Source organism: Curtobacterium sp. MCJR17_055 (assembly GCF_003224335.1).
GTDB lineage: Bacteria > Actinomycetota > Actinomycetes > Actinomycetales > Microbacteriaceae > Curtobacterium.
Genome location: NZ_QKLF01000007.1, coordinates 1 through 82,523 on the forward strand (window position 1 = coordinate 1; position 82,523 = coordinate 82,523).

Consider the following 82,523-nt stretch of genomic DNA (forward strand, 5'->3'; position numbering starts at 1 on the left):
TGTGCACGCTGTTGAGTTCTCAAGGACCAGACGCACTCCCCGCTCCACACCACCAGGATGCTTCGCCAGAGAGGCTGTCGCTCTCGATCCCACCGATGTCGTCGAACCCGCCAACACAAACCGTGCAGTCAGATCCAGTGGCTCATCCCGAAGGAGAGAACCGGTGGAGTAGTCATCCTAAGCGTCGAAGCGACCCAGCACAAGGCCAGATCTGAACTCCAGTGGAGGATGGTCCCGCTTGAGGGCCGACGTGCTCTGGGCTTCCGCTCCAGCCGCTCCGCCGCACCTTTGGGGTGACGAGGGATTACTTTACGCAGCCCCCACACCCACCACCAACCCACCCCACATCCCGGGCGTGTCGCACCATGCAACACCGGTGCCGCTCGGCGGGACGCCGAACGCCCGGCCCCTTTCGGGACCGGGCGCCGGGAGTGGTCGGGACCGGCTGCGTCAGCCGAGCGTGACGCCGGCCAGCGTCTTCTTCCCGCGACGGAGGATGAGCACGCCACCCGGCATGGCCAGGGACGCCAGCGTCGCGGCAGCGTCCTCGGCACGCTCGTTGTTGACGTAGACGCCACCCTGGTCGACCGCACGCCGTGCTTCACCGAGGGACTTGACGAGTCCGGTCTCCACGAGGGCTCGCGCCACATCGGCATCCCCGCCCAGCGACACCGTCCCGGGCAGCTCGGCGATCGCGGCGCGCAGGGTGTCGGCGTCGAGCGCGGTCAGGTCGCCGTTCCCGAACAGCGCCGCCGACGCGTCGATCGCAGCCTGTGTCGCGGCCTCCCCGTGGACCAGGGCGGTGACCTCGAATGCGAGGGTGCGCTGGGCCTCCCGGCGGAACGGCTCGTCGGCGACGGCCTGCTCGAGGCGCTCCACCTCGGCGCGGGACAGGAACGTGAACTCGCGCAGGCGCGCGACCACGTCGGCGTCCGCCGTGTTGAGCCAGAACTGGTAGAAGGCGTACGGCGAGGTCATCGTGCCGTCGAGCCAGATCGCGTTGCCCTCGCTCTTGCCGAACTTCGTGCCGTCCGAGTTCGTGATGAGCGGCGTCCCCAGCGCGTGCGCGGACACGCCCTCGGTCCGACGGATGAGTTCCGTGCCCGAGGTGAGGTTGCCCCACTGGTCAGAGCCTCCGGTCTGCAGCGTGCACCCGTACTGGCGGTAGAGCTCGCGGAAGTCCAGGCCCTGCAGGATCTGGTAGCTGAACTCGGTGTAGCTGATGCCGGCGTCCGAGTTCAGCCGGGCGGCGACGGCGTCCTTCTTGAGCATCGAGTTGACGCGGAAGTACTTGCCGATGTCACGCAGGAAGTCGATCGCGGACAGCGGCGCGGTCCAGTCCAGGTTGTCCACCAGCCGGACGCCGTTGTCACCGTCGGCGCTGAGGAACCGGGACACCTGGCCCTGCAGCCGTCCCACCCACTCCTCGACGGTCTCGCGGGTGTTGAGCGTGCGCTCGGCCGTGGGACGCGGGTCCCCGATGAGACCGGTCGACCCGCCGACGAGCGCGAGCGGCTTGTGCCCGGCCAGCTGCAGTCGACGCATGGTCAGCAGCTGGAGCAGGTTCCCGCAGTGCAGCGACGGGGCGGTCGGGTCGAACCCGCAGTAGTAGGTCACCGGTCCGGCGTCGAGGGCCTCTTGCAGTGCGGTCTCGTCGGTGGAGACGTGCACCAGACCACGCCAGCGCAGTTCGTCCCACACCGAGGCGAAGGTGGGGTCGTTCTGCTGGCGCGTCAGGACGTCGGGATCGGTATCACTGGACACCCCGTCATCGTACCGGCGTGCTCGGCGACCCCTCAGCCGATCGCGCCCTTGTGCCGGCGGTACGCCGACACGGTCGGGTCCCCCGGCAGCCAGAACCGCCACGGGAACGCCGCTCCCCCGGCCACCCCGCCCACGCCGGTCCGCGGACCGCTCGCGACCAGGCCGCCGGACAGGAGGTCGTCGACGACCTGCGCCACCGGGGCGGAGGCGAGCCGGGCTTCCAGGGCGGGAGCCAACCGCAGCGTGTACGGACCGGAACCGTCGAGGACCGAGGTGCCGTCGTCCGCACCGAGGACCGCGCCGAGCGCGACGCCGAGGTTCCCCGGTCCGCGCGCGAGCGCCACGTCGGCCACGGTGGGTCCGCGACGCTCGCGGGCGACGTCGGTGCCCGCCACCACCGCAGCCCCGCGGAGCAGGGACCCGGACGACTGGCCGGCGGGGCCGCTCACGACGTTCACGCACGTGTGGATGCCGTACGACCGGTAGGCGTACAGCGTCCCGGGCGGACCGAAGAGGTGCCGGTTGCGCGCTGTCATGCCGCGGTGTCCGTGCGAACCCGGGTCGACCGCGCCCGAGTAGGCCTCGACCTCGGTGATCCGCAGGGTCACGCCCTTGCCCGTGATCGTCGCGCCGAGGAGCGCTGGTGCGCACACCGGCGCGGGCTCGCGCAGCAGCGCGAGCAGCGCATCCGACGGCGTCGGCGTCGGCGTCGGCGTCGGCGTCGGCGTCTGCTCAGGGGACACGGTTCACCGGGTGAAGGGCGTCCCGGCCGCGATCTCCCGGACGGACCGGGTCAGGGCGGCGAGTTGCTCGGCGACCCGCTCGGGTGCCGTGCCGCCGACGCCCCGACGGGACGCGACGCTGCCCTCGATCGTGAGGACCGTGCGGACCTCCGGGGTCAGGTGCTCCGAGACCGCGGCGTACTCCGCGTCCGTCGGGTCGTCGAGGTCGATGCCGCGCTCCTCGCAGTACCGGACGAGCGCGCCCGAGACCTCGTGCGCGTCACGGAACGGGACACCCTGTCGGACCAGCCACTCCGCGACGTCGGTCGCCAGGGAGAACCCCTGCGGTGCGAGCTCCGCCATCCGGGCGGTGTCGAAGGACAGGGTCGCGATCATGCCGGTGAAGGCGGGGAGCAGGACCTCGAGCGTCGCGACCGAGTCGAAGACGGGCTCCTTGTCCTCCTGCAGGTCGCGGTTGTACGCGAGCGGCAGGCCCTTGAGGGTGGCGAGGAGGCCGGTCAGGTTGCCGATCAGCCGACCGGACTTGCCGCGTGCGAGCTCGGCGATGTCCGGGTTCTTCTTCTGCGGCATGATGCTCGACCCGGTCGAGAAGCCGTCGTGGAGCCGAACGAAGCCGAACTCCTTCGTGTTCCAGAGGACGACCTCCTCCGCCAGGCGGGAGACGTCGATGCCGATCTGGGCGAGGACGAAGGCGAACTCGGCGACGACGTCCCGAGCGGCGGTCGCGTCGATCGAGTTGTCGGCGGGCCGGTCGAAGCCCAGCTCCTGCGCGATGGCGGCCGGGTCGAGTCCGAGCGAGCTGCCCGCCAGCGCACCGGCGCCGTAGGGGCTGACACTCGCGCGGCCCGCCCAGTCGCGGAGCCGCTCGAGGTCCCGCACGAGGGGCCAGGCGTGCGCGAGCAGGTGGTGCGCGAGCAGGACCGGCTGCGCGTGCTGCAGGTGCGTCCGGCCGGGCATGATGGCGCCCTCGTGTTCGGACGCCTGCTGGCTGATCGCGTCGACGAGGTCGATGACCATCCGGCCGATCCGACGGCCGTGGTCGAGCATGTGCATCCGGCCGAGGGTCGCGATCTGGTCGTTGCGGCTGCGGCCGGCGCGGAGCTTCCCGCCCAGCTCCGGGCCGACGTCGGCGATGAGCAGGCGCTCGAGTGCGCCGTGCACGTCCTCGTCGGACTCGTCCGGCTGCAGGGAGCCGTCGGCGTGCGCGTCCTCGAGCCGGTCGAGGCCGGCGAGCATCCGCTCGAGTTCGTCGGCCGTCAGGTACCCCGCCACCTGCAGCGCCCGGGCGTGCGCGCGGGAGCCGGCGATGTCGTAGGGCGCCAGCTGCCAGTCGAAGTGCGTCGACTTCGACAGGGCGGCGAGTTCCGCGCTCGGACCGTCCGCGAACCGGCCACCCCACAGGGCGCCCGTGTTCGTCGCGTCGGTCTTGCTGCTGCTGTCGTCCGGCCGGGAGGCTCGGGGGGCGTCCGTCATGAGGGTCCTGCGTCGTCTCGGGTCGGGTTGGTGGGGGGTCGGGGGTCGGTGCGGTCCGGGGTCCGCGCGGTCCGGGCGGCGCGCCTGCCGGGCCGACGGCGACGGGACGGGCGCGTGCCGCGCCTCCCGTCCGGCGAGGACGGCGGGACCGACCGGTCCCGCCGCCCTCGGTCGGTCAGTTCGCCAGGTCGCGGCGGGCGGAGATCTTGCTCGGCAGCGACCACAGTTCGATGAAGCCCTTGGAGAGCGACTGGTCGAACGTGTCACCGGTGTCGTACGTGGCGAGGTCGAAGTCGTAGAGGCTCTGCTCGGAGCGACGACCGGTCACCGTGGCACGACCGCCGTGGAGCTGCATGCGGATGTCGCCGGACACGTACTCCTGCGTCGAGTCGATGAAGGCGTCGAGGCTGCGCTTCAACCCACCGAACCACAGGCCGTCGTAGACCAGGTCGGCCCACTCCGACTCGACACCGCGCTTGTAACGGTTGACGTCGCGCTCGAGGGTCAGGCTCTCGAGCTCCTCGTGCGCGGCGATGAGCGCCATCGCGGCCGGGGCCTCGTAGACCTCGCGCGACTTGATGCCGACCAGGCGGTCCTCGACGACGTCGATGCGGCCGACGCCGTGCTTGCCGGCGAGGGCGTTGAGTTCCTGCACGACGCGCAGGACGCTGAAGCGCTGACCGTCGATCGCGACCGGCACACCCTGCTCGAACGTGATCGTGACCTCGTCGGCCTCACGGTCGACGGCGGGGTCCTGCGTGTACGCGTACAGGTCCTCGATCGGGGCGTTCCACGGGTCCTCGAGGAACCCGGTCTCCACCGCGCGACCCCAGACGTTCTGGTCGATCGAGTACGGCGACTTCTTGCTCTGCAGGATCGGCAGGTCGTGCTCCTGCGCGTAGACGATCGCCTTGTCACGGGTCAGCGCGAGGTCACGGACCGGGGCGACGCTCGTCAGGTCGGGGGCGATCGCGGCCACGGCGGCCTCGAAGCGCACCTGGTCGTTGCCCTTGCCGGTGCAGCCGTGCGCGACGCTGTCCGCGCCGAGCTGCTTCGCCGTGGTGGCGAGGTGCTTCGCGATGAGCGGCCGGCTCAGCGCCGAGACGAGCGGGTAGCGCTTCTGGTAGAGCGCGTTGGCCTTGAGGGCCGGGACGAGGTAGTCGTCCGCGAACTCGTCCTTGGCGTCGATGACGACCGACTCCACCGCGCCGCAGTCGAGCGCGCGCTGACGGATGGCGTCCATGTCCTCGCCGCCCTGGCCGACGTCGACGGCCAGCGCCACGACCTCCTTGCCGGTGGCGTCCTTGAGCCAACCGATCCCGACGGAGGTGTCGAGCCCTCCTGAGTACGCGAGTACGACGCGGTCTGCCATGGGTTCTCTCCTGTGTGGTGGTGGTTGTCAGTTGCCGGGGGTCGCCACGTCTGCGGCGGTCGCCCCGTCTGCGGCGGTCGCCCCGTCTGCGGCGGTCGCCCCGTCTGCGGCGGTCGGGGCGTTGGCGGCGAGGAGCCAGGCGAGCAGGGCCTTCTGGGCGTGCAGGCGGTTCTCCGCCTCGTCCCAGATGATGCTGCGCGGCCCGTCGATGACCTCGGCGGTGACCTCGTAGCCGCGGTCGGCGGGCAGGCAGTGCATGAACACGGCGTCGTCCGCGGCGTGCGCGAGCAGGTCGTCGTCGACGCGGTACCCGGCGAAGGTGGCGAGCCGCTGCTGCTTCTCGTCCTCCTTGCCCATCGAGACCCAGGTGTCGGTCACGACGACGTCGGCACCGGCCACCGCGGCGACCGGGTCGGTCACGACGAGCACGGACCCGCCGGTCTCGGCGGCGCGGTGCTCCGCGTCCGTCACGACCTGCGGTGCGGGCGAGAACTCGACCGGCGACGCGACACGCACGTGCATCCCGGCCGTCGCGCAGGCGAGCAGGTACGACTGCGCCATGTTGCTCGCGCCGTCGCCGACGAACGCGATGGTCTGCCCGGCCAACGCGCCGCGGTGCTCGCGGATGGTGAGCAGGTCGGCGAGGAGCTGGCACGGGTGGAAGTCGTCGGACAGCGCGTTGACGACCGGCACCGTGGTGCTCGCCGCCATCTCCTCGAGCCCGGCCTGGCCGTAGGTGCGCCAGACGATCGCCGACACCATGCGCTCGAGCACGCGGGCGGTGTCGGTCGGGGTCTCCTTGCCGCCGAGCTGGCTGTTCGCGGTCGAGATGATGAGCGGGCTGCCGCCGAGGTCGCTGATGCCGACGTGGAAGGACACCCGGGTGCGGGTGGACGACTTGTCGAAGATCACGGCGACGCTCTGCGGACCGGCGAGGGGCTTGGCGCCCCACCGGTCGCGCTTCATCTCGACGGCGAGGTCGAGGATCGCGGACTGCTCGGCCTGCGTGAGGTCGTCGTCCCGGAGGAAGTGGCGGGTCATGCGGAGGTCTCCTGGTCGGCGCCCTCGACGGCCGCCATGCTCTGGGCGAGGATCGCGAGGAACGCGTCGATCTCGGCGTCGGACACGATGAGCGGCGGCGCGATGCGCAGGCTCGACTCGTTCGGTGCGTTGATGATGAGGCCGCGCTCGAGCGCGGCTGCCGAGACCGCGGCGGCGACCGGGCGACGGAGGCCGACACCGATGAGCAGGCCGCTCCCCCGGACCTCCTCCACCAGGTCGGAGCCGAGTGCGGTGATCCCGGTGCGGATGCGCTCACCCTTGACGACCGCACCGGCCACCAGGTCCGCGCGCTCGATCTCGGCGAGCACCGCGTTCGCGACGCGGGTGCCGAGCGGGTTGCCGCCGAAGGTCGAGCCGTGCTGGCCCGCCGAGAACAGGTCGGACGCCCACCCGAAGGTCACGAGCGCCCCGATCGGGAAGCCACCGGCGATGCCCTTGGCCACCGTGATCGCGTCCGGGACCACGCCCGTGTTCTGGAAGGCGAACCAGGCGCCGGTGCGGCCGATGCCGGTCTGGATCTCGTCGAGGACGAGCAGTGCGCCGTGCCGCTCGGTCAGGGCCCGCGCGGCCTGCAGGAAGCCCTCGGGCAGGTCGACGACGCCGGCCTCGCCCTTGATCGGCTCGAGGATGAGCGCCGCGACGGTGTCGTCGATCGAGCGCTCGAGGGCCTCGATCGACGTCTCGATGTGCTCGACGCCCGGGATCATCGGCAGGAAGTCCTGCTGGAGGGCGGGCTTGCCGGTGAGCGCGAGCGCGCCCATGGTGCGGCCGTGGAACGCCTGCTGCAGCGCGAGGATCTTCGTCTTGCGCCCGTCCGCGCCGCGGTTCAGCCGAGCCAGCTTGAACGCCGCCTCGTTGGCCTCCGCGCCGGAGTTGCCGAAGTACACGCGGCCCGCGTAGCCCGCGCCGGAGATCCGCTTGAGGCGTTCGGCGAGCTCGAGCTGCGGCGGCGTCGCGAAGTAGTTCGACACGTGCACGAGCTTCGCTGCCTGGTCGCTGATCGCCTCGACGAGCGCCGGGTGGGCGTGGCCGAGCGAGTTCACCGCGATGCCGGCGAGGAAGTCGAGGTACTCGTTGCCGTCGACGTCCCACACCCGGCAGCCCTCGCCGCGCTCGAGCATGATCTTCGGCGGGGTCAGGGATCGCATGAGCGACGCCCCGAACCGGTCGTTCCAGGTCTCGGTCTGCGTCTCGGTGCTCACCGTGCTGTGCCCTTCTCGTCGTCGTGCGGAGTCGTGGAGTCGTCGTCGCGTCGGGCGACGTGCTGGCCGCCCGGGACGTCGTCGTGGCCGCTGCCCGGGGCGTGGACCGCCGCGCGTCGGCCGATCTCGGCGTGGGTGTTCTGGTTCTCGGTCCGGCGGCTCGGGTCCGGGATGACCTCGGTGCCGGCGCCGCGGAGGGTGAAGACCTCGAGCAGGATCGAGTGCGGGATGCGGCCGTCGATGATGGTCGCGCCACCGACGCCGCCGACCACGGCGTCGAGGCACGCGGTCATCTTCGGGATCATCCCGGACTCGAGCGACGGCAGCAGCTGGCGGAGTTCCTCGACCGCGATGAGGTCGATGATCGAGTCGCGGTCCGGCCAGTTGCGGTACAGCCCGGGCACGTCCGTCAGCATCATCAGCTTCGACGCGTTCAGCGCGATCGCGAGCGCGGCCGCTGCGGCGTCGGCGTTCACGTTGAGCGCCTGGTCCGGGTGGGCGTCGTCGATCGCGATGCTCGAGACCACCGGGATGCGGTCGGCGCGGATCGCGGCGAGGACCCCGGACGGGTCGACGTGGGTGATGTCGCCGACGTGGCCGAGGTCGAAGTGCTCGCCGTCGACGACGACGCCCTTCTTCTCGCCGGTGAACAGCGACCCGCCGTCGCCGAACACCCCGACGCCGAGGCCGTCGCCGTGCTCGTCGATGAGGTCGACGATCTCGCGGTTCACCTCGCCGGCCAGGACGTCGCGGACGACCGTGATCGCCTCGGTCGTCGTGACGCGGTAGCCGCCGCGGAACTCGGACTGGATGCCCTGCTCCTCCAGCGCCGCGGAGATCTGCGGACCGCCGCCGTGCACGACGACCGGGTGCAGGCCGGCGTACCGGAGGTAGACCATGTCCTCGGCGAACGCCCGCTTGAGGTCGTCGTTCACCATCGCGTTGCCGCCGAACTTGACGACGACGATCTTGCCCGAGAACCGCTTCAACCACGGCAGGGACTCGATGAGGGTCGCGGCCTTGACGGTCGCGAGCTCGTGCTCTTCTTCCTTCGAGAGGTCCGCGTCGCTCATCAGCTGGAGTACGCGCTGTTCTCGTGGACGTAGTCGTGCGTCAGGTCGTTCGTCAGGATGGTCGCCGCGGCGGTGCCGACCCCGAGGTCGATGAGCACGTGCGTGTCCCGCGGGCTGAGGTCGACGTCGTCGCTCGGCTGGTCGGGGGCACCGGCGTGGCACACCCGCACCCCGTTCATCGAGACGTCGACCGCGTACGGGTCGAACTCGGCGTCGGTCGTCCCGATCGCGGCGAGCACCCGCCCCCAGTTGGGGTCGTTGCCGAAGACCGCCGCCTTGAACAGGTTGTTGCGGGCGACGCTCCGGCCGACCGTCACGGCCTCGTCCTCGCTGACCGCGCCGACGACCTCGATCGTGATGTCGTGCGCTGCGCCCTCGGCGTCCTGCTGGAGCTGGCGGGCGAGGTCGGCGCAGACGCCGGTCAGGGCCTGCTGGAAGGTCTCGGCGTCGGGGGTCGTGCCCGAAGCACCGGAGGCCATGAGCACGACGGTGTCGTTCGTGGACATGCACCCGTCGGAGTCGACGCGGTCGAAGGTGACGCGGGTCGCCGCGCGCAGGGCCCGGTCGAGCTCGTCCGCGGGCAGTGCCGCGTCGGTGGTGATCACCACGAGCATCGTCGCGAGGCCGGGTGCGAGCATGCCCGCGCCCTTCGCCATCCCGCCGACCGTCCAGCCGTCGACCGAGACGACGGACTGCTTCGGCTTCGTGTCGGTGGTCATGATGGCGGCCGCGGCGTCGGGTCCGCCGGCACCGTCGAGGGCGTCGGCGGCGAGCGTCACGCCGCGGAGCACGCCGTCGCGGAAGGTCTGGTCACCTCTGCCGATGAGCCCGGTGGAACACACGACGACGTCACCCGCTCCGATGCCCAGCGCGTCGCCCACCGCCTCCGCGGTGAGGTGGGTCGTCTGGAAGCCGAAGGGACCCGTGAAGCAGTTCGCGCCTCCCGAGTTGAGGACAACGGCACGGGCGACGCCGTCGCCGACCACCTGGCGGGACCAGATGACCGGGTGCGCCTGCGCACGGTTCGTGGTGAAGACGGCCGCCACGGCGTCCGAGGGGCCGTCGTTGACGACGAGCGCCACGTCCGGCTTGCCACTCGTCTTCAGGCCGGCGGTGACGCCGGCGGCACGGAAGCCGGCGGCGGCGGTGACGCCCTGCAGGGCACCGTCGGTCGCCGGGAGGCCCGTGGTCGCGTCGGCGCTGTCGTTGCGGTCGGTCACGGGGCGACTCCGTCCACGCTGAGGCCCAGGGTCTCGGGGAGCCCGAGCGCGATGTTCGCGGACTGCACGGCGGCACCGCCGGTCCCCTTGGCGAGGTTGTCGAGTGCGGAGACGGCGACCACCCGGCCGGCGGCCTCGTCGACCGCGATGCCCACGAGGGCGGTGTTCGCCCCGATGGTGTCGGCCACCCGGGGGAAGACGCCCTCGGGCAGCAGGTGCACGAAGGGCTCGTCGGCGTAGGCCTGCTCCCAGGCGAGCCGGACGTCGTGCGCGGTCACCCCGGGGGCGAGCCGAGCGGTCGTGGTCGCGAGGATGCCGCGGGCCATCGGCACGAGGACGGGCGTGAACGAGACCCGGACGTCCGACGCACCGGCCACGCGGAGGTTCTGCTGGATCTCCGGGACGTGGCGGTGCTTCCCGCCCACGGCGTACGCGCTGGCGGACCCCATGATCTCCGCCGCCAGGTAGGTGGACTCGAGCTTCTTGCCGGCACCGCTCGGTCCGACGCTGAGGACCGCGACGATGTCGTCCGACTCGACGAGGCCGGCCTGCAACCCGGGCTGGATGCCGAGCGTGACCGCGGTGACGTTGCACCCGGGGACGGCGATCCGCTTGGTGGCCGCGAGTTCGGTGCGCTGCCGGCCCTGCGGCACGATGTCGTCGACGTCCCGCCACTCGTCCGCGGCACCGGGGGCGGGCGGCGCGTGCAGGAGCTCGGGCAGCCCGTAGGTCCAGGCGCCGTGGTACTCGCCGCCGTAGAACGCGGCCCACGCGGCCTCGTCCGTCAGCCGGTGGTCGGCGCCGCAGTCCACGACGAGCGTGTCCGCGTCGAGCTCCGCCGTGATCGCGCCGGACTGGCCGTGCGGCAGGGCGAGGAACACCACGTCGTGCCCACGGAGGTTCTCCGGGGTCGTCTCCACGAGGGTCAGGTGCGCGAGCGACCGCAGGTGCGGCTGCGTCGCGATGAGCGGCTGTCCGGCGTTCGAGAACGCCGTCACCGTCCGCACGTCGAACTCGGGATGAGCGGAGAGGATGCGCAGCAACTCGCCACCCGCGTAGCCGCTGGCACCAGCCACGGCGACGGATACGGACATGGGTTCCACCTTTGGTCGGACTGTTCGTCGAGGGAGTCGGAGGCGGCGACCCCGGGCGGTGATCCGTCGTGGATCAGTCGCGCAGGGTCGCCCCGAATCGCTCGCCGGCACGTCGGACAGCGCCGTCACGGGCCTCGGAGGCCTCGGCAGCGGTCAGCGTGCGGTCCGTGGCGCGGAAGCGCAGCGCGAACGTCAGGGACTTCTGTCCCTCGTCCAGGCCGGCGCCGCGGTAGTCGTCCACGAGCCGAGCATACTCCAACAGCTCCCCGGCACCAGCGCGCACCTCGGCGAGGACGTCGCCGGCCGGGGTCGCGACGTCGACCACGAGGGAGAGGTCCTGCGTCGCCGCCGGGTAGGAGACGATCGCCGCGACCTCGACGACGTCCGGCGCCGCGGCCACGAGGGCGTCGAGGTCGAGTTCGACGACCGCGACCACCCGGGGCAGGTCGGCGTCCGCCGCCAGCTCCGGGAGCAGCTCGCCGGCGACGCCGACGACGGTGTCGCCGACCAGGAGCGACGCCGCACGACCGGGGTGCAGCGAGGGGTGGGTCGTCTGCGCCACGGTGAGCTCGACCCCGACCGCCCAGGCGACGGTCCGCGCGACGTCGAGGGCGTCGGCGATGCCGAACGGTTCCGCGACGACACCCGGCTGCTTCACGACCGCGTTGCCGAGCAGGAGCGCGCTCAGGTGGAACGGCTGCGCGGGCAGGGCGGCGTCGAGCGCGGCGAGGGTCTCGGGTGTCGGACGCTGCGCGCCGACCGGTACCTCCGCGGTCCCGAGCGCGACACCCTGCTCGGGCAGGAAGACACGGGACGTCTCGTACACGGCGAGGTCGACGAGTCCGCGCGACACGTTGCGACGCGCCACGTCGACGAGGGCCGGCACGCCGCTGCGGCGGAGGTGGTCCTGCGCGCTGTCGAGCGCGTTCGCGAGCACGACGCTCGGTCCGCCGGCGGCGTCGATGCCCGGGTACGCGGCAGCGGTCGCGGCGGAGACGAACGGAGCGGTCACGACCTCGGTGAGCCCGGCGGCCGCGAGGGCTGCCGACACCCGACGGCGGGCCTGCTGGTGCAACGTGAGACCACGACCGGGAGGCGCGACGGGCAGCACGCTCGGGATGCGGTCGTACCCGACGATGCGGGCGATCTCCTCGACCAGGGAGACGTCGTCCACCAGGTCGGGGCGCCAGGTCGGCGGCGTGACGGCGAGCACGTCGCCGTCGACCTCCACCGTGGCGCCGATCGCCCGGAGCGTGTCGAGGACCTCGGCGTCGGTGTAGGCGACACCGATGAGCTCGGCGGCCCGACCGGCGCGCATCGCGACGGTCGGACGGGGGCGGTCGTCGACCAGGGTCGACCCGAGCGGGTCCGGCGTGCCGCCGGCGAGGTCGACGAGGAGCTCGACGGCCCGGTTCGCCGCGGCCTCGGCGACGAGCGGGTCGACGCCGCGCTCGAACCGGCGCGAGGCCTCGCTGGGCAGCTTGTGTCGCCGGGCCGAGCGGGCGATCGACACCTGGTCGAAGCCGGCGGCCTCGATGAGGACGTCGGTGGTCGCCGCGGTGATCTCGGTCCGGGCACCGCCCATGACGCCCGCGAGACCGACGGCGCCGGCGTCGTCCGCGATGACGAGGTCCTCTGTGTCGAGCGTGCGTTCGACGTCGTCGAGGGTGGTCAGGCGCTCCCCGGGGGTGGCCCGACGGACGGTCAGGCCGCCCTGCAGCGTCGCGAGGTCGTACCCGTGCAGCGGCTGCCCGAGTTCGAACATGACGTAGTTCGTGATGTCGACGGGCAGCGAGATCGAACGCACGCCGGCCAGGGTCAGGCGGGCGACCATCCACGCCGGGGTCGGCCGGGTCGCGTCGATGCCGCGGACGACCCGGGTGACGAAGGTGTGCGCGCCGACACGACCACGGATCGGGGCGGCGTCGTCCACGGTCACCGTGAAGCCGTCGCCGGTGCGCGGCAGGACTCGGTCGACCGGGTCGGAGAAGGTCGCACCGGTGGCGTGCGCGTACTCGCGGGCGACGCCGCGCATGCTCATGGCGTAGCCGCGGTCGGGCGTCACGTTGATCTCGACCGCGGCGTCGTCGAGGCCGAGCAGCGCGATCGCGTCCGCCCCGACCTCGGGCTCCATGCCGAGGTCGGCGAAGCGGAGGATGCCGTCGTGCTCGTCGCCGAGACCGAGCTCACGTGCGGAGGCGATCATGCCGTCCGACACGTGGCCGTACGTCTTCCGGGCCGCGATCGGGAACGGACCGGGGAGCACGGCGCCGGGCAGGGTCACGACGACGAGGTCGCCGACGTCGAAGTTGTGGGCACCGCACACGATGCCGCGGGGCTCGGACTCGCCGACGTCCACCTGGCACCAGTTGATGGTCTTGCCGTTCTTCTGCGGCTCGGGCACGCGCTCGAGCACCCGACCGACCACGACGGGCCCGGTCAGGTCGAAGGTGTGCACGGACTCCTCCTCGAACCCGACCGACACCAGGGCGGCGTGGACGTGCTCGAGCGAGACGTCGTCGGGCAGGTCGACGGACTCGCCGAGCCAGCGGAGTGGGACGCGCATCAGACCACCGTTCCGAACTGCTGCGAGAAGCGGATGTCGCCCTCGAGGAAGTCACGCATGTCGTTCAGGCCGTTGCGGAACTGGAGCGTCCGCTCGATGCCCATACCGAAGGCGAAGCCCTGGTACTCGTCCGGGTCGATGCCCGCGGCGCGCAGGACGTTGGGGTTGACCATGCCGCAGCCACCCCACTCGACCCACCGCGCGCCGCCCTTGGCGTTCGGCTGCCAGACGTCCATCTCGGCGCTCGGCTCGGTGAACGGGAAGTAGTTGGGGCGGAGCCGGATCTGCGCTTCGGCCCCGAACACCTGACGCGCGAAGTGCTCGAGCGTGCCGCGCAGGTGCGCCATCGTGAGGCCCTTGTCGATCGCGATGCCCTCGACCTGGGTGAAGACCGGCAGGTGCGTGGCGTCGAGCTCGTCGGCGCGGTACACACGGCCCGGCGCGATCACGTAGAGCGGGAGCGCACGCGTGAGCAGGGAGCGGATCTGCACCGGTGAGGTGTGCGTCCGCATGAGCAGGTGCCGGTCGACCGGCTCGACGAAGACGGTGTCGGCCATCGCCCGGGCCGGGTGGTCCTGGTCGAAGTTCAGGGCGTCGAAGTTGAACCACTCGTGCTCGAGCTCCGGCCCCTCCGCGACCTCCCACCCCATGCCGACGAAGACGTCGGCCACGGTCTCGTTGAGGAGCGAGAGCGGGTGGCGCGAGCCCGGCGTCCGGCGGGACGGCAGCGCGGTCACGTCGACGCGCTCCGACTCGAGCCGCGCACGTTCCTCGGCCTCGGCCAGCACGGACTCCTGCGCGGCGACCACCTGGGCCACCTGCCCGCGGGCCTGTCCGACGAGCTTGCCCGCCGCGGCCTTCTGCTCCGGCGGGACACTGCGCATCGACGCGTTCATCCGGGCGAGCGTCGACTGCTCACCGGTGTGCTCGGCACGGGCCTGCTTCAGCTCCGCGACGGTGGTCGTGGCGCGGACGGCGGCGAGGGCCGCGTCCACGGCGTCGGCGACCGCCGATTCGCTGATCTCGAGAGGTTCTGACACGAGACCCAAGCCTACCGGCCGTCGGGATACCGCCGTCCTGCACCAGGCGGACGGTCGCCGTCAGTCCGTGGCTGTGGAGGGACGGGTCCGCTGTGCGAACGCGCTCTCGTAGAGGCACACCGACGCCGCGGTCGCGAGGTTCATCGACTCGGCCCGCCCGTAGATCGGCACCTTGACCGCGCGGTCGACGAGTGCCAGGTCCTCCGCCGTCAGTCCGCGGGCCTCGTTGCCGAACACCCACACGGTCGGTCCGTCGAGCATGCCGTCGGCGCGCACGTCCGGCAGGTCGTCGCCGGAGACGTCGGCGGCCAGGATCGTGTAGCCGAGCCCGCGGGCACGCTCGACCGCGTCGGCCAGGGTCACCCCGACGGAGACCGGGACGTGGAACAGCGACCCCGTGGTCGAGCGCACGACCTTCGGGTTGTACGGGTCGACACTGCGTCCGGTCAGCACCACGGCGTCCGCCCCGGCGGAGTCGGCGGCCCGGATGATCGTGCCGGCGTTCCCCGGGTCACGGACCTCCTCGAGGATCGCGACCAGTCCGGGCAGGGCCTCCGAGGCGTCGGCGTCGGCGTCGACCCGGGCCTCCGCCCGGGCGTCGGGGAAGACGTCCTTCACGGACGTCGGGAACTGCTGGCACACGGCGACGACGCCCTGCGGCGTGACGGTGTCCGCCATCGCGTCGAGCACCTGCTCGGTGACGAACCACGTGTCCACGGGAGCGTCGTCCAGCCCGTGGCGCGCCGCAGCGGTCGGGGTGACGTACAGCTCGCGGAGGAGCTCGGGGCGGTACTCGATCGCCTCGCGCACCGCCTGCGGCCCTTCGAGCAGGAACAGCCCGGTCTCGGCGCGGACGTCCTTCTTGGCCAGGGCGGCCACGGCCTTGACACGGCCGGCACGGGGGTTCTCGAGGAGATCGCTCACGTGCTCAGTCTAGGAACGACCCGACCCCGGGAACGACGGGACCCCCACTCCGACGGAGTGGGGGTCCCGGTGCACGGTGACGTGGCTCAGGCTGCCTTCGGCGCCGAGGTGTCGGCCGGCAGGGCCTTCTTGGCGGTCTCGACGAGCGCCGCGAACGTCTCGGCGTTGTTCACCGCGAGGTCCGCGAGGATGCGACGGTCGACCTCGACGCCGGCCAGGTTGAGACCCTGGATGAGGCGGTTGTAGGTCAGGCCGTTCGCACGCGACGCGGCGTTGATGCGCTGGATCCACAGGCGACGGAACTCGCCCTTCTTCGCGTGACGGTCCCGGTACGCGTAGACGAGGGAGTGGGTGACCTGCTCCTTCGCCTTGCGGTACAGGCGCGAACGCTGGCCGCGGTAGCCCTCGGCGCGCTCGAGGATGACGCGGCGCTTCTTGGCGGCGTTGACCGCTCTCTTCACTCTTGCCATTGATCTGTTCCTTTACGTTCCGGGACGGCTCAGTGGCCGAGGAGCTTCTTGACGGCCTTGACGTCGGCCTTGGCGAGGACCTGGTCCTCGTTGAGGCGGGCCTTGCGCTTGGCGGACTTGACCTCGAGGTTGTGGCGCATACCGGCCTGCTGCTTCATGATCTTGCCGCTGCCGGTGACCTTGAAGCGCTTCTTCGACCCGGAGTGGGTCTTCTGCTTGGGCATCGTGTGCCTTTCCGTGGGGTGGATGGGGGCCGCGCGAGCGCGGGATCGGTCTGGGAGGACCTATTCGGCCGAGGAGTCGGCCGGAGCTGCTGCGGCGGTCCCGGACGTGGTCTCGTCCGCCGGCTTGGTCTTCGCGGAGTGCTCGGAGGCCTTGCGCTCCGCCTTCTCGGCGGCACGCTTGGCGTTGAGCTCGCCCTTGACGTCCGACTTGTTCTTCAGCGGCGCGATGATCATCGTCATGTTGCGGCCGTCCTGGGTCGGACGCGACTCGACGACGCCGAACTCGGCGATCTCCTCCGCGAACTTCTGGAGGAGTCGGACACCCTGCTCGGGACGCGACTGCTCGCGACCGCGGAAGAGGATCATCGCCTTCACCTTGTCGCCACCGAGGAGGAACCCCTCGGCACGCTTGCGCTTCGTCTCGTAGTCGTGCACGTCGATCTTCAGGCGGAAGCGGACCTCTTTCAGGTCGGTGTTGACCTGGTTGCGGCGGGCTTCCTTGGCCTTCTGAGCGGCTTCGTACTTGAACTTGCCGTAGTCCATGATCTTGGCGACGGGCGGCTTCGAGTTCGGCGCGACCTCGACCAGATCCAGCTCGGCTTCCTGCGCGAGGCGCAGTGCGACGGCGATGGGGACAACGCCGACCTGCTCGCCCTGGGGACCGACGAGTCGGACCTCGGGGACGCGGATTCGGTCGTTGGTACGGGGATCGGTGATGCGGAGCTCCTTCAATCAGGTGGTGGCCGTCCGGGGCGTGTGCCCGGGACGACGGCACGAGAGAGGAGATCTGACGCACGGATCGCAGACCCGTTCGGCAGCCGCCCGACGCCGACCCTTGCGGTCCGGCCGACCGGGGCCCACGTCGTGAGCACCGGCGGAGCGGTGGTGACCCGGTAGCCTTGGTGCAGCCACGGGTGGGAGGAACTCCTCTTTCGTGACACCGTCCTGACTCCCGGAAGGATCCGGGCGCGGACAGCGTCTGCCGTCGGCGAGTCTAGCAGAGGAGCACCGTGACCGACACCCCGAGCAACCAGGCCCCCGGATCCGACGAGGACGGGCTCGACGGCGCGGGCGATGCCGCCAGGGACATCTCCGAGGTCCCCGCGATCGAGCTCGTCAACACCGTGGCCGTCCACCTGCTCAGTGCCGCCGCCGTCAAGGTCGGCCTGGCGGACGACCCCGAGCGACAGACCGACCTGGACGAGGCCCGCAAGCTCATCACCTCGCTCGCCGGCCTGGTCACCGCTGCGGCCACCGAGATCGGCGACCAGCACGCCCGTCCGCTGCGCGACGGGCTGCGCTCCGTGCAGCTCGCGTTCCGCGAGGCCTCGGCCATCCCGGACGCGCCGGGCAAGGGGCCGGGCGAGAAGTACACCGGTCCCGTCAACTAGCCCCGGACCTCCCCGGTCGGACCCGGGCACGGACCGGACGCGGACGGACCGGACGTGGACGGACGGGAGGCCCGTGGCGGTGTCGCCACGGGCCTCCCGTCCGGTGTGCGGTCAGCCCGCCGAGCGGGCGACCAGTCGGTCCACGGCCGCGACCGGGATCCCGACCCACGTCGGACGGTTGCGCGCCTCGTACACGACCTCGTACACGGCCTTGTCGAGCTCGAACGCGTCCAGCAGTGCCCGGTGCGCGCGCAGGTCGGCACCGCTGCCCCGCGCGTAGCCGTCGAGGAAGGCGTTCCGCGCCTCCTGCGCCCAGTCCCCGGTGTCCACGGGATCGTCGTCGTGTGCGAGCGCACCCGCGACGTAGTCGAACGAGCGCAGCATGCCGGCGACGTCCCGGAGCGCGACGTCCGGACGCGAGCGTTCGGGCATCGGGCGGAGCGGCTCGCCCTCGAAGTCGAGGAACACCCAGCCGCGGGGCTCCGGGGCCGACAGGACCTGCCCGAGGTGCAGGTCACCGTGGATGCGCTGCATGGTCGGCCACGGCACGGACGCCGCACGGTCGTACACGCGGGCGACGGCGGCGGCGTGGTCGGCGACCTGCGGCACCTCGGCCGCGGCGGTCTCGAGTCGGCGGCGCATGGTCGCGACGGCCTCGTCCACCTGCTCCGGGCCGGCGGTCGCGGTCGGCATGGCGTCGGCGAGGACGGTGTGCACCTCGGCGAGGGCCGCACCGAGGCGGTCCGCGGCGCTCGCGAAGGACTCGCCGCCACGGGCCGCGGTCAGGGCCACGCGCCAGGCGTCCTCGAGGCCGGGCAGGAACTCCTGCGCGAAGGCCAGGTGGCCGTGTGCGGTGCCGCCCGGCTGCCCGTCGTCCGGCCACTCCCCGGCGAGCGCGCCGAAGGTCCGGGGCACACGCTCGGACCCGGCCGCCGAGAGCGCCCGCTGCGTGGTCACGTCGGGGTTGGCGCCGTCGTGCAGCACACGGAAGACCTTCGTGATGACCTGGCCGCTCTCCTCGGTCCCGCAGATCACCGAGGTGTTCGACTGCTCGCCGCTGAGGACACGGGCGTCGGTGACGGGGCCGATGTGGTCGCCGTCGGCCTCGATGCGTCCGAGCAACCAGCGTGCGTAGGCGACGTCGTGCGGGCCGTCGTAGACGTGTGCGCCGTCGACCTCGGCCACGAGGGCGTGCGCGAGCTCGGGGACGGGCGTCTGCCGGATCGTGAGCGGCACCTGGTACAGGACCGGTCCGGTCGGGGCGTCGTCGAGCACGTAGAGGGTGCGGATGCGGGCCTCGGCGGTGTCGTCGCTGTCCTCGGCGAGGACGCGGACCCGCGGGGTCCCGCCCTTCGCCGCGTACCAGCGTTGGTCGGCCATCCAGCCGGCGACGGCTGTCTCGAGGGGGTCGGCGTGCACGGCGTCGGTCATGTCGGGGACGGTACCCGTCGCGGCTGCACCGGTCCGGGGGTTCGGCCACTCCGTGCCGTCCGCCCGCCACTCCCGTGCGCTGTCCGGTCTGCATGCGCCGCCTTTACATCGATGTACCGCACGACCAGCATGGAGCCATGAACGCGTACCCCGGCAACGACGCCGCACCCGCACTCCCCGTCGCGACCCGCCAGGACGGCGAGTACCCGCGGCCGCAGATGATGCGGTCCCACTGGGCGGACCTCGACGGCACCTGGTCGTTCCGGAACACCGGGGACGACCCCTCGTGGCGGGACGGGTTCCCCGACGCCCGGGACATCATCGTCCCGTTTCCGCCGGAGTCCGTGGCGTCCGGCATCGACGAGCCCGGGTTCCACCCCGTGGTCTGGTACGCGCGGACGATCACCGCCGCCGACCTCGCGGCCGCCGGCCACGGCACCGATGCCCCGCGCCTCCTCCTGCACTTCGGCGCCGTGGACCACCGCGCACGCGTCTGGGTCGACGGCCGGTTCGTCGGCGACCACGAGGGCGGCCACATCCCGTTCACCCTCGACGTCACCGACGCCCTGACCGGCGACGGCACCGGCATCGGCACCGGCACCGGCACCGGCACCGACGACCACACGCTCGTCGTCCGCGCCGAGGACGACCCGCACGACCTCACCCAGCCCCGCGGCAAGCAGGACTGGCACGAGCAGCCGCACGACATCTGGTACCGCCGGACCACGGGGATCTGGCAGACCGTCTGGCTCGAGGCGGTCCCGAGCACGGCCGTCCGCTCCGTCCGGTGGACGAACGTCGACCACGAGACGATGCGGCTCACCGTCCGGCTGGCGGGCCCGCACCCGGCCGGGACGCGGCTCCGGGTCGAGGCGCACTGGGCGGAGCACGACGAGCACCTCGCCACGGTGGAGGTCGCCGTCCAGCCGACCGCGCACGAGGTCGACCTCGTCGTGCCGATCGCCCGGCAGGCGAACGGGCAGGCCGAGCAGGAGCTGCAGTGGAGCCCGGACGCACCGCACCTCGTCGACGCGGTGGTGTCCCTGGTGTCCGCCGACGGCGCACCGCTCGATGCCGTGAGCTCGTACTTCGGCATCCGCACCACCGCGGTCGGCAGTGGCCGGTTCCTGCTCAACGACCGCAGCATCGACGTGCGCAGCGTGCTGAACCAGGGCTACTGGCCGGAGTCGCACCTGACCGCACCGACCCGCCAGGCCCTCCGCCGCGAGGTCGAGCTCATCAAGGACCTCGGCTTCAACGCGGCGCGGAACCACCAGAAGATCGAGGACCCACGGTTCCTGTACTGGGCCGACCGGCTCGGCCTCATGGTCTGGGGTGAAGCACCCGGTGCGTACGCCTTCTCCCCCACGGCCGTGCAACGCCTGATGCGCGAGTGGATGGACGCGGTGGAGCGGGACGCCTCGCACCCCTCGGTCGTCACCTGGGTGCCGGCGAACGAGAGCTGGGGCGTGCAGCACATCGCCACGGACCCCGCGCAGCAGGCGTACGCGCGTGCCCTCGCGGACGTCACGCGGGCGCTCGACCCGACCCGGCCGGTGATCTCGAACGACGGGTGGGAGCACCCCGACTCGGACATCCTGTCGGTGCACGACTACGAGGGCGACGGGGAGCGGCTCGCCCGCACGTACGCCGACGACACCGCGCGGGCCCGGCTGCTCGCCGGCATCGGTCCGGCGGACCGTCCGATCCTGGTCGGTGGGGCGGTGGACCGCGGCCAGCCGGTGATGCTGACCGAGTTCGGCGGCGTGAACCACCAGCCGGGCGTGCAGCGCGACGACGCCTGGGGGTACACGACCGCGGCGGACGGCGACGACTGGATCGCCAGGATCACCGCCCTCTACGACGCGGTGCGCGCGAGCTCGTTCCTCGCCGGCAGCTGCTGGACCCAGCTCACCGACACGATGCAGGAGACGAACGGTCTGCTCAACGCGGACCGGAGCCCGAAGGAGCCGATCGAGCGGATCCGCCGGGCCGTGCTCGGCCGCTGACCGCGGCGGTCCGCCGAACGGGTGGCGGAACCGACGGGTGGCGGAACGGACGGGAGGCCCGTGACCAGTCGGTCACGGGCCTCCCGTCCGTCTGCCGGCACCGAGGCGCCGACGGACGCGACTACCCCGCGAGGAAGCGGAGCACCGCCTCGTTCCACTCGTCGCGGTGTGACGCGAGCACGCCGTGCGGGCCGCCCTCGATGACGTGCAGCTGCGCGTCCGGGATCGCCTCGGCGGTCCGCTTGCCGGACACCTCGAACGGCACGATGCCGTCGGCGTCGCCGTGGATGACGAGCGTCGGGACGTCGACCTTCGTCAGGTCGTCGCGGAAGTCGGTCGTCGCGAACGCCGCCGTGCAGTCGAGCGTGCCCTTCGGCGAGGCGAGCTCGGCGATCGCGAGGTCGTAGGCGCGCTGGTCCTCGCTCACGAGCGGCTTGTGGGTCAGCGAGACCTTGCCGCCGGCGGTGTAGAACATGTCCACGAACTCGTGCAGGAACGCCGGGCGGTCGCCCGTGATGCCCGTCGCGAACCAGTCGGCGAGGTCCTGGTCGACGCCGCCCTCGGGGTTGTCGTCGGACTTCCACAGGTACGGCGGGACGGCGCTGGCGAAGACGAGCTTCGCGACCTTGCCGGTGCCGTAGGTCGACACGTAGCGGGCGAGCTCGCCGCCGCCCATCGAGAACCCGATGAGCGTGACGTCCGTCAGCCCGAGCTCCGTGATGAGCTTGTCGAGGTCCGCGGCGAACGTGTCGTAGTCGTACCCGTTCCACGGCTGCGAGGACTGACCGAACCCGCGGCGGTCGTAGGCGATGACGCGGTGCCCGGCGGCGACGAGGGCCGGGACCTGGCCCTCCCACGAGCGGCCCGACAGCGGCCAGCCGTGGATCAGGACGACGGGGTCGCCCGTGCCGAAGTCGTCGTAGTGCAGGTCGATGTCGTGCCCGTTCTCGGCTCCGACGGTGATGAACGGCATGCTGCCTCCGTGGTGGTGGTTTCCAGGGAACGACCGCGATGCAACGCCCGGCCTCTGGACGCGACCTGGCCGGTGCGGCGAACGGACAGCGGACCGTCTGCCAGGATCGGGCAGGTGACGGACCCGGCGGCGACGACCCGAGCCTCCCGGCGGGCCCGCGTGGGGCGGACGGTGACGGCCGTCCTGGAGGCCCGCCACAGCGGGTGGACGACTCCCCTCCTCCTGTGGCTGGCCTCGCGCATCGTCAGCACGGTGCTCCTCGGTTCGGTCTACTGGCTCGCGACGGCGAACGGGTGGCACTTCGCCTCGTACCGGCGTGACCCGTCGTTCGCCACCTTCTCGGGCTCGTGGGACGCGTCCTTCTACCGGACCATCGCCGAGCACGGGTACCCGCGCGACCTGCCCACCGACGGCGACGGGCACGTCCTCCCGAACCCGTGGGCGTTCCTGCCGCTGTTCCCCGGCGTCGTCCGGGTCCTCATGGCGCTGACGGGGTCGTCGTTCTGGGTGGCGGGGCTCGTCGTCGCCACCCTGTGCGGTGCCGGGGCGTGCGTGGTCCTGTTCCGCCTCGTCCTCGCGGTCGCGGACGCCCGACGTGCGCGATGGGCGACCGCGTTCTTCGCATTCGGCGCGACGGGCTTCCTGCTGCAGGTCGCGTACGCCGAGAGCATGTTCCTGGTCCTGCTCTTCGGCGCACTGCTCGCGCTCGTGCGCCGGCGGTACTGGCTGGTCGCCGTCCTCGGTGTGCTCGCGGCGGCCGCCCGCCCGGGGGTGCTGGCGCTCGCCGTCGCCCTCGCCGTGCACCTCGTCGTGCGGGAGGTCGCCGCCCGGCGTGCGGAAGGCGGCCGACCCGGTGGGGAGCCGTTCCGGTGGCGGGATCGCGGCGCGGTCGTCGCCGCAGGGCTCGTCGTCGCGGCGGCGGGGCTCGCGTGGCCGGTGGTCGCGAGCGCGGTGACCGGTCGTCCGGACGCGTACCTCGAGACGGAGTTGTCGTGGTGGGTCGGGTTCGTCGGCCGGCAGCACTTCGCACCGCTGACGCCGTGGTTCCTCATGGCGGGGACCTGGCTCGGGCCCGCGGGCATCGTGCTCGTGGTGCTCGTGCTCGCCGGGGCCGCGTGGTTGTCCTGCCGACGGGGCGTCCGCGCGCTCGGGCCCGACGTCCTCGGCTTCGCGGTCGCCTACGTGGCGTACCTGGTGGCGGTGTTCCTGCCGCAGCAGAGCCTGCCCCGCCTGCTCATGCCGGTCGCGCCGCTGCTCGCCGCCGACACGTTCACCGCGACCCGGCGACGGGCGACCGGGTGGCTCGTGGTCGGCGTGTGCCTGCAGGCGGTCGCGGTCGTCCTGCTCTGGTTCCTCGGGTTCCCCTGAACCCGGGCACCGGCGCCCGACCACGGACGCGGGCCTCGTGCCTCAGGCGCCGGTGCCGGACCCGCGGCGCGGTCCCGGGGTGCGGAGTGCGACCACGAAGCCGATGACGGCTGCCACGGCCACCGCCAGGGTGGCCCCGGCGTTGAGCAGGAACGGCATCCCGTCGACCGTCTGGCTCCGGAAACCGAGGAACGCGTCGTACAGCACGTGGAGCAACACGGCCCCGAGGAGCGACCCGGTGACCCGACGGGCGAGGTGACAGGCGGAACCGAGCAGGAACGTCGTGAGGACCTGGAACGCGCTGCCGTCCGCGTTGAAGGCGTGTGCCAGGGCGAAGGTCGCGGTGGCGACGAGCCACACCACCCACTCGGGCGCGACCCGGCGGAACCCCGCGACGAGGACCCCGCGGAAGACGAGCTCCTCGACGAGGGCCACGGCGAGCACGCCGACGAGGAGCGCGCCGAGGTACCCACCGGCATCGGCCCGCAGGGGTGTCGTGAACGCGACGAGCGTCACCGCGGTGAACACGACGAGCACGCCGACACCCCACCACGACCGAGCGCGAGCGGGCTCGGTCAGGACGGACCGCCACCCGCCGAGCGCGGACACCACCACGACGAGGACCACCAGCACGAGCCCGTCGCCCAGGGCCTGTCGGAGCAGTCCGGCCGTCGAGCCGAGCGGGTTGCCGCCGGCCCCGCCGAGCAGTGAGCCGACGACGAGCAACAGGACCGGCAGGAGCACGGCGAGCCCCGCGCTGACCACGGCGGCCACGACGTCGGACCGGACGCGGGCGGGGAAGGCCGGACCGCGGTCGGTCTCGCGGAGTGCAGGTCCGGGCACGGGATCCCCTCTCGTCGCGGTACGAGGACACCCGTGATGGTACCGACGCGCCGCACCCTTCGTGCCGTGCGGAGGGTCCGGTCCCTACGCCGCGATCGTGTGGAACCAGGCGGTGCCGCCCGGGTGCTGCACCGTGATCATCTCGTCGAGGTCACGGTACGGCCCGTCCTGGTTGTGGCTCGCCGACTTGATGCGGATCGTGCCGTCGGCCTCGGTGAACACCTCGGACACGATGGTCGTGTGGTCCGGCGAGCCGTTGCCGTTCCAGTCGAACATGACGATGTCGCCGACCGCGACGTGCTGGCGTTCGTCAGAGGTCCGGCGGGTGAGCCCGAACGTGGCCGCGTTCCGGTCGAGCCACGGGTCCATGGCCGGGCAGTAGGTCCACGTCGAGGAGTGCTCTGCACCGCCGGCCCGGTTGTACCAGTCGGCGCGCTGCTCCCAGCCGCGGGCCTCGAGCGTCTGGTTGACGTAGTTCGCGCAGTCCCCGCCGATGGGGTTCATCGTCCCGTACTCGGCGGTGTTGTAGTCGGCCCAGTGCCGCATGGCGTACTCGAGCTGGCGGTCGACCGCGGTCTGGGCCGCGTAGGCGACGGTCGTGGTGGCGACCGCGGTGCTCGCGTCCGGAGTGGCCGAGGCCGTGGGGGTCGGCGTGCTGGCGGCACCGTCCTGTGTGGCACCCACCTGGCCGTCGTTCGCCTGGCTGCCGTTGCCGTCCGAGATCCGGTTCGCCGACGGGACCGGTTCCACGGGCTCGGTGAACAGCGCGACGTCGGCCGGCCCCGCGGTGTACATGGCCTGGTGCGGCGCCGTGAACGTGACCTTGCCCGCTCGGGCGACCACGTCCCGTGCGGCGACCCCGCCGACGGTGACGCCCTTGACGACGGCGAGCCCCGACCCGGTGACGGTCACGGTGACGCCGCCGGCGAGGGGCAGCTCCGCCGGCTCGACCGTCGTGGCCGAGGGGCGCGCACTCGCGGCTCCGGTCGGCGACGAGCCCGACGACGTCCCGCCGGCCGGTGCCGCGCCGGACGACCCCGGCGTCGACGAGGACCGGAGCCCCGGCCCGTCCGCGGAGCAGGCCGCGGCGACGAGGCCGACACCGGTGATGCCGGCGAGGGACAGGAGGGTGCGGCGCGTGATCGGAGCAGTCATGACCGGACCAGGCTATGCGACGTCGTCCCGGGATCGGCCGACCGCACCGCCGGGAGCAGCGCGGGGTCAGGCAGCGGGGTCAGGCAGCGGGGTCAGGCAGCGGGAGCGCTGACGTTCACGAGCCAGGTGATCCCGAACCGGTCGGTGACCATGCCGAACTCGTCGCCCCACGGCGCCTGCGTGAGTGGTTCGAGCACCCTCCCGCCGACGGACAGGGCCGCGAAGTACCCGCGCAGGTCCTCGGCGTCGTCAGCGTCACCGGAGACGGACAGCGAGATGTTGTTCGTCTCCGACCGCCCCATCGACGCCGGGGTGTCCGACGCCATGAGCACGTACCCCCGCGTCGTCTCGAGCTGCCCGTGCATGACCTTGTCCGCGTCGGCCGGGTCCCCGTCGGCGCCCATCTCGGCGAAGGTGCCGATCCGCAGCTCACCGCCGAACACCGACTGGTAGAACTCGAGCGCCTGTCGGGCGTCGTCCCGGAAGCCGAGGTAGGGGTTCAGTCGCGAGGTCATGATGGGCTCCTTCGTCCGTCGCCTCATCGTGACAGCCGACCCGGAGCCCCGCAAGGACCGATCAGCGGCAGGAGACGTCGCGGTCGATCGTGGTGGAGCCGTACGCGGCCTCGATCTGGGTCATCGCGATCGTGCCGCCGGACAGCGGGGTCCCCGAGCAGGCCTGGCGCGCCTTGGTGATCGTGCTCTTGCCGAGGGCGATCCAGCTCGACCGGCCGTACAGCGTGCTCGACGAGCTGACCGACCCGGCGATGGTCTTCCACTGCGACGGCGTCGAGTAGATGCCGATCGTCCGGACCCCACCCGCCTTGAGCCCGGCGATCATGCCCTCGAGCGCGGCGCGGTTCTGCGCGGTGCTCGACTGGTAGGACAACCCGGTCTCGACGTCGAGCCACCAGCGGTACGCGGCGGGGCGGTCGATGCCGCGGATCGTCACGTCGTCGTAGCCGCGCGCGTACCCGTACATGAACGAGCACGCGAGCGTGAGCTGCTTCGCACCGCCCTTGGTCGAGCACCGACCGAACCGGTTCGCCGGCGCGGTGCCCTTGTACGTGTTCGACTTCGGCCAGACCGACGCCTGCAGGCCGGGGTTGGCGAACAGGACGTAGAGCTGGGTCTTCGGCTGGGTCGATCCGCCGACGGACCCCGCGGCCCAGGCCAGCTGCTCGGCCAGGCACGGGTTCGTCGTGTTGCCGAGCGATCCGTTCACCCCGACGATGCCGAACGCCTGTCCGGTCGGGACCGTCCCGCCACACTGCGGCCACGAGATGTCCACCCCGGTCGGGGTGACGGCGGCGGAGGCCGCGGCGGTCGGGCCGGCGACGGCGACACCTGCTGCGATGACGACGGCGGTGGCGACGGTGGCGACGAGACGACGGACGCGGTTCATGCTTCTCCCCCTGACGTGCCCGAGCGGGCGGCGTGCCCGAGCGGGCGACGGTGCTCGGTCGGGCGACGGTGCCCGGCCGAGTGGCGGCTCCCCCTCGGGACCACCTGTTGTGGCGCACGGGGAGTCTAGGGGCCGAGCACCCGGCTCCGACACCCCCCGTGGCGGTCTGTGGAAGGCTGGCAACGAGAACGGCCGGCAACGAGAACGGCCCGGGACCATCGGTCCCGGGCCGTCGTGCTGCTCGGTGGAGCTAAGGGGATTCGAACCCCTGACCTTCTCATTGCGAACGAGACGCGCTACCAACTGCGCCATAGCCCCGAGTGCTCGACAACGATAGCACCGGGTCGCGGCGATCCGGTAATCGGGCCGCGGCGGTCGGGCGTGCCGTCCGGTCAGACCGCTCGACGGCGTCGCATGATCGCGTCGAGGTCCGTCTGTCCGTACGCGTCGTCGCCGATCACGCCCATCCCGACCCAGCGGCTCGGGGCGGCGGGGGCGGCGGCCTCGTCGGTCGCGGAGGCAGCCGGACCGGGCGCAACCGGACCGGGCGCAGCCGACGCACCGGGCGCGGGCGCACTCCGGGGAGCGGGCGACCCGGCGGTCGCGGCACGGAGCCCGAGCCGCTCCGCGAGCCGCCCCTGGTCGTGCGAGGACAGCGCCGCGGCGGCCTCCTCGACGTCGGCACGCATCCGCGACACCCGGGCGAGCGACGGGTCGGCCGCAGCGGCTCGGACGGCAGCCGCTTCTGCCTCCGCCTCGGCCTTCGCCTGGGCCACGCGGTCACGCAGCCGGGCGGCGAGTTCGGCCGACGACTCCGGGGACGGATCGGGTCGGGTCGGTGTCTGCACGTACAGCGGCTTCGGGATCGGCCCCGGCGTCCAGGTGCGGTCCGCAGGCGCGGCCGTCGGCTGGTCGGTGGAGAGCGGCGGCGCCGGGTCCGTCCACGCGGTGCTCGGCCGGGAGGCCCGGGTCTGCTCCCCCGCACCGGCCGCGGCCCGTCGACGGCGCGCGGTCGCGACCTGGTGCAGCTGTGCGAGCACGGCCGCTGAACCACCGGCCGCGACGAGTCCGGCCACCGCGAGCAACCAGGCGCCGGGGGCGACGACGAGCACGACCACCGCGAGCACGAGCCCGAGCGTGCCGAGCGTCGTGGCACCGAGACGTGAGCGACGCATGCGCATCGCGGTCAGGGCGGGCACCGAGGACGCTTTCTCGAGCACGGGCGCCTGGGCGGCGAGGCGACGGGTGATCTCCCGCTGCCGTGCGGCCTCGTGGGCGCGGACGATCGCGGCACGCTTCGCCTCCTCGGACCGGGCGACGCGCTGCGCCTCGGCGAGGGACTTCGCGTTCAGTTCGACGCGCACCTCGTCCGGCAGCTCGGCGGTCTGCGCCAGGATGCGGAGGGTCTGCTGCAGTCGGATCGCGTTCCGCTCGGTGGCGAGGTACTCACGACGGGCCGCCCACGCGGGCATCAGGTACACGACCCAGAGCACGGCCGCCACGAGCAGCACGACGCCGCCGCCCCAGGTCCCGATTCCCATGGGGGCAACGGTAGGGGGAGCGCGCCGCCCGGACGCCCATTGCCGGGAGCGTGTCGAGCGAGTCGTGACGGATCCGTCGGAGGCTCGGCGGGCCTCCCGGCCACGCCGGGGTCACCGGGCCGCGACGCGACCCGTCCCGTGGGTCGTCAGCCGCGCGGCGAGACGGGCAGCGGCACGCCCGCCTCGTCCCAGGCTTCCTGCGGCACGCGGCCGGCACCGTGCGGCACCTGCCCACGGACCCAGCGGTCGAGGACGCCCTCGCGGATCTCCTCCGCGACGAGGCCGAAGCAGAAGTGGTCGCGCCAATCGCCGTTGATGTGGATGTACCGGCGGCGCAGGCCCTCGTACCGGAACCCGAGCTTCTCCACGACGCGGAGGCTCGGGGCGTTCTCGGGACGGATGCAGATCTCGAGACGGTGGATGCCGACGGAGCGGAAGCAGTGGTCGGTCGCCAGCGCGACCGCGGTCGGCGTCACGTTGTGGCCGGCGGCGTCCTGCACCACCCAGTACCCGATGGAGGCGCTCGCGAGCGACCCGTACGTGATCCCGGAGACGTTCAGCTGGCCGACGAAGCGTCCGTCCAGTTCCATCGCGAACGGGAGGCCCAACCCGGCCCGGGCGTTGGCCTGCAGCGCGCGGATGCTCCCCTTGACGTCGGCGGACGCGAACCCGGAGGGGTTCGTCGCCTCCCACGTGCGGAGCCACGAGCGGTTGCCGGCCAACGCCAGGTCGAGCTCACGGGCGTCGCGGATCCGGAGGGGGCGGATGGTGACTCGCCCGTGGGTGAGGGTCGGGATCGTCGTCATCGCTTCTGGTTCCTCCGGGGTCCCGCGCTCGGCGGGACGGGTGTCCCGCACGGGGCCGGGGTCACCGGACCCGTGCGGGATGGGTCGACTCATTCGCCCGCGTTGAACTCCTTGAGCCAGGACTTGAGGTCCGGGCCGAGGTCCTCGCGGTCCGAGGCGAGCTGCACGATCGCCTTGATGTAGTCGAGTTTGTCACCGGTGTCGTAGCGGCGTCCACGGAAGACGACGCCGTACACGCCACCTGTCCATTCCTCGGCGCTCGCCATCTTCATGAGCGCGTCGGTGAGCTGGATCTCGCCGCCCTTGCCGGGCTCCTGCTTCTCGAGGACGTCGAAGACCTCGGGGCGGATGACGTAGCGGCCGATGATCGCCAGGTTCGACGGGGCCTCACCCTGGGCCGGCTTCTCGACCAGGCCGGTGATCTTCACGACGTCGTCGGTGTCGGTCTCCTCGACGGTCGCGATGCCGTAGAGGTGCGTCTGCGACGCCGGGACCTCGAGCAGGGCGACGACCGTGGCGTTCTTCTCGCCCTGGACCTCGATCATGCGCTTGAGCAGCGGATCGCGGGCGTCGATGATGTCGTCACCGAGGAGCACGGCGAACGGCTCGCGGCCGACGTGCATCTTCGCGCGGAGCACGGCGTGACCGAGGCCGAGCGGGTCACCCTGACGCACGTAGTGCATGTCGGCCAGGTCCGTGGACTGGTTGACCTTCTGCAGCTTCTCGTGGTCGCCCTTCTTCTTGAGGGTCTCCTCGAGCTCCGACACGTGGTCGAAGTGGTTCTCGAGCGCGTTCTTGTTGCGCCCGGTGATCATCAGCACGTCGGTGAGTCCGGCGTCGACCGCCTCCTCCACCACGTACTGGATGGCCGGCTTGTCGACGACGGGGAGCATCTCCTTCGGCATCGCCTTGGTCGCGGGGAGGAAGCGCGTGCCCAGCCCTGCGGCGGGGATCACTGCCTTCGAAATCTGGAAGCCCATGGACAGACCGTATCCGAAACGCATTTCGCGGGCATGTCAACTGATAGGAGGACAGGCAGATCAGCGGGAAGCCGCAGTACCGGCGCTCGCTACACTCTTCGCCATGACCGCCGATCTCGGGAACGAGAAGCGCGCCCTCCGAGCCGACCTCCGGCAGCGGCGACGCAGCCGGACCTCGACCGTCCGCGACGCCGACTCCCTCGCCCTGACCGCAACGCTGCAGCGCTTCGTCGAGGAACGCCAGATCACCTCGGTCGCGCTCTACCTGTCGGCGCCCGACGAACCCGACGTCCGTCCCTTCCTGGCCTGGGCGTTCGAGCGGGGCATCCGGGTGCTCCTGCCGATCACCCGCGAGGACGGGCTGCTCGACTGGGCGGTCGGCGACGGGTCCTCGGAGCGCGAGGGACCGTTCGGCATGCCGGAGGTCGTCGGCGAGGTGCTCTCCCCCCTGGCGATCAACGACGTCGACGTGATCATCACGCCGGCCGCCGCCGTGGGGCACGACGGCGTCCGGATGGGGTGGGGACGCGGGTACTACGACAAGACCCTCGGGTCCATGGCCAACCGCCCGCCCGTCTATGCTGTGGTGTTCGACACGGAGTACCTCGACGAGGTCCCGCGCGAACCCCACGACGAACCCGTCGACGGCATCATCACGCCGTCGCGCATCATCACGTTCCGGAGCTGACGTGCCCACCTACTCGTACCGCTGCACCGAGTGCGGCAACGCGTTCGACATCAAGCAGGCCTTCTCCGACGCCACGCTCACCGAGTGCCCGGTGTGCGGCGGGGTCCTGCGGAAGGTGTTCTCGCCCGTCGGTGTGACCTTCAACGGTGGTGGCTTCTACCGGACCGACTCGCGCGCGACGCCGTCGGGGTCGGGATCCGGCTCGTCGTCTGGTTCCGGCTCGTCGTCGGGGTCGGGCTCGTCGTCGGGGTCGTCCGGCTCCTCCGGGTCCTCGTCCGGCTCCGGGTCGTCCTCCGGGTCGGGGTCGTCCTCCGGGTCCGGGTCGTCCTCCGGGTCCGGGTCGTCCTCCGGGTCGGGGTCGTCCGCGTCCTGACCGGCCCCGCGCCTCCTGGTTAGGTTGGACCGGGCCACCGCGCGGTGGCCGTCCACGACAGAAGGGGGCTCGCGTGAAGGGCTTCAGGGAGTTCCTGCTCCGCGGGAACGTCATCGACCTCGCGGTGGCGGTCGTCATCGGTGCCGCGTTCACCGCCATCGTGACGGCGGTCGTGACGGCGTTGATCAACCCGCTCATCGGTGCGGTCTTCAACGCCTCCAGCTTGGACAAGGCCCTGATCGTGTCGTTCCCGACCGTGTCCGGTGGCGACACCGAGCTGCTGTTCGGCAAGGTGCTCGGCGCCGTCCTGAACTTCGTGATCGTCGCCGCGGTCGTCTACTTCGCGCTCGTCGTGCCGGTGAACCACCTCAAGAAGGTCGCGTTCGACCGGACGAAGCACGACGAGGAGCAACCGCCCGCGGACGTCCCGCCGACGGACGTCGAGGTGCTCCTCGAGATCCGCGACCTGCTGCGCGCCCAGCAGGGTGCCGAGCCGGGTGTCGGCGGGCACGGGGCGCACGTCGCTCCGGCGGACGCACCCGAGGGCGCCGGCATCGCCGGAACGACGAAGCTGTAGGCGGGCGCGGCGCCGGTGCTAGCGCCGGGAGGGTCGGCCTACGCCGGAGCGCGCTGCGCCCGGTGCTTCCGGGCCATCTCCCCCGCGTACTGCAGCCCGGCGAGGACGTGCCCGACCGTGCCGAGCCAGACGAAGACGAGACCGACGTCCCGGACCCAGTGGTGGTCGGCGGCGACCGACGTCGACGAGAACAGCAGGACCGGCAGCCCGACGAACAGCAGCGCGGACCGGATCTTGCCCGTCCACGTCACGCGGAGGTCCGGGTTGCCGCGGAACCACGCGCTCGAGAGCGCCAGGAGCGCCAGGTCGACGGCCACCACGACCACGACGATGATCCACGGCAGCAGCCCGACGAGCACGAGCGACAGCACGATCGCCACGATCGCCAACCGGTCGGCGATCGGGTCGAGCGTCTTGCCGAGCTGGGACTCCTGGTGGAGTCGTCGCGCCAGGAACCCGTCGGCCCAGTCGCTCACGCCGAGGACCACCAGGGAGGCCAACGCCCATCCCGGGTGTCCGGCGACGACCAGCCCGACGTAGACCGGGATGAGGGCGAAGCGCACCAGCGTGATGAGGTTCGGCAGCGTCTGCCAGTCGGGCCGGGTCCGCCGGGAGGGCTCCGTCATCACACGCTTCCGTTCGGGGTGGGTCACTGCAAGGGTACCGGTCCGACCCGTGCACTCGTCGGTCGCACCCGACCGGCGGCAGGCCGTCCTCCGTCAGGCGGGACGGTCATCCCCAGTGCGGCGGCCGGTCGCGGAGGAGCCGGTCGTCGTTCTCGCCCGTGCCGTGGCGCGCCGGTTTCGGTTCCGGCGCCGGTGTCGGGTCGCTGCCGGGGACCGCACGGGTCGTGACGCGCCTGCCGGAGCGGGACGAGCCTCCCGGCCCGGTCGACCGCGGCAGGGCGGGTGCCGGGGTCGCCGCGGGGTCGGTGGCCGCCCCCGACGCGTCTCCTGCCCGGGACGCACCCGCGTCCGGTGTCCACGTCCCCGTCAGGTGGTCCGTCGTCGAGGTCACCGGTCCTGCCTGCCGCGAGGCCCGGCGTGGGACCCTGGCGGTCATCGGCGTGCGGGCACCGGCGGGATCGAGATCTCCTGGGTGGCACCGCGGTCGACCCCGAGCACCTGCGCCACCGTGTTCGCCACCCGGTCCGGGTCGGAGAACAGCTGGAACGCGTGCACGCGGACGTAGTGCCAGCCGAGACGACGGAGCACCTCGGGACGGAGCCGGAGCGACTCACGCAGCGACCCCTTGACGAGCGACGCATCGGTCTCGATGGTGACGCAGACCCCGCCGTGCGCGGCGACCAGGCCGAGCTTGCCGCGGTGGCCGAGCGCGACCGGGATGCCGCGCATCTCGAGCCGCCGGGCCAGGTCGACGAGCAGCGGGTCGGAGTCGTCCGGCACGTACTCAGCGGTGGTCCGGGCGCGGACCTCGGCCAGGATCTCGGCGAGGGCGACCGTGCCGTGCCCCATGCGCTCGGCCTCGATGTCGGACGGCTGGAAGCACGTGACGATGACCATCGACCGACGGGCACGGGTCATCGCGACCGCGAGCAGCCGCTCACCGCCGGGCTTGCCGAGGGGACCGAAGTCGCGGAGGACCCGACCGTGCGGGGTCCGGCCGTAGCCGATGGAGAACACGACGCGGTCGCGGCTCTGCGCCACGGACTGCTCGAGGGTGGCGACGATGAACGGCTCCGGACGGTCACCGATGACGAACTCGGTGAGGTCCTTGTGGCCCTGCGCGGCAGCGAGCACGGCCTGCTCGACCCGGACCGCGTGCTTCGCTGAGGCCGTGATGACCATGAGCGACTCGGTCGGACGGGTGCGGGCGTGCTCGATGACGTGCCGGACGACCCGGTCCACCTCGGCGTCGACGCTCTCGACGGCACCGGACTCGGGGTCCGGCACGGCCTTGCCCTCGCTGACGTAGTCGAGCGCGATCGAGCCGTGGCCGAGGAACGAGCCGGCCCAGGGCAGCGACTCGATCCGTCCGCCGTAGAAGCGACGGTTGACCAGCTCCGCCAGGTCCTCGCCGCCGGCCCGGTACGACCGGGTCAGCGACAGGGTGGGCAGGAGCGTGGACAGCTTCGCGAGGGCCGAGTCGGCGTGCAGGGCGTCGAGCGTCTCCTCGTCCACCTGCAGCGCGCGGTGGTCCGGGTCCACGGCGATGCGGAACGGCGACGGCGTCTGCGTGACCGGGTCACCGAACACGACGGTCTGTCGGGCGCGACGGACGGCGCCGACGGTCTCGGCGATCGTCACGGCACCGGCGTCGACGAGGATCACGGTGTCGAACGGCATCGTGTCGGCGATCTGCGCGACCTCGTACGGGGAGGCGAGCCAGACCGGGGCGATGGCGCGGGACAGGTGCGGTGCGGAGTCGTGGAGCAGACGCGACGTGATCGCGCCCTCCTTGAGCTGCGTCTTCAGCGCGGAGGACTCCTCCGGCCAGTCGACGAGCCCGACCTTCCAGTTCTCGGCGAGCTGCCACGCCAGGCCCTGGGACACCCCGGCCGCGTGCGCGTCGTCCACGAGTCGGAAGTCGGCCTCGACCCGGTCGAGCATGTCCGTGTTCGCACCGAGCAGGGCCCGGTCGGACTCGAGCATCGTCTCGAGCGCGGACTGCCACCAGGCCAGCTCGAGCTCGGCGGGCACCTGCACGTCCGGCACGTGCCGGTTCGCCAGGTCGGTGAGCAGCGGCTCGAGCTGCAGGTCGCGGAGGGTCTGCATGAGCTCGGTGCGCTCCTGCAGGTTGTGCAGGACGTCGGACTCGGCGGCCAGTTCGGCGATCGTCGGGACGAGCTCGTCGATCGGCAGGTTCGCGAGCTGCTGGTCGCGGCTGGTGCGACCGAGCGGCTCGTCCAGTCGGGACAGGTCCTCGACGACGTTCGAGAACAGCACCTGGACGTCGGCTATGCCGGTGGGGACCTCGGGGTTCACGCCCGCGGCCACGTAGCGCTGCCAGAGGACGCGCTGCTGCTGGACGCGGGTGAGGGCCTCGTGCAGGTCGGACACGTGCACGCCGGGACGGACGTACTCGCGGGCGAGCTTCTTGAGCCGACGGCGGTTCGTGCTCGACATCGGCGCGCCCTCGCCCCGGGGAGCGGTCGCGGCGACGAGTTCGGACACCGACCGGTCGAACACGATCGGCAGGAAGCGGTCGAGGGTGTCCCGGATCTCGGTGAGCAGGCGGAGGTAGATGCCGAGCTCGTTGATCGTCGTGAACTGCCGCATGTGCGTCGACGCCACGAGGTCGTGCGCGCGCTGCAGGAGGGCCGGCAGCGCGCCGCCGTCGAGTTCCCGCGCGGTCGCGTGGGCACGCTGGGCGCCGTCGCTCGAGGTGAACCTCGCGCCGTACCAGGGCGAGTCGTCGGGGCCGTAGCGGAACTCGCCGAGGTTCGCGGCGCTGACCATGGTCTCGGCGACGCGGGCGCGACCGGTGACCATCGAGACGACGGACTGCTTCGACAGCCGGGCCGTCGTGGACGGGGCGACCGGCAGCAGGGACAGGCGGGAGAGCTCGACCAGGCAGTCGAGCACGCTGACCCCGAAGTCGGGGTCGGTGCGGGTGAGGGCACCGCGGTAGTCGGTGAGGACCTTGCGGAGCCGCACCAGGGCGTCGTCGACCTCGCGGAGGTTCGGTCGGCTCGCCTTCTCGTTGCGGGCGATCGCACGGACCACGTCACGGCGGAGCGTCGCCGGGGTGACGGCGACGCCAGGCAGGTGCACCTCGCCGAAGCGGGCCGCGATGCCACGGAGCGTGGCGCGGCGCGGGCTGACGACGAGGACGCGCTTGTTCGCGGCGACCAGGCCGCCGAGGGCGTTCACGATCGTCTGCGTGCCGCCGGTGCCGGGGAGCGTCTTCACGACGATGGAGTTGCCGGCCGTGATCTGCGCGATCACGTTCTCCTGCTCGTCGTCGGCGTCGAGCAGCAGGGTGTCCGTCTCCGGGCTGCGCTCGTCCGACGGCGTCTGCTCGACCGGGTGGTACGACTGCTCGACCTGCCACTTGGCGCTCGGGTTGCCGGCGAGGGCGTCGAGCACCGGGTGCGCGAGGTCCTTCGTGTCCTCAACGAGACCGGTCGCGACCTCGGCGAACGTCGACACGACGAGCCGGGCGTGCACCGAGAAGCCGGGGATGTGCGCCGTCAGGCCGCGGAGCCGGTCGATCACCGGGTTCGGGGTGAAGGAGCCGTCCTGCTGGGCGAGGGCGACGAACGACTGCGCGTCGAGGGTGATGCCGAACTGCTCGCGCAGCGCGTCGGCCAGGCCCGGGTTGAGCACCGGTTCACCGAGCAGCCGGACCTCGAAGTCGCGGCCGTGTCGTCGGATCGCGAGCGGGCGGAGCAGGACCGGGCCCCGGTGGTGCTCGTCGCCGTGCTCCCAGTCCGCGATGCCGATGCCGAGCTTGACGGCGTCGATCCCGCGGACGGTGGCGAGCTCGGTGCCCTTCGCCTCGACGTGTCCGGCGGCGACGCGGGCGGCCCGCAGCGCGACCTCGTCGCGGATCAGGCTCGAGAGCAGCGTGGTCTTGCCGGTGATGAACTGGGCCAGACCGCCCGGATGCGTCGTCGAGAGTTCGATGCGCGCGCGGGGGTGGTCGGCGAAGTGCACGAGCGGGCTCGTCCCACCGACGCCGGCGAGCTGCTCGCGCCACGCGTCCCACGCGGGCTCGGCCGCGTTGCCCGCGGTCAGCCGCGGGTCGCCGAGGCTGATCGCGTGCGGGCTCGTGACCTGGAGCTCGGGGCGCAGCGGGGACTGCTCGTCGGGCAGGTCGGTGCCCTCGACGGGGGCGTCGTCGTTCACGTCGTCCTCATCGTCGGTCGCCCTGTCCACTCTCCACACCCGCCCACTGTAGGCGGAAGCGCTGCGGCACTCTGGCAATGAGCCCGCTGTTTCGGCGTTTCACCCGACCCGGATGCGCTGTGGTGGACCGCCCCGCCGCCGCGCCGGGGCCGGGAGGCGCGGGTGTGGTACCAACGGTGCATGGCCACCGACGACCGTCCTGTTCCGTCCACCCCTGCCGTGTCCCGGCGTCGATCGGTCCCCGCCGAGATCTCGCGCTCCTGGCTCCTCGTCGCCGGCACCGCCGCGGAACGCTTCGAGCGGGCCACCCGCTCCCGTGCCGACCAGGTGATCCTGGACATCGAGGACGCCGTCGACCCCGCCGCGAAGCCGTCCGCCCGCACCACCGTCGCCGCCTGGCTGGCCGGTGGCGGCGAGGCCTGGGTGCGGATCAACGACGTCACGACCGAGTTCTGGGAGGACGACGTCGAGGAGCTCCGCGGCCTGCCCGGGCTGCAGGGCGTGATGCTCGCGAAGACGGAGTCCCCGGCGCAGGTCACCGACACGTGGCACCGGCTCGGCGGACACACCCCCGTGATCGCGCTGGTCGAATCGGCGCTGGGCATCGAGGAAGCGGTGTCGATCGCCCGCGCGCAGGGGGCGTTCCGCCTGGCCTTCGGGAGCGGCGACTACCGCCGCGACACCGGCACGAGCGCGGACACCCTCGCGATGGCGTACCCGCGGTCCCGCCTGGTGGTGGCGTCCCGTGTCGGCGACCTGCCCGGACCGATCGACGGCCCCACCGTCGGTTCCTCGCACCCGATCCTGCGCGAGCAGTCACAGGTCGCGGTGTCGCTCGGCCTGACCGGCAAGCTCTGCCTGGACACCGAGCAGCTCCCCGTCATCAACGAGGTCATCTCGCCGACCCCGACCGACGTCGCCTGGGCGCAGGACTTCCTCGACGACTTCGAGGCGCGCGGACGCGTGATCCGCGACGGGTCGGACCTGCCGCGACTCGGACGGGCGCAGAAGATCCAGCGCCTCGCCCAGGCGTTCGGGGTGGAGGCGCGGTAGGAACGGTGCCATGACCTGGTCGAACGTCCCCGGATCCGGACCGCAGCAGCACCCGGGCGCCCGGCAGCACAGCGAGGCCGAGCGCGTCGCGTGGGAGCAGGGTGCGACGTCGCTGTTCCCGCCGGCGAAGATCGCGGACCGGGTGTCCACCGTCCTGCTCCTGGCGGCCGGCGCGGTCCTCACCGCGATCGCCGCGGTCGCGGGCGTGATCGCCGTGGCCTCCACGACCGCGTCCTGCGGCGCCGACGACGGCTGCTCCCCCGGCGGGACCGTCGGCGGTGCGGCGATCGCGGTCGGCGGAGCGTTCGTCATCGGGGTCGTCACGCTCGTGTTCGCGATCCGCGCCTGGATCCGGCGACGGACGTCGTGGTGGATCGCCGGGATCGGCTTCGTCCTGACCGTCGCCGTCGTCACGTGGGGGACGGTGCTCGTCGTGCAGGCGCTCGACGAGCAGGGCGTCGGCCCGGGGCGCGGCTTCGACACCGCACAACTCCCCGTCCCCTGAGCCGCCCTGCGTCCACGGCTGGACGTCCGCCGACCGGCGCGGCGCATGCTGGGCCCATGAAGCAACGAGTCATCGGAGACACGTCCGTCAGCGCCATCGGACTCGGCGGCATGCCGATGTCCATCGAGGGCCGGCCGGACGAAGCGCGCTCCGTCGCCACCGTCCACGCCGCCCTCGAAGCCGGTGTCACCCTCATCGACACCGCCGACGCGTACCACCTCGCCGCCCACGACGAGGTCGGCCACAACGAGGAGCTCATCGCCCGGGCCGTCCGCGAGTACGGCGGGGACACGTCGGAGGTGCTCATCGCCACGAAGGGCGGCCACCTGCGGCCGGAACCCGGGGCCTGGGCACAGAACGGCGACCCCGCCTACCTCAAGGAGGCCGCGAAGGCCTCGGCGAAGCGTCTCGGCGTCGAGGCGATCGGCCTCTACCAGTTCCATCGCCCGGACCCGGCCGTCCCGTACGCGGACTCGGTCGGTGCGCTCGCCGAACTGCTCGACGAGGGCGTCATCCGCATGGCGGGCATCTCGAACGCCACGGTCGACCAGATCCGGCAGGCGAACGAGGTCCTCGGCGGCCGTCTCGCATCGGTGCAGAACCGGTTCTCCCCCGTCTTCCGGTCCAGCGAGCCCGAACTCGAGCTCTGCGACGAGCTCGGCATCGCGTTCCTGCCGTGGAGCCCGCTCGGCGGCATCGCCGGTGCGGCCGACCTCGGCACCACCGCCGAGGACTTCGCCGTCCTCGCCCGGGAGCGGGACGTCACCCCGCAGGTCATCGCGCTCGCGTGGGAGCTCGCGAAGAGCGACGTCGTCATCCCGATCCCGGGAGCGTCCCGCCCGCAGTCGATCCTCGACTCCGTGACGGCCGCGACCGTGAAGCTCCGTCCGGAAGAGGTCGAGCGTCTCGACGCGTCGCGTCCGGAGCAGGCCGCGTAGGTCCACCGCGCGCCGCGGCGAGCCGACCGGATCGCGCACCACGGGCCTCCCGTCCGGACGACGGGAGGCCCGTGGTGCGTCCGTCAGCGGACGGCGCCGCTCAGGACGCGCAGGTCGAGTCGAAGTCGGTCCCGGCCGTCTGGACCGCCGTGGCCGAGTCCTGGAACGCGCCGAGGTCGGCCGACTGCGGGTCCTTCGTGATCGCCTCGAGTCGCGTCACCATGTCGCCGTAGGCGCTCTGGAACGCCTCGGCCTTGCCCTTGACCTCGGTGTTGCTCACCGCGTCGACACCGGCGTCGATGTCCGCGTCGAGCTCCTTGAGCTTGGCGACCGCGGCGTCGGGGTCGGACTGCAGCTTCGTGGCCTCGGACTGCAGCCCCTCGGCCGCCGACCGCACCTTGCTCTCGAAGGCGGCGCACGCGTCGGCCTTGGACTGCGAGCCCGACTGCTCCTCGGCGGCCTTCGACGGTGCGCTCGAGGACCCGCTCGTGGCGCCCTGACCCTGGGTCCCCTCGGCCGTCGTGCTGCCGCCGGAGGAGCAACCGGCGAGCAGGACCGCGGCGAGCGCTGCGGTCGCGAGGACGGAGACGTGCTTCGTGGACATGGGATCCCCCCTGGTCGGTGTGGGGCCGCCGACCGGAGGCCCCGTTCCGCCCCGACAGTACTGATCGGATGCTCAGGGAGTGCGGGACGGCCACCCCCGTCCGCCCAGCCCCGTCTGCCCCGTCCCGTCCGGGGACGCGCGTACGGTCGAGGGATGCGTGCCATCACCATCTCCCAGCCCGGCGACGTCGACGTCATGTCCCTCGGTGAGCTCCCCGACCCGGTGCCCGGCGAGGGCGAGGTCCTCGTCGAGGTCGCGGCGGCCGGCGTCAACAACGCGGACCTGCAGCAGCGCCAGGGGAACTACCCGCCGCCGCCCGGAGCGTCCGACGTGCTCGGGCTCGAGGTGTCCGGGACGATCCGTGCGCTCGGCACCGGCGTGACGGGCTGGTCCGTCGGAGACCGCGTGTGTGCGCTCCTCAGCGGCGGTGGGTACGCGTCGCTCGCCGTGGTGCCGGTGGCACAGCTCCTGCCGGTGCCGGACGGGCTGGACCTGGTGTCCGCCGGCGCGCTCCCCGAAGCGGCCTGCACGGTGTACTCGAACATCGGGATGCTCGCCGGACTCCGGCCGGGGCAGACCCTGCTCGTCCACGGTGGGACCGGGGGCATGGGATCGCACGCAGTGCTCTGGGCGAAGGCCCTCGGCGCCCGGGTGGTCGCGACGAGCGGTGGCGCGCGGAAGGTCGCGGCCTCCCGCGAGCTCGGCGCGGACCTGGTCGTCGACCACCGCGAGGAGGACTTCGTCGAGCGTGCCCTGGCCTTCACGGACGGTGTCGGCGTGGACGTCGTCCTCGACGTGGTCGGTCCGTCGTACCTGCACCGCAACCTCGAGGTCCTCGCGCCGAACGGGCACCTCGCGATCATCGCCGCCGGGTCCGGGCCGGACGCGACCCTGCCGATCGGCCAGCTCATGCGGAAGCGCGCCTCGGTCAGCGGCACGACCCTGCGGGCACGACCGGCTGCCGAGAAGGCCGAGATCGTCGCTGCCGTGCGGCGGGACGTGTGGCCGTTCGTCGAGGACGGCCGTGTCCGTCCGGTCGTGGACACCGTGCTGCCCCTCGCCGACGCGGCCGAGGCGCACCGGCGTCTGGCGTCCGGCGACGTCGTCGGGAAGCTGCTGCTCGCCGTGTAGCGGCGGCGGCGGTCACACCGTCGACGGCCGTGCCGCCGCTACGCGTGCACGCGCGCCAGGAACGCCCGGAGCGCCGGGTGCTGCGGGGCGTCGAGGACGGCCGCGGGAGCGCCCTGCTCGACGACCTCGCCCTCGTGCAGGAAGACGATCCGGTCGGCGACGTTCCGGGCGAAGTGCATCTCGTGCGTCGTCATGAGGATCGTCGACCCCTGCTGCTTGAGCTCGGTGACGAGGTCGAGCACCTCGCCGACGAGCTGCGGGTCGAGGGCGCTCGTCACCTCGTCGAGCAGGAGCAGCTCCGGGTCCGACGCGACGGCCCGGACGATCGCGACGCGCTGCTGCTGCCCACCCGACAGACGGTCCGGGTACGAAACGGCGAAGTCGCCGAGCCCGATCCGGTCGAGCAGGCGGCGAGCCGTCGCCTCGGCGTCCGCACGGGAGGCCCGGTGCACCTTGCGCGATGCGAGGGTCACGTTGTCGAGGACGCTCATGTGCGGGAACAGGTTGAACTGCTGGAAGACGACGCCGATCCGTGCGCGGGTGGCGTCGACGTCGACGCGGGGGTCCGAGACGTCCTGGCCCTGGAGGAGGACCTGCCCGTCGTCGATGCCCTCGAGCAGGTTCACGGTCTTGAGCAACGTCGACTTGCCGGAGCCGGACGCCCCGATGACGCAGATCACCTCGTGTCGGTGCACGGTCAGGTCGATCCCGCGCAGGACAGGTCGGTCGCCGAAGGACTTGCGCAACCCACGCAGTTCGAGGACGGGAGCGGTCTGCTCGGTCACACCGTGCCTCCGATCTGTTCACGCTGCTGCTGCTTCCGGGCGACGGCATCCGTGACCCGGATGAGCGGCAGGCTGATGAGGACGAAGAGCAGGCCGGCGACCAGGTAGGGCGTGAAGTTCGTCTGCTCAGCCTGCGCGATCTGGGCGCTGCGGACGGCGTCGACGGCGCCGAGGATCGAGACGAGCCCGACGTCCTTCTGCATCGACACGAAGTCGTTCATGAGCGCCGGCGTGACCTTGCGGATCGCCTGCGGCAGCACGACGAGCCGCAGCGTCTGCGCGTGGGACAGGCCGAGCGACCGGGCGGCCAGGCGCTGGGACGGGTGCACCGCCTCCATGCCGGCGCGGAGCACTTCGGCGACGTACGACGAGTAGGTCAGCACGATCGCGATGGTGCCCCAGAACTCGGGCGCCAGCCGCGGGAAGACCCCGAGCCCGGGCAGGCCGAACCCGACCAGGTACAGCACGATGATGAGCGGCAGGCCGCGGAACAGGTCCGTGTACCCGGTCGCGAGCATCCGGAGCGGGAAGAACACCGGGCTCCGCAGGCCGCGGACGACCGCGAGCAGGGTGCCGAGCACGGCGACGCCGATGCTGGCGGCGAACAGGATCCGGACGTTCAGCCAGAGCCCGAGCAGGATGTCGGGCAGGGTCTCCCACGCCACCTGCGGGTCGAAGAACGACCGCTGCACCGCGGCCCACCCGGGGGTGTTGACCACGCCGACCCAGACGAGCGCGACGACCACGAGCGTCGAGACGACGGACACCACGACGGAACGGCGGCCGCGCTGCTGGCGGTAGAGCTGCCGCTCGCGTTCGACCTGGCTGGGTGCCGGGGCGGCGACGGGCGCGCCCACGCCCGCCGGACCGCCCGCACCGGCGGGCAGGGTCATGCCCGCGTCACTTCAGGACCGGGGTGTTCGTCTCGGAGGAGAGCCACTTCGTCTGCAGCTGCTCGAGCGTGCCGTCCTCCTCGAGCGACTCGAGGGCGTCGTCGACCTTGCTCGTCAACGCCGAGTCCTTCGGCAGGACGAAGCCGAACTGGTCGCCTGCGTCGTCGGACGGGAACTGCGCCGACACGGTGCCGTCGTCGAGCTGGGCGGCGGACATGTAGAAGGCGGTCGGCAGGTCGGTGACGATCGCGTCGATCTGGGCCGACTTGAGCGCGAGCACGGCGTCGTCGTTCGAGTTGAACACCTGCGGGGTGACGCCGAGCACGGACTTGACGCTCTGGATGCTCGTCGACCCGGCGGCGACGCCGATCGTGTCCTGCTTCAGCGCGGCGATGGTCGTGTCACCGGCGGCCTCCGACCCGGTGGTCGTCACGACGGCCTGCGTGGTCGTGTAGTACGGCGTCGACATGTCGACGGCCTTCTTGCGCTTGGCGTCGATCGAGAACTGCTGGATGTTGAGGTCCCAGTCCTTCGCACCAGGGGCGATCGCGCTGTCGAAGGTGCTGCGCTCCCACACGACGTCGCTCTTCGCGTAGCCCATCTCCTCCGCGACGGCGTAGGCCACGGCGGACTCGAAGCCCTTGCCGGACTCGGGCTGGTTGTCCTCGACCCAGGGCGAGTACGCCGGGTCGCCGGTGGCGATCGTGAGCTTGCCGTCGGTGACGGTGCCGTCGGCGTTGTCGCTGCTGCCCCCTGCGGAGCATGCGGCGAGGGCGAGCGCGGCGACGGCGGTGGTCGCGACGGCGATGGTCAGGCGGAGGGGACGGGTCACGGTCTGGCCTTCGTCAGGGGGAACAGGGCAGGACCCGAGTGTACTGGGCCGTGGGATACCAACGACCGGTCGACGCGGTTCCTGCCCTGCCGACGCTCGGCTGGTGTCAGCGACGCCGACGCTCGTTGATCGCCGCGCCGGTGTAGGTGATCGCCAGGAACATCGCCGCACTCGCCGCGAGCCCCGCGACCCAACGGTCGGACGCCGGCGGGCTGGTCATGACGGCAACGCTGACCGCGACCGACGACGCGCTCACCGGGAGTGCGACCGGGAGCCGGAGCAGCAGGCCGACGGCGGCGATCAGCGCCGCAGCAGCGACGGCTGCAGCACCGGTTCGAAGTCGTGCCATGGGCGGTTCCTCCCGTTGTGATCCTGGCCGGACGGCCAGCGATGCCAACGTAGGACCGCCTCCTTCACGGGGTCAAGTACAGTACATCAGTCGAGCATCGTGAAGTCGTCGAACGAGAACCCGGGCGACACCAGGCAGCTGAGGAGCACCTCGCCGTCACCCGGGAGCGTCCGCTGCCACACGCCTCCGCGGACGAACGCCTGTGCGTCGTTCACGCGGTCACGGCCGGCGTCCGGGCCGAGGGTGATGCGTGCGCCGGGCTCCGGCTGGTCGCCGGACCCACCGAGTTCGAGCTCGACGGCGTCCGGCCCGTGCCACATCCAGATCTCGTCGCTCGTCACGCGGTGCCACGCGGAGGCCTCGCCCGGCGGCAGGAGGAAGTGGATGAGCGTCGCGGCGGGGCGCTCACCGGCGGGCGTGGTCACGGTCGCCGGCGACGTCCACGTGCGGACGTACCAACCACCCTCGGGGTGCGGCTCCATGCCGAGCGCGGCAGCGCGCTGCGGGACGTCGAGCCACTCGACGACGTCGCCGGCGACGGTGCGGCGAGCGGCCATGCCGGGGCGGGGTGCGGTGTCGGTCATCGGGACTCCTTGCTCGGGGTGGGTGCCGCGCCTGCGGCGGACGGGGTCAGGGGGACACGGGCAGCAGCATCGGTGGTCCGGACCACCCCGCGGACGACGGTCGCCACCGCACGCCCGGCTCCGTCCTCCACGAGTTCGGCGAGCGCGTCCGGCACGGTCCGGGCGTCGACGTCGAACACCGCGAGGTCGGCGCGGGCTCCGACGGCCAGGTGTCCGATCCGGTCCGGTCCGACCGCGAGTCCCATCGCGTGGGCGCCACCGAGGGTCGCCGCCGCGAGCAGCCGCTCGTGCAGGTCGCGTCCGCTGTAGCCCTGTGCGCGGGCGATGCGGTGCAGTGCGGTGACGTCCGCCATCGGGTCGAGCGACGGCGAGGACGACAGCGAGTCGGTGCCCACGGCGATCGGGCTGCCCTCGCGCAGGTAGTCGGCGACCGGCGGCGGGTCGAGCCCGATGACGGCGTTCGAGCGCGGGCAGAGCGCGACCGCGGTGCCGCGCGCGCGGAGCAGGGCCCGGTCGGCGGCGGTCATGTAGACGCCGTGCGCGATGTGGCAGTCCGGCCCGAGCACGCCGAGGCGGTCCACGAACGAGGTCGCACTCGCGCCGAACCCGAGCGCGCGCATGGCCCGGAAGGACGGCACGTTCGCCAGGTGCCAGTCCGCACCGTGGCCGACGCCGACGACGCCCGCGAAGCCGGGGATCGGTTCGATCGCGGTGCGCTCACCCTCGAACGCGGCTTCGCCGAGGTGCAGGTGCAGCCGGAGTCCGCGCTGCCGGACGATGTCGGGCAGTTCGAGCAGCGGCGCGACGTCGAGCGAGTACGGGGCGTGCGGGGAGAGCCCGGCGCCGGGGGTGGTGGGCACCCGCTCGAGTTCGGCGAGGACCTGGTCGCGCCCGTGCTCCTGCCAGGCGGCGTTCTCCCAGTCCATCACCTCCCAGTAGGCGATGCCGCCGAGACCGGCGTCCTCGAGCGCGGTCACCGCATCGATGTCGGTCACCACGTCGGCGATGCTCGTCACCCCGGCCGCCACCGACTGTGCCGCACCGGCCGCGGCCTCGGCCCGCCAGTCGTGTGGCTGCGCGTAGACGGCGTTGAACGCGGCGGCCCAGTCCTCGAATCCGGCGTACCGGCCGCGCCCGACACCGGCCATGCCCGTGTACTGCAGGTGCGTGTGCGCGTTGACGAGCCCCGGGAGGAGCGCACCCCGCCACCGCCGCTCGGTCACGGGGGTGCCGTCGAGCTGGTCCACCACCCAGGAGCGTTCGCCGACGTGCAGGATCCGGCCGTCGCGCACCGCGACGGCGCCGTCCGCGATCGGCGGCGCGGTCATCGGCACGACGATCCGCGCGGAGTGCACCGTCGTCTGCCCGGGTGCCGCCGGCCGCCGGCCCGTCACGTCGGGTCCCCGAACCGTCGGGTCCGGACGTCCGGCTCGCGGTCCACGGGCTGCGCGGCGAGCGTCGCGGCGGACGTGCCGCCCACGTCGGTACCACCGCCGGGAGGCCCGCCCCGCGCCCCGAACGCGGCGAGCGCCACGCGGGCGGTCGCCTCGTCCACCTCGGGGTCGATCGGCACGACGGCGCGGTCCAGCTCGTCGCCCCGCTCGACGAGCATCCGCACGGCACCGAGCTGCGCCGCGAAGGACAGGTCCATCACCTCGATCGGGTTGCCCTCGGCCGCGGTGATGTTGATGCACCCGCCGCCGTCGAGCAGCAGCACGCCGGGACCGTCCGGGAGCGTGAGGCGCTCGACCCGTCGACCCACCGTCGTCCGCTCGGCCCCCGCTGCGACGGCGTCCTCGACCGCGATCTCCTGGTCCACCCCGCCCGCGACCGACAGGACCGCTCCGGGAGCGCACGCACGGAGCACCGTCAGGCTGACCGTGTCCGCCACCCCGGTCGCGCTCACCACCAGGTCGGCGGTGCGGACGGCGTCGACGAGGGGAGCGACCTCGTACCCGGCGAACACGGCCTGCAGCGCCCGGACCGGGTCGGTGTCGGCGACGGTGACCCAGAACCCGAGCGCCCGGAGGACCAGGGCGACCCCCTCCCCCACGTGACCGAACCCGGCGACGACCACCCGGCCTCCCGTCAGGTCGGGCCGGACGCCGGGGTCGAGCGCGTCGACCAGGTCGAGTGTCGCGAACACCGTCGACTGCCCCGTGCCGTACCGGTTGTCGAAGAACGTCTTGGTGCGGGCGTCGTTCACCGCGACGACCGGGATCCCGAGCTGGCCGCGGGCCGCCATCACGCGCAGCGGGCGGAGGCCGCTCGTGGTCTCCTCGGCGGCTCCGAGCATCGTCGGCAGCAGGTCGGGGCGCTCCTGGTGCACGAGCCGGATGACGTGCGACCCGTCGTCGACGAGCACGTGCGGCCGGGTGTCGAGCATCGCGAGCGCGAGCGCGCGCTGTTCCGCCACGGTCGCGGTGCTGCTCGCGTGCACGGGGACGCCGGCCCGGCGGAGGACCGCGGCGACGGCGTCGTCCGTCTCGTCCGCATGTGCGTAGACGACCACCTCGGCGCCGGCGTCCTGCAGCAGGAGGGACAGCACGGCGGTCTTCGGCTCGAGGAACAGGCTCACCCCGACGCGGGTGCCCCGGAGCAGGCCGCCCTGCCGGAGCTCGTCGGCGACGGCACGGGACACCGGCATGGAGCGGCGGGCCCAGCGGATGCGGGCCTCGGCGGCAGGGTCGCCCTCGGGCTCGCGGCCGGTCGACACGAGGAACACGTCGTCGGAGAGCGTCGGCACGCCGAGGACGCCGGGGCGGGCGAGCACGGTCGGGCCGAAGGCGTCCTCGTCGACGGCGGGGACGTGGCGGCCGGCATCGACCACGAGCAGCAGCGCGCCGCGGGGACGGTCCGCGGTGGCGTCCTCCACGGCGGCGGCGCTCTGTTCGGGCGTGCCGAGACACCAGAGCTGGTCGACGGCCGCGCCGTCACCGGCGTCCGCGGGTCGGGCTCCGAGCCCGACGAGCGATGCGTGCAGGGCGGCGGCGTCCCGGGGATCACCGCCGACGACGCGGAAGCGCCGGGCGGCGAGGAGTGTGTTCGTCACGCGGGCGGTGTGCCGGACCGCGGCGGACGCCCAGGCCGACGTTGCGGGGTCGGCGCGGGTCGGGTCGGCGCGCGGCATGGGGACATCGTAGGGCGGGCCGGTGGCCCGGCGGTGCCGGCGGTGCCGGCGGTCGAGGCTGGCCGTGGCGCACGGGCGCGCCGGGCCCGCACGGTCAGAGCACGTGCGGCGGCGGCGTCCGGTGCCAGACCTGCTCGGCACCGTCGTCGGGGACACCCCACGGTCCGGCGGGGACCTGCCACGAACCGACGGCCGGCACCTGCTGCGCCTCGATCCGTCGCGTCAGCCGTCGGTGGTGCAGGAGCACCCCGACCAGGACGGCGACGCCGATCACGCTCACGACGGCGAGGCCGGCGACGTACAGCGTCGTCACGACACCGGCGAGCGCGGGGGGCACGGTCCCGTCCTGCGCCGCCGAGAACGGCGTCCCGGTGATCACGAACGCGAGCAGGGTCGAGATCGTCGAGTTCGAGTCCCACAGCCCGTGCAGCACCGACACCACGACGTAGGCGACCAGCACCGACCACGTCCACCGGAACCGGGGACGACCGTGCGCCGCCCCGAAGAGCACCGCCCCGAGGATCGCCGTCCACAGCACGTGCCCCACCGGCGAGAGCACGGCGCGGGCCACCTCGGTCTGCAGGAGCGACACGAGGTCGATGCCGCGGGTGGTGATCGCCGCGTTGAACGCGTACCCGGCCGACTCGAACGCCGAGAACCCGGCACCCACCGTCGCCCCGAGCAGTGCGCCCTGCCGTGCCGTCTTCGGTCGGACCCGCCAGCCGACCACGACCAGCAGCAGGCCCTTCACGAGTTCCTCGGCGAAGCCGACGAGCAGGTACAGGGTCGCCCCGGGGCGCAGGTCGGACTCGAGCAGGGACGCCCCGAGCACCCCGAGGACCCCGCCGACGAAGAACGCCGTGACCAGCTGCATCGTGCTCACCGTGCCGGTGACGCGTTCGATGACGAACAGCACCACGGTGAAGGGCACGAGGAAGCTGCCGAGCAGGATGATGGTCGGCACCAGGTTCGTGTTCTGCGTGGCGACGGTGACGATGATCGTCACGACCCACAGCAGGAACCCGCTGAGGAGGGTCTTCCACCACCAGCCGTGCCGGTGGTGGGGGTGGGCGCCGACGTGCGCGGTCTCGAGCGTCATGTGCCTCATCGTGCTCCGCGCCGCATGCCGAGGGTCTCCGGGAATACGGATGACGCGGTTCGCGTAGTCCCCCGCATGACCGATGAGACGTTCGACAAGGTCACCGTGTTCGGCGCGGACTGGTGCCGCGACTGCCGCCGCTCCAAGGCGCTGCTGGACCGACTGGGCGTGGACTACGAGTACGTGGACGTCGAGGCCGACCTGTCCGCCGCCGACCGCGCGCAGGCGATCAGTGGCCGGAAGAACATCCCCGTCGTGGTGCTGCCGGACGGCAAGCACTTCGTCGAGCCGTCCGACGCCGAGCTGCAGGCGGAGCTGGAGTCGTCGGGCGTGGTCTGACCGTCCGTCCGACGAACCTGGGAACGTGCTGAGCCGGAGGCGTGTTCACTCGGGCGTCGGCCCTGAGCTCGGTGCACCGCCGAGGCCTCGGACCGGCCGCAGAACAAGGAGGACACCGTGATCGGTCTCATCATCAGCCTCATCATCGTCGGGCTCATCGCCGGCGCCCTCGCCCGCCTCATCATCCCCGGCAAGCAGCACATGTCCATCCTGATGACCATCGTCCTCGGGATCGTCGGCTCGTTCGTCGGTGGTCTGCTCGGGTTCCTGATCTTCCAGCACGACCCGCAGGACGGCTTCTTCCAGCCGGCCGGCATCATCGGGTCGATCATCGGTGCCGTCATCGTGCTGTTCCTCTACACGCGCTTCGCGGGTCGGGGTGCCAACCGCCGCTGACGGCGCACCCTGCGCTGACGCGCTGACCACACGACGGGAGGCCCGGTACCAGCTGGTACCGGGCCTCCCGTCGTCCTGTGCCCCGGAAGTCCGGAACGCGCGCAGGCGGCCGGCGTACGGTCCACGACATGACTGATGCGAACGACACCCGTCGCCCGGAGCAGGACGCAGCACGGCTCGGCCTCGTCGTGGTCGGTGAGGCCGCCGCGCTGCAGTCCGGCGACGAAGCCGCGATGGACGCAAGCGAGGCGAACATCCGCGAGACCGTCGACGAACTCGTGGACGTCCCCCTGACCGAGCGCCAGGAGGAGGTCGTGGAGCGGCTCGCGCAGGCCGGCGGGACCCTGACCGCCGGGCTCAGTGGCGCGCTCGCCGCCCGGGCCGGCAACAGCGTCGACGACGTCCTCGAGGGCGCCGCGCGGAGCATCGTCTGGCAGGAGCGCCTCACCGAGGAGCGCGAGGACGCCGGGCCCCACGACATCGGGCGACAGGACATCGGGCGACAGGACATCGGGCGCGACGACCAGGACGGCCGCCACTCCGCCTGACTCCGGACCACGGACACACGGGAGGCCCGTCACCAGCTGGTGACGGGCCTCCCGTGTGTCCCCGGGCCCCGGAGTGACGTCAGCGACGCCACCACTCGTCGAACGGCGACGCGGGTACCTGGCGCTTGTGCTCGGTCGCGCGGTACCGCGCCTCGATCGCCTCGGCGACCTCGACCGGGACGTCGTGTCCCTGCAGGTAGGCGTCGAGCTCGGCGTAGGTGAGGCCGAGGTTCGCCTCGTCGGTCTGGCCGGGCAGGTCGTCGAGCAGGTCCGCGGTCGGCGCCTTCTCGTACAGGCGGGCCGGCGCACCGAGGTGCTCGAGCAGCTGGCGCCCCTGGCTCTTCGTCAGACCGGTCAGCGGCGTGAGGTCGACGCCGCCGTCGCCGTACTTCGTGAAGAAGCCGGTCACGGCCTCGGCCGCGTGGTCGGTGCCGACGACCAGGAGCCCGCGCTGCCCGGCGACGGCGTACTGCGCGACCATGCGCATGCGGGCCTTCACGTTGCCCTTCACGAAGTCGCTCAGGGCGACGCCGGCCTCCGCGGTGTCCTGCACCACGCCGTCCACCCCGTGCTCGATGTTCACGACGATGCCGGGGTCCGCGGCGATGAACTGCAGGGCGAGCTGCGCGTCGTCCTCGTCGGCCTGCACCCGGTAGGGCATCCGCACGGTGACGAACTCGGCGGCGTGCCCCTCGGAGCGGAGCGACTCGACCGCGAGCTGCGTCAGGCGGCCGGCGAGCGTGGAGTCCTGTCCGCCGCTGACGGCGAGGACGTAGCCGTTCGCGCCGGTGGTCAGCAGGTAGTCACGCAGGAAGCCCACGCGTCGGGCGATCTCCTGCTCCGGGTCGATGGTCGGCTGGACGTTGAGGTCCGCGGCGATGGCGGCTTGGAGTTCTCGCACGCACCCAGTATCCGCCCGAGCCGCGCCGGGCGCACGGACACCGTGGAGGTGCTCACTAGAGTGGCGGCCACACCGGTCGGAGCCGCACCTGCACCGGAGACGACGGAGGTCGATCGTGAGGGACGAGCGCCGCGCCGGACTGCTCGCCGTCACCGTCACCGCCTTGCTCTGGGGCACCACCGGCACCGCCGCGACCTTCGCGCCCGACGTCGGCCCGCTCGCGATCGGTGCCGCGGCGCTCGGCGTCGGCGGGATCCTGCAGGCGGTCGTCGGCGCGCGGGCCCTCCGAGCGGCTGCTCCATTGCTCGTGCGGAGCCGCGCACTCGTCCTCGTCGGCGCGGTCGCCGTCGCGGTGTACCCGCTCGCGTTCTACAGCTCGATGCACACCGCCGGGGTGGCCGTCGGCTCCGTGGTGTCGTTGGCGTCCGCTCCCCTGGCGTCCGGGGTCCTGGAGCGGGTCGTCGACCGGCGGCCGCTCAGCCGGTGGTGGGTGCTCGCCGCGGCGCTCGGTGTCGTCGGGAGCGTGCTGCTCTGCCTGTCCAGCCTGGCGGGGTCGGCGGACTCGGCCGGCGTCGGGTCGCCCGGGTCAACGGTCCTCGGGGTCGTGCTCGGTCTCGTGGCCGGGGCCACGTACGCGGTCTACTCGTGGGCGTCACGTCGGCTCATGGTCGACGGCGTCCCCCGCGCGGCCGCGATGGGCGCCGTGTTCGGCGGCGGTGGGCTGCTCCTCATGCCGGTGCTCGCCGTCACCGGAGCGCCCCTGCTCGCGTCGCCGCAGAACGCCGCGGTCGGCGTGTACATGGCGATCGTGCCGATGTTCCTCGGGTACCTGCTGTTCGGGTACGGCCTCGCGAGGATCCCGGCGAGCACCGCCACCACCGTCACCCTCACCGAACCGGCGGTCGCTGCCGTGCTCGCGGTGCTGGTGGTCGGCGAGCGGCTCACCGCGGTCGGGTGGGCCGGACTGGGCGTGATCGCGATCGTGCTCGTCGTCCTGGCGGTCGCGCCGACGAACACCCGGGCTGGTTCGCGTTCCTGAGGACGGGACCGGACGGACCACCGAGGTGCCCCTGGAGGGACTCGAACCCCCAACCCGTTCCTGAGGACGGGACCGGACGGACCACCGAAGTGCCCCTGGAGGGACTCGAACCCTCAACCCTTTCCTGAGGACGGGACCGGACGGACCACCGAGGTGCCCCTGGAGGGACTCGAACCCTCAACCCTTTCCTGAGGACGGGACCGGACGGACCACCGAGGTGCCCCTGGAGGGACTCGAACCCTCAACCCTTTCCTGAGGACGGGACCGGACGGACCACCGAGGTGCCCCTGGAGGGACGCGAACCCTCAACCCGTTCCTGAGGACGGGACCGGACGGACCACCGAGGTGCCCCTGGAGGGACTCGAACCCTCAACCCTTTCCTGAGGACGGGACCGGACGGACCACCGAGGTGCCCCTGGAGGGACTCGAACCCCCAACCCTTTCCTGAGGACGGGACCGGACGGACCACCGAGGTGCCCCTGGAGGGACTCGAACCCTCAACCCTTTCCTGAGGACGGGACCGGACGGACCACCGAGGTGCCCCTGGAGGGACTCGAACCCTCAACCCTTTCCTGAGGACGGGACCGGACGGACCACCGAGGTGCCCCTGGAGGGACTCGAACCCTCAACCCTTTCCTGAGGACGGGACCGGACGGACCACCGAGGTGCCCCTGGAGGGACTCGAACCCTCAACCCTTTCCTGAGGACGGGACCGGACGGACCACCGAGGTGCCCCTGGAGGGACTCGAACCCTCAACCCTTTCCTGAGGACGGGACCGGACGGACCACCGAGGTGCCCCTGGAGGGACTCGAACCCTCAACCCTTTCCTGAGGACGGGACCGGACGGACCACCGAGGTGCCCCTGGAGGGACTCGAACCCCCAACCCTTTCCTGAGGACGGGACCGGACGGACCACCGAGGTGCCCCTGGAGGGACTCGAACCCCCAACCCTTTCCTTAGGACGGAACTGCTCTTCCATTGAGCTACAGAGGCCGGCCCGACCACTCTAGCGGGAGCCGGGACGCGCCGGACGAGAGGCGTGGGGCGGGCGCACCCGGGGCCTCCCGTCCGGCCCCGCCTACGCGGCGACCAGGTACTCGTCCCAGTCCGGCTGCGGCCGCTCGATGCCGCGGACGACCCAGGCCGAACCGTGCGGGGCCTTCGGCGGGAACCGCAGCGTCCACCCCATCTCGCGCGGGGTGCGGTCGCCCTTGACGTTGTTGCAGGCGAGGCAGCAGGCGACGAGGTTCTCCCACGAGTCTCGACCGCCACGGGACTTCGGCTGGACGTGGTCGATCGTGGTCGCGTTCCGGCCGCAGTAGGCGCACCGGTTGGCGTCTCGGCGGAGCACACCGCGCCGGGACACCGGGATCAGCCGGGACTGCGGGATGCGCACGTACCGGGTCAGGATGATGACGGACGGACGGTCGTAGCTGACGGCGGCACCGGTGACGGGGTGCAGGGTGTCGGCGGCGACGACGGAGGCCTTCTGGTTCATGACGAGGACCAGGGCTCGACGGAACGAGATCACCGCGAGGGGCTCGTAACCGGCGTTGAGGACGAGAGTGCGCATGGGTTCCCTTCCGACGTGCCTGGACGGCTTCCAGGCGGTGCGGGCACCGGGTCGGTCGGCGTCGAGCGGGTGGTCACGGCCTCCGGGCCCGAGGGCGGGTCCGGCCGGCCCACCCGGTCGGAGCGGGCCGTCCTGCCGGAGCGGGGCGGTCCCACCGTCGTGGCGGGCCGGATACACGAAGAGCACCACCCGTCAGGGCGGTGCTCCGGTCAGTCGCGCGCGAGTTGCGGCTCGCAGGCTGTGGTCGTCCGTATGTCGACATGCGCGCGCCGACCCATGGTGCGGGTCGTGCGTGACGTCGACATGTGGTCTCCCGTTCGGGTCGAGGCGATCCGATGCGTGCAGGCTAACCCAGAAACCGGCCCCGCACGAGGGGTGCGGGGCCGGTTCGGACGCTGTTCACATGCGCGCCCGCAGGGTGTCGTCCGGGGTGTCAGATCCCGAAGCGGACGATGTGGTAATTGCTCGACCAGATCGGGCGGATCGAGACGGAGCCGCCGGGCTTCGGGGCGTCCATGATCATGCCGTTGCCCATGTAGAAGCCGTCGTGCGAGTCGTCGTTGAAGACGACCACGTCGCCCGGCTGCGCTTCCGACTCGGGGATCGTGGTGCCGACCTGGTCCTGCAGCGTGACCGAGTGGGCGAGGCTGATGCCGTGCTGCGCGTAGACGTACATGACGTAGCCCGAGCAGTCGAACCCGGCGGGGGTGGCGCCACCGAACACGTAGGGCGTCCCGATGTACTGCTTCGCCGTGGCGACGACGGCCGGCAGCGAGAACGGGGTCCCCGCGGCGGGGGCCGCACTCGTCGCGGCGGCGTCCGCGGCCGAGGCGGTCGTGGCCGCTCCGGTCGAGTCGTCGGCGAGGTAGTCCTCGGCCGTCTTGCCGTCGTAGGCGTACTCCGCTGCCTTCGCGGCACGAGCGGCCTCGAGCTCGGCGGCGGCCTTCGCCGCTGCCTTCGCGGCGGCCTGCGCCTCGAGGGTCGCGGTCGAGGTGGCGCTGAAGCCGTCGCGCGAGGTGTCGGCTGCGCCGGCCGCGGCGGACACGTCGAACTGCTGCGCCTGCACCGTGAGGTCGGAGGCCGCGTCGGTCTGCGCGGCTCCGGCCTGCGACGTGGAGGTGGTCGCGAAGGCGGCCGGGACGGCCATCGTGCCGAACATCCCCGCCGCGACGGCCAGGACGACGGGAGCCATGAACCGGCGCTTCCGGGACGACGCTGACGGAGCGGCCGCGCGGGTGACGCCGAGGGCGCGGCCGTCACGGGTCGCGGCAGCGCGGGTGGCGGGCGTCCGGGCGGCTGCCGGACGGGCTGCGCTCGTGCGGGGTGCGGTCGGGGCGGACGCCGTGCGGGCGAGCGGGCGACGTGCGGCACGCTCGGCTGCTTCGCGTGCTGCCCTGCGGGTCAGGGGAGCTGCGACGGTGTCACCGGTGGTCGTCGGGTTCGCGGTCGGGTCGTCCGCGGCGGTTCCGGTGTAGGTCAAGTGGGTCTCCGGCGCCTCGTGACACGCGCCCGGTCGAGGACGGTCGCGTGCAACCCCATCCGTTCGTCATCGTTTCCGATCGAGGCAGGAGACGGGTCACGAGACGTCCTGCCACGGGTCCCGAGATCGCTGCTCGCGGGACTCGACGAGTGTACGGGCGCACCGCGGACATGTCGAGACGAAACCGTGACCTGGTAACGGATAGGGGAAGAACCCCTGGTCAGAGCGTATGATTTGGTCACCACGATGGCCTGCTGCTTCTTGTACGTCCACTCAGGTCTTGTCCCCCGCGGCCGTACCCCCTATGGTTCGCCCACCACGAGGACCCAGGCGCGAGCTCACCGCGGCGATCCCGGTCCATCAACGGACCCTCGTGCTGTGACGCCCGGCACCTGCACCGAGCGATCGCAGCGAACGAGGACGGGATGCAGGTACCCCGGAGTGCGGGCTCCGATGCACCCCGACGCGGCGCCTGGCCCGGGCTGTGCCGGCGGGCGACAGGTCACTCGCCGGAGAGGTCCTCGGCGATGTCGTCGGCGTTGCCGGGGAAGCACAGCGAGACCGCCTGCACGGTGTAGTTCCCGGGGTACGCGTACGCGCTGATCGACGCGATCTTCCCGCCACCGCTGCCGATGACCGCCGGACCGTCGCTCGACTCGCGGCGGACTACCTGCATCCCCTGGGACTTCCAGTGCTCCTCCATGCGCGTGGCGTCCTCGTCGGGCGACCCCTCGAGCGTGCTCCCGGTCAGGTAGCGCCACTGCGCCCCTCCCGTGCCGTCCTCGAGTTCGCAGTCTTCCGGGTAGTCCGGGCCGGTGCGCGCCTTCCACTCCCCACCGAGTCGCTCGGTGGCGTCGTCGACGGCTTCGATCATCTGCTGCTTCGCGGTGTCGGCGTCCACGGTCGGCTCCGTTCGTCCTGGTGCTGCGGTGTCGGGTCCCCGCAGGACACAGCCTGCGAGCACGGTGGTGGTGGCCGTCATGACGAGGACGCCCGCGACGGCACGCCTCGCCGTGGTCCATCGTGCGGTGGTCGTCGTCGTCATCGTCCCGCCATCCACCAGGGCTTCCCGTCGATCAGGTCCTGGTCTCGCTTCGTCGGTGGTTCCGGGTGGTACGCGGTCGCATCGTCCTCGTGCCCCGTCGTGACCCGCCCCACGTTGTACACGGACTCGGTGTCGGCGTCCAGGTAGCCGGACCTGTCACCGGTGAGCGGGTCGTGGTCGAGGACCGGCTTCCGGTCCGCCGCGTCGGCGGGGTTCGAGTCCGTCCCGAAGACCGTCGCACCGAAGGCCTCTCGGAACGGATCCACGTGGTGCCCGGGTGCCGTGCGTCCCAGCGCTGCGAGGTGGTCGCCCTGTCCGGCCTCGTCGGGGAGGACGTTCCGTGCCTGGCCGACGTAGACGTGCTCGGCGTGCACCTTGCCGGCCGAGTCGACCGCGTTCGACAGGCCGGCGGACCCCAGTGCGACCGCCTTCGCGTCGCCTGCGTCGAACTCGATGTCCGTCACTGTGCCTCCCCCGGTCGGCGTTGCAGTTCCCCCGCGACGCAGTCCTGCTCACCGGTGTGCCGGTGAGCAGGACCGCCGCTCCGATCGCCGGAGCACGGCGCTCAGAGCACGTCGTCCCTGCCGCTGATCTCGAGCGAGCCCACCACGTCCTTCACCCGCCGCCCGTCCGGTCCTGCCGTCGGCACGTCCTCGCCGACGATGACCCGCGTCCGACGGGCGTCCAGGGAACGGACGGGCACGCCCGGACAGGGCAGACCGTTCCTGCCCCTGGGTGCGGCGGGCGAGGAGACGTCAGTCGGTGCTGATGTAGACGTGCTGCGCGACCTCGGTCGGCAGCTCGATCCCGGCGTCCTCGCCGTCGACGCGGACCGCCACGTAGGCGCCCGCGCGCTGCACGCTGGCCGTGCGTCCGGGCATGACCCCGGCGGCGCGGAGCTGGTGCAGCAGCTCCGGCTCGAACTGCACCGGCTCGCCCAGACGGCGGATGACGCCGGTCGCGATCGCGTCGGTGTCGTCGGTGGCCACCACGATGTTGCGCACCCCGTCGAGGAAGCCGGCCGCCGTGGGTCCCCCGATTTCCGCGAGGCCGGGGATCGGGTTGCCGTACGGGGACTCCGTCGGGTTCCCGAGCATCTCGAGCAGGCGGACCTCCACCTGCTCGCTCATCACGTGCTCCCACCGACAGGCCTCGTCGTGGACGAAGGCCCAGTCGAGGCCGATCACGTCGGCCAGGAGCCGCTCGGCCAGACGGTGCTTGCGCATCACGTGCGTGGCGCGGGACCGACCGGTGTCGGTGAGTTCGAGGTGCCGGTCGCCCGAGACGACGACGAGGCCGTCCCGCTCCATGCGGGCGATGGTCTGCGAGACCGTGGGGCCCGAGTGCCCGAGGCGCTCCGAGATCCGGGCGCGCAGCGGGACGATGCCCTCTTCTTCGAGGTCGAGGATGGTGCGGAGGTACATCTCCGTGGTGTCGACGAGATCGGTCACGCCTCCGCCTCTCCTGATGTGGACCCAGCCCGACCCACACTACTTGCTGGCGCCGACGCACCGGGACCGACACCGTGCGCTCTGCGCGGACGCCGGCCGGGAGGCCCGTCCCGGCCCCGCCCCGTCCGGCCGGTCCATGGGGGCGACCGCAGGGCCGTCGGTAGGATCGGCCCATGGCAGACATCGTCATCCCAGCCGACCTCCTCCCCACCGACGGCCGCTTCGGATGTGGTCCGTCGAAGATCCGCGGAGCGCAGCTCGAGACCCTCGTCACCCGCGGAGCGACCGTCCTCGGGACCTCGCACCGCCAGAAGCCCGTCAAGGACCTGGTCGGCTCCGTCCGGCAGGGCCTCGCCGACCTGTTCCAGGTGCCGGACGGCTACGAGGTCGTGCTCGGCAACGGCGGGTCGACCGCGTTCTGGGACGCCGCCGCCTTCGGTCTCATCGAGCGCCGGGCGGAGAACCTGTCCTTCGGTGAGTTCGGGTCGAAGTTCGCCAAGGCCGCCGCCGCCCCGTGGCTCGAGGCACCGCACGTCGTGGAGGCCCCGGGCGGGTCCCGCGCCGAACTCGAGATCGTCGAGGGTGTCGACGTCTACGCCTACCCGCACAACGAGACCTCGACCGGCGTCATGACCCCGGTCGTGCGGGCCGCGGGCGACCCCGGCGCACTGACCGTCGTCGACGCCACGAGCGCTGCCGGTGGTGCCGCGTTCGACGTCGACCAGACCGACGTCTACTACTTCGCCCCGCAGAAGAACTTCGCTTCGGACGGCGGGCTCTGGCTCGCGCTGTTCTCCCCCGCGGCGATCGAGCGTGTCGAGCGGATCGCCGCGTCCGACCGCTACATCCCGGAGTTCCTGTCGCTGAAGAACGCCGTGGACAACTCCCGGTTGGACCAGACGCTGAACACCCCGGCGATCACGACCCTGCTGCTCCTCGACGACCAGGTGCGGTGGATCAACCAGTCCGGTGGTCTGGCGTGGGCCGACGGCCGCACGAAGACGTCGTCCTCGACGCTCTACGACTGGGCCGAGGCCTCCGACTACGCGACGCCGTTCGTCACCGACCCGGCGCACCGGTCGCAGGTCGTCGTGACGATCGACCTCGACGACTCGATCGACGCCAAGGCCGTGGCCGCGACGCTCCGGCAGAACGGCATCGTCGACACGGAGCCGTACCGGAAGCTCGGCCGGAACCAGCTCCGTGTCGCGACCTTCACGGCGATCGACCCCGACGACGTCAGCAAGCTCTCGCGGGCGATCGACCACGTGGTGGCTGCCCTGGCGAGCTGACCCCGCCGCCGCGAGACGCAACGAGGGCGGTGTCACGCAACGGTGTTCCGTTGCGCGACACCGCCCTCGTTGCGTGAGGTGGACCGACGGGTCAGGACCGGTGGAAGCCGGGGTCGGTCTCGCCGGCGTCGAGCTGGTCCAGGTCCAGGTCGTCGTCCGGGTCGACGGGACGGACGCGGCGGGTGCGGCGACGACCACGGGTGCGGGCGGGCGGGGCGACGGGCTCGTCATCGTCCGACTCCTCGTCGTCGTCGTCATCCGAGTCGTCGTCCGACTCGTCGTCGTCGTCGGACTCGTCGTCGTCGTCGGACTCGTCATCGTCGTCCGACTCGTCGTCGTCCTCGTCCGCATCGTCGTCGAAGTCGTCCTCGTCCTCGTCCGACTCCTCGTCCTCGTCCGACTCCTCGTCGTCCTGCGCGGCCCGGTACTCGGCCAGTCGCTCCGACCACGGCACCCACTCCGGCGCGAGCAACGAGCCGTCACCCGGCATCAGTTCGACCTCGAGCACGGTGGGCTCGTCACCCTCGACCTGGGCGATGCTGACGGTCCAGCGCCACCCCGGGTACCCCGGCATGCGGTTGGCGAAGAGGACGGAGACGACGCCGTCGCCCTCCTCGACGGTGCCGACGGGGCTCCCGACGGTGGCTTCGGGGGTGATCTCGAGCAGTGCGCCGCGGGCGAGCTCGGTGAGGTCGGTGGTCATGTTCACGCGTCCAACTGGTCGGCGACGTGTCGCAGGATGGTGGCGATCCGCTCACCGTTCTTCGGGTAGCGGCCCCGCTTGAGGTCACCGCTGATGCGGTCGAGTTCCTTCACCAGGTCCTCGACGATGACGGCCATGTCGTCGGCGGAGCGACGGGTCATCTTGGAGAGCGACGCCGGCGCTTCGAGGATCCGCACGGTCAGCGCCTGCGAACCCTTCTTGCCCTGCACCACGCCGTACTCGAGCTTGGTGCCGGCCTTCACCGTGGCCACACCGTCGGGCAGGGAGGAGGCGTGCAGGAAGACCTGGTCGCCGTCGTCTCCGGTGATGAAGCCGAAGCCCTTCTGGTCGTCGTAGAACTTGACCTTGCCGGTGGGCATGCTGGGACTCCTCGATACATGGACGGCCGCGGTGCGTCGGATATCCTGGGCCGATGGCCAAGCCGACCCGATCCACCGGGGACCCCCGCACTGCTGCGGAACCCCCGGCGACGTCCAATCGTACCGAACGCACACTCGCGTTCATGGTCGGTGGGATCGTCCTCCTCATCCTGGCGAGCTTCATCGTCATGATCACCGGGTGGCTGACGATGAAGCAGATCCCCGGGGACGGCATCTGGCCGGTCGCCCTCGGCGTCGTCTACTTCGGCCCTCCGGTCGCCTTCGTCCTCATGCTGGCGCTCCTGGCCCTCACCTGGACCCGCAAGGCCCGGCAGCACCGCGCAGAGGCCCGCTGACGTCCGCCACGGACGCCAGCCGAGGACGATGACGACCACGACGGACCTCGCCGCACGCCTGCGCGAGCTCCCCGACGACGCACTCGAGCAGCTCGTGCTCGCGCGCGCCCTCCCCACCGCCGCGCTCGGCGAGTCCGGACCGCAGCACATCGCGGACTTCTTCGACCTCGCCGAGGCGCTCCGCACCGACGACGCGGTGGACGCCGCCGTCGAACGGCTCCCGCGCCGCACGCTCGTCGCACTCCGCGACGGGGGCCCCGCCGAGGACCTCGCGCCGGCCGTCGCACTCGGGCTCGTCGGCCGTGACGGCGCCGTCGACGACGCGGTCACCTCCCGGCTCGCGGCCCGCCCGGACCTCGTCCCCGACGGCCCGGGAGGCCCGGCTCCGGTCCGCCCCGCAGCCGCCGCCCAGCAGGGTGCCGACGGCGGCACCGACGACGCCCGCGCCCGCGCGACCGGAGCGGAGCACGCGTTCGAGACGCTCACGGTGCTCGCGGAGCTCCTCCGCGCGGCCGACGACGGCGCCGTCCGCGAGCTCGCGAAGGGCGGGATCGGAGCGCCCCTCGCCCGACAGCTCGCCGAACGCACGGGGGCCGACGCCGCCGTGGTCGCGGACCGCCTCGCCCTGCTCGACCGGATCGGTGCCGCCCACCCCGTGGACGGGTCCTGGACGGTCTCGGACCGCGGCCGGACCTGGCTGCACGCCACGTGGCCGGAGCGGTGGGCATCGCTCGTGCACGACTGGCGCGACGCCCTCGCCCCCGCCGTGGTCGAGGTCCTCACGCTCGCGGACGACGACCTCACCGACCTCGTGACGCTGGGCCGGTGGGCGTACCCGGCCGGCTCGCGCTGGCTCGACGCGGCCCTGCTCGACGCGGCCGGCGCCGCGGGTGTCCTCGGGCTCGCGGTGGCCGGGCGCCTGACGTCCACCGGGCACGCACTGCTCGGCGACGACCGCGACGCCGCCCTGGCCGCGGCCGTCGCCGACCTGCCGGGGACGGTCGACGGCGTGTACCTCCAGCCGGACCTGACGGTCATCGCGCCGGGTCCGCTGTCGCCCGCCGACGACGACGACCTCCGTGCCGTCGCCGATCTCGAGGCACCGGGGCTCGCCGCTCGGTACCGGGTGTCCGAGGACTCGCTCCGCCGGGCGCTCCGGGCCGGACGGACCCGCGACGAGGTCGTGGCGCTCTTCACCCGGCTCGGCGCCACGGACGTCCCGCAGCCCCTCACGTACCTCATCGACCAGGTCGCGACCCGGGACGGCAGTGTCGTCGTCGGTCGTGGCGAGGGCGACCTCGGGTCGGTCGTGCACGGGACGCCCGAGCAGCTCGACCTCGTCGGGGTCGACGCCGAGCTCCGGCAGCTGGCGTGGGAGCGACCCGACCTCACGACCCTCGTGACGAAGTACCCGCCGCACGTCGTGGCCAGTGCACTCGAGGACCAGCGCTACCCGGCCGTGCTCGCAGCCGACGCCCGCCCGGAGACGCGATCCGGGCCTCCCGTCCGACGGCGGACGCCGAGCCGCTCACCGGAGCAGGCGGCCCGCGCCCTGGTGGAGCGACTGCGACTGACGACGGAACGCGGCGACGCGGAGCCGGAGCAGGAGTGGATGGCCCGCCAGATCGACATGGCCGTGCGCGGCCGGACCCCGATCCGCGTGACCGTCCGGATGCCGGACGGGTCGGAGAAGCCGTTCTCGATCGTCCCGACGTCGGTCGCGGCCGGTCGGGTGCGGGGGAAGGACACCGCGGTCGACGTCGAGCGGACCCTCCCGCTCTCCCTCGTGGTCACGATCGAGAGCGATGCCTGACGGCCGTCCTGTGGACAACCGGGCGACGCACCAGCTGCGCCGCCTAGGCTGACCCGTCATGAACGGACCGCTGATCGTGCAGAGTGACCGCACCGTGCTGCTCGAGGTCGCGCACCCCGACGCCGAGGACGCCCGCCACGCGCTCGCGGTGTTCGCCGAGCTCGAGCGGGCACCCGAGCACGTGCACACGTACCGCATCACGCGGCTCGGCCTCTGGAACGCCCGGGCGGCCGGACACGACGCCGCGTCCATGGTCGACACCCTCGAACGGTTCGCCAAGTTCCCGGTGCCGCAGAGCGTCACGGTCGACATCGAGGACACCGTCTCCCGGTACGGCCGTCTGGTGATCCGGCGCGAGGAGCGCGAGGACGCCCCCGTCATCGCGAACTCCCCGACCGAGGAGCTCGAGCAGCAGCCCGCTCTCGTGCTGACCGCGTCGGACCCCGCGCTCCTGGCCGAGGTCACCCGGTCCAAGCGCATCCAGCCGCTCCTCGGTGAGCGCCGCTCGGACACGGCCGTCGAGCTGCAGGCCTGGGCCCGCGGGCAGGTCAAGCAGGAGCTCGTGAAGATCGGGTGGCCCGCCGAGGACCTCGCCGGTTACACGCCCGGTCAGCCGCACGACATCGACCTCGACACCTCGGACTGGGACCTCCGGCCGTACCAGCACGACGCCGTGGACAGCTTCTTCCAGCAGGGGTCCGGCGTCGTCGTGCTGCCCTGTGGTGCCGGCAAGACGCTGGTCGGTGCCGGAGCGATGGCGACCGTGAAGGCGACGACACTCATCCTCGTCACGAACACCGTCTCCGCCCGGCAGTGGCGGACCGAGCTGCTCAAGCGGACGACCCTCACCGAGGACGAGATCGGAGAGTACTCCGGCAGCGTCAAGGAGATCCGGCCGGTCACGATCGCGACCTACCAGATCCTCACCGCCCGACGGAAGGGCGCGTACACGCACCTGTCGCTGCTCGACGCCCTCGACTGGGGGCTCGTGGTCTACGACGAGGTGCACCTGCTCCCCGCCCCGGTGTTCAAGCTGACCGCAGACCTCCAGGCACGTCGTCGCCTCGGGCTCACCGCGACGCTCGTGCGCGAGGACGGCCGCGAAGGGGACGTGTTCTCCCTGATCGGGCCGAAGCGCTACGACGCACCGTGGAAGGAGATCGAGGCCCAGGGCTACATCTCCCCCGCCGAGTGCTACGAGGTCCGGATCGACCTCGCACACGAAGACCGGCTGGAGTACGCGGCGTCGAGCGACGACGAGCGGTACCGGCTCGCGGCGACCTCACCGGCCAAGACCCCGGTCGTGCGGGACCTCATCGAGAAGCACCACGGTGAGCAGATCCTGGTGATCGGCCAGTACATCGACCAGCTCGACGAGCTCGCGGCCTCCCTGGACGCCGCCGAGATCACGGGCGCGACGCCGGTCGAGGAACGGGAGCGGTTGTACCAGGCGTTCCGCGAGGGCTCGATCGACGTGCTCGTGGTGTCCAAGGTCGCGAACTTCTCGGTCGACCTGCCGGACGCGACCGTGGCGATCCAGGTGTCGGGCTCGTTCGGGTCCCGCCAAGAAGAAGCACAGCGGCTCGGCCGCCTCCTCCGCCCGAACAAGGACGGCGTCCCGGCGTCGTTCTACACGCTCGTCACGCGGGACACGGTCGACCAGGACTTCGCGCAGAACCGGCAGCGGTTCCTCGCGGAGCAGGGGTACTCGTACACGATCCTCGACGCGGACCAGATCGCCCCGGCCGTGGCCTAGCACCCGGACTCCAGACCATCTCTGGCCAACACACGAACTGCTCCCAGGAAGCAACCAGGGAACAGTCAGAGGATGGTCGCATGACCGACGGACCCAAGATCCTCATCGTCGACGACGAGCCGAACATCCGCGATCTCCTCACGACCTCGCTGCGCTTCGCCGGATTCGCGGTGCGTGCGGTCGGGAACGGCGCACAGGCGATCTCCGCCGTGCTCGAGGAGGAGCCGGACCTCATCATCCTCGACGTCATGCTCCCCGACATGAACGGATTCGGCGTGACCAAGCGCCTCCGCTCGTCGGGCTACACCTCGCCGATCCTCTTCCTCACGGCGAAGGACGACACCGAGGACAAGATCACTGGTCTCACGGTCGGAGGTGACGACTACGTCACCAAGCCGTTCTCGCTCGACGAGATCGTCGCCCGCATCAAGGCGATCCTCCGTCGCACGATGAACGACGAAGAGGACGCGATCATCCGCGCCGGTGAGCTCACGATGGACCAGGACACGCACGAGGTCACCATCGGCGACGCGCAGATCGAACTCTCCCCCACCGAGTTCAAGCTCCTCCGCTACCTCATGCTCAACCCGAACCGCGTGCTCTCGAAGGCGCAGATCCTCGACCACGTGTGGGAGTACGACTTCAACGGCGACGCCGGGATCGTCGAGTCCTACATCTCCTACCTGCGCCGCAAGCTCGACCAGTACTCGGCCGAGCCGATCATCCAGACCAAGCGCGGGTTCGGCTACATGCTCAAGGCGACCAAGGCCTCCTGAGCGTCGGACCGCGCAGGTCGCACAGCTGACTGTCGGCGGCCGTCGGGATCTTCCCGACGGCCGCCGCTTACTGTTGGGGAAGCATGCACGAGCGAATGAGCCACTGGTGGGACGGGATCTCCCTCCGCACCAAGATCACCGGGATCACCGTCCTCCTGGTCGCCCTCGGCCTGCTCGTCGCCGGCCTCGGCACGATGACCGTCCTGAGCACATACCTCAACCTGCGACTCGACACGCAGGTCGAGACCACGAGCTCGCAGCTCGAGGGGCAGAACGTCAGCGACGGCGAGCAGTACTGCAACCTGTCCGTCGTCCTCGAGAAGAGCTCCTACGTGGCCGCGTACGACGGCAACGGCGAGCAGATCTGCGACACCCAGTCCTCGTCCCAGCCGGACATCTCCCGCGTGGACTTCACGGCCGCCGCGTCGGCTGCGCATCCGTTCAGCCTGTACGACCGGCAGCACAGCCACGAGTGGCGCGCCCAGGTCATCCCCGCGAACCTGCAGAACCTGTCGAACGGCGCCACCGAGACCGGGTACGTCCTCGTCGCCGTGTCCAGCGCGGACACCGACCAGACCATCCTCCGGTTCACCGTCATCTTCCTGTTCTTCGGCATCGCGGTGATCCTGCTCGGGGCGATGCTCACGCGCCTCCTCGTGACGGCGACGTTCGACCCGCTCCGCAACGTCGAGGACACGGCCGCCCGCTTCGCCGCCGGCGACTTCAACCAGCGCCTCGACGCCGACACCCCGAACACCGAGGTCGGGCGCCTCAACCGGTCCCTGAACGCCATGCTCGAACGCATCGACGACGCCTTCGAGGACCGGCAGCGCACCATCGACCAGATGCGCCGCTTCGTCGGTGACGCCTCCCACGAACTCCGGACGCCGCTCGTGTCGCTCCGCGGGTACGCCGAGCTCTACCGGATGGGCGCCCTCCGCAAGGAGGAGGACGTCGCCCAGGCCATGGACCGGATCGAGAAGGAAGCCCAGCGCATGGGCCTGCTCGTGCAGGACCTGCTCCAGCTCGCCCGCATCGACGAGTCGAAGCCCCTCGAGCTCGGGCCCGTCGACCTCGTCGCCATCGCCCGCGACTCGGCCCTCGACACGATGGCCTCGAACCCGGACCGCGAGATCCAGGTCCTCGTCGAGGACGCCGTGACCGGCGAGAACGTCCCGCAGGCCGTCCGCCCCGCCAGCTCCTTCGGTCCGGCAGCCGACGGCGAGGCCGGTGGTCCCGCCCCGGTGTCGCCGTCGCTCAACACCACCGGGCCGATCGCCTTCTCGCGGCAGACGATCGCCAGACTGCGTGCTCGACGGACCCGGGCCATGAACGTCGACGCGAAGCCGACGGACGAGACCACCCCGCTGCCGACGATCGTGCTGCCGAAGCGTCCGCCGATCGTCCTGGCCGAGGAGAACAAGATCCGGCAGGTCATCACGAACCTGATGGGCAACGCGATGCGGTTCACCGAGCACGACGACCCGATCGAGATCGGCATCGGCGTGGACGACGACCGCGGCATGGCGCACATCGACGTCATCGACCACGGCGAGGGCATCCCGCCGCAGCTGCGCGACAAGATCTTCCAGCGCTTCTGGCGGGCCGACACCTCGCGCGCGCGGGACACCGGCGGCTCGGGGCTCGGTCTCGCGATCGTGTCGGGCATCGTGCACGCGCACCACGGGTCGGTCGAGGTGTTCGACACCCCGGGCGGCGGCGCGACCTTCCGCGTCTGGCTCCCGCTCCTGCCCCGCGACGCCGACCCCGCGGCCCCCACCCTGTCCTGACGCCCGGCCGGGCGCCCGTCGCCCGGCGGCGGCGGTCGGCTCCCCGCCGAGGTCGCACGAACTGCCTGCTCACCGACCGTGCGGCGGCAGTCCGCGCGACCTCGGCGCATCGGCCGCGGCATGTCCTGCGACTTCAGGAAAACGGTAGCCGGGGGGAACGGACGGCATGGCCTGGGCGCCAACATCAAGCGCCACGACTCCGAGCGGCGAACGCCTGCCGGAGTCGCTCGAAGACCAGAGCCGGACGTGCTGCATCCACCGCTGTGGCGTGCACCACCAACCAGTCGTTGACGACGAACCCGTTGTCACGCCGGTGGTCGTGGTGGAAGACGTCCCGGTCGCGATGATGGTCACCGTCGTACTCGAAGGCGATGCGTTGCTCAGGCCAGGCCATGTCGACCCGGCCGAGGAAGACTCCACCTGCGTCGAAGACCTCGACGTTCAAGTCGGGCTCCGGGAACCCCGCGTCGACGATCGCAAGACGGAACCACGTCTCCATCGGAGATTCCGCTCCGACCCGCACGAGTTCCAGCGCTGCTCGCGCCACCCTGACGTGGCGATGTCCCGGACGGATGGCAGCCGCGAGGCGGTCGATCGTCGTCAGCGACCTCCTGCCGACGAGGGCATCGCCCACCGCGACGAGTTCCCTGACGGTCAGGACGCTCGCGCACTCCCACCAACTCCGCTCGGGCGTGCTGAGACGGGTTCCGAACGCGGTGACGGCGGGAACGTCGGGTCGGGCACGATGCGCGGTGATGCCGGGGCGCCGCATCAAGGCGGCGGTCCCCGCGGTGGTGACGTGGACCTCCGCTCGGACGCGTCGCGGGAGTGGTGCTCCCCACAGGGCAGCAGCCGTGGTGTGACTGAAGAACTGGTCGGGCCGGAGGAGCGGCGTGAGCACGTCGACCGTGGTGGCGTCGCTCCCGCGTACCACCCGGACGCCGTGGACGGGACGTTGCAGGTCCATCCGGCGGAGCCGACCCGGGTCGAGCCCCGACGCGAGAGCGTCCCGGACTCTGAACGGGCCGTCGGAGAACGGCGCGGGCAGCGGTCGTGGTTCCACCATCACCGCAGCATCGGGCAGCCGCGTCCGGTGCTCCGCCTGTGTCCCGAGCTTGTGGACGGAAGCTGCCTCCGTGCCTCCAGTGCAGGGCAGGCGTGAGCGATGGCTGCAAGGGGTCCTGATGACACGTTTGGAGTCGCACGACACGCCGCGCTGGCGTCACCGAGGTCGCACGATGTGCCGCGCCGCAGGCAGGCAGGCGGCACTTCGTGCGACTTCGGCGCCACAGCACCGGCCGCAACACGGCCGCGCACGCGGAAGGGCCCCCGCACGCGCAGCGTACGAGGGCCCTTGCCGGCAGGACGGACTAGAAGTCCATGCCACCCGTGGGGTCGCCGGCCGGCATGGCCGGGGTCTTCTCCGGCTTGTCGGCGACGACGGCCTCGGTGGTGAGGAACAGACCGGCGATCGACGCGGCGTTCTGCAGCGCCGAGCGCGTGACCTTGGCCGGGTCGATGATGCCCGCGGCGATGAGGTCGACGTACTCACCCGTCGCAGCGTTGAGGCCGTGGCCGGCCTCGAGCTCGCGGACACGAGCGGCGACGACACCCGGCTCGAGACCGGCGTTCAGCGCGATCTGCTTGAGCGGGGCGTCGATGGCGACGCGCACGATGTTCGCACCCGTGGCCTCGTCACCCTCGAGCGAGAGACCGTCGAGCGCGACCTTGCCGGCCTGGATGAGGGCGACGCCACCACCGGCGACGATGCCCTCTTCGACGGCGGCCTTCGCGTTGCGGACGGCGTCCTCGATGCGGTGCTTGCGCTCCTTGAGCTCGACCTCGGTCGCGGCACCCGCCTTGATGACGGCGACGCCACCGGCGAGCTTCGCGAGGCGCTCCTGGAGCTTCTCGCGGTCGTAGTCGGAGTCGGTCGCCTCGATCTCGGCGCGGATCTGCTTGACGCGGCCCGCGATCTGGTCGGCGTCGCCGGCACCCTCGACGATCGTGGTCTCGTCCTTGGTGATGACGACCTTGCGGGCACGACCGAGCAGGTCGAGCGTCGCGTTCTCGAGCTTGAGGCCGACCTCTTCCGAGATGACCTGGCCGCCGGTGAGGATCGCGATGTCCTGCAGCATGGCCTTGCGGCGGTCGCCGAAGCCCGGGGCCTTGACGGCGACGGACTTGAAGATGCCGCGGATCTTGTTCACGACGAGCGTGGCCAGGGCCTCGCCGTCGACGTCCTCGGCGATGATCAGGAGCTGCTTGCCCGCCTGGATCACCTTGTCGACGACCGGCAGGAGGTCCTTGATGTTCGAGATCTTCGAGTTGACGATCAGGACGTACGCGTCCTCGAAGACGGCTTCCTGGCGCTCGGGGTCGGTGACGAAGTACTGCGACAGGTAGCCCTTGTCGAAGCGCATGCCCTCGGTGAGCTCGAGCTCGGTGCCGAAGGTGTTCGACTCCTCGACGGTGACGACGCCTTCCTTGCCGACCTTGTCGATGGCCTCGGCGATGAGCGCGCCGATGGTCGGGTCAGCGGCCGAGATCGACGCGGTGGCGGCGATCTGGTCCTTGGTCTCGATCTCCTTGGCGTCGGCGAGCAGCTGCTCGGAGACGGCCGCGACGGCCTTCTCGATGCCGCGCTTCAGGGAGATGGGGTCGGCGCCGGCGGCGACGTTGCGGAGGCCTTCGCGGACGAGGGCCTGGGCGAGGACGGTCGCGGTGGTCGTACCGTCACCGGCGACGTCGTCGGTCTTCTTGGCGACCTCCTTGACGAGCTCCGCACCGATCTTCTCGTACGGGTCGTCGAGCTCGATCTCCTTGGCGATGGAGACACCGTCGTTCGTGATCGTGGGGGCGCCCCACTTCTTCTCGAGGACGACGTTGCGGCCGCGCGGGCCGAGCGTCACCTTCACGGCGTCGGCCAGCTGGTTGAGGCCGCGCTCGAGGCCGCGTCGGGCCTCTTCGTTGAAAGCAATGATCTTTGCCATGTGAGTTCTTCGTCCCTCCCGGACGTCGTCATCGGGGTCGTTCTGGCACTCAGCCTGGCCGAGTGCCAAGCCCGATTCTGGCACTCGCCACCCGAGAGTGCAACACAGTGGGGAGGCTCTGCCCCACTCCACAGGTCGACCCACCGCGTCCCGGCGGACGACGAACGCGCCGTCCCCGAGGGGACGGCGCGTCCGCGAGTGGTTCCGGACGACTACGCGGGACGGACCGACTCGGCCTGCGGGCCCTTCGACCCGGTGCCGACGTCGAACGTCACCGCCTGGCCCTCCTCGAGGACCTTGTAGCCGCTCATGTCGATGGCCGAGTAGTGCACGAACACGTCCTGGCCCCCTCCATCCACGGTGATGAAGCCGAAGCCCTTCTCGGCGTTGAACCACTTCACGGTTCCGTTGGCCATGATCCTTGCTCCCTGCGGTACTGCTGTTGCGAACGACGGCCCCCTCGCGCGAGGTGGCCGCCGGGTCCGAGCGCATGTCGACTCACCCGCTCCCGGACGGCAACATGAGGCGTCGTCGCGATCACGGGGTGACCACTGGTGACTCTGACCGAAGGACGGCATTTCGGCAAGGGGTGTGACACGCATTTCACGCGGAGAACCCCGATCCGCAACGTGACGGAAACACGACGACCACGGAGGACCGCCGCGGACCCCGGTCAGCCCGTGTAGTCGGAGCCGAGCACGACCGAGACGTCCGCGTTCGGGAACGCCGCCGACTGCTGCACCGCGCTGACCCCGAGCGCCTGCGCGACGCCCTGTGCGACGGCCGCCTGCGACTCCTGCTGGTAGTAGACGATCGTCTGCGTCGCCCCGGTCGTCCCGGCGTCCCCGGTCGAGCTCACGGTCCACCCGGCGGTCCCGAGCCGCGTCGAGGCGTTCGCGGCCAGACCGGTCGTCGAGGTCCCGTTGAGCACGACGAGCGTCGTCGCACCCTGGTCGGCAGCAGATGCGCCGGCCGCTGCCGACGGCGACTGCGTCGCTCCGCCGTCGTCCGAGCCGGAGTCCGCGTCAGCGCCGGCACCCGAGTCGGAGTCCGAGTCCGAGGATGCGCTGGCCGAGGGCGTCGAGGTCGCGGACGCCGTCGACCCACCGCTCCCCTCCGTGAACTGCACGCTGCCGTTCAGCAGGGCGAGGACGAGGACCCCGATGCCGACCAGCACGCCGGTCGCGAGTGCGGCCCACGCGAAGACGACCCACCCGCCACCCCGGCGGGCAGCACCACGGTGGGCGCCGACCCGGGGGCCGTCTGCGACGTCGTCGAACCGGTCTCGCGGGAATCTCGTCATCGTTCCTCTTCACGTCCTTCGGGGTCGGCCGGGGGCGCGACGAAACTGCGGGCAGCGCGTGCGCTCGTCCGGGCGCTGCGGAGCCGCTGCAGCCGGGTGACGAGCTGCGGGTCGTACGCGAGGGCGGCCGGTGTGTCGATCACGCGGTTGAGCACCTGGTAGTACCGCGTCGGCGACATGTCGAACTCGACCCGGATCTCCGCTTCCTTGGTCCGGTCGTGCCGCGCCCGGTCGTGCTCGAACGCGAGCACGTGCTTGGCGAGCTCGGTGAGCTCGTCGGCGGGGAGGGCGGTCACAGGCTGGTCCGATCGCGAAGGGGTTGCAGGTCTCGCACATCGTAGGGGTGCGCGGCATGTCGACCCTGGCACGGTGCTGGACTGTCGCGGAACCCGCTCACCCCACGGTCTCCGCCAGCACCTCGGGCGGGGCGGACCACCGGACGCGGGTGCCGAAGGCGTCCGACACGGCGAGCGCCCGGCCGTCGAGCGAGAGCGTCGCGAAGGCGTCCGGGTCCGCGGGGTCGACGTCCTCCGGCAGGGTCGCCGCGACCCCGGTGAGGACACCGGTGCGTTCGAGCGCCACCCAGCGGACGCCCCGCTCGCGGAGCCGGTCGACGAAGCGCTGCCGCCCAGCGCCCGGCACGTAGACGAGCGTCCCCGTGGTCATGACGACCGGCTCGCAGTCGTCCGGCAGGGCGTCGAGGGCCCGGTCGAGGTCGTCCGGCACGCTGCCGCGGACCCGGACGGGAGGCTCGACCAGCGTCGCCCGCAGCGCGTCCCGCATCAGGGCGGTCCGGTCCGTCGCCTCGGGCGGGACGGCCTCGGCGAGTCGGGCGAACGCGTCCGGCGCCGCGGGGTCGATCGGGTTCGGGTCGAGGGCGACGCGGGCACCGATCCGGATCGGGGTCGTCGCGGGAGCGGGTGGTGTCCCCACGACCTCGGCGACGAGGTGCACCGCGGGCCCCTCGACCGCCGTGTGCACCCGGACGAGGTCGCCCGCCGTCGCGCTCCGTCGTCCGCGCTGCGTCGACCCGGGGCCGGACGGCACGGATCCAGACGGCACAGATCCCGACAGGATGTGCCCCGACGGGATCTGCCCGGACGGGACCGGACCGGCCGGACGCGCACGGTCGACGAGCCGGTGGTCGAGCGTCACGCGGTCCGGGATCGAGCAGAGTCCGGCCGCCGCTCCGACGTCGAGCAGACCGAGGGGTCGCGCCGAGGCCGCCGAGAGCGCGGCGAGCACCGGGACGACGGGGGCGAGCCGTCGCGGGTCGTTGGCCTGCACCGTGGCGCTGGTGAGGGCCGCGACGAGGGCGGGTCGGGCCTCCCGGCCGAGTGCGCGGAGCGCTGCCGGGTCAGCGGGGTCGGCGCCCAGCCGTCGCGCGACCGCGAACAGGAGCTCGGGCTGGCGCTTCGGCTCCGGCACGGCGTCGAGCAGGTCGACGAGCGGACCCTCGACCGAGCGCGCCCAGGCGGCGTACGTCGGGGAGACCCCGTCGATCCGGTCGGCGTAGGCGCGGTAGCGGTCCCGCGTGTCCATCAGGCCCCGGGGCGGTACATGCCGACGTGGGTGATGCCGGCCTCGTCGTAGGGGGCGCCGAAGCGGACGAACCCGTGCCGTTCGTACAGTCCGGCGACGTACTGCTGGGCGTGCAGGACGAACGGCTCGGCGCCGTGCGACCCGAGCACCGCCGCCACCAGGCCGCCGGCGATCCCCTGGCCGCGGTGGTCGGGGTGGGTGGCGACGCGGCCGATCACTCGGGTCGGCACAGAGGTCCCCGCTGGGTGCGGCTCGTCCGGGGCCGGCCGGACCAGGCGGAGGTACCCGACGACCGGTCCGTCCGCGCCCCCGACCCACCAGTGCTCGGTGTCCGGGTCGCGGTCACGGCCGTCGAAGTCCTCGGCCGAGACCCGCTGTTCGAGGGCGAACACCCGGTTCCGGAGCCGCACGATGTCGTACAGTTCGTCGGTCGTCAGGTGCTCCCAGCGGGCACGGCGGACGGAATGCTCGGACATCGGTCGGAGTTTACTGGTGTGACGCACGATGACCGGCGGGCACGAGCCCCGGTCGGAACCAGGAGGTACGCACATGGCTTACAAGGTCGACAAGTCCGACGCCCAGTGGCGCGAGGAGCTCTCCCCTGACCAGTACGCCGTGCTGCGCCAGGCCGGGACGGAGCGCCCGTGGACCGGTGAACTCCTCGACGAGGAACGTGCCGGCGTCTACACGTGTGCGGCGTGTGGTGCGGAGCTGTTCAAGAGCGGCACGAAGTTCGACTCCGGCTGCGGCTGGCCGTCGTTCTACGAGTCGGTCGATCCCGACGCGGTGCAGCTCATCGAAGACAACTCGCTCGGCATGGCCCGCACCGAGGTCCGCTGCGCGAACTGCGGCGGCCACCTTGGCCACGTGTTCCCGGACGGCTTCGGGACGCCCACGGGCGACCGCTACTGCATGAACTCGATCTCGCTCAACTTCTCGGCGCAGGAGTAGGCGGGTGTGACGGCGCTCGGGCTGCGGCCCGGGCGCCGTCGTCGTGTCCGCCCGGTACGATGGGCGGGTCAGCCGGCATGGCGCAATTGGTAGCGCACCGTACTTGTAATACGGGGGTTGCGGGTTCAAGTCCCGCTGCCGGCCCCAGATCACGGCTTCCCGTGCAGCCGAAGGCGGAGCCGTCGCTCACGGCCACCCACACCGGGGCGGCGCCCGACGGTCAGCGCCCGACGGTCAGCGCCCGACGGTCAGCGCCCGACGGTCAGCGCCGCACGGTCAGCCCGCCGTCGGACGTCCGGACGATCTCCCCGTCCGGGATCCACGCCACGACGCGGTCGAGTCGCACCCGCTCGAACGACGACCGCTCGGACGTCAGCAGATCCTGCACCTCCGGCGGCAGCGGGAAGCGACGGTCCCGGCCGACGACGATCGCGACGAACGGTGCATCGACCACGTCACGGACCCCGCGGTCCCCGACGTACTGGTCGTAGTCGCTCGGGGTGATCGCGCCGAAGAAGACCTGACCGTCCCGGATGCCCTCGTGCCGCAGGAGCGGGAGCAACCGGGCGACGCCGGTGGCACGTGCCTCCCAGATCGTCCGGGCGGTCGGGATGCTCCCGACCAGTGCCACCAGGACGAGCACGACGGCGATGCTGCTCGTCAGCCACCGTGGTCGCAGGCGGCTGAGCTGCCCGAGCCCCACGGCGGCGAGCATCACGATGAACGGCATCCACGCCGCGTAGTAGGTCGGCAGCGCGATCTCGGCGGCGAGCGAGTAGAACGCCACGAGCAGGACCAGCGGCGCGAGGAGGAACACCACGAGCCTGCCCGGACGCACGACCACCGCGAGCACCACGGCGACGGCGAGCACCACCACGACGGGCGTGCCGACCCCGCGGAGCAGGAACCACCAGTTCGCCCACCACGGAGCGAACTGGTACGTGTGGCCGGCGATCGAGATGAGGTGTCCGTGCTCGTTCTGTCCGGACTGGAAGGTGAGCATGTACTGCACCGCGGAGCGCATCCCCATCGGGGCGTAGAGCGCGACGACGGCGACGACGAACGTGGCCGCCCACACCGCTCCGCCGACGACGAGCGCACGCCACCGGCCGAACAACACCGGGGCCAGGACGAAGACCGGCAGCAGCACGAGGGTCGACGCCTTCGACGTGACCGACGCCGCCATGAGCACCGCTGACACGGGCACCCACCACCAGCGGTCGGTACGGATCCACACCCAGATCGCGAAGAGTGCCGCCAGGGCGAAGAACACCATCACCGGGTCGAGCAGCGCCACCCGGTCCAGGCGGGCACCGGCACCGCCGCGAGGGGTGATGGTCCAGAGTGCGGCGGCCGCGAACCCGGTCCAGAAGCCGACCTCCGCGCGCAGCCAGACGAACATGACCGCCGCGCCGAGGACGACGAGCGACGCGACCAGGACCCGGGGTGCGACGGCACCCGGCCCACCGACCAGCTGCGCGAGGCCGAACAGGTACTTGGCGGTCGGTGGGTGCTCACGGTTCTGGTCGAACGCCCCGTGCACGTACGCGAGGCCGGCCTTGACGTAGGTGGCCTCGTCCCCGCCGATGTTGCCGGCGCCGATGCGCCAGAAGCACTGGTAGGCGGCCGCGACGGCGAGCAGCACGAGGGCCGTGACGCGCAGCCACGCCCGGTCGAGCACGCCGCGGTCGAGCGCTCGCCGAGCCAGTGGTCCGCGGTGCTGCGCTGCGTGGTGCGGCGCTCCGCGGTGCTGGACCGGACCGTCCGTGGCGCGATCGTCGGTCAGCGCTCGTGCCGCGTCGGGGTCGTCGACCGACCGGCGGTCCGGGGACCAGGGGGCTCGGCGACTGGGCACCCCGAGATCCTACGCAGGCGGCGAGCGTCTCCCACCGATGCAGCCGAGCCCCGGCGCGGCGGGGCCTCCGAGCGCCCGCCCACCACGCGCCACCGGGGGCCCGTCGGGGTGACGGACCCCCGGTGACGCGTGGCGCCGTCAGCGACCGCCGGTGATCTTCCGCTCGCGCTGCGCGACGCCGGCCGTGCCGTACGGGTAGTCGTCGATGCGGGGAGCGCTCGCCTCGGTGAGCGTCTGCAGCTCGGCCTGGTCGAGCACGAGGTCCGCGGCGCCGAGGTTGTCCTGCAGCTGCTCGACGGTCCGTGCGCCGAGGATGACGCTCGTCACCGCCGGCCGGGCGAGGAGCCAGGCCAGGGCGACCTGGGAGCGCGAGGCGCCGTGCGCGTCCGCGACGGCGGACACCGCGTCGAGCACCTTCCACGTGCGCTCGTCGGCGTTGCGGGCCTCCCACGCCTCCATGCCGCGCTTCGGGTCCTCACCGAGTCGGGTCGACCCGGTCGGGGCCTCGTCGCGCTGGTACTTGCCGGAGAGCCAGCCACCGGCGAGCGGGGACCACGGGAGCAGCCCGATCCCGGCGTCGAGGCAGGCAGGCACGACCTCGTGCTCGATGTCGCGGACGAGCAGGTTGTACTGCGGCTGGAGCGTGACCGGGGGCGCCCAGTCGTGCAGACGGGCCTCGTAGACCGCCTTCGTGACCTGGTAGCCCAGGTAGTTCGAGAACCCGTAGGAGCCGATCTTGCCTGCCGACACGGCGTCGTCGAGGAAGCGCAGGGTCTCCTCGATCGGGGTGAGGGCGTCCCACGCGTGCATCTGGTAGAGGTCGATGTGGTCGACGCCGAGCCGCTCCAGCGACGCGTCGAGGGCCACGCGGAGGTGGCGGCGCGAGAGGCCGAGGTCGTTCGGGCCGTCGCCCTGCGGGAAGCGCCCCTTCGTGGTGAGCACCACCTGCTGCGCGTCGGTGGGGTGGTCGCGGAGCCACCGTCCGATGATGCGCTCGGACTCGTTGCCCGAGTACACGTCGGCGGTGTCGATGAACGTGCCACCGCCCGCGACGAAGGCGTCGATGATGGCGTGGGAGGTCGGTTCGTCGGCTTCGCTGCCGAAGGTCATGGTGCCGAGGGTCAGCGACGACACCACTGTCCCGCTGTTGCCGAGGAGTCTGTAGTCCATGCGGCGGACGCTACGCCGCGCCCCCTCGACGGCGGGAGGGTCCACGAGTACCGGTCAACGGTCTGCAGACGCGAGCGCCCCGCTACCGCCCCAGGAACGCGATCGCCGCCTCCCGGAAGTGCCGCGACGTGGGGGCGTTGAAGTGGTTCCGCCCCGGGATCTCGACGAAGGTCGCGTGCGGCGCTGTCTCGGCGAGCCGGAGCGCGCTGTCCTTGATCCCGTCCTCGCTGCCGGCGGCCAGCAGCAGCGGCTGCGTCGGCGCGTTCGCCGGCGTCGGCTCGACGCTGTCGCGCATCCCCTCCACCATCGCGACGAGCGCGCGGAGGTCGTTGCCCTCGACGTTCGCCGCCATCGTGAGGTACCCGTTCGTGACGCGGTCCTCGACCGGGGTGCCGTCGGTGATGAACGCCCACGCCTGGTCGACGCGGACGCGCCGCATCGGGTCCGCGTCCGGGATCCCGCCGAGCACCGCGCGCGAGATCCGGTCCGACATCCGCTCGGCGGCGTGCCACCCGACCCGAGCACCGAGGGAGTAGCCCAGGAACGCGACGTCGTCGAGCAGGTAGGTGTCCACCACCGCTGTGACGTCGTCGACGAGCAGGTCCATCGAGTAGCTGTGCGGCTCGTGCGGCTTCCCGCTCGCACCGTGGCCGCGCTGGTCGAACGCGATGACGCGGTGACCGGCGCGGACGAGGTCACGGGTCCAGCCGGATGCGTGCCAGTTCAGCACGGCCCCGGATGCGAACCCGTGCACGGCGAGGACCGCGGGTGCGTCGGGGTCGCCGAAGTCGTAGGTGGCGAGCGGCAGGCCGTCCGGGGACATCACGACGCGGGGGCGGGGCGCTTCGGGGACGAGTGACATGGCCCGTCCAGGGTAGTGGGGCCACAGTGGCGGGTATGGACGGCTACGGCGGCGACCAGATCCGAGCGGCGGAACGCCCCCACCTCCAGGCGGGTGAGCCGCTCATGCAGCGTGCCGCCGACGGGCTCGCCACGGTGGTCACCGACCTGCTCGACGACCCCGCGGTCCGTCCGGGCGACGGCCCGGGCTCGGTCCTCGTCCTGGTCGGCAGCGGGGACAACGGCGGGGACGCCCTGTTCGCCGCTGCGCGGCTGGCCGCTGCCGGGAGGCACGTCACGGTCCTCCGCGTCGGCTCCCGTGTCCACGAGGCGGGCCTGGCAGCAGCTCGGGAGGCCGGGGCGCGTCTCCTGGACGACCCCGCGGACGGCGGTCCGGTCCCCTCCGCGGCGGGTGCCGCCGACATCCTGCGCGCGGCGACGCCCTCGGCGGGCGACCGGCTCGCGGAGCTGGCGCGGGAGGCGGCGCTCGACGCCGACCTGGTGCTCGACGGCATCCTGGGGATCGGCGGCGGCGGACCGCTGCGTTCCCCCGCGCGCGACGTCGTCGCGGCGCTCCGGGAGCTCGCCCGCGAACAGCGGGCCCCGTTCGTCGTGGCCGTCGACGTGCCGAGCGGCATCGACGTGGACACCGGCGGCATCGCGGACGACCACGTGCTCCACGCCGACGTCACCGTGACGTTCGGCGGGGTGAAGGCCGGGCTCCTCCGCGGCCCGGCGGCGACGCTCGCCGGGCGCATCGAGCTGGTCGACGTCGGGATCGGCGCGGGCCTGGCGACCGTGGAGCCGCTGGTCAGCACCTGAGCCGCGTCGTCCGGGCCGGCCTGGACCGACGCCGGTGTCCGCGCAACGCCCGGACGGCACACCGGAACGGACGTCCGCCGATGACGTCCGTAGGTTCGACGCCATGACGTTCAACGACGACTCGCAGCTCAGTGGCGGCAAGGTCAAGCGGCGCGGGCGCACAGCAGGGATCGCGGGCGGCGGCATTGGCGTCGCCGGCATCGTGGTGTTCCTCATCGCACAGTTCACCGGGGTCGACCTCAGCGGCGTCGTCGGCGGTGGCGGCGGACTGACGACCATCCAGCAGGGCGGCGCGGAGGCCTCGCCGGTCGCCGAGTGCCGCACCGGTCGCGACGCGAACGCGAGCATCGACTGCCGCATGGAGGGCGCTGCGGAGTCCCTCGACGCGTACTGGTCCGCCGAGGCCGAGCAGCTCGGGATCAGCTATTCGACGCCGGAGTTCTTCCTGTTCACCGGGTCGACCGACACCGGGTGCGGGACGGCCTCGGCGTCGACGGGGCCGTTCTACTGTCCGCCCGACCGTGCCCTCTACGTCGACACGGACTTCTACGACGAGCTCCGCTCCACGTACGGGGCGTCCGGCGGACCGCTCGCGGAGATGTACGTCGTCGCGCACGAGTGGGGCCACCACGTCCAGCAGCTCGAGGGCACCTTCGCCGAGACCGACCGCAGCGGCAGCGGGGCCGCGTCGGACAGCGTCCGCGTCGAGCTCCAGGCGGACTGCTACGCCGGCGCCTGGGTCGGTGACGCGGCGACCACGGAGTCGGCGAACGGGGAGACGTTCTTCGAGCCCGTCACCCGCGCCCAGGTCGCGGACGCACTGTCGGCGGCGAGCGCGGTCGGCGACGACAGCATCCAGGAGCGCGCCACCGGCCGGGTCGACCCCGACTCGTTCACGCACGGCACGAGCGAGCAGCGTCAGGACTGGTTCGAGCGGGGCTACGAGCGGGGTGCGACGAGCTGCGACACGCTCACCGTGCCCGCGTCGGCCCTCTGAACGGCGACGGCCGGGACGCCTCGTGGAGGCGTCCCGGCCGTCGTGCGCGTCCGACACGTGGTCGGTCGTGCTGGTCAGCTCGTGTGCGGTGTCAGCCGGCGGTCGGCGACGCGGACCCGGTCGGCGTCGCGGACGCGGTGGGGGTCGCGCTCGGGGTCGGCGTGGGGGTCGTCTCGGTGCTGCCCGCGGCGCTGACGACGAAGGTCCGGAACTCGTCGTTCGTCGAGGCGGTGGAGTACGGGTACTGCTTGCCGTTGACGAGCACGAGCGGGGTCCCCGGGAAGGTCGTGAGCTCCGAGCCGGGGATGTCCCCGCCCGTCACGGCGGTGGTGCGCTCGTCGACCCACTTGCCGTACCGCTGGTCCTCGATGCACTGCTCGATCGTCGAGCCCTTGCGCACACCGGGCACGGTCGTGACGACGTCGGCGAGCTGCTCGTCGGTGAGGCCCGGCGTGCCCTCCTCCGGCTGCGCGGCGAACAGTGCGCGGTTCACGGCGAAGAACGAGTCCGGGGACTCCTGCGCGACGCAGGCCGCCGCGTTCGCGGCACGGAGGGAGTACTTCGTGCCCTGGGAGCGGTTCGTCAGGATCGCGACGGGGTGCACGTCGAGGGTCGCGGCACCGGAGTCGACGAGCCCCTCGATGTACTCGCTGTTCGTCTGCTCGAACGAACCGCAGATCGGGCAGAGGTAGTCCACGTAGAGGGTGATCCGGACCTGTTCGGCCGAGGCGGTCGAGCTCGGCGACGGCGTGGACGCGGCACCGGGCTCGACGGCCTTCAGCCCGGCGCCGATCGTGATCCCGCCGTCGGCCATGGTGTCCGGCCCGGGGCCGGCCGGACGCGAGGAGTTCACGAGCACCAGCGTGACGATGGTGGCGGCGGCGATCAGCACGACGCCCAGTCCGACCTGGAGCCCGATGCGGACACCCCGCTGGCGTCGCTTCTGCTGGGTACGGGTTCGCTGAGCTCGCTCGCGCGCGGCGGCACGACGCGCGTTGCGCTCGGCGCGGGCGTCGCCTTCGGGGCGGTTGGTCATCGTGCGGTCGTCCTCCTGGTCGGTGTCCGCCGGCCTCCCCCCGGTCGGCGGACGGACCCGGCGATTGTAGTGGCGGCCGATGGGAACCAGCCAACCAGCCGACGACGCCCGGAGCCCGCGTGCCCCCCGCACTGGCGCCAGCCGGAGAACTCGTGTTGTATGAGGCATGACGGTCGACGGCGACCGTCCGGGGCCCGACTGGGCCGCCGCTTCACCACGGATCGTCCGGCACGTACCTGCCGGTGGAGAGGACCGAACGCTCATGGCGTCCGTCACCTATGACAAGGCAACCCGTCTCTACCCCGGGGGCAACCGCCCCGCGGTGGACTCCCTCGACCTGGACGTCGCCGACGGCGAGTTCCTCGTCCTCGTCGGCCCGTCGGGCTGTGGCAAGTCCACGTCCCTGCGCATGCTCGCCGGCCTCGAAGAGGTCAACTCCGGTGCCATCCGCATCGGCGACCGTGACGTCACCGACGTCCCGCCGAAGGACCGCGACATCGCGATGGTGTTCCAGAACTACGCGCTGTACCCGCACATGACCGTCGCCGAGAACATGGGCTTCGCTCTCAAGATCGCCGGCGTCGGCAAGGAGGAGCGCGCCACCCGCGTGCAGGAGGCCGCCAAGCTCCTCGACCTCGAGCAGTACCTCGGTCGCAAGCCGAAGGCGCTCTCCGGTGGTCAGCGTCAGCGCGTCGCGATGGGCCGTGCGATCGTCCGTCAGCCGCAGGTGTTCCTCATGGACGAGCCGCTGTCGAACCTCGACGCCAAGCTCCGCGTCCAGACCCGTACCCAGATCGCGTCGCTGCAGCGTCGTCTCGGCGTCACCACGGTCTACGTCACGCACGACCAGACCGAGGCACTGACGATGGGTGACCGCATCGCGGTGCTCAAGGACGGCATCCTGCAGCAGGTCGGCACCCCGCGCGACCTCTACGAGAAGCCGAACAACGTGTTCGTCGCCGGCTTCATCGGCTCGCCGGCCATGAACCTCCTGCCGGCGTCGGTGCTCGAGGGCGGCATCAGCTTCGGGTCGCTCAACCACCCGATCGACCGCGACACCCTGTCGAACGCCCGCTCGGGTGCCGTCACGGTGGGCGTTCGCCCCGAGGACATCATCGTGTCCCAGTCCGGCGAGGGCCTGCCCGTCACGGTCGACGTCGTCGAGGAGCTCGGCGCCGACGGCTACCTCTACGGCCACGCCGACGTGAACGGCACGCGCACCGACATCGTCACGCGCGTCGACGGTCGCAACCACCCCTCGATCGGTGACACGATCGTCGTGAGCCCGAAGCAGGGTCACGTGCACGTGTTCGACGCCGAGTCGGGCGAGCGCCTCGACGACAAGGCCGTCATCAGCGCCTGATCGTCACCCCCGGGAGCCCGTCATCCGCCGTCACCGGCGCCTGGCGGGCTCCCGTCGTTCCCACCTGCGGGACGGGAGGCTCGGTGCGGGCCCGCACCGTGCCTCCCGTCCCGCAGACCCACCGCCGAGCACCTGAGGACCCGTCGTGCCCGACTCCATGACCATCACCGCCGCCACCGTCGACCCCGGCCTGCTCGACCTTCCCTGGGACCTGCCGCTCGAGGCCTGGCCCGACGAGACGATCGTCGCGCTGCCGAAGGGCATCTCGCGGCACCTGGTGCGGTTCGTGCACCTCAGCGGCTACGTCGTCGCGGTCAAGGAGACGAGCGCCGAACTCGCGCGCTCCGAGTACGACATGCTCCGGACCCTGCAGCGCATGGACGTGCCGTGCGTGGACCCCGTCGCGGTCATCACGAACCGCGTCGGCCGCGAGGGCGAGGAGCTCCAACCCGTCCTCGTCACCCGCCACCTGCGCTTCTCGCTGCCATACCGGGCGCTGTACTCGCAGACGCTGCGCCCGGACACGGCCACCCGCCTGGTGGACGCCCTGGCGCTCCTGCTCGTCCGGCTGCACGTCATCGGCTTCTACTGGGGCGACGTCTCGCTCTCGAACACGCTGTTCCGCCGCGACGCCGGCTCGTTCGCCGCGTACCTGGTGGACGCCGAGACCGGGAAGCTCTACCCGGGCGGGCTGTCGAACGGGCAGCGGGAGAACGACCTCGAGGTCGCCCGCGTCAACATCGCCGGCGAGCTCCTCGACCTGGAGGCCGGCGGACGTCTCGACGAGAACGCCGACCCCCTGGACGTGTCGAACCGCATCGTGGCGCAGTACCGGACCCTCTGGACGGAGCTCACCGGCACGGAGCAGTTCGACGCGGCGGAGCGCTGGCGCATCAACGACCGCGTGGAGCGGCTCAACGCGCTCGGCTTCGACATCGAGGAGCTGTCGATCCGCACCGCGGAGTCCGGCGCACAGGTCCGCATCCAGCCGAAGGTCGTCGACGCCGGACACCACCAGCGCCGTCTGCTGCGTCTGACCGGCCTCGACGCCGAGGAGAACCAGGCCCGACGACTGCTCAACGACCTGGACGCGTACCGTGCCCGCAACGGCCGCGAGGAGCTCGACGAGGAGATGGTCGCGCACGAGTGGGTCTCGCGGGTGTTCGAGCCCGTCGTGCGGGCGATCCCGCGGGACCTGCGCGGCCGGCTCGAACCCGCCGAGGTGTTCCACGAGTTGCTCGAGCACCGCTGGTTCATGTCGCAGCAGGAGGAGCGATCGGTGTCGCTCCCCGAGGCCACGACCGCCTACATCAACGACGTGCTGCGGCACCGGCGGGACGAGCGCACGCTCATCAACCCGCCGACGTCGTCGATCGCGCTGCCGCTCGACGGCGAGGACGAGGACGACGAGGACTGGCGCGCGTCCGTCTGAGCCGTCCCCCCTCCCCCCCCAGGTTCCGGAATTCACGCATCTCGCGCGTCGAGATCCCGCGATCGCGGGATCTCGGCGCGCGAGATGCGTGAATTCCGGA

The 82,523-nt window shown here is 72.1% G+C and carries 80 protein-coding genes, 3 tRNA genes and 1 pseudogene; 26 read left to right on the forward strand and 58 right to left on the reverse strand.

The features are described 5' to 3' along the window. Window positions 1–450: 450 nt before the first annotated feature. The 15 genes from tyrS to infC all read right to left on the reverse strand — a co-directional run bounded on the left by tyrS (window position 451) and on the right by infC (window position 16,959). Complete coding sequence (gene tyrS, locus DEJ16_RS14920; protein ID WP_110824037.1) at window positions 451–1,764, reverse strand: tyrosine--tRNA ligase; 1,314 nt, start codon at window positions 1,762–1,764, stop codon at window positions 451–453. A gap of 32 nt (window positions 1,765–1,796) precedes the next feature. Continuing rightward, window positions 1,797–2,507, reverse strand: coding sequence for a DNA-3-methyladenine glycosylase (locus tag DEJ16_RS14925; RefSeq protein ID WP_309146416.1), 711 nt, complete (start codon window positions 2,505–2,507; stop codon window positions 1,797–1,799). A 3-nt stretch (window positions 2,508–2,510) separates the two neighbouring features. Then, window positions 2,511–3,980, reverse strand: a complete 1,470-nt coding sequence (gene argH, locus DEJ16_RS14930) for an argininosuccinate lyase (protein ID WP_110824038.1) — start codon at window positions 3,978–3,980, stop codon at window positions 2,511–2,513. A 175-nt stretch (window positions 3,981–4,155) separates the two neighbouring features. Then, entirely contained in the window at window positions 4,156–5,352 is a 1,197-nt protein-coding gene (locus tag DEJ16_RS14935) for an argininosuccinate synthase (RefSeq protein WP_110824039.1), read from the reverse strand. Window positions 5,353–5,379: 27 nt separating this feature from the next. Then, a complete protein-coding gene (gene argF, locus DEJ16_RS14940) occupies window positions 5,380–6,393 on the reverse strand; it encodes an ornithine carbamoyltransferase (RefSeq protein ID WP_258366017.1) in 1,014 nt (337 codons plus the stop codon). Further along, a complete protein-coding gene (locus DEJ16_RS14945) occupies window positions 6,390–7,616 on the reverse strand; it encodes an acetylornithine transaminase (protein ID WP_110824040.1) in 1,227 nt (408 codons plus the stop codon). The genes argF and DEJ16_RS14945 overlap by 4 nt, the downstream gene beginning before the upstream one ends. Next, window positions 7,613–8,689: an acetylglutamate kinase gene (gene argB / locus DEJ16_RS14950; RefSeq protein ID WP_258366018.1), complete on the reverse strand. Its 1,077-nt coding sequence runs from the start codon at window positions 8,687–8,689 to the stop codon at window positions 7,613–7,615. Before argB ends, DEJ16_RS14945 begins: the two co-directional genes overlap by 4 nt. After that, complete coding sequence (argJ, locus tag DEJ16_RS14955; protein WP_110824423.1) at window positions 8,689–9,849, reverse strand: bifunctional glutamate N-acetyltransferase/amino-acid acetyltransferase ArgJ; 1,161 nt, start codon at window positions 9,847–9,849, stop codon at window positions 8,689–8,691. Before argJ ends, argB begins: the two co-directional genes overlap by 1 nt. Window positions 9,850–9,905: 56 nt before the next feature. Then, complete coding sequence (locus DEJ16_RS14960) at window positions 9,906–11,003, reverse strand: N-acetyl-gamma-glutamyl-phosphate reductase (RefSeq protein ID WP_110824041.1); 1,098 nt, start codon at window positions 11,001–11,003, stop codon at window positions 9,906–9,908. Window positions 11,004–11,076: 73 nt separating this feature from the next. Beyond that, a complete protein-coding gene (pheT, locus tag DEJ16_RS14965; RefSeq protein WP_110824042.1) occupies window positions 11,077–13,569 on the reverse strand; it encodes a phenylalanine--tRNA ligase subunit beta in 2,493 nt (830 codons plus the stop codon). Then, window positions 13,569–14,609, reverse strand: coding sequence for a phenylalanine--tRNA ligase subunit alpha (pheS, locus tag DEJ16_RS14970; protein ID WP_110824424.1), 1,041 nt, complete (start codon window positions 14,607–14,609; stop codon window positions 13,569–13,571). The genes pheT and pheS overlap by 1 nt, the downstream gene beginning before the upstream one ends. Window positions 14,610–14,669: 60 nt before the next feature. Continuing rightward, window positions 14,670–15,533 carry an RNA methyltransferase gene (locus DEJ16_RS14975; protein WP_110824043.1) on the reverse strand — a complete coding sequence of 288 codons (864 nt, stop codon included), beginning with the start codon at window positions 15,531–15,533 and terminating at the stop codon, window positions 14,670–14,672. Between the two features lie 86 nt (window positions 15,534–15,619). Next, on the reverse strand, window positions 15,620–16,003 hold the full coding sequence (rplT, locus tag DEJ16_RS14980) for a 50S ribosomal protein L20 (RefSeq protein ID WP_110824044.1): 384 nt from the start codon (window positions 16,001–16,003) through the stop codon (window positions 15,620–15,622). Between the two features lie 29 nt (window positions 16,004–16,032). Beyond that, window positions 16,033–16,227 carry a 50S ribosomal protein L35 gene (gene rpmI / locus DEJ16_RS14985; RefSeq protein WP_110824045.1) on the reverse strand — a complete coding sequence of 65 codons (195 nt, stop codon included), beginning with the start codon at window positions 16,225–16,227 and terminating at the stop codon, window positions 16,033–16,035. Between the two features lie 60 nt (window positions 16,228–16,287). Beyond that, complete coding sequence (gene infC / locus DEJ16_RS14990) at window positions 16,288–16,959, reverse strand: translation initiation factor IF-3 (RefSeq protein ID WP_110824046.1); 672 nt, start codon at window positions 16,957–16,959, stop codon at window positions 16,288–16,290. Between the two features lie 278 nt (window positions 16,960–17,237). Here infC and DEJ16_RS14995 point away from each other — a divergent pair, with 278 nt between their 5' ends. After that, a complete protein-coding gene (locus DEJ16_RS14995; RefSeq protein ID WP_110824047.1) occupies window positions 17,238–17,618 on the forward strand; it encodes a DUF1844 domain-containing protein in 381 nt (126 codons plus the stop codon). A gap of 111 nt (window positions 17,619–17,729) precedes the next feature. On the opposite strand, the gene DEJ16_RS15000 is transcribed toward DEJ16_RS14995, so the two are convergent. Further along, on the reverse strand, window positions 17,730–19,049 hold the full coding sequence (locus tag DEJ16_RS15000; protein WP_110824048.1) for a phosphotransferase: 1,320 nt from the start codon (window positions 19,047–19,049) through the stop codon (window positions 17,730–17,732). Window positions 19,050–19,186: 137 nt separating this feature from the next. Here DEJ16_RS15000 and DEJ16_RS15005 point away from each other — a divergent pair, with 137 nt between their 5' ends. Next, window positions 19,187–21,058 carry a glycoside hydrolase family 2 protein gene (locus DEJ16_RS15005; protein WP_110824049.1) on the forward strand — a complete coding sequence of 624 codons (1,872 nt, stop codon included), beginning with the start codon at window positions 19,187–19,189 and terminating at the stop codon, window positions 21,056–21,058. A gap of 121 nt (window positions 21,059–21,179) precedes the next feature. Here the strand turns inward: DEJ16_RS15005 and DEJ16_RS15010 are convergent, their stop codons facing one another. Then, complete coding sequence (locus DEJ16_RS15010) at window positions 21,180–22,031, reverse strand: alpha/beta fold hydrolase (protein ID WP_110824050.1); 852 nt, start codon at window positions 22,029–22,031, stop codon at window positions 21,180–21,182. Between the two features lie 171 nt (window positions 22,032–22,202). Between DEJ16_RS15010 and DEJ16_RS15015 the strand changes: the two genes are divergently transcribed. Then, the gene (locus DEJ16_RS15015; protein ID WP_258366020.1) at window positions 22,203–23,399 is read left to right on the forward strand and encodes a hypothetical protein; all 1,197 of its coding nucleotides are present in this window, start codon (window positions 22,203–22,205) and stop codon (window positions 23,397–23,399) included. Between the two features lie 42 nt (window positions 23,400–23,441). On the opposite strand, the gene DEJ16_RS15020 is transcribed toward DEJ16_RS15015, so the two are convergent. From DEJ16_RS15020 to galU, 8 genes are all read right to left on the reverse strand, one after another. Then, complete coding sequence (locus tag DEJ16_RS15020) at window positions 23,442–24,242, reverse strand: CPBP family intramembrane glutamic endopeptidase (RefSeq protein WP_110824051.1); 801 nt, start codon at window positions 24,240–24,242, stop codon at window positions 23,442–23,444. 84 nt (window positions 24,243–24,326) lie between these two features. Beyond that, on the reverse strand, window positions 24,327–25,397 hold the full coding sequence (locus DEJ16_RS15025) for an amidase domain-containing protein (RefSeq protein WP_110824052.1): 1,071 nt from the start codon (window positions 25,395–25,397) through the stop codon (window positions 24,327–24,329). A 92-nt stretch (window positions 25,398–25,489) separates the two neighbouring features. Beyond that, entirely contained in the window at window positions 25,490–25,912 is a 423-nt protein-coding gene (locus DEJ16_RS15030) for a VOC family protein (protein ID WP_110824053.1), read from the reverse strand. Window positions 25,913–25,973: 61 nt separating this feature from the next. Then, window positions 25,974–26,801 (reverse strand): hypothetical protein, encoded by an 828-nt coding sequence (locus tag DEJ16_RS15035; protein WP_110824054.1) that lies wholly within the window; start codon window positions 26,799–26,801, stop codon window positions 25,974–25,976. 245 nt (window positions 26,802–27,046) lie between these two features. Further along, a tRNA-Ala gene (locus tag DEJ16_RS15040) sits at window positions 27,047–27,119 on the reverse strand. Window positions 27,120–27,193: 74 nt separating this feature from the next. Further along, on the reverse strand, window positions 27,194–28,342 hold the full coding sequence (locus DEJ16_RS15045) for a hypothetical protein (RefSeq protein ID WP_181419628.1): 1,149 nt from the start codon (window positions 28,340–28,342) through the stop codon (window positions 27,194–27,196). Between the two features lie 146 nt (window positions 28,343–28,488). Beyond that, on the reverse strand, window positions 28,489–29,148 hold the full coding sequence (locus tag DEJ16_RS15050) for a GNAT family N-acetyltransferase (protein WP_110824056.1): 660 nt from the start codon (window positions 29,146–29,148) through the stop codon (window positions 28,489–28,491). 89 nt (window positions 29,149–29,237) lie between these two features. Continuing rightward, a complete protein-coding gene (galU, locus tag DEJ16_RS15055; RefSeq protein ID WP_110824057.1) occupies window positions 29,238–30,128 on the reverse strand; it encodes a UTP--glucose-1-phosphate uridylyltransferase GalU in 891 nt (296 codons plus the stop codon). 103 nt (window positions 30,129–30,231) lie between these two features. Here galU and DEJ16_RS15060 point away from each other — a divergent pair, with 103 nt between their 5' ends. Together DEJ16_RS15060 and DEJ16_RS16075 are read left to right on the forward strand one after the other, a co-directional pair. Then, on the forward strand, window positions 30,232–30,816 hold the full coding sequence (locus DEJ16_RS15060; RefSeq protein WP_110824058.1) for a 5-formyltetrahydrofolate cyclo-ligase: 585 nt from the start codon (window positions 30,232–30,234) through the stop codon (window positions 30,814–30,816). Window position 30,817: 1 nt separating this feature from the next. Continuing rightward, a pseudogene (locus DEJ16_RS16075) lies at window positions 30,818–30,910 on the forward strand (FmdB family zinc ribbon protein); the annotation flags it as partial. 62 nt (window positions 30,911–30,972) lie between these two features. On the opposite strand, the gene DEJ16_RS16080 reads toward DEJ16_RS16075, so the two are convergent. After that, window positions 30,973–31,245 (reverse strand): hypothetical protein, encoded by a 273-nt coding sequence (locus DEJ16_RS16080; RefSeq protein WP_309146417.1) that lies wholly within the window; start codon window positions 31,243–31,245, stop codon window positions 30,973–30,975. 17 nt (window positions 31,246–31,262) lie between these two features. Between DEJ16_RS16080 and mscL the strand changes: the two genes are divergently transcribed. Further along, window positions 31,263–31,766, forward strand: coding sequence for a large conductance mechanosensitive channel protein MscL (gene mscL / locus DEJ16_RS15070; protein WP_110824060.1), 504 nt, complete (start codon window positions 31,263–31,265; stop codon window positions 31,764–31,766). A 38-nt stretch (window positions 31,767–31,804) separates the two neighbouring features. Here the strand turns inward: mscL and DEJ16_RS15075 are convergent, their stop codons facing one another. Next, entirely contained in the window at window positions 31,805–32,392 is a 588-nt protein-coding gene (locus tag DEJ16_RS15075) for a CDP-alcohol phosphatidyltransferase family protein (RefSeq protein WP_110858063.1), read from the reverse strand. A gap of 432 nt (window positions 32,393–32,824) precedes the next feature. Further along, window positions 32,825–36,577, reverse strand: a complete 3,753-nt coding sequence (locus DEJ16_RS15085; RefSeq protein WP_375232130.1) for an AAA family ATPase — start codon at window positions 36,575–36,577, stop codon at window positions 32,825–32,827. Window positions 36,578–36,757: 180 nt separating this feature from the next. On the opposite strand from DEJ16_RS15085, the gene DEJ16_RS15090 reads away from it, so the two are divergent. Genes DEJ16_RS15090 through DEJ16_RS15100 form a run of 3 tightly spaced genes read left to right on the forward strand, consistent with a single transcriptional unit; the run spans window position 36,758 to window position 39,073 of the window. After that, a complete protein-coding gene (locus tag DEJ16_RS15090) occupies window positions 36,758–37,630 on the forward strand; it encodes a CoA ester lyase (RefSeq protein WP_181419629.1) in 873 nt (290 codons plus the stop codon). Window positions 37,631–37,640: 10 nt separating this feature from the next. Next, a complete protein-coding gene (locus DEJ16_RS15095) occupies window positions 37,641–38,135 on the forward strand; it encodes a DUF6264 family protein (RefSeq protein WP_110824065.1) in 495 nt (164 codons plus the stop codon). A 56-nt stretch (window positions 38,136–38,191) separates the two neighbouring features. Further along, window positions 38,192–39,073, forward strand: coding sequence for an aldo/keto reductase (locus tag DEJ16_RS15100; RefSeq protein ID WP_110824066.1), 882 nt, complete (start codon window positions 38,192–38,194; stop codon window positions 39,071–39,073). Between the two features lie 100 nt (window positions 39,074–39,173). On the opposite strand, the gene DEJ16_RS15105 is transcribed toward DEJ16_RS15100, so the two are convergent. Beyond that, window positions 39,174–39,677, reverse strand: coding sequence for a hypothetical protein (locus DEJ16_RS15105; RefSeq protein ID WP_110824067.1), 504 nt, complete (start codon window positions 39,675–39,677; stop codon window positions 39,174–39,176). Between the two features lie 153 nt (window positions 39,678–39,830). Here DEJ16_RS15105 and DEJ16_RS15110 point away from each other — a divergent pair, with 153 nt between their 5' ends. After that, window positions 39,831–40,808: an NAD(P)H-quinone oxidoreductase gene (locus tag DEJ16_RS15110; RefSeq protein WP_110824068.1), complete on the forward strand. Its 978-nt coding sequence runs from the start codon at window positions 39,831–39,833 to the stop codon at window positions 40,806–40,808. Between the two features lie 38 nt (window positions 40,809–40,846). Here DEJ16_RS15110 and DEJ16_RS15115 read toward each other — a convergent pair whose 3' ends face one another. The 8 genes from DEJ16_RS15115 to DEJ16_RS15150 form a co-directional block, all read right to left on the reverse strand. Next, window positions 40,847–41,593 (reverse strand): amino acid ABC transporter ATP-binding protein, encoded by a 747-nt coding sequence (locus DEJ16_RS15115; RefSeq protein ID WP_110824069.1) that lies wholly within the window; start codon window positions 41,591–41,593, stop codon window positions 40,847–40,849. Next, window positions 41,590–42,486 (reverse strand): amino acid ABC transporter permease, encoded by an 897-nt coding sequence (locus tag DEJ16_RS15120; RefSeq protein WP_110824070.1) that lies wholly within the window; start codon window positions 42,484–42,486, stop codon window positions 41,590–41,592. The genes DEJ16_RS15115 and DEJ16_RS15120 overlap by 4 nt, the downstream gene beginning before the upstream one ends. Window positions 42,487–42,493: 7 nt before the next feature. Further along, window positions 42,494–43,318: an ABC transporter substrate-binding protein gene (locus DEJ16_RS15125; RefSeq protein ID WP_110824071.1), complete on the reverse strand. Its 825-nt coding sequence runs from the start codon at window positions 43,316–43,318 to the stop codon at window positions 42,494–42,496. 106 nt (window positions 43,319–43,424) lie between these two features. Further along, the gene (locus tag DEJ16_RS15130; protein ID WP_110824072.1) at window positions 43,425–43,667 is read right to left on the reverse strand and encodes a hypothetical protein; all 243 of its coding nucleotides are present in this window, start codon (window positions 43,665–43,667) and stop codon (window positions 43,425–43,427) included. 86 nt (window positions 43,668–43,753) lie between these two features. Next, complete coding sequence (locus DEJ16_RS15135; protein WP_258366021.1) at window positions 43,754–44,251, reverse strand: cupin domain-containing protein; 498 nt, start codon at window positions 44,249–44,251, stop codon at window positions 43,754–43,756. Then, the gene (locus tag DEJ16_RS15140; RefSeq protein ID WP_110824427.1) at window positions 44,248–45,579 is read right to left on the reverse strand and encodes an amidohydrolase family protein; all 1,332 of its coding nucleotides are present in this window, start codon (window positions 45,577–45,579) and stop codon (window positions 44,248–44,250) included. The genes DEJ16_RS15135 and DEJ16_RS15140 overlap by 4 nt, the downstream gene beginning before the upstream one ends. A 62-nt stretch (window positions 45,580–45,641) precedes the next feature. Then, on the reverse strand, window positions 45,642–47,381 hold the full coding sequence (locus DEJ16_RS15145) for an adenosylhomocysteinase (protein ID WP_110824073.1): 1,740 nt from the start codon (window positions 47,379–47,381) through the stop codon (window positions 45,642–45,644). A gap of 94 nt (window positions 47,382–47,475) precedes the next feature. Further along, window positions 47,476–48,480 carry a PrsW family intramembrane metalloprotease gene (locus DEJ16_RS15150; protein ID WP_258366022.1) on the reverse strand — a complete coding sequence of 335 codons (1,005 nt, stop codon included), beginning with the start codon at window positions 48,478–48,480 and terminating at the stop codon, window positions 47,476–47,478. 75 nt (window positions 48,481–48,555) lie between these two features. On the opposite strand from DEJ16_RS15150, the gene DEJ16_RS15155 reads away from it, so the two are divergent. From DEJ16_RS15155 to DEJ16_RS15165, 3 genes are all read left to right on the forward strand, one after another. Beyond that, complete coding sequence (locus DEJ16_RS15155; RefSeq protein WP_110824075.1) at window positions 48,556–48,819, forward strand: glutaredoxin domain-containing protein; 264 nt, start codon at window positions 48,556–48,558, stop codon at window positions 48,817–48,819. Window positions 48,820–48,936: 117 nt separating this feature from the next. Continuing rightward, a complete protein-coding gene (locus DEJ16_RS15160) occupies window positions 48,937–49,215 on the forward strand; it encodes a GlsB/YeaQ/YmgE family stress response membrane protein (protein ID WP_110824076.1) in 279 nt (92 codons plus the stop codon). A gap of 128 nt (window positions 49,216–49,343) precedes the next feature. Continuing rightward, window positions 49,344–49,763 carry a hypothetical protein gene (locus DEJ16_RS15165; protein WP_110824077.1) on the forward strand — a complete coding sequence of 140 codons (420 nt, stop codon included), beginning with the start codon at window positions 49,344–49,346 and terminating at the stop codon, window positions 49,761–49,763. A 79-nt stretch (window positions 49,764–49,842) separates the two neighbouring features. Here the strand turns inward: DEJ16_RS15165 and nadE are convergent, their stop codons facing one another. Next, window positions 49,843–50,664, reverse strand: a complete 822-nt coding sequence (gene nadE, locus DEJ16_RS15170) for an ammonia-dependent NAD(+) synthetase (protein WP_110824078.1) — start codon at window positions 50,662–50,664, stop codon at window positions 49,843–49,845. Between the two features lie 115 nt (window positions 50,665–50,779). Between nadE and DEJ16_RS15175 the strand changes: the two genes are divergently transcribed. Then, complete coding sequence (locus DEJ16_RS15175; protein ID WP_258366023.1) at window positions 50,780–51,703, forward strand: DMT family transporter; 924 nt, start codon at window positions 50,780–50,782, stop codon at window positions 51,701–51,703. A gap of 922 nt (window positions 51,704–52,625) precedes the next feature. Here DEJ16_RS15175 and DEJ16_RS15180 read toward each other — a convergent pair. The 7 genes from DEJ16_RS15180 to DEJ16_RS15205 form a co-directional block, all read right to left on the reverse strand. Then, window positions 52,626–52,697 (reverse strand) — tRNA-Arg (locus DEJ16_RS15180). 85 nt (window positions 52,698–52,782) lie between these two features. After that, entirely contained in the window at window positions 52,783–53,277 is a 495-nt protein-coding gene (locus DEJ16_RS15185) for an HNH endonuclease (protein WP_110824428.1), read from the reverse strand. A gap of 433 nt (window positions 53,278–53,710) precedes the next feature. Next, entirely contained in the window at window positions 53,711–54,757 is a 1,047-nt protein-coding gene (locus tag DEJ16_RS16085; protein ID WP_110824080.1) for a C40 family peptidase, read from the reverse strand. Between the two features lie 502 nt (window positions 54,758–55,259). Continuing rightward, window positions 55,260–55,658 carry a hypothetical protein gene (locus DEJ16_RS15195; protein WP_146232907.1) on the reverse strand — a complete coding sequence of 133 codons (399 nt, stop codon included), beginning with the start codon at window positions 55,656–55,658 and terminating at the stop codon, window positions 55,260–55,262. Window positions 55,659–55,798: 140 nt separating this feature from the next. Next, a complete protein-coding gene (locus DEJ16_RS15200) occupies window positions 55,799–56,266 on the reverse strand; it encodes a hypothetical protein (protein WP_110824082.1) in 468 nt (155 codons plus the stop codon). Between the two features lie 101 nt (window positions 56,267–56,367). Continuing rightward, a complete protein-coding gene (locus DEJ16_RS15850) occupies window positions 56,368–56,505 on the reverse strand; it encodes a hypothetical protein (RefSeq protein WP_181419630.1) in 138 nt (45 codons plus the stop codon). 52 nt (window positions 56,506–56,557) lie between these two features. After that, window positions 56,558–57,253, reverse strand: coding sequence for a metal-dependent transcriptional regulator (locus DEJ16_RS15205; RefSeq protein ID WP_110824083.1), 696 nt, complete (start codon window positions 57,251–57,253; stop codon window positions 56,558–56,560). Window positions 57,254–57,426: 173 nt separating this feature from the next. On the opposite strand from DEJ16_RS15205, the gene serC reads away from it, so the two are divergent. After that, the gene (serC, locus tag DEJ16_RS15210) at window positions 57,427–58,545 is read left to right on the forward strand and encodes a phosphoserine transaminase (RefSeq protein ID WP_110824084.1); all 1,119 of its coding nucleotides are present in this window, start codon (window positions 57,427–57,429) and stop codon (window positions 58,543–58,545) included. Between the two features lie 91 nt (window positions 58,546–58,636). On the opposite strand, the gene DEJ16_RS15215 is transcribed toward serC, so the two are convergent. Beyond that, window positions 58,637–59,248: a DUF3027 domain-containing protein gene (locus DEJ16_RS15215; protein WP_110824085.1), complete on the reverse strand. Its 612-nt coding sequence runs from the start codon at window positions 59,246–59,248 to the stop codon at window positions 58,637–58,639. A 2-nt stretch (window positions 59,249–59,250) separates the two neighbouring features. Continuing rightward, on the reverse strand, window positions 59,251–59,628 hold the full coding sequence (locus DEJ16_RS15220) for a cold-shock protein (protein WP_110824086.1): 378 nt from the start codon (window positions 59,626–59,628) through the stop codon (window positions 59,251–59,253). 143 nt (window positions 59,629–59,771) lie between these two features. Here DEJ16_RS15220 and DEJ16_RS15225 point away from each other — a divergent pair, with 143 nt between their 5' ends. The 5 genes from DEJ16_RS15225 to DEJ16_RS15245 all read left to right on the forward strand — a co-directional run bounded on the left by DEJ16_RS15225 (window position 59,772) and on the right by DEJ16_RS15245 (window position 66,119). Further along, window positions 59,772–59,984 (forward strand): hypothetical protein, encoded by a 213-nt coding sequence (locus tag DEJ16_RS15225; protein WP_110824087.1) that lies wholly within the window; start codon window positions 59,772–59,774, stop codon window positions 59,982–59,984. A gap of 28 nt (window positions 59,985–60,012) precedes the next feature. Beyond that, window positions 60,013–61,797, forward strand: a complete 1,785-nt coding sequence (locus tag DEJ16_RS15230; RefSeq protein ID WP_110824088.1) for a helicase-associated domain-containing protein — start codon at window positions 60,013–60,015, stop codon at window positions 61,795–61,797. Between the two features lie 58 nt (window positions 61,798–61,855). Next, window positions 61,856–63,553, forward strand: a complete 1,698-nt coding sequence (locus DEJ16_RS15235; protein WP_110824089.1) for a DNA repair helicase XPB — start codon at window positions 61,856–61,858, stop codon at window positions 63,551–63,553. Between the two features lie 80 nt (window positions 63,554–63,633). Beyond that, window positions 63,634–64,329 (forward strand): response regulator transcription factor, encoded by a 696-nt coding sequence (locus DEJ16_RS15240; RefSeq protein WP_110824090.1) that lies wholly within the window; start codon window positions 63,634–63,636, stop codon window positions 64,327–64,329. Between the two features lie 83 nt (window positions 64,330–64,412). Beyond that, complete coding sequence (locus DEJ16_RS15245; RefSeq protein WP_110824091.1) at window positions 64,413–66,119, forward strand: cell wall metabolism sensor histidine kinase WalK; 1,707 nt, start codon at window positions 64,413–64,415, stop codon at window positions 66,117–66,119. Between the two features lie 184 nt (window positions 66,120–66,303). Here the strand turns inward: DEJ16_RS15245 and DEJ16_RS15250 are convergent, their stop codons facing one another. From DEJ16_RS15250 to DEJ16_RS15280, 7 genes are all read right to left on the reverse strand, one after another. Continuing rightward, window positions 66,304–67,185, reverse strand: a complete 882-nt coding sequence (locus DEJ16_RS15250) for a hypothetical protein (RefSeq protein ID WP_110824092.1) — start codon at window positions 67,183–67,185, stop codon at window positions 66,304–66,306. A 304-nt stretch (window positions 67,186–67,489) separates the two neighbouring features. Beyond that, the gene (gene groL / locus DEJ16_RS15255) at window positions 67,490–69,112 is read right to left on the reverse strand and encodes a chaperonin GroEL (protein ID WP_110824093.1); all 1,623 of its coding nucleotides are present in this window, start codon (window positions 69,110–69,112) and stop codon (window positions 67,490–67,492) included. Between the two features lie 212 nt (window positions 69,113–69,324). Continuing rightward, window positions 69,325–69,528, reverse strand: coding sequence for a cold-shock protein (locus DEJ16_RS15260; protein WP_022903461.1), 204 nt, complete (start codon window positions 69,526–69,528; stop codon window positions 69,325–69,327). Window positions 69,529–69,785: 257 nt separating this feature from the next. After that, window positions 69,786–70,415, reverse strand: coding sequence for a LytR C-terminal domain-containing protein (locus DEJ16_RS15265; RefSeq protein ID WP_110824094.1), 630 nt, complete (start codon window positions 70,413–70,415; stop codon window positions 69,786–69,788). Next, window positions 70,412–70,711, reverse strand: a complete 300-nt coding sequence (locus DEJ16_RS15270) for a DUF3263 domain-containing protein (protein WP_220032726.1) — start codon at window positions 70,709–70,711, stop codon at window positions 70,412–70,414. Before DEJ16_RS15270 ends, DEJ16_RS15265 begins: the two co-directional genes overlap by 4 nt. A 97-nt stretch (window positions 70,712–70,808) precedes the next feature. Beyond that, window positions 70,809–71,957 carry a DUF2332 family protein gene (locus tag DEJ16_RS15275; protein WP_110824096.1) on the reverse strand — a complete coding sequence of 383 codons (1,149 nt, stop codon included), beginning with the start codon at window positions 71,955–71,957 and terminating at the stop codon, window positions 70,809–70,811. Continuing rightward, window positions 71,957–72,433: a GNAT family N-acetyltransferase gene (locus tag DEJ16_RS15280; protein WP_110824097.1), complete on the reverse strand. Its 477-nt coding sequence runs from the start codon at window positions 72,431–72,433 to the stop codon at window positions 71,957–71,959. The genes DEJ16_RS15275 and DEJ16_RS15280 overlap by 1 nt, the downstream gene beginning before the upstream one ends. 73 nt (window positions 72,434–72,506) lie before the next feature. Here DEJ16_RS15280 and msrB point away from each other — a divergent pair, with 73 nt between their 5' ends. Both msrB and DEJ16_RS15290 read left to right on the forward strand, forming a co-directional pair. Beyond that, window positions 72,507–72,908 carry a peptide-methionine (R)-S-oxide reductase MsrB gene (msrB, locus tag DEJ16_RS15285; RefSeq protein ID WP_110824098.1) on the forward strand — a complete coding sequence of 134 codons (402 nt, stop codon included), beginning with the start codon at window positions 72,507–72,509 and terminating at the stop codon, window positions 72,906–72,908. A gap of 71 nt (window positions 72,909–72,979) precedes the next feature. Continuing rightward, window positions 72,980–73,055: transfer RNA gene (locus DEJ16_RS15290), tRNA-Thr, on the forward strand. 115 nt (window positions 73,056–73,170) lie between these two features. Here DEJ16_RS15290 and DEJ16_RS15295 read toward each other — a convergent pair. The 3 genes from DEJ16_RS15295 to DEJ16_RS15305 all read right to left on the reverse strand — a co-directional run bounded on the left by DEJ16_RS15295 (window position 73,171) and on the right by DEJ16_RS15305 (window position 76,795). Continuing rightward, window positions 73,171–74,763, reverse strand: a complete 1,593-nt coding sequence (locus tag DEJ16_RS15295) for a glycosyltransferase family 39 protein (RefSeq protein ID WP_110824099.1) — start codon at window positions 74,761–74,763, stop codon at window positions 73,171–73,173. A gap of 138 nt (window positions 74,764–74,901) precedes the next feature. Then, on the reverse strand, window positions 74,902–75,933 hold the full coding sequence (locus tag DEJ16_RS15300) for an aldo/keto reductase (protein WP_110824100.1): 1,032 nt from the start codon (window positions 75,931–75,933) through the stop codon (window positions 74,902–74,904). An 82-nt stretch (window positions 75,934–76,015) separates the two neighbouring features. Further along, complete coding sequence (locus tag DEJ16_RS15305; RefSeq protein WP_110824101.1) at window positions 76,016–76,795, reverse strand: alpha/beta fold hydrolase; 780 nt, start codon at window positions 76,793–76,795, stop codon at window positions 76,016–76,018. 35 nt (window positions 76,796–76,830) lie between these two features. Between DEJ16_RS15305 and DEJ16_RS15310 the strand changes: the two genes are divergently transcribed. Together DEJ16_RS15310 and DEJ16_RS15315 are read left to right on the forward strand one after the other, a co-directional pair. Further along, window positions 76,831–77,595 carry an NAD(P)H-hydrate epimerase gene (locus DEJ16_RS15310; RefSeq protein ID WP_110824102.1) on the forward strand — a complete coding sequence of 255 codons (765 nt, stop codon included), beginning with the start codon at window positions 76,831–76,833 and terminating at the stop codon, window positions 77,593–77,595. Window positions 77,596–77,698: 103 nt separating this feature from the next. Continuing rightward, window positions 77,699–78,592 carry a neutral zinc metallopeptidase gene (locus tag DEJ16_RS15315; RefSeq protein ID WP_110824103.1) on the forward strand — a complete coding sequence of 298 codons (894 nt, stop codon included), beginning with the start codon at window positions 77,699–77,701 and terminating at the stop codon, window positions 78,590–78,592. Window positions 78,593–78,683: 91 nt separating this feature from the next. Here the strand turns inward: DEJ16_RS15315 and DEJ16_RS15320 are convergent, their stop codons facing one another. After that, complete coding sequence (locus DEJ16_RS15320) at window positions 78,684–79,628, reverse strand: thioredoxin domain-containing protein (protein ID WP_181419631.1); 945 nt, start codon at window positions 79,626–79,628, stop codon at window positions 78,684–78,686. Window positions 79,629–79,890: 262 nt separating this feature from the next. On the opposite strand from DEJ16_RS15320, the gene DEJ16_RS15325 reads away from it, so the two are divergent. Next, complete coding sequence (locus DEJ16_RS15325; RefSeq protein ID WP_110824105.1) at window positions 79,891–80,991, forward strand: ABC transporter ATP-binding protein; 1,101 nt, start codon at window positions 79,891–79,893, stop codon at window positions 80,989–80,991. A gap of 145 nt (window positions 80,992–81,136) precedes the next feature. Continuing rightward, the gene (locus DEJ16_RS15330) at window positions 81,137–82,423 is read left to right on the forward strand and encodes a DUF4032 domain-containing protein (RefSeq protein WP_110824106.1); all 1,287 of its coding nucleotides are present in this window, start codon (window positions 81,137–81,139) and stop codon (window positions 82,421–82,423) included. Window positions 82,424–82,523 lie beyond the last annotated feature (100 nt).

Coding starts and splice junctions, on each gene's coding strand:
- argH (WP_110824038.1), bottom strand. CDS start 3,980: ATGACGGACGCCCCCCGAGCCTCCCGGCCGGACGACAGCAGCAGCAAG.
- DEJ16_RS14935 (WP_110824039.1), bottom strand. CDS start 5,352: ATGGCAGACCGCGTCGTACTCGCGTACTCAGGAGGGCTCGACACCTCC.
- argF (WP_258366017.1), bottom strand. CDS start 6,393: ATGACCCGCCACTTCCTCCGGGACGACGACCTCACGCAGGCCGAGCAG.
- argB (WP_258366018.1), bottom strand. CDS start 8,689: ATGAGCGACGCGGACCTCTCGAAGGAAGAAGAGCACGAGCTCGCGACC.
- DEJ16_RS14960 (WP_110824041.1), bottom strand. CDS start 11,003: ATGTCCGTATCCGTCGCCGTGGCTGGTGCCAGCGGCTACGCGGGTGGC.
- pheT (WP_110824042.1), bottom strand. CDS start 13,569: ATGCGCGTCCCACTCCGCTGGCTCGGCGAGTCCGTCGACCTGCCCGAC.
- rplT (WP_110824044.1), bottom strand. CDS start 16,003: ATGGCAAGAGTGAAGAGAGCGGTCAACGCCGCCAAGAAGCGCCGCGTC.
- rpmI (WP_110824045.1), bottom strand. CDS start 16,227: ATGCCCAAGCAGAAGACCCACTCCGGGTCGAAGAAGCGCTTCAAGGTC.
- DEJ16_RS15000 (WP_110824048.1), bottom strand. CDS start 19,049: ATGACCGACGCCGTGCACGCCGACCCCCTCGAGACAGCCGTCGCCGGC.
- DEJ16_RS15005 (WP_110824049.1), top strand. CDS start 19,187: ATGAACGCGTACCCCGGCAACGACGCCGCACCCGCACTCCCCGTCGCG.
- DEJ16_RS15010 (WP_110824050.1), bottom strand. CDS start 22,031: ATGCCGTTCATCACCGTCGGAGCCGAGAACGGGCACGACATCGACCTG.
- DEJ16_RS15025 (WP_110824052.1), bottom strand. CDS start 25,397: ATGACTGCTCCGATCACGCGCCGCACCCTCCTGTCCCTCGCCGGCATC.
- DEJ16_RS15030 (WP_110824053.1), bottom strand. CDS start 25,912: ATGACCTCGCGACTGAACCCCTACCTCGGCTTCCGGGACGACGCCCGA.
- DEJ16_RS15035 (WP_110824054.1), bottom strand. CDS start 26,801: ATGAACCGCGTCCGTCGTCTCGTCGCCACCGTCGCCACCGCCGTCGTC.
- DEJ16_RS15045 (WP_181419628.1), bottom strand. CDS start 28,342: ATGGGAATCGGGACCTGGGGCGGCGGCGTCGTGCTGCTCGTGGCGGCC.
- DEJ16_RS15050 (WP_110824056.1), bottom strand. CDS start 29,148: ATGACGACGATCCCGACCCTCACCCACGGGCGAGTCACCATCCGCCCC.
- galU (WP_110824057.1), bottom strand. CDS start 30,128: ATGGGCTTCCAGATTTCGAAGGCAGTGATCCCCGCCGCAGGGCTGGGC.
- DEJ16_RS15060 (WP_110824058.1), top strand. CDS start 30,232: ATGACCGCCGATCTCGGGAACGAGAAGCGCGCCCTCCGAGCCGACCTC.
- DEJ16_RS15075 (WP_110858063.1), bottom strand. CDS start 32,392: ATGACGGAGCCCTCCCGGCGGACCCGGCCCGACTGGCAGACGCTGCCG.
- DEJ16_RS15090 (WP_181419629.1), top strand. CDS start 36,758: ATGGCCACCGACGACCGTCCTGTTCCGTCCACCCCTGCCGTGTCCCGG.
- DEJ16_RS15095 (WP_110824065.1), top strand. CDS start 37,641: ATGACCTGGTCGAACGTCCCCGGATCCGGACCGCAGCAGCACCCGGGC.
- DEJ16_RS15100 (WP_110824066.1), top strand. CDS start 38,192: ATGAAGCAACGAGTCATCGGAGACACGTCCGTCAGCGCCATCGGACTC.
- DEJ16_RS15105 (WP_110824067.1), bottom strand. CDS start 39,677: ATGTCCACGAAGCACGTCTCCGTCCTCGCGACCGCAGCGCTCGCCGCG.
- DEJ16_RS15110 (WP_110824068.1), top strand. CDS start 39,831: ATGCGTGCCATCACCATCTCCCAGCCCGGCGACGTCGACGTCATGTCC.
- DEJ16_RS15120 (WP_110824070.1), bottom strand. CDS start 42,486: ATGACCCTGCCCGCCGGTGCGGGCGGTCCGGCGGGCGTGGGCGCGCCC.
- DEJ16_RS15130 (WP_110824072.1), bottom strand. CDS start 43,667: ATGGCACGACTTCGAACCGGTGCTGCAGCCGTCGCTGCTGCGGCGCTG.
- DEJ16_RS15135 (WP_258366021.1), bottom strand. CDS start 44,251: ATGACCGACACCGCACCCCGCCCCGGCATGGCCGCTCGCCGCACCGTC.
- DEJ16_RS15140 (WP_110824427.1), bottom strand. CDS start 45,579: ATGACCGCGCCGCCGATCGCGGACGGCGCCGTCGCGGTGCGCGACGGC.
- DEJ16_RS15145 (WP_110824073.1), bottom strand. CDS start 47,381: ATGCCGCGCGCCGACCCGACCCGCGCCGACCCCGCAACGTCGGCCTGG.
- DEJ16_RS15150 (WP_258366022.1), bottom strand. CDS start 48,480: ATGACGCTCGAGACCGCGCACGTCGGCGCCCACCCCCACCACCGGCAC.
- DEJ16_RS15155 (WP_110824075.1), top strand. CDS start 48,556: ATGACCGATGAGACGTTCGACAAGGTCACCGTGTTCGGCGCGGACTGG.
- DEJ16_RS15165 (WP_110824077.1), top strand. CDS start 49,344: ATGACTGATGCGAACGACACCCGTCGCCCGGAGCAGGACGCAGCACGG.
- DEJ16_RS15185 (WP_110824428.1), bottom strand. CDS start 53,277: ATGCGCACTCTCGTCCTCAACGCCGGTTACGAGCCCCTCGCGGTGATC.
- serC (WP_110824084.1), top strand. CDS start 57,427: ATGGCAGACATCGTCATCCCAGCCGACCTCCTCCCCACCGACGGCCGC.
- DEJ16_RS15215 (WP_110824085.1), bottom strand. CDS start 59,248: ATGACCACCGACCTCACCGAGCTCGCCCGCGGCGCACTGCTCGAGATC.
- DEJ16_RS15220 (WP_110824086.1), bottom strand. CDS start 59,628: ATGCCCACCGGCAAGGTCAAGTTCTACGACGACCAGAAGGGCTTCGGC.
- DEJ16_RS15225 (WP_110824087.1), top strand. CDS start 59,772: ATGGTCGGTGGGATCGTCCTCCTCATCCTGGCGAGCTTCATCGTCATG.
- DEJ16_RS15230 (WP_110824088.1), top strand. CDS start 60,013: ATGACGACCACGACGGACCTCGCCGCACGCCTGCGCGAGCTCCCCGAC.
- DEJ16_RS15235 (WP_110824089.1), top strand. CDS start 61,856: ATGAACGGACCGCTGATCGTGCAGAGTGACCGCACCGTGCTGCTCGAG.
- DEJ16_RS15240 (WP_110824090.1), top strand. CDS start 63,634: ATGACCGACGGACCCAAGATCCTCATCGTCGACGACGAGCCGAACATC.
- DEJ16_RS15245 (WP_110824091.1), top strand. CDS start 64,413: ATGCACGAGCGAATGAGCCACTGGTGGGACGGGATCTCCCTCCGCACC.
- DEJ16_RS15250 (WP_110824092.1), bottom strand. CDS start 67,185: ATGGTGGAACCACGACCGCTGCCCGCGCCGTTCTCCGACGGCCCGTTC.
- groL (WP_110824093.1), bottom strand. CDS start 69,112: ATGGCAAAGATCATTGCTTTCAACGAAGAGGCCCGACGCGGCCTCGAG.
- DEJ16_RS15260 (WP_022903461.1), bottom strand. CDS start 69,528: ATGGCCAACGGAACCGTGAAGTGGTTCAACGCCGAGAAGGGCTTCGGC.
- DEJ16_RS15265 (WP_110824094.1), bottom strand. CDS start 70,415: ATGACGAGATTCCCGCGAGACCGGTTCGACGACGTCGCAGACGGCCCC.
- DEJ16_RS15275 (WP_110824096.1), bottom strand. CDS start 71,957: ATGGACACGCGGGACCGCTACCGCGCCTACGCCGACCGGATCGACGGG.
- DEJ16_RS15280 (WP_110824097.1), bottom strand. CDS start 72,433: ATGTCCGAGCATTCCGTCCGCCGTGCCCGCTGGGAGCACCTGACGACC.
- msrB (WP_110824098.1), top strand. CDS start 72,507: ATGGCTTACAAGGTCGACAAGTCCGACGCCCAGTGGCGCGAGGAGCTC.
- DEJ16_RS15300 (WP_110824100.1), bottom strand. CDS start 75,933: ATGGACTACAGACTCCTCGGCAACAGCGGGACAGTGGTGTCGTCGCTG.
- DEJ16_RS15305 (WP_110824101.1), bottom strand. CDS start 76,795: ATGTCACTCGTCCCCGAAGCGCCCCGCCCCCGCGTCGTGATGTCCCCG.
- DEJ16_RS15310 (WP_110824102.1), top strand. CDS start 76,831: ATGGACGGCTACGGCGGCGACCAGATCCGAGCGGCGGAACGCCCCCAC.
- DEJ16_RS15315 (WP_110824103.1), top strand. CDS start 77,699: ATGACGTTCAACGACGACTCGCAGCTCAGTGGCGGCAAGGTCAAGCGG.
- DEJ16_RS15320 (WP_181419631.1), bottom strand. CDS start 79,628: ATGACCAACCGCCCCGAAGGCGACGCCCGCGCCGAGCGCAACGCGCGT.
- DEJ16_RS15325 (WP_110824105.1), top strand. CDS start 79,891: ATGGCGTCCGTCACCTATGACAAGGCAACCCGTCTCTACCCCGGGGGC.